General features: G+C 49.7%; 77 protein-coding genes, 2 tRNA genes and 1 pseudogene (1 of these 80 cut by a window edge). 32 read left to right on the top strand and 48 right to left on the bottom strand.

Annotation, left to right across the window (positions count from 1 at the left end; genetic code table 11):
• Nucleotides 1-1,473 (bottom strand): carboxypeptidase-like regulatory domain-containing protein (locus T325_RS03500; RefSeq protein ID WP_036910474.1); only part of this gene is annotated, 1,473 nt, incomplete at its 3' end.
• Nucleotides 1,474-1,627: 154 nt separating this feature from the next.
• On the opposite strand from T325_RS03500, the gene aroB reads away from it, so the two are divergent.
• A complete protein-coding gene (gene aroB, locus T325_RS03495) occupies nt 1,628-2,677 on the top strand; it encodes a 3-dehydroquinate synthase (RefSeq protein ID WP_036910440.1) in 1,050 nt (349 codons plus the stop codon).
• Between the two features lie 132 nt (nt 2,678-2,809).
• On the opposite strand, the gene T325_RS03490 is transcribed toward aroB, so the two are convergent.
• From T325_RS03490 to T325_RS03450, 9 genes are read right to left on the bottom strand one after another with little or no spacing between them, the layout of a single operon-like run.
• Nucleotides 2,810-3,988, bottom strand: a complete 1,179-nt coding sequence (locus tag T325_RS03490) for a hypothetical protein (RefSeq protein WP_036910439.1) — start codon at nt 3,986-3,988, stop codon at nt 2,810-2,812.
• A 34-nt stretch (nt 3,989-4,022) separates the two neighbouring features.
• On the bottom strand, nt 4,023-4,991 hold the full coding sequence (locus tag T325_RS03485; RefSeq protein WP_036910438.1) for an AMP-binding protein: 969 nt from the start codon (nt 4,989-4,991) through the stop codon (nt 4,023-4,025).
• Nucleotides 4,988-6,004, bottom strand: a complete 1,017-nt coding sequence (menC, locus tag T325_RS03480) for an o-succinylbenzoate synthase (RefSeq protein WP_036910437.1) — start codon at nt 6,002-6,004, stop codon at nt 4,988-4,990. Before menC ends, T325_RS03485 begins: the two co-directional genes overlap by 4 nt.
• Nucleotides 6,001-6,852 carry a 1,4-dihydroxy-2-naphthoyl-CoA synthase gene (gene menB, locus T325_RS03475; protein WP_036910435.1) on the bottom strand — a complete coding sequence of 284 codons (852 nt, stop codon included), beginning with the start codon at nt 6,850-6,852 and terminating at the stop codon, nt 6,001-6,003. The genes menC and menB overlap by 4 nt, the downstream gene beginning before the upstream one ends.
• Complete coding sequence (gene menD, locus T325_RS03470; protein WP_036910433.1) at nt 6,852-8,396, bottom strand: 2-succinyl-5-enolpyruvyl-6-hydroxy-3-cyclohexene-1-carboxylate synthase; 1,545 nt, start codon at nt 8,394-8,396, stop codon at nt 6,852-6,854. The genes menB and menD overlap by 1 nt, the downstream gene beginning before the upstream one ends.
• Before the next feature lie 9 nt (nt 8,397-8,405).
• The gene (locus T325_RS03465; protein WP_036910432.1) at nt 8,406-9,461 is read right to left on the bottom strand and encodes an isochorismate synthase; all 1,056 of its coding nucleotides are present in this window, start codon (nt 9,459-9,461) and stop codon (nt 8,406-8,408) included.
• Nucleotides 9,458-9,874 carry a PaaI family thioesterase gene (locus T325_RS03460; RefSeq protein ID WP_036910430.1) on the bottom strand — a complete coding sequence of 139 codons (417 nt, stop codon included), beginning with the start codon at nt 9,872-9,874 and terminating at the stop codon, nt 9,458-9,460. Before T325_RS03460 ends, T325_RS03465 begins: the two co-directional genes overlap by 4 nt.
• A 26-nt stretch (nt 9,875-9,900) precedes the next feature.
• On the bottom strand, nt 9,901-10,881 hold the full coding sequence (locus T325_RS03455) for an ROK family protein (protein WP_036910429.1): 981 nt from the start codon (nt 10,879-10,881) through the stop codon (nt 9,901-9,903).
• 21 nt (nt 10,882-10,902) lie between these two features.
• Nucleotides 10,903-11,907: an ROK family protein gene (locus T325_RS03450; protein WP_051949680.1), complete on the bottom strand. Its 1,005-nt coding sequence runs from the start codon at nt 11,905-11,907 to the stop codon at nt 10,903-10,905.
• Nucleotides 11,908-12,098: 191 nt separating this feature from the next.
• Between T325_RS03450 and lysS the strand changes: the two genes are divergently transcribed.
• The 4 genes from lysS to T325_RS03430 all read left to right on the top strand — a co-directional run bounded on the left by lysS (nt 12,099) and on the right by T325_RS03430 (nt 17,125).
• Complete coding sequence (lysS, locus tag T325_RS03445) at nt 12,099-13,886, top strand: lysine--tRNA ligase (RefSeq protein ID WP_036910427.1); 1,788 nt, start codon at nt 12,099-12,101, stop codon at nt 13,884-13,886.
• A 142-nt stretch (nt 13,887-14,028) separates the two neighbouring features.
• Nucleotides 14,029-15,024 (top strand): NAD(P)H-dependent glycerol-3-phosphate dehydrogenase, encoded by a 996-nt coding sequence (locus T325_RS03440; RefSeq protein ID WP_036910425.1) that lies wholly within the window; start codon nt 14,029-14,031, stop codon nt 15,022-15,024.
• A gap of 20 nt (nt 15,025-15,044) precedes the next feature.
• Nucleotides 15,045-16,400, top strand: a complete 1,356-nt coding sequence (locus T325_RS03435) for a glucose-6-phosphate isomerase (RefSeq protein ID WP_036910423.1) — start codon at nt 15,045-15,047, stop codon at nt 16,398-16,400.
• Nucleotides 16,401-16,402: 2 nt separating this feature from the next.
• The gene (locus T325_RS03430; RefSeq protein ID WP_036910421.1) at nt 16,403-17,125 is read left to right on the top strand and encodes an HAD family hydrolase; all 723 of its coding nucleotides are present in this window, start codon (nt 16,403-16,405) and stop codon (nt 17,123-17,125) included.
• Here T325_RS03430 and T325_RS03425 read toward each other — a convergent pair.
• Nucleotides 17,122-17,682, bottom strand: coding sequence for a DUF4738 domain-containing protein (locus T325_RS03425; protein WP_081911026.1), 561 nt, complete (start codon nt 17,680-17,682; stop codon nt 17,122-17,124). The two genes, T325_RS03430 and T325_RS03425, sit on opposite strands and share 4 nt — an antisense overlap.
• A 255-nt stretch (nt 17,683-17,937) precedes the next feature.
• Here T325_RS03425 and T325_RS03420 point away from each other — a divergent pair, with 255 nt between their 5' ends.
• From T325_RS03420 to glmM, 6 genes are all read left to right on the top strand, one after another.
• Complete coding sequence (locus tag T325_RS03420) at nt 17,938-22,512, top strand: translocation/assembly module TamB domain-containing protein (RefSeq protein ID WP_036910417.1); 4,575 nt, start codon at nt 17,938-17,940, stop codon at nt 22,510-22,512.
• A 13-nt stretch (nt 22,513-22,525) separates the two neighbouring features.
• On the top strand, nt 22,526-24,955 hold the full coding sequence (locus T325_RS03415; protein ID WP_081911025.1) for a translocation and assembly module lipoprotein TamL: 2,430 nt from the start codon (nt 22,526-22,528) through the stop codon (nt 24,953-24,955).
• A gap of 89 nt (nt 24,956-25,044) precedes the next feature.
• The gene (locus T325_RS03410) at nt 25,045-25,986 is read left to right on the top strand and encodes a glycosyltransferase family protein (protein ID WP_036910415.1); all 942 of its coding nucleotides are present in this window, start codon (nt 25,045-25,047) and stop codon (nt 25,984-25,986) included.
• Nucleotides 25,987-26,004: 18 nt separating this feature from the next.
• On the top strand, nt 26,005-27,039 hold the full coding sequence (locus T325_RS03405; RefSeq protein ID WP_036910413.1) for a DHH family phosphoesterase: 1,035 nt from the start codon (nt 26,005-26,007) through the stop codon (nt 27,037-27,039).
• A gap of 64 nt (nt 27,040-27,103) precedes the next feature.
• Entirely contained in the window at nt 27,104-27,748 is a 645-nt protein-coding gene (locus T325_RS03400) for a DUF4827 domain-containing protein (RefSeq protein WP_036910410.1), read from the top strand.
• A 22-nt stretch (nt 27,749-27,770) separates the two neighbouring features.
• Entirely contained in the window at nt 27,771-29,180 is a 1,410-nt protein-coding gene (gene glmM / locus T325_RS03395; RefSeq protein WP_036910408.1) for a phosphoglucosamine mutase, read from the top strand.
• A gap of 174 nt (nt 29,181-29,354) precedes the next feature.
• Here the strand turns inward: glmM and T325_RS03390 are convergent, their stop codons facing one another.
• The 3 genes from T325_RS03390 to T325_RS03380 all read right to left on the bottom strand — a co-directional run bounded on the left by T325_RS03390 (nt 29,355) and on the right by T325_RS03380 (nt 33,054).
• Nucleotides 29,355-30,743 carry a hypothetical protein gene (locus T325_RS03390; RefSeq protein ID WP_036910406.1) on the bottom strand — a complete coding sequence of 463 codons (1,389 nt, stop codon included), beginning with the start codon at nt 30,741-30,743 and terminating at the stop codon, nt 29,355-29,357.
• A gap of 148 nt (nt 30,744-30,891) precedes the next feature.
• Nucleotides 30,892-31,335 carry a zinc ribbon domain-containing protein gene (locus T325_RS03385; RefSeq protein WP_036910405.1) on the bottom strand — a complete coding sequence of 148 codons (444 nt, stop codon included), beginning with the start codon at nt 31,333-31,335 and terminating at the stop codon, nt 30,892-30,894.
• Nucleotides 31,336-31,449: 114 nt separating this feature from the next.
• The gene (locus tag T325_RS03380) at nt 31,450-33,054 is read right to left on the bottom strand and encodes an L-lactate permease (RefSeq protein ID WP_036910403.1); all 1,605 of its coding nucleotides are present in this window, start codon (nt 33,052-33,054) and stop codon (nt 31,450-31,452) included.
• A 219-nt stretch (nt 33,055-33,273) separates the two neighbouring features.
• On the opposite strand from T325_RS03380, the gene T325_RS03375 reads away from it, so the two are divergent.
• From T325_RS03375 to T325_RS03365, 3 genes are all read left to right on the top strand, one after another.
• On the top strand, nt 33,274-36,327 hold the full coding sequence (locus tag T325_RS03375; protein ID WP_036910401.1) for an FAD-binding and (Fe-S)-binding domain-containing protein: 3,054 nt from the start codon (nt 33,274-33,276) through the stop codon (nt 36,325-36,327).
• Between the two features lie 131 nt (nt 36,328-36,458).
• Complete coding sequence (locus tag T325_RS03370) at nt 36,459-37,043, top strand: helix-turn-helix domain-containing protein (protein WP_036910399.1); 585 nt, start codon at nt 36,459-36,461, stop codon at nt 37,041-37,043.
• Between the two features lie 24 nt (nt 37,044-37,067).
• Entirely contained in the window at nt 37,068-38,774 is a 1,707-nt protein-coding gene (locus T325_RS03365) for an AMP-binding protein (RefSeq protein ID WP_051949683.1), read from the top strand.
• Between the two features lie 35 nt (nt 38,775-38,809).
• Here T325_RS03365 and T325_RS03360 read toward each other — a convergent pair whose 3' ends face one another.
• A complete protein-coding gene (locus tag T325_RS03360; protein ID WP_051949679.1) occupies nt 38,810-39,511 on the bottom strand; it encodes a 4Fe-4S binding protein in 702 nt (233 codons plus the stop codon).
• Between the two features lie 237 nt (nt 39,512-39,748).
• Between T325_RS03360 and T325_RS03355 the strand changes: the two genes are divergently transcribed.
• Entirely contained in the window at nt 39,749-40,369 is a 621-nt protein-coding gene (locus T325_RS03355; protein WP_051949678.1) for a nitroreductase family protein, read from the top strand.
• A gap of 28 nt (nt 40,370-40,397) precedes the next feature.
• Here the strand turns inward: T325_RS03355 and msrA are convergent, their stop codons facing one another.
• The 7 genes from msrA to T325_RS03320 all read right to left on the bottom strand — a co-directional run bounded on the left by msrA (nt 40,398) and on the right by T325_RS03320 (nt 52,839).
• On the bottom strand, nt 40,398-40,913 hold the full coding sequence (gene msrA, locus T325_RS03350) for a peptide-methionine (S)-S-oxide reductase MsrA (protein ID WP_036910398.1): 516 nt from the start codon (nt 40,911-40,913) through the stop codon (nt 40,398-40,400).
• Nucleotides 40,914-41,026: 113 nt separating this feature from the next.
• The gene (locus T325_RS03345) at nt 41,027-43,567 is read right to left on the bottom strand and encodes a glycoside hydrolase family 31 protein (protein WP_051949677.1); all 2,541 of its coding nucleotides are present in this window, start codon (nt 43,565-43,567) and stop codon (nt 41,027-41,029) included.
• 2 nt (nt 43,568-43,569) lie between these two features.
• Complete coding sequence (locus tag T325_RS03340) at nt 43,570-44,622, bottom strand: family 43 glycosylhydrolase (RefSeq protein ID WP_036910396.1); 1,053 nt, start codon at nt 44,620-44,622, stop codon at nt 43,570-43,572.
• Nucleotide 44,623: 1 nt separating this feature from the next.
• Entirely contained in the window at nt 44,624-46,471 is a 1,848-nt protein-coding gene (locus T325_RS03335; RefSeq protein ID WP_036910394.1) for a RagB/SusD family nutrient uptake outer membrane protein, read from the bottom strand.
• 22 nt (nt 46,472-46,493) lie between these two features.
• Nucleotides 46,494-49,808 carry a SusC/RagA family TonB-linked outer membrane protein gene (locus tag T325_RS03330; RefSeq protein ID WP_036910392.1) on the bottom strand — a complete coding sequence of 1,105 codons (3,315 nt, stop codon included), beginning with the start codon at nt 49,806-49,808 and terminating at the stop codon, nt 46,494-46,496.
• 27 nt (nt 49,809-49,835) lie between these two features.
• Nucleotides 49,836-51,845 carry a hypothetical protein gene (locus tag T325_RS03325; protein WP_036910390.1) on the bottom strand — a complete coding sequence of 670 codons (2,010 nt, stop codon included), beginning with the start codon at nt 51,843-51,845 and terminating at the stop codon, nt 49,836-49,838.
• Between the two features lie 25 nt (nt 51,846-51,870).
• Nucleotides 51,871-52,839, bottom strand: coding sequence for a glycoside hydrolase family 43 protein (locus T325_RS03320; RefSeq protein ID WP_255327765.1), 969 nt, complete (start codon nt 52,837-52,839; stop codon nt 51,871-51,873).
• A 259-nt stretch (nt 52,840-53,098) separates the two neighbouring features.
• Here T325_RS03320 and T325_RS03315 point away from each other — a divergent pair, with 259 nt between their 5' ends.
• Nucleotides 53,099-57,076 (top strand): two-component regulator propeller domain-containing protein, encoded by a 3,978-nt coding sequence (locus T325_RS03315; RefSeq protein WP_197051307.1) that lies wholly within the window; start codon nt 53,099-53,101, stop codon nt 57,074-57,076.
• A gap of 34 nt (nt 57,077-57,110) precedes the next feature.
• On the top strand, nt 57,111-57,647 hold the full coding sequence (locus tag T325_RS03310) for an NADPH-dependent FMN reductase (protein WP_036910384.1): 537 nt from the start codon (nt 57,111-57,113) through the stop codon (nt 57,645-57,647).
• Between the two features lie 22 nt (nt 57,648-57,669).
• Here the strand turns inward: T325_RS03310 and T325_RS03305 are convergent, their stop codons facing one another.
• Genes T325_RS03305 through T325_RS03295 form a run of 3 tightly spaced genes read right to left on the bottom strand, consistent with a single transcriptional unit; the run spans nt 57,670 to nt 58,984 of the window.
• The gene (locus T325_RS03305) at nt 57,670-58,167 is read right to left on the bottom strand and encodes a GNAT family acetyltransferase (protein WP_036910382.1); all 498 of its coding nucleotides are present in this window, start codon (nt 58,165-58,167) and stop codon (nt 57,670-57,672) included.
• A gap of 2 nt (nt 58,168-58,169) precedes the next feature.
• On the bottom strand, nt 58,170-58,733 hold the full coding sequence (locus T325_RS03300) for a hypothetical protein (protein WP_051949675.1): 564 nt from the start codon (nt 58,731-58,733) through the stop codon (nt 58,170-58,172).
• A 5-nt stretch (nt 58,734-58,738) separates the two neighbouring features.
• Complete coding sequence (locus T325_RS03295) at nt 58,739-58,984, bottom strand: hypothetical protein (RefSeq protein ID WP_036910381.1); 246 nt, start codon at nt 58,982-58,984, stop codon at nt 58,739-58,741.
• A gap of 231 nt (nt 58,985-59,215) precedes the next feature.
• On the opposite strand from T325_RS03295, the gene T325_RS03290 reads away from it, so the two are divergent.
• On the top strand, nt 59,216-59,944 hold the full coding sequence (locus tag T325_RS03290; RefSeq protein WP_036910379.1) for a peptidylprolyl isomerase: 729 nt from the start codon (nt 59,216-59,218) through the stop codon (nt 59,942-59,944).
• Between the two features lie 15 nt (nt 59,945-59,959).
• Here the strand turns inward: T325_RS03290 and T325_RS03285 are convergent, their stop codons facing one another.
• Nucleotides 59,960-60,454 (bottom strand): methyltransferase family protein, encoded by a 495-nt coding sequence (locus T325_RS03285; RefSeq protein WP_036910377.1) that lies wholly within the window; start codon nt 60,452-60,454, stop codon nt 59,960-59,962.
• Between the two features lie 95 nt (nt 60,455-60,549).
• Here T325_RS03285 and T325_RS03280 point away from each other — a divergent pair, with 95 nt between their 5' ends.
• Genes T325_RS03280 through T325_RS03270 form a run of 3 tightly spaced genes read left to right on the top strand, consistent with a single transcriptional unit; the run spans nt 60,550 to nt 61,648 of the window.
• Complete coding sequence (locus T325_RS03280) at nt 60,550-60,948, top strand: FKBP-type peptidyl-prolyl cis-trans isomerase (RefSeq protein WP_036910466.1); 399 nt, start codon at nt 60,550-60,552, stop codon at nt 60,946-60,948.
• Nucleotides 60,945-61,313, top strand: a complete 369-nt coding sequence (crcB, locus tag T325_RS03275; protein ID WP_036910375.1) for a fluoride efflux transporter CrcB — start codon at nt 60,945-60,947, stop codon at nt 61,311-61,313. The genes T325_RS03280 and crcB overlap by 4 nt, the downstream gene beginning before the upstream one ends.
• Nucleotides 61,310-61,648, top strand: coding sequence for a hypothetical protein (locus T325_RS03270; protein WP_036910373.1), 339 nt, complete (start codon nt 61,310-61,312; stop codon nt 61,646-61,648). Before crcB ends, T325_RS03270 begins: the two co-directional genes overlap by 4 nt.
• A gap of 50 nt (nt 61,649-61,698) precedes the next feature.
• Here T325_RS03270 and T325_RS03265 read toward each other — a convergent pair whose 3' ends face one another.
• The 3 genes from T325_RS03265 to T325_RS03255 form a co-directional block, all read right to left on the bottom strand.
• Nucleotides 61,699-62,199 (bottom strand): hypothetical protein, encoded by a 501-nt coding sequence (locus tag T325_RS03265; RefSeq protein WP_036910371.1) that lies wholly within the window; start codon nt 62,197-62,199, stop codon nt 61,699-61,701.
• A 23-nt stretch (nt 62,200-62,222) separates the two neighbouring features.
• Nucleotides 62,223-62,786, bottom strand: coding sequence for a flavin reductase family protein (locus T325_RS03260; RefSeq protein WP_036910369.1), 564 nt, complete (start codon nt 62,784-62,786; stop codon nt 62,223-62,225).
• Between the two features lie 226 nt (nt 62,787-63,012).
• Nucleotides 63,013-63,097 (bottom strand) — tRNA-Ser (locus tag T325_RS03255).
• Between the two features lie 185 nt (nt 63,098-63,282).
• Here T325_RS03255 and T325_RS03250 point away from each other — a divergent pair.
• Both T325_RS03250 and T325_RS03245 read left to right on the top strand, forming a co-directional pair.
• Nucleotides 63,283-65,841 (top strand): endonuclease MutS2, encoded by a 2,559-nt coding sequence (locus tag T325_RS03250; protein WP_036910367.1) that lies wholly within the window; start codon nt 63,283-63,285, stop codon nt 65,839-65,841.
• 183 nt (nt 65,842-66,024) lie between these two features.
• The gene (locus T325_RS03245; protein WP_036910366.1) at nt 66,025-66,468 is read left to right on the top strand and encodes a lytic transglycosylase domain-containing protein; all 444 of its coding nucleotides are present in this window, start codon (nt 66,025-66,027) and stop codon (nt 66,466-66,468) included.
• Between the two features lie 171 nt (nt 66,469-66,639).
• Here the strand turns inward: T325_RS03245 and T325_RS03240 are convergent.
• Nucleotides 66,640-66,712 (bottom strand) — tRNA-Met (locus T325_RS03240).
• Between the two features lie 191 nt (nt 66,713-66,903).
• Here T325_RS03240 and T325_RS03235 point away from each other — a divergent pair.
• The 5 genes from T325_RS03235 to T325_RS03215 all read left to right on the top strand — a co-directional run bounded on the left by T325_RS03235 (nt 66,904) and on the right by T325_RS03215 (nt 70,624).
• Nucleotides 66,904-67,497, top strand: a complete 594-nt coding sequence (locus tag T325_RS03235; protein WP_036910364.1) for a TetR/AcrR family transcriptional regulator — start codon at nt 66,904-66,906, stop codon at nt 67,495-67,497.
• Between the two features lie 42 nt (nt 67,498-67,539).
• On the top strand, nt 67,540-68,277 hold the full coding sequence (fabG, locus tag T325_RS03230) for a 3-oxoacyl-[acyl-carrier-protein] reductase (RefSeq protein ID WP_036910362.1): 738 nt from the start codon (nt 67,540-67,542) through the stop codon (nt 68,275-68,277).
• A 4-nt stretch (nt 68,278-68,281) separates the two neighbouring features.
• Entirely contained in the window at nt 68,282-68,977 is a 696-nt protein-coding gene (locus T325_RS03225) for an RluA family pseudouridine synthase (protein WP_036910360.1), read from the top strand.
• 345 nt (nt 68,978-69,322) lie between these two features.
• Entirely contained in the window at nt 69,323-70,018 is a 696-nt protein-coding gene (locus tag T325_RS03220) for a DUF4230 domain-containing protein (protein ID WP_051949674.1), read from the top strand.
• Between the two features lie 15 nt (nt 70,019-70,033).
• Entirely contained in the window at nt 70,034-70,624 is a 591-nt protein-coding gene (locus tag T325_RS03215; protein ID WP_036910358.1) for a DUF4230 domain-containing protein, read from the top strand.
• A 23-nt stretch (nt 70,625-70,647) separates the two neighbouring features.
• Here the strand turns inward: T325_RS03215 and T325_RS03210 are convergent, their stop codons facing one another.
• Nucleotides 70,648-71,316: a sensor histidine kinase gene (locus tag T325_RS03210; RefSeq protein ID WP_197051305.1), complete on the bottom strand. Its 669-nt coding sequence runs from the start codon at nt 71,314-71,316 to the stop codon at nt 70,648-70,650.
• Between the two features lie 213 nt (nt 71,317-71,529).
• Nucleotides 71,530-72,207 carry a tRNA (N6-threonylcarbamoyladenosine(37)-N6)-methyltransferase TrmO gene (gene tsaA, locus T325_RS03205; protein ID WP_036910354.1) on the bottom strand — a complete coding sequence of 226 codons (678 nt, stop codon included), beginning with the start codon at nt 72,205-72,207 and terminating at the stop codon, nt 71,530-71,532.
• 139 nt (nt 72,208-72,346) lie between these two features.
• On the opposite strand from tsaA, the gene T325_RS03200 reads away from it, so the two are divergent.
• Nucleotides 72,347-74,071, top strand: a complete 1,725-nt coding sequence (locus T325_RS03200; protein ID WP_197051304.1) for a sensor histidine kinase — start codon at nt 72,347-72,349, stop codon at nt 74,069-74,071.
• A 47-nt stretch (nt 74,072-74,118) separates the two neighbouring features.
• On the opposite strand, the gene T325_RS03195 is transcribed toward T325_RS03200, so the two are convergent.
• The 6 genes from T325_RS03195 to T325_RS03170 all read right to left on the bottom strand — a co-directional run bounded on the left by T325_RS03195 (nt 74,119) and on the right by T325_RS03170 (nt 87,921).
• Nucleotides 74,119-74,991 carry a sigma-70 family RNA polymerase sigma factor gene (locus T325_RS03195; RefSeq protein ID WP_036910350.1) on the bottom strand — a complete coding sequence of 291 codons (873 nt, stop codon included), beginning with the start codon at nt 74,989-74,991 and terminating at the stop codon, nt 74,119-74,121.
• A 116-nt stretch (nt 74,992-75,107) separates the two neighbouring features.
• The gene (locus T325_RS03190; RefSeq protein ID WP_036910349.1) at nt 75,108-77,432 is read right to left on the bottom strand and encodes a glycoside hydrolase family 31 protein; all 2,325 of its coding nucleotides are present in this window, start codon (nt 77,430-77,432) and stop codon (nt 75,108-75,110) included.
• 34 nt (nt 77,433-77,466) lie between these two features.
• A complete protein-coding gene (locus T325_RS03185) occupies nt 77,467-79,839 on the bottom strand; it encodes a glycoside hydrolase family 2 TIM barrel-domain containing protein (protein WP_036910347.1) in 2,373 nt (790 codons plus the stop codon).
• Between the two features lie 90 nt (nt 79,840-79,929).
• Nucleotides 79,930-81,465, bottom strand: a complete 1,536-nt coding sequence (locus tag T325_RS12315; RefSeq protein WP_051949673.1) for an Ig-like domain-containing protein — start codon at nt 81,463-81,465, stop codon at nt 79,930-79,932.
• Between the two features lie 316 nt (nt 81,466-81,781).
• Entirely contained in the window at nt 81,782-84,772 is a 2,991-nt protein-coding gene (locus T325_RS03175) for a TIM-barrel domain-containing protein (RefSeq protein WP_036910345.1), read from the bottom strand.
• A gap of 26 nt (nt 84,773-84,798) precedes the next feature.
• Nucleotides 84,799-87,921: a ligand-binding sensor domain-containing protein gene (locus tag T325_RS03170; protein ID WP_036910343.1), complete on the bottom strand. Its 3,123-nt coding sequence runs from the start codon at nt 87,919-87,921 to the stop codon at nt 84,799-84,801.
• Between the two features lie 228 nt (nt 87,922-88,149).
• On the opposite strand from T325_RS03170, the gene T325_RS03165 reads away from it, so the two are divergent.
• On the top strand, nt 88,150-90,027 hold the full coding sequence (locus tag T325_RS03165; RefSeq protein ID WP_036910463.1) for a heavy metal translocating P-type ATPase: 1,878 nt from the start codon (nt 88,150-88,152) through the stop codon (nt 90,025-90,027).
• 9 nt (nt 90,028-90,036) lie between these two features.
• Here the strand turns inward: T325_RS03165 and T325_RS03160 are convergent, their stop codons facing one another.
• From T325_RS03160 to T325_RS03115, 10 genes are all read right to left on the bottom strand, one after another.
• Nucleotides 90,037-91,050 (bottom strand): LacI family DNA-binding transcriptional regulator, encoded by a 1,014-nt coding sequence (locus T325_RS03160; RefSeq protein ID WP_036910341.1) that lies wholly within the window; start codon nt 91,048-91,050, stop codon nt 90,037-90,039.
• Nucleotides 91,051-91,295: 245 nt separating this feature from the next.
• Nucleotides 91,296-92,816: a sodium:solute symporter family transporter gene (locus T325_RS03155; RefSeq protein ID WP_036910339.1), complete on the bottom strand. Its 1,521-nt coding sequence runs from the start codon at nt 92,814-92,816 to the stop codon at nt 91,296-91,298.
• Between the two features lie 17 nt (nt 92,817-92,833).
• Nucleotides 92,834-93,955, bottom strand: a complete 1,122-nt coding sequence (locus tag T325_RS03150) for a porin (protein ID WP_143058345.1) — start codon at nt 93,953-93,955, stop codon at nt 92,834-92,836.
• 152 nt (nt 93,956-94,107) lie between these two features.
• Nucleotides 94,108-95,349, bottom strand: coding sequence for an esterase (locus T325_RS03145; RefSeq protein WP_036910335.1), 1,242 nt, complete (start codon nt 95,347-95,349; stop codon nt 94,108-94,110).
• Between the two features lie 15 nt (nt 95,350-95,364).
• The gene (locus T325_RS03140) at nt 95,365-96,471 is read right to left on the bottom strand and encodes an alpha/beta hydrolase (RefSeq protein ID WP_036910333.1); all 1,107 of its coding nucleotides are present in this window, start codon (nt 96,469-96,471) and stop codon (nt 95,365-95,367) included.
• A complete protein-coding gene (locus T325_RS03135; RefSeq protein WP_081911023.1) occupies nt 96,471-98,813 on the bottom strand; it encodes a beta-glucosidase in 2,343 nt (780 codons plus the stop codon). Before T325_RS03135 ends, T325_RS03140 begins: the two co-directional genes overlap by 1 nt.
• A gap of 682 nt (nt 98,814-99,495) precedes the next feature.
• Nucleotides 99,496-101,859, bottom strand: coding sequence for a beta-glucosidase family protein (locus tag T325_RS03130; RefSeq protein ID WP_036910331.1), 2,364 nt, complete (start codon nt 101,857-101,859; stop codon nt 99,496-99,498).
• A gap of 175 nt (nt 101,860-102,034) precedes the next feature.
• The gene (locus T325_RS03125) at nt 102,035-103,243 is read right to left on the bottom strand and encodes an esterase (RefSeq protein ID WP_231622181.1); all 1,209 of its coding nucleotides are present in this window, start codon (nt 103,241-103,243) and stop codon (nt 102,035-102,037) included.
• 80 nt (nt 103,244-103,323) lie between these two features.
• Nucleotides 103,324-104,889 carry a RagB/SusD family nutrient uptake outer membrane protein gene (locus T325_RS03120; RefSeq protein WP_036910329.1) on the bottom strand — a complete coding sequence of 522 codons (1,566 nt, stop codon included), beginning with the start codon at nt 104,887-104,889 and terminating at the stop codon, nt 103,324-103,326.
• An 18-nt stretch (nt 104,890-104,907) separates the two neighbouring features.
• Nucleotides 104,908-107,952: a SusC/RagA family TonB-linked outer membrane protein gene (locus tag T325_RS03115; protein WP_036910327.1), complete on the bottom strand. Its 3,045-nt coding sequence runs from the start codon at nt 107,950-107,952 to the stop codon at nt 104,908-104,910.
• Between the two features lie 242 nt (nt 107,953-108,194).
• Here T325_RS03115 and T325_RS03110 point away from each other — a divergent pair, with 242 nt between their 5' ends.
• Nucleotides 108,195-112,226, top strand: coding sequence for a hybrid sensor histidine kinase/response regulator transcription factor (locus T325_RS03110; RefSeq protein WP_036910326.1), 4,032 nt, complete (start codon nt 108,195-108,197; stop codon nt 112,224-112,226).
• Nucleotides 112,227-112,239: 13 nt separating this feature from the next.
• Nucleotides 112,240-112,463 (top strand): annotated as a pseudogene (locus T325_RS12900) (esterase) (its annotated part continues 625 nt past the right edge of the window); the annotation flags it as partial.

Raw genomic sequence — 112,463 nt, 5'->3', positions numbered from 1 at the left:
AATATTGGTAGAATCAGTCAGTCCCAAGGCGTTAACCAACTGGTAGTAGTTGGTGTAGCTGTCGCTGGCCGACTTGCTGTCGCCGTCGCTCCATCCGCCATTCAAACGCAAGGTAATGTTCCTGCCCGAGTTGTTCAGACGGCGGTTCACCTGTAACATACCGTTCACGTTCTTGGAGTCACTATACGAAATGCTCTTCTGGATACGGTTGTTGACGGCAATGCCCTTACCAATCAGTGTCTGGAGTTCATCCAGCGGATTGACGACGTAGTTGTAGGGATCTTGACTAAATGTGGCCTCATCGCCCGAGTTGTTGCCATCGTTCGTGTTATAGCGGAATGTGGGACGGAACAAGATGTTGGTCATCGAGTCGGGAGTCCACTCCAGTCGCATCTGGGCATTCCAGTTGTTAGAACGTGAGAAATTCTGGCTGATGCTGTTGCTGAACTGGGATTTGGTCTCACTATAGAATGTCTCTGATGACTTCTTAGAGAACGCATCGCCATCGCTGTGGTTCCAGCGCACACTTCCGTCGAATATCAGCTTACCAGTATTCTCATAGTTAAAATTCACACCGGCCATCTTGTTGGCGGTGAGGCCTTGGCGTCCCCCACCAAATCGGCCTCCACCGCCACCACCGGGGAATCCCATATCATTTGTATTGTTTGCATTGGTCATCAGGAACACCTTCATATCGTTTCTCATCACACCTCCGAAGATACGACCGGAATAGCGATGCTCAGTACCGGCAGCCACGTCTAGGTTCATCATCGTGCCTCTGTTCATTCCCGCTTTGATACCAAAGTCGAGCACCGTCTCCTCTTCGCCGTCCTCAATGCCCGAGACACGAGCCAGGTCGCTCTGCTTGTCGTAGGCCTTGATGCGATCGATAATATTGGTTGGCAGGTTCTTCATGGCGGTCTTCGTGTCGCCCGTCATAAACTCCTTTCCGTCTACAAGGATCTTCTTAACCTCTTTACCATTAATCTTAATGCTTCCATCATCGTTAACCTCAGCACCGGGCAGTCGCTTTACCAATTCCTCGACTACCGAGCCCTCTGGCGTACGGAATGCTGCGGCATTATATACAAAGGTGTCAGCCTTCAGGGTCACCTTCGAAGCACGTGCTGTAACGGTGGCGCCCTTCAACATGATGGCATCAGGAGACAGTGTGATGGTTCCTGCATGATAGTCCTTATCATTCTTCAGGGTGAATTTCTTGGTATAAGGCTTAAATCCGACGTAGGTTACTTTGAGTGTGTAGCTTCCTTCCTTCGGGGCTTTGATTGTAAAAGCACCTGATGCGTTTGTCACGGCATTAGCCACGACCTTCTCACCTTGGAGAATAGCGGCCGTGGCTTGAATCACTGCTTCCTGCGTATCCTGTTCAACAACCTTACCTGTCACTGTGCGCTGTGCACTAACTAATTGAGCCACCATTAATACGGCCATTAAGAGTAATAATCTTCTCATTGTATTTTTATCAGTTTGTGCCTCTTTGACGCAGAAAAACAAGAAAAGTTTAATAAGATTCCAAAAAATTTTGCCTTTTCATGATAGTTTTTAATTTTTTTGTGTACCTTTGCACCATAATCATATATAAAAAAGGCTGCCTGCAACCATTAAAATGAACCAGCAAAAGGTTATCATATCAGAACAGATAGGCCTCACACTTCAAGAGGCAATCTCGGAATGTGAGCACGACCTGACGTTCATTCTTGCAGACGAGACAACAATGCGATGCTGTCTGCCTATCGTCGAGTCCCTGCCCTGCCTTCAGGGTGCTCAGCTTATCACCATTGGTGCCACCGACACCCACAAGACACTCGAATCAGTAGTCCATGTGTGGGAAGAATTGGGAAAGAACGGCGCCACCCGTCACACCTTATTAATAAATATAGGGGGCGGCATGGTGACAGACTTGGGAGGCTTCGCCGCCTCTACCTTCAAGCGAGGCATCAACTACATCAACATTCCGACGACCTTACTATCAATGGTCGATGCAAGTGTTGGCGGAAAGACGGGCTTTAACTTCCGGGGACTGAAAAACGAAATTGGCGTGTTCCGCAATGCCAACTGCGTAATTCTCGACACTGAATTTCTGAAAACCCTCGACACCGAAAACATTCTCTCCGGCTATGCAGAGATGCTGAAGCACGGACTGATTGCCAACGAACCGATGTGGGCCGAACTGCTCAACTTCGACGTGGAGCATCCCGACCTTAAGCAGCTGAATCGCATGGTAGCCGACAGTGTAGCCGTGAAACAGCGCATCGTCACTGAAGACCCCACTGAGCGCGGCATCCGCAAGGCACTGAACCTCGGACATACTGCAGGTCACGCCTTCGAATCGCTGGCACTACAAAGAAAACCCGTACTGCATGGCTATGCTGTGGCTTGGGGCCTCATCTGCGAACTTTATCTCAGCGCTATCAAAACAGGCTTCCCCACCGACAAGATGCATCAGACGGTACGTTTCATACAGGAACACTATGGTAAAATGCCTATCACTTGTGATGACTATCCTACCTTGTTGGAACTCATGACACATGACAAGAAGAATGTGGCTGGCGTGATTAACTTCACCCTACTTGGCGGTATCGGAGACATCCGCATCGACCAGACAGCTACGAAAGAAGAGATATACGAGGCGCTCGACTTTTATCGCGAGGGCTGACAACGTAAAAAGAGTAACCAATCAACTTAATAGACCTAATCATATTACTAACTAATCGCAGATAGGGCCGCCCGCGAGGGTAGCCCTATCTCACTTTTACCAAGTCTGGATGCTTTTCTTATTCTGTCGGTCTCATCTATCTTTCTGCTTCAAAGGTTCCAGATGAGACAAGGGGGCTTCCATGATATTCCAAGAGAGCACTGCCCCATCGAAGCCGTGGCTCAGCACAGCCTTCAAGGACTCGGAGATGTATTCGGGCGAAGTCGGAGCGACAACGGGGCGGTAATTGATTTCAATGCCAGGATACTTAGCGCAGGAATAAGGCTCCATGGCCTTGAGCTGAGTATGCAGGAAATCAACGTCCATCTTAAAATCAGGGTATCCTGTGGCGGCGGGAAGGGCTTTGCGAAGCAGATCGTACTCAAACCCCATTCCAGCAGGAGCAAAGGTCTGGCGATACAGCATCGGCTTGATGAAATCCGCATGACCAGCAAGGATGGTATAATCCTGTCCAACGAAGGGTGCCATGAAAGGAGCATAAAGATCCATACCCACTTCGAGACCACGGCTACGGAGAGAGTCGGCAATAGCCGCTACAGAAGAGCTGACCACTTGACCTTTAGCCTTGAAGAAGGCTGCTGCCACTGGATTCTTAAAGCTGAAGCCTTCGACCGGTGTATAACCACTGACAGAGAAGAAAGCATCGCCCTGAGTTTCAAATTCAGCTTTCACCGCTTGAATGTCGACCCCTTCAGCAGCAAAGCGCTCGACGCATAGCGGACAACCGCAACCAAGCACGCCACTAACCCCACTGACAAACGACTGAGTGCGGATGCGATCGATGAACACGCCGTCGAAACCGCAATCACTGAACAGACTGTCATAGACGGCCACCACATTAGCAGCATTCTGAGGGTCTGACGGGCAGTTGAAACGGAATCCCTCGCCCGCGGCCAGGTCATAATTAGTAGGCACCTGTCCCCACAGGTCAACAGCTGGTGTGTTTTCGCATACCTCCTCCGTCTCAGCAAACACAGGCAACCACAGCAGCATACGGATACCTCTGTCGTGCAGATAGTCACCCACCTGACGGTAGATTTCTTTGTCCTGACTCCAACCGATGATAACCTTCTTTACAGGTATCAGCTGACTCACTGTGTCGATGCGGCCAATCACCTGTTCTGCCGTATAATCTGGCGAATGCCACCCGCCCAGCGATACCTGGACGACATACTCGGCCTCATGACTCTGCTGTTTCTGACAAGCCAGCAAGGCCATCACGCCAACAATCATGTATACAATCTTTTTCATCTTTTTATATTTTGTTTTAGGTTTATATTCTTAGTTACAAAACTGTTTCGGCAAGACGTATAGCTTCTTGACGGGCAGGTTTACCTGTCTCTGTGAGAGGAATGCGAGCCACATGGAGATAATAGCGAGGCTGGTGGTATTTGGACAGCATGCGCTGACAGACCTCACGAGCCTCTTCTACAGATCCCTCGGTGAGTAACACCGCGACCTCACCAAACTTTGGGTCGTGACGCTTCGTTAATAAATAAGGTACATGCAAATGCGGACGCAAATGGCGCTCAACTTCCTCTATCTGTATCTTTATACCACCAGAACAGATAACGTTGTCTCTTCTCCCGATAATCCGGAATTTTGAATGATCAGACGAGAACTCAACAATATCATTGGTAACAAGTGGTTCTTCACAAACCTCAGGAGCATTGATAACAAGACAGCCTTCATCGTTATGAGTCACCCGTACAGAGGGGAACGGCGTGTACCACTCGGAAGTGTCCGGACCACTAATCCGACGAAGAGCTATATGCGAAAGGGTCTCGGTCATGCCATACGTACTCCACACCGCATTGGGGAAAGTGCGCAACTCTGCTGCCATCTGATCGTCGATGGCGCCACCACCGATAATGAGGTGACGGATCCGCATGAGACGTTCACGTTCTTCAGGAACCTGTAGGGAGTTGTAGACCTGCATAGGTACCATTGCGGCAAAATCGACATATTCCACATTACTAAGCGGATGACCTGAGGGTTCGACGGAAATAAGTTTCAGACCACGTTCTATGGAACGGACGACCATCATCTTACCTGCGATATAATCGAGCGACATGCACAATAAAGCCGTATCGCCAGACCGAAGACCAAGGAAATCGCACGTGATACGGGCAGAGGCCAACATGCGGCGCTTCTCAACCAACATAGGCTTGGGAGCACCTGTACTACCACTGGTCTGCACATGGACAAACTCTGAGGCATCATTCCATTCAGACAGAAATGCTTCTAATGTCATCGCCATAATTGATCACCACGTATTTCGAGGGACATAGGGATGTTGTCGGTGAAAAGCTGACCTGTACCGAGCCCCTGAGGCATGAGCACAGGAACTGAACGATAGACGTCGGAAGTAAACTGGGCAATGGCATTAAGCCCGACATTGCTCTCAAGGGCAGAGGTAATCCAATGGCCAATGCCCAGATCGTCGGCTGCGGCAATCCACTCCCGGCAACCTTGCATACCTCCATGAAGTGAGGGCTTAAGCACAATATAAGCAGGTTTAATGGTGCTGAGCATGTGATGCTTCATCTCAGGATCGTTGACACCGATAAGTTCTTCATCAAGGGCGATGGGCAAAGGCGATTCACGACAGAGCTGCGCCATGAAGCCCCATTGCTGAGCCTTGATAGGCTGCTCAATACTATGGATGGCATACTGCGAGAGCAGTTCAAGCTTATAGAGGGCATCTTCAAAAGGAAAGGCGCCATTGGCATCGAGGCGTAACTGAACCTCGTGGAAGGAGAATCGCTCACGGATACGCTTGACGAGGTCGAGTTCCTGATCGAAATCGATGGCACCGATTTTAAGTTTCACGCATCGGAATCCCTTGGTCAGCTTCTCTTCCATACGCTGGAGCATCTCATCATAGTTTCCCATCCACACAAGGCCATTGATAGGGATGCCTACCTCACCACGACTGAAAGGGGTATCGAAAAGCAAGTCACCATGCTGGAGGTTAAGCCAAGCAGTCTCCAGTCCAAAGAGCATAGAGGGATAGGGGCGCATAGCCTCATAGTCGATGGTGCCAGACTGACAGAGAGCCTCACAAAACTGATGTAGTTTAGCCGTATAAGCCTCATCGGTCATCGCATCACAACTCAAGTCAGGCAATGGCGCACACTCTCCAACCCCGACATGATTGTCATCCGACAGATGGACGAACCAGCTCTTCCGAGTCAGATAAACGCCACGCGACGTTCCTGCAGGCTGTTTGAAATGGAGCAGTCGCTCCTCTATCTCATAGGTCATGGCATCTTAGGGTATTTCTTGAAATCAGGTTTACGCTTTTCAAGGAAAGCTTTTCCACCCTCCTGGGCTTCGTCAAGGAAATAATAGAGCATGGTGGCATCGCCAGCCAACTCCTGAATACCTGCCTGACCGTCGAGTTCTGCATTGAGACCTGCCTTGATCATACGCAGAGCCAAAGGCGAGCGTTCCATCATGATCTCTGCCCACTCTACACACTCGTCTTCAAGTCGCTCGATGGGCACCACCTTATTGACCATGCCCATTTCCTCGGCCTCCTTTGCACTATACTGACGGCAGAGGAACCAGATTTCACGCGCTTTCTTCTGACCAACGATACGAGCCAGATAGGAAGAGCCGAAGCCGGCATCGAAGGAGCCCACCTTAGGACCTGTCTGTCCGAAGATGGCATTCTCAGAGGCGATGGTGAGATCACATACCAAATGAAGCACATGACCTCCACCAATGGCATAACCATTCACCATAGCGATGACAGGTTTGGGCAGGCGACGGATCTGCATCTGCACATCGAGCACAGAGAGACGGGGCACACCCTGTTCGTCGACATAGCCACCACGTCCCTTTACATGCATATCACCTCCGCTACAGAAAGCATGCTTCACATCGCCAAGCGTTTTACCTTCTGGCACATCAGACATCGCACCAGTAAGCAACACCACAGATATGTCCTGCATCTCACGACATAGAGCGAAAGCCTGCGACAACTCCCAGGTGGTCTTAGGCGTAAAGGCATTACGATACTGCGGACGATTAATGGTAATCTTAGCAATACCGTTATATTCTTCGAACAGAATCTCTTCGAACTTCTTGATTTCTTTCCAGTTTCTCATTATCTTAATGTTTTATAATAATCCTTGAATACCCGCTCATCCTCACTAGCGTCAGTAAACACCTCGAGGAGCACGGGACGACTGCTTTCCATATTCAATAAGGTGTCGACACCCTTCAACATCTCTCCCATATTCTCCGCCTTCAGATACCGCACATTGTTCTGTAGACAGATACCCTCCGCGGAGGTATGGTGTTCTGCGGCGACAAACCTGTCACGAGCCCCACTCTGCTCCAAACCTTTCAGCATGTTAAAGATACCTCCTTTACCATTGTTGAGCAGCAGAATACGCAGGTTGCCCTGCAGATTCTGATTCCAAAGGGCGTTCTGGTCATAGAAGAAACTCAGGTCACCAATGATACAGAACACCTGTTCATCAGTAACACAAGAGAAACCTGCTGTTGTAGAAAGTGAACCCTCAATGCCATTTACGCCACGATTACACCACACTGGATGCCGGGCATAGATATTGGCCAGACGGATGGCAGTGGAGTTGGCATAGTGTACCTCAGCACCAGTTATACGTGACTCGAAGGTTTTCACAACAGCCATCTGGGAATAGGCGGGCTCGTAGCTTTCTGCATGAGCGCGCACACGTCTGAGCAGTTCATCCCACATCATGACAAACGGATGAGGATGATCTTCGAGCAGATGCTGCACATGGTCGGCTACCAGTTTGCCATCACCCTGAATCACCTGCGTAAGATTCATAAACGTATCGGTCACCTCACCTGTTTCGTTCACCATCCACACCTCACGAGCCTTGCGCAGGAAACGCTTCAGGCGTTTGCTCACGATGGAGCCACCGGTGCATAGCACGAAATCGGGCACGTAACTATCATCATTTCCCACAAGTGCCACAGCTTCATCGAAACCAGGATTCATTGGCTGACCGCAGATGAGCATAGGACGCTTAGCCGACATGAACATGCGTTCCACATGACTGAGTGTGGGTGCGGTGATATCGGCAGCCGTCATTCTGATACAACGTTCTTGAGGTAAAGCCGAGACAGTATAGTCGAACAGGGGTTCGCTGATAGGCACATTGATATGTACAGGTCCACAGCCCTGATTAGCACAAGCCAACAAGGCTTCGTTAACTAAGCGATTACAATACCAGTGCTGTTCTTCGTCTGTTGGTTCTGGCAGCGAGACGGCTTTCTTCACGAAATGTCCTAAGGCATCGGGCTGAGGAAGCGTCTGACCATCAAGTTGGTCAATCCACTGCTGAGGACGGTCAGCTGAGATGGCTACAAGGGGCACATGCTGGTAATAAGCCTCAGCCACCGCAGGAGTGAGATTGAGCAAGGCCGTACCGCTGGTGACACATACCACGACAGGCTGTCTCAATGCCTGTGCCATACCCAAGGCATAAAAACCTGCAGAGCGCTCATCGGTGACGGGATAACACACGATGTCGGGACATTCGTTGAGATTATGCACGATGGGCGAGTTACGGCTTCCCGGACAGACCACCGCATGTCGTATGCCATGAGCCACTAACAAGGTTGTGAGTATATTGACGTTATCCTTATTACTATACATAGAATATATTCATTTTTCTAAAATCTTACGCATGGTCTGGAGCTTGGCCTCAGTCTCTTGCCATTCCATTTCCTCGCTACTGTCTTTCAGCAAACCGCCTCCTGCATAGAGATGGTAAAGACCACCTTCTATATTCATACAGCGCAGAGACACATAAAGATGGGTTTCCTCTGTCCCCAGCATTCCCATGAAACCACTATAATATCGGCGCGAGGCATACTCGTTATGGATAATAAAGTGGTGGGCCGCGCGCTTAGGCAGTCCACAGACAGCAGGCGTAGGATGCAAGGCATGTAAGAGATCGCCTATATGTCCGTTATCGGATAACGAGAACGTGAAGTCGCTACGAAGATGGACCAGATTAGCGGCACGAACTGTACAGGGTCCTTCCTCATGAAAGTCACTGGTAAACTGTTCGAGACACTCTGTGATATATGTAGCCACAATCCGCTGTTCCTGAATATTCTTCGTGCTCCACGTAATCGTCTCACCTTCACCCGAAAGTTGCTCGCCTTCGAGCTGCATGGTACCGGCAAGGGCGATGGTACGCCAATGGTTGCCCACACCTTCGAGCAATATCTCTGGTGTAGCCGTAAGCCAACAGCCACTCTTCTCAGTCCATACGAGCGCAATGAACATGCGAGGGTATCGCATGCAGGCACGACGGAAGAGTTCCAGAGGCGGAAGAGGCCTGTCAACCTTGACATCAGTACAACGGGCTAAGACGATCTTCTGGAAAAAGCCAAGGCTCAGTTGGGAATGGAAGTTGGCAAAATCGATGGCATAGGTGCCGCGCGAACCAGAGACATTGGTACAGACAGATGAGCCCTCAAAAGAGGGCATATCAGGAATATGCATCACGTCATCCACAGCCATGGTCTCTATATAATCAGGATGAATAAGGAGAATGGGCTGCGAGGGGGTCACCTCAAAAGGAGCCACGACAAAACCTGAACGTCCATTGAGTTCCTGGCACGATCTGAGTTCTTCAGGCGTGCCTTTCACCTGACGGACACATGTCACCTCAGAAGCATGAGGCAGACGAAATATAGCCAGTCCTGTCATTCTTTCTTCTGTTTAATGATATAGTTGGTGACGCGTACATTCGAGATCAGGTCACCAGCGGTATCTTTGATATCTACATTCCACACATGCAGTGTTTTTCCTTTATGAAGCATACGTGCGAAAGCCGTAACAGTATCTCCTTCGGCCACAGCCTTGACATGACTTCCACTGACCTCGATACCCACACAGGCACAACCTGGGCAAAGGGCTGATGAACCGACACCTGCCACATTCTCAGCCAGGGCCAGCGAGGCTCCTCCACTAAGAAAGCCGAAGGGCTGACGATTTCGCTCATCAACCCTCATGCGTGCCATACAAGTATCTTTCTCTGGCGTGGAGATGAACTCCATCCCGAGCGCAGTACTCAGATTCGGCTTCTCTTTAATAATAAAGTTTATTCTTTCTACGTCCACTAATTCTCAATATTACTGATTCTTAACTACTTAAAAAGCGAGTATTCCGGTACGCTCCAAGCAAGGGCACTGGCACCGAGCACATCGCGTTCACGATCGTCGAGCTTCGACAGCAATATCTTTACCTTACCTTTCAGATTACCGAACACATGGTCTTCAAACGACTCGTAGGTAGGGTTAAGCAACCACTTACCGGCATGCGATATGCCACCCGTGAGGATGATAGCCTCAGGATCGACTATCGAGGCATAATTAGCAAGGCCAATACCCAGGTAGTAACCCGTTCGGCGGTAGGTCTCTATAGCCAGTTCGTCGCCCTTCTCGCAGAATTCACAAATGATACGTGGGGTGAGACGTGCCGCATCGCGCATCAGCGAGGGCTTATCCGACTCTTCCATAATCTCACGTGCCGTACGCACGATACCGGCAGCACCCACATATGCTTCGAGACACCCCTCATGACCGCAGCCACACTCACGGCCACGATCAGCAATACAGGTATGTCCGAACTCACCTGCATAACCCAGATGACCTCTGTGGTCATTGCCTTCAGAGAAGAAACAACTGCCGATACCTACGCCAAGGCTTATAACGACAAAGTTCGACATGCCGTGAGCACTACCGAAAGTATGTTCACCAAGGGCTGAGATATGAGCATCGTTTGCAAGTCCTACAGCCAAGCCTATTCTATCGCGAAGCATAACTGCCAAAGGAACGATACCTTTCCAAGGCAGATTGGCAGCATTCTCTATACAGCCGGAAACAGAGCTGGCGCTCGGACAGCTGACACCGATAGAACGGATGGTCTCGTAGCCGCCATTGTTCTCAACGAGCATCACGAGCTTGTCGCTAAGTGCTGTCACGAAGTTGTTGACATCAGGATAGTCTTCTGTTGAGAACGACTCTTCCGCCAATACGTTACCACGAATATCGACGATGGCATAAGTCGTTAGCTCATTACTGATATCAACTCCGACAACTCTGGTTTTAAGATTATATTCCTCCATAAAGTTTTGTTTGTATTGTTTTTATTTGAATAATGAATATTCCTTCACATCCCACGCCAAGGCACTGGCACCCAGTACATCGCGCTCACCCTCCTTCAATATCGACACGAGGATACGTGTCTTGTTTTTGATGTTACGGAACACATGTCTTTCAAACGAAGCGCGCATGGGCTTGAGCAGCCATTTGCCTGCCTGTACCATGTCACCCGTAAGGATGATAGCCTCGGGATTCAGCACCGAGGCATAGTTCGCGAGACCTAAGCCCAGCATATCACCTGTAAAGCGATAAGCCTCAATAGCCACCTTGTCCCCCTTGTCGCAGCACTGAGCGATAGACAGGACATTCATATCCGGCAATTCACTTAGCAGCGAGGGTTCCTTGCTCTCGGCGAGAAGCTCTTCAGCCGTTCTCACCAGTCCTGCCTTAGAGCAATAAGTCTCCAGACAACCTTTGTTGCCACAGCCACACTGACGACCATTCAGGACCACACAGGTATGTCCCACCTCGCCAGCGAAACCATCACAGCCCAGATGAGGCTGACCATTGGAATAGAAGCAACTGCCAAGACCGCCATGACTGAGAGATACGATTACGAAGTCTTTCATGCCGTGAGCACTGCCATACGACTTCTCGCTCAAAGCTGTGATATGCGCATCGTTGGCCACAGCGACTGCCAGTCCCAACCTGTCGCGCAACATGGCTCCCAAGGGGATAACGCCCTTCCATGGCAGATTGGCTGCATTTTCTATACAATTGGAAATCGCGCTGGCACTGGGCGCACTGACACCCACGGAGCGGACAGTCTCAATGCCACCGTTCTCCTCGACAAGCATGATAATCTTCTCACACAGCACTGTCGCGAAGTCATTGATGTCACCATAATCTCTCGTATCGAAATAATCTTGTGCTACGATATCCCCCCTGATGTCAACTACGGCAAAGGTTGTTCTCTCAAGGCGGATATCTACGCCCACAACGCGGGTCTTGATTTTGTCTACGGTATCTACCAGTGGGTTATTATCCATGTTGATTGTTTTTAGAATATTTGCTGTCTATGACTCTTTCTGCTGACGGTTTTACGTTGCAAATATAATTTTTTTTTCCAAACCATACAAATCTTTGAGTTATTTTTTGCAAATATTTACCCTATCCTTGCTTTTTTCGGGATAAATTCGTAACTTTGCAGCCACAAAAGTAAGATATTCGAATATTTGAGATGAACATTCTAGAGTTAAGCGAACAAGAAATCGGCAGGCGCCAGAGCCTGCAGGAGCTGCGCAACATGGGTATTAACCCCTATCCTGCAGCAGAGTTTCCCGTAAATGCATGGAGCACAGATATTATTGAGAACTTCGAGGACCTGCCCGTCATTGGAAAAGACGAGGAAGGCAACGATGTGCGTGAGACGGCCACACCAGAGAACAGCCGTTTAGTGAGCATTGCCGGACGAATCATGAGCAAGAGCGTCATGGGTAAGGCCGCCTTCGCCAAGTTGCAGGACTCCAAAGGCCGTATTCAGGTGTACGTACAGCGTGACTCCATCTGTCCCGGCGAAAACAAAGACCTCTATAACATTGTCTTCAAGAAGCTCCTCGACCTGGGCGACTTCATTGGCGTGAAAGGTTATGTCTTCCGCACAAAGACAGGCGAGATCAGCGTTCACGTGATGGAGCTGACCGTGTTGAGCAAGAGCTTGAAGCCACTACCCGTGGTAAAGACCGATGCCGACGGCAAGGTCTATGACGCATTCGACGATCCTGAGCTGCGCTATCGCCAGCGCTACGTCGACCTGGTGGTGAACGCGGGTGTGAAAGACACCTTCCTCAAGCGTGCCACCATCATCCGCACCATGCGCCGCATTCTCGACGATGCAGGCTATACAGAGGTTGACACCCCTATCCTGCAGAACATCGCCGGTGGTGCATCTGCCCGTCCGTTCATTACCCATTTCAACGCTCTGAATCAGGATATGTACATGCGTATTGCCACAGAGCTCTACCTGAAGCGCCTTATCGTGGGGGGCTTTGAGGGTGTGTATGAGATGGGCAAGAACTTCCGCAACGAGGGTATGGACAAGACCCACAACCCCGAGTTCACCTGCATGGAGCTCTATGTGAGCTATAAGGACCTGCTGTGGGGTATGACCTTCACAGAGAAGATGCTGGAGCAGATCTGCACAGCCGTAAACGGCAAACCCGAGGTTGAGATCGACGGAAAGGTCATCTCGTTCCGCGCGCCTTTCCGCCGTCTGCCTATCCTCGATGCTATCAAGGAGAAGACCGGTTTCGACTGCGACGGCAAGAGCGAAGACGAGATTCGTGCGTTCTGCCTCTCTAAGGGTATGGATGTAGATGAGACCATGGGTAAGGGTAAACTGATCGACGAGCTCTTTGGCGAGTTCTGTGAGGGAACCTTCATCCAGCCCACCTTCATTACCGACTATCCCGTTGAGATGAGTCCTCTTACCAAGATGCACCGCTCTAAGCCCGGACTTACTGAGCGTTTCGAGCTGATGGTTAACGGTAAGGAGCTGGCCAACGCCTATTCTGAGCTCAACGATCCTATCGATCAGGAGGAGCGTTTCATCGAGCAGATGAAGCTCGCTGACAAGGGCGACGACGAGGCCATGATTATCGATCACGACTTCCTGCGCGCATTACAATATGGTATGCCTCCTACATTTGGTATCGGTATCGGTATCGATCGTCTGGTGATGCTGCTCACTGGTAAGTTCGCCATTGGCGAGGTGATGCTGTTCCCCCAGATGAAGCCCGAGAAGAAGATGCCACAGAGCAGTCCCGCCGAATGGGCAGAGATTGGTGTCACAGAAGAGTGGGTACCCGTACTCCGCAAGGCTGGTTTCAACCTGATCTCAAACATCAAGGACGAGAAGCCTCAGGGCCTGCAGCAGAAGATCGGCGACATTGTCAAGAAGTACAAGCTCGACATGCAGAAGCCCTCTGTCGACGAAGTCCAGCATTGGATAGAGAAAGCCAACGTATAAAGATTTGGCACGGATTCCTGGACAAGCCAAGCGGCAAAGCCGAGCGAACACAGCTTTATAGATAAAGATGCAGCTGGATACGCAAAAAGCAGTGTTTCATAAAATAAGAGCCGTGTTCATCCGTGCCTGAAATATATTGCTTATGTACGATTGTGGTAAGATAGCGATTATTGGTGGAGGCAGCTGGGCAACAGCCATAGCCAAGATTGTGGTAGGACACACCCACCACATTGGCTGGTATATGCGCCGTGACGACCGCATCGAGGATTTCCGTCGTCTGGGACATAACCCCGCCTATCTGACAAGCGTTCATTTTAACACCGACGAGATTCACTTCGACAGCGACCTGAATCGTATCGTTTCCCAGTACGACACGCTTGTGTTCGTAACACCTTCGCCCTACCTGAAGAGCCATCTGAAGAAACTCAAGTCGCGCATCCGCGATAAGTTTATCCTCACGGCCATCAAGGGCATTGTGCCAGATGAGAACCTCGTATGTTCGGAGTACTTCCATCAGGTTTACGACGTACCTTACGAGAATCTGGCCTGCATCGGCGGTCCTTCGCATGCCGAGGAGGTGGCACTTGAACGTTTATCCTACCTTACCGTAGGTTGTGCCGACCGCGACAAGGCCCAGGCCTTCTGCGATGTACTCTCAAGCGAGTATATCAAGACAAAGACCTCTTCCGACGTGGTGGGCATCGAGTACGCCTCTGTCCTGAAGAACGTCTATGCCATCGCCGCGGGCATCTGTAGCGGTTTGAAATATGGCGACAATTTCCAGGCGGTACTCATGGCCAACGCCGTCCAGGAGATGAACCGTTTCCTGACAGCGGTCTACCCCCAGGAGCGTAACATCTACGACAGCGTGTATCTGGGCGACCTGCTGGTAACAGGTTATTCCAATTTCTCACGCAACCGCACGTTCGGTACGATGATTGGCAAGGGCTACAGCGTGAAGTCGGCACAGATAGAGATGGAGATGATTGCCGAAGGTTATTTCGGCACCAAGTGTATGAAGGAGATCAACCGTCACTGTCATGTCAACATGCCGATTCTCGATGCCGTATATAATATCCTATATGAGCGTATCGCTCCACAGATTGAGATAAAACTCCTAACAGATTCATTTAGATAAAGTATAACAAAACAACGATTATGAGCAACATCAAATTAGACATCACCAAGGCTGCCTGCTTCCTTGAGGCTGGCGCAGTAGAGGCTTTCGAGCCCAAAGTAAAGGCCGCCCAGCAGTCACTCGAGGACGGCACTTGTCCTGGTAACGATTTCCTTGGCTGGCTCCACCTGCCGTCAAGCATCACACCTCAGTTCCTCGACGAGCTGCAGGCATGCGCCGACGTACTTCGCCAGAACTGTGAGGTTGTGGTTGTAGCAGGTATCGGTGGTTCTTATCTTGGCGCACGTGCCGTGATCGAGGCTCTGGGCAATTCTTTTGCCTGGCTCGTTCAGGATAAGGCCAATCCGACCATCATGTTCGCAGGCAACAACATCGGCGAGGACTACCTTGCTGAGCTGACCGACTACCTGAAGGACAAGAAGTTTGGTGTTATCAATATCTCCAAGAGTGGTACAACCACCGAGACCGCCCTCACCTTCCGCCTGCTGAAGAAGCAGTGCGAGGCCCAGCGCGGCAAGGAAGAGGCCAGGAAAGTGATTGTAGCCATCACCGACGCCAAGCGCGGCGCTGCCCGCACTTGTGCCGACAAGGAGGGTTACAAGAGCTTCATCATTCCCGACAACGTAGGTGGCCGTTTCTCTGTGCTCACCCCGGTAGGACTGCTTCCTATCGCCTGCGCAGGTTTCGACATCCGCGAGCTCGTTGCCGGTGCTCAGGACATGGAGAAGGCCTGTGGCAAGGACGTACCTTTCGCAGAGAACCCCGCAGCTCAGTATGCTGCCGTCCGCAACGGTCTCTACCAGAGTGGCAAGAAGATTGAGATCCTGGTCAATTACCAGCCTAAGCTCCACTTCATGAGCGAATGGTGGAAGCAGCTCTACGGCGAGTCTGAGGGTAAGGATAACAAGGGCATCTTCCCCGCCTCTGTCGACTTCACCACCGACCTCCACTCTATGGGTCAGTGGATCCAGGACGGCGAGCGCACCATCTTCGAGACTGTTGTCAGTGTCGAGGAGCCCGAGAAGAAGCTGCTCTTCCCCAACGACGAGGAGAACCTCGACGGTCTGAACTTCCTCGCAGGCAAGCGCGTCGACGAGGTGAACAAGATGGCCGAACTGGGCACACGTCTGGCCCACGTCGACGGCGGTGTTCCTAACATCCGCATCACCATGCCGCGCCTCAACGAGCGCTACCTCGGCCAGCTCATCTACTTCTTCGAGATTGCCTGTGGCATCAGCGGCAATGTGCTGGGTGTTAATCCGTTCAACCAGCCAGGTGTGGAAGCCTATAAGAAGAATATGTTTGCCCTCCTCGAGAAGCCTGGCTACGAAGCCGATTCCAAGGCCATCAAGGAGCGTCTGGCAAACGAGAAGTAAGCATGTACACGCTTGCGATTAGAAAATATCTGGAGGAACACGGTTTTGAGGCCCTAAGCCCCAAAGCCGTGCTCTTTGATATGGATGGTGTGCTCTACGACTCCATGCCCAATCACGCCATTGCCTGGCAGGAGTCGATGGCACGTTTCCACATCCACATGACGTCTGAAGACGCCTATGCCACAGAAGGCGCCCGCGGTGTCGACACCATCCGCATGATGGTCCGCCTGCAGCAGCATCGTGAGATTGACGAGGCAGAGGCTCAGCGCATGTACGATGTGAAGTCCGAGACTTTCCATTCCCTTCCCGAAGCCCCCATCATGCCGGGCATCCTCAGTCTGATGGCTCAGATCGACGCCTGTGGCATCCAGTGCGGCGTGGTGACAGGCAGTGGTCAGCGGCCGCTCATCCAGCGCATCCTGCGCGACTTCGGCCGGTATGTCGACGAGGCTCATATCACCACAGCCTACGACGTCAGCCGTGGCAAGCCCAATCCCGACCCCTATCTTGTCGGTCTTGAGAAGGCTGGCGGTCTCAAGCCTTGGGAGGCCATCGTCGTCGAGAATGCGCCGCTTGGCGTCCGTGCCGGCGTGGCAGCCCGCATCTTCACTGTTGGTGTAAACACCGGACCCCTGCCCAACGAGCAATTGCTGCAGGCAGGAGCCCATCTTCTTTTTCCAAGCATGACTGAATTCAGCGATGCCTGGAAAGGTTTCTCGTTTTAGTCGTCGTTGTCTTCCTCCTCGTTGCCGAAGGTGTCGAGATCAGAATCCCGTCTGATGCCCACCTCACCGGTAGAGCTGAGCGTCACCACCAGCGGGATATACTCATCCGTCTGCGGATGACATACACTGGCGGCAAACACCAGATGGCCGCCATCCACCTTGTCGAACACGAATCCCTCTACGATACCCGTCTTGCGGTAGTCGTTGTCCAGACAGTTCTCGAAGGCAGCCTTGGTAAAACCACCCTGGTAGAACACGCTGCCGTCGCTGCGCAGCACACGCAGTGAGATGCGGTTGTCAACGAACTTCTGTCCGTCCTCATCCTTCACCATCTGCAGGCTGTCGTCGGCCGTTCTCAGTATCTCCACCTGGTAGTTCTTGCCGAGCCACTGTATATCCTTGGTCTGTTTGTAGTCCTGCATACGTACGGGCCCCTTAGGCGCCTTCACCTCCTCCTTGGGCACGATGATGTCCTCTGTCTTTTTCTTCTCGCTGCAGCCAGCCGTCACAAGCCCCGCCAGCGCCACGAATATCAATACTCTGTAATTTCCCATCATACAATATATTTGTGGCAAAGGTATACATTTATTTCCATCCGTGCAAGCAAAGTGGCAAAAAAAGCGCGGAACGGCTTAATCAAAAAACAAGAACCGTTATATTCTGTTAATTACTTGTAAATGATTTGAACAACCCAAAAATCTTTCCATGCACAGAACACATATAAAAAAAGACATTTAACCAAAACTTTAATTAATATTTTGACGGGGTTTCGGAGAATTGTTGTAAATTTGCACCGTCATTATATTTTGACGATGAAAAGAATACTCAAGTGGATCGGGATTGCGGTGATGACGCCCGTCCTGCTGTTTATCATACTCGCCGTGTTGCTTTACCTGCCACCCGTTCAGAACTGGGCGGTGAAGAAAGTGGCTGCCATCGCCTCGGAGAAGACGGGCATGGAGATCACGATAGAGCATGTTAACCTGGAGTTCCCGCTTGACTTAGGTATCGAGGGCCTCCGCGCCCTGCATACGCGCCCGGCTTTGCCGTCCGGCTCGTCAGGCAGCGACTCTCTTCCTGACGTAAAAGACACGATTGCCGACATCAGAAAGCTGGTGGTCGACGTGAAGCTGCGCCCCCTGTTCCGCCATCAGGTGATCATCGATGAGCTGTCACTGCAACAGGCCAAGATCAACACCAACGGCTTCATCAGCGACCTGCGCATCAAAGGTGAGATGCAGGAGCTCTGGCTGAGTTCGAAGGGTATCGACCTGAAAAAGGAGACGGCCATGGTGAACGGTGCGAGGATGAGAGACGGATGGCTGGACATCAACCTGACAGACACGGCTGCCGTAGACACCACCGCCTCGACAGCCAAATGGGTGATCAGGGCCGACAGTATCTCGCTGAGTAATACCAGACTCACCATCAACATGCCCGACGACTCTCTCCACATGGCCACCCACTTCGGTGAGGCCGTGGCAAGGGACGTGAGCATCGACATCGCACAGAAGACCTATCAGGTGGGCGATATCGACTGGCAAAACGGTTCTATTACCTATAATAACAGTTGGGCACAGAAGATTACCCGTCTGAAAGGCGGCGTGAAGATCGACTCTACCAGCGTAAGCCTGCCCAACCTGATTCTGAAAACACCTGACTCTGACATTGAGGGAGAGCTGGCGATGGACTTCAACGCCTTCGACGAGCAGCACCCAGGACTGATGAAGATGCGACTGAACGCACAGGTTGGCAAGCAAGACCTGCTTCAATTCATGGGTGAGATGCCTCGGAAGTTCACGGAGCGCTTTCCCGACCGCCCGCTGAGCATCAAGGGCTCTATCAACGGCAACATGAAGCAGATGGAGTTCACCGGACTGAACATCTGTCTGCCCACAGCCCTGCAACTGACAGCCGACGGCAGTGCAGAGAACATTGCCGACCCGAAGAACCTCAAAGCCGACATCAGACTCAAGGCTAAGGCCGAAGACCTGAACTTCGTCACGGCCCTCGTCGACCCGAAACTACAGAGAAACTACCGCATACCCTATGGACTGACGCTCGACGGCAGCATCAAGGCCGACGGTACGACATACGGTGCCGACCTGACCATGCGCGACGGTAACGGCACCGTCAGGCTGAAAGGCGATGCCGCCATCCCACGCAATGCCAAGGGCGACATGGTTCCTAACGGCATGACCTATGATGCCGACATCAAGGTGAACGGGCTGAACCTGCACCACTTCATGCCAAAAGACTCTATCTACACCATCACTGCCGATGTCAAGGCCAAGGGATACGGCACCGACTTCCTCTCGGGCAAGAGCCGACTGACTGCACGTGCCAGACTCCATCAGCTGCGCTACGGCAGCTGGAACCTCAGGAACATGAGTGCCACCGCCAATCTGCAGAACGGGCGCGGACAGGCGGAGCTGACAGGCGACAACGAGCTGTTCTGCGGAACGATAGGCATCGACGCGCTGCTGAACAGCAAGAAGATCGAGGCCACCATCAGCGCCGACCTGGCAAGAGCCGACCTGTACAGGATGCGAATCATGGACAAGCCGCTGACCATCGGTCTCTGCGGCGACATGGACATCAGCTCGGACATGAGACTGACCCACCATGTGAGCGGTCTCTTTACCGATCTGTATTTCCAGGATGACAAGGACACCTATCACCCCGAGAAGGTGGGACTGCTCATCAACACACGGCCCGACACGACTTACGTCAGAGCACAGAGCGGCGACCTGATCGTGAAGCTCGACGCCAGCGGCGACTATGAGCGGCTGCTGCGACAACTGACAACCCTCGGCGACTCGGCCATGGCGCAGTTTGAAAACAAGGTGATCGACCAGCCTGCCATCAAACGGCTGCTACCCACCATGAGACTGCACCTGGAGAGCAAGCGCGACAATCCCGTGGCCAACCTGCTGAAGAGCAGTTGGAACATCGACTTCAAGGAGCTGCTGCTCGACGTGGACACCTCGCCGCTCACAGGTATCAACGGCACCAGTCACCTCTATTCGCTCAACTACGACAGCACACGCATAGACACCATACGGCTGAACCTGACACAGAAGGGCGACCGGCTGAGCTATCAGGGACAGATACGCAACAACAAGCGGAACCCGCAGTTCGTGTTCAACGCCCTCATCGACGGTCATATACATGAACACGGCGCCTTGGCAGGGGTGCGCTATTACGACGACAAGGACAAGCTGGGCGTGAGACTGGGGGCTACGGCAGAGATGGAGAACGGCGGCATACGCTTTAAGCTCATGCCCGACCGTCCGACGCTGGGATACAAGGAGTTCAACCTGAACAAGGATAATTACATATTCCTAGGAAACGACAAGAAGATACAGGCCAAGGTCGACCTGATTTCCGACGACAGGACGGGCATCAAGCTCTATACCGAGAACCAGGACTCAACCATGCTACAGGACCTGACGCTGAGCATCCACCAGCTCGACCTGGGCGAGGTGACTTCGGTCATCCCCTACCTGCCCCGCATCACCGGACTGCTGGACGGCGACTATCATATCCTCCTGGACCAGCAGGAGCGCATCTCCGTGGCATCAGACATGGCCGTGAGACAGATGACATACGAGGGCTCGCCCATCGGCAATATCAGCACCGAACTGGTTTATCTGATAAAAGAAGGCGACAGTGAGCACCCGTCGGCCGACATCCATGCCGTAGAAGCCCGACTGATGCTCGACGACGAAGAGTTCGGCCTGTTCAGCGGCACCTACCAGAGCGAGGGAGAGGGGTATATCGACGCCCGACTCGACATGACACGCTTCCCGCTGTCGCTGGCCAACGGTTTCATTCCCGACCAGATCATCGGTTTTGAGGGCTACGCCGAAGGAAGCCTCAACATCAGAGGCTCGCTCTCGAATAACGACATCGACGGCGAAGTATATGTGGACTCGGCTTATCTGGTGAGTATCCCCTACGGCGTGAAGATGCGCATGGACAACGACCCGATACGTATCACTGACTCGAAACTGCTGATCGAGAACTTCGGACTCTATGCCTACAACGACGAGCCGCTGAACCTGATGGGCGAGGTTGACTTCAGTCATCCCGACCACATCACCACCGACCTGAGAATGAGGGCACGCAACCTGTTACTGATCAATGCCCGACAGGAGCCCAAATCGATAGCCTGGGGCAAGGCCTTCGTCAACTTCATGGCGCGTATGCAGGGCCCGCTCGAGGAGCTGAAGATGAGAGGACGACTCGATGTGCTCGGCTCGACGGACCTGACCTATCTGCTACTCGACTCGCCCCTTTCGCAGGACAACAGACTCGACGAGCTGGTGAAGTTTACCGACTTCAACGACTCCACACAGACCGTCGTCAACCGTCCTACCCCATCGGGACTGGACATCGACCTGAACATCAACGTGGCACATGGCGCCCATATCATCTGTAACCTGAACATCGACCAGACCAACTACGTGGACCTGACGGGTGGCGGCGACCTGCGCATGAGATATCATGCTGAAGGCATCAACCTCACCGGTCGCTACACGCTGGCCAGCGGTGAGATGAAATACTCACTGCCCGTGATTCCGCTGAAGACCTTCACCGTGAAGGACGGCAGCTACGTTGAGTTTACCGGCGACCCCATGAACCCGAAGCTGAACATTACGGCGACAGAACACACGAAGGCTACCGTGAACGACGAGACGGGAGCCACCAGAAGCGTGGCCTTCGACTGCGGCGTTGAGATTACCAAGACGCTCAACGACATGGGGCTGCAGTTCATCATCTCGGCACCTGAGGATAACCTCATCAACAGCGAGCTGAGCGCCATGTCGGTAGAGGAACGGGGCAAGATTGCCGTGGCCATGCTTACCACGGGCATGTATCTGAACGGCGGCACATCGGGCAACTTCTCGATGAACTCGGCCCTGAGTGCCTTCCTGCAGAGCGAGATCAACAGTATTGCGGGCTCGGCCCTGAAGACCATCGACATCAGCTTCGGCGTGGAGAACTCCGTGACAAGCTCGGGACAGGAGACTACCGACTATTCGTTCCAGTTCTCCAAGCGATTCCTCGACAACCGTCTGAAGATACAGATCGGCGGTCTGCTGGCCACGGGCAGCAATGAGCAGACGGGACAGAAACAGTCGTTCTTCGACAACGTGATGATGGAATACCGTCTGAACCAGGAAGGAACACAGAACCTGAAACTGTTCTACAAGCAGAACGTATACGACTGGCTTGAAGGCTACACCAGCGAATACGGCGCAGGTTTCGTATGGCGCAGGAAACTCGACAGTCTCCGCGACCTCTTCCGCCCGAAGAAGCAGACGCCCCTACCGATCCCTATGCGACAAACAACGACTGACAGTGTAAAGGTGGAAAAGTAAAAAGGAAAGAAATATGAAAAAGAACAGTTGTCATAACACATGGAAACAGGTAAAGGCAGGAATCCTTTTACCTTCTTACCTCCTTACCTTCTTACTTTTCCTTTCCTCCTGTTCGATGACAAAGAACATTCCAGAGGGCGAGCAACTCTTCACGGGACTGACCAAGATGGCATACGATGACGAACAGAAAGGCGGTCCCTATGCAGAACACCTGGAGCTGATGAAGGAGGAGCTGGAAGCAGCGCTCGCCACGGAGCCCAACGGCTCACTCTTCGGCAGCAGCTACTACACCGTGCCCTGGTCGTGGCATCTGTGGGTATACAACAAATACGCCGGTAAGGACTCGGGCTTTGCACGATGGATGGTCAAGAGCTTCGGAAAGCCTCCCGTGCTGATGAGTCAGGTGAACCCGGCCCTGAGAGCATCGGTAGCCCAGTCGGTTCTTCGTAACAACGGTTTCTTCAGAGGCTACGTGAACTATGAGACCGTACAACAGAAGAACCCGAAGAAATGCAAGATAGGCTACACCATACACCTCGACTCGCTCTTCACCCTCGACTCGGTAAGTCACAGGAACTTCCCTGAGGCCATGAACCAGCTGATCGACTCTACCCGCGAGGAGAGCCTTATCAAGAGCGGCGAGCCCTTCAGCGTGGCTAACCTCGACGGAGAACGGAGCCGCATCAATACCCTCATGCGTAACAACGGCTATTATTTCTACACCCCGAACTACGCCTCATACCTGGCCGACACGTTTGCAGTAGACAACAAGGTACAGCTGCGCCTGCAACTGGCCGACGGACTCCCGGCAGAAGCCCTTCGCAAATGGTATATCGGACATATCGACGTGCAGTTCCGTAAGTCGATGAGAGACCAGCTCACCGACTCCATCCAGCGGCGACACCTGACAATCCACTACAGCGGCAAGCACTCGCCCATCCGCCCTAGTGTGGTATTGAGGAACCTGCGTTTACGGCCGCGTCAGGAGTTCAACTACGACAAATACATCGAATCGGCCAATAAGATCAATGCCACGGGCGTGTTCAGCAGTACCGATTTCCGTTTTACGCCACGCCCCGATACCGACACGCTCGACCTGAGGCTGAGCTGTGTGTTCGACAAACCCTACGACTTCTATATCGAAGCCAACGCCATCGGGCGCACCAACGGGCGCTATGGCCCTGAGGCGAAGGTCGGTTTCACCAAGCGCAACCTTTTCAGAGGTGCCGAGAAACTCGACGTCAACCTGCACGGCGCCTATCAGTGGCAGGAAAGCGGCGGCAGTAATACAAGCACTTATGAATATGGTGCCGACGCCTCGATTGAGTTCCCGCGCATCATTGCCCCGTTCTATAACAGCGACCGCCGACGCAGAAGTCGGGACGGGCGTCCCCGCCAACGCAGGTTCTACGTGCCGCCGACCACCTATGCCAAGGTGTCGACCGACGTCATGAGAAGACCCGACTTCTACAAGATGCACGTGGTGAGCGGTGAGTGGACCTATCGCTGGCAAACGTCAGAGAGGAGCCGTCACGAGTTCTCGCCACTCACGGTGAAGTACCAGTTCAAGAACAGCACCACAGCCATGTACGACTCTATCATCGGTGAGAACATGTATCTGGCAGCTGCCATGGACGACTACTTCATCCCGAAGATGCGCTACACCTATACCTACACCAGTCCGCGCACCCGCTGGGAGACCACCGTGGAAGAGGCGGGCAATCTGGTGTCGCTCGTCGATGCCGCCTGCGGCAAGTCGATTAACGAAAAAGGGAAGAGGCTCTTCAAAGCCGCTTACTCACAGTTCCTGAGACTGGAGACCGACCTGACCAAGACCTGGTCGGTAGGTATGTCGTCGAAGCTGGTGGGACATGTCAATGCCGGCATCATCTGGAGCTACGGCAACAGCGACGACGCACCTTTCAGTGAGATGTTCTATGCAGGAGGTGCAAACAGTATCCGCGCCTTCAGCGTGAGAGACATCGGTCCGGGACGCTTCAACGATTTCGACATGAGAGACAGGCAGTTTAACTACATTTTCCGCAATGGAGAGACGAAACTGATAGCCAACCTGGAATACCGCATGCCCCTGTTCGGCAACCTGCACGGAGCCGTGTTCCTCGATGCCGGTAACGTGTGGAACCTGAAAGGCAGCGGCATCACCGATGACGACATAAAAGGCATGGAACCGGAAGACGCCCTGACCATGATGATTATCAAGGAATGGGGCGACCAGTCGAAGTTTGAGGCCAGGCACTTCCTCAACGACCTGGCACTGGGCACCGGTATCGGCCTGCGCTACGACCTCGGTTTCCTCGTGGTCCGTGTCGACTGGGGATATGCCCTCCACTGTCCGCAAGACACAGGTAAGAGCGGCTACTTCAATGCCCCGCGCTTCAGACATGCCCAGACACTGAACTTCGCCATCGGCTATCCGTTCTAATTGTTAAGGCGCGTTAATACGCCGCTTAATCAAAAACTTTTTAGTACCTTTGCACTCTGTTTATTCAAACTCTAATATAAATTTAACTTATGAAACCAACTCTATTTCTGCTTGCAGCAGGTATGGGAAGCCGCTACGGCGGTCTGAAACAGCTCGACGGTCTGGGACCTAACGGCGAAACCATCATGGACTACAGTATCTACGACGCCATCCAGGCTGGCTTTGGCAAGATCGTATGGGTAATCCGCAAGGACTTTGAGGAGCAGTTCCGCACACAGATTCTGGCCAAGTACGAAGGTCAGGTACCCTGCGAGCTCTGTTTCCAGGCTCTCGACGCCCTGCCCGAGGGATTCAGTGTTCCCGAAGGTCGTCAGAAGCCTTGGGGCACCAACCACGCCGTACTGATGGGTAAGGACGTGATCAAGGAGCCTTTCTGTGTCATCAACTGTGACGACTTCTATAACCGCGACGCCTTCATGGTTATCGGCAAGTACCTCAGCAACCTGCCAGAGGGTGCCCGCAACCAGTATGCCATGGTAGGTTTCCGCGTAGGCAACACACTGTCGGAAAACGGCACCGTGGCCCGTGGTATCTGTTCAAAGAACGACAAAGGCCATCTGACCACCGTTGTCGAGCGTACGGAGATCGTGCGTTGCGCAGCCGACGGTTCTAACGCAGGCGCAGCCTCTGAGCCCATCCGTTATAAGGATGAGGACGGCAAGTGGGTTGAAGTAGCCGACAACACACCCGTGTCAATGAACATGTGGGGCTTCACCCCCGACTACTTCGAATACTCTGAGGCATACTTCAAGGAGTTCCTCAGCGATCCGAAGAATATGGAGAATCTGAAGGCCGAGTTCTTCATTCCCCTGATGGTTAATAAGCTCATCAATGAAGGTACCGCTACCGTCGAGGTTCTCGACACCACCTCAAAGTGGTTTGGCGTGACCTATGCCGCTGACCGCGATGCTACCGTAGCCCGTATCCAGCAGCTCGTAGATGAGGGCGTTTATCCTAACAAGCTTTTTTAAAGTAAAAAAGACAAGAAAGTGAATATCGACATCTTGACACAAGAGCAGCTGGTCCAGTTGGACCAGCTGATTTCTACATCACAAAACATCATTATCACCTGCCACAAGAGTCCCGACGGCGACGCCATAGGGTCCTCGTTAGGCTGGGCAGAGTACCTGCGCTCACGTGGCAAGGAGCCTACCGTCATCGTGCCCGACCAGTATCCCGACTTCCTGTTGTGGATGCCCAATACGGAGAAGATCGTGCGCTACGACAAGCACCGTGAGAAATGTGACATGCTCTTCAAGATTGCCGACCTCATTTTCTGTCTCGACTATAACACCCCCAGCCGTGTCGATGAGATGGAGCAGGCCCTTGTATCGTCGCCTGCCCAGCGGGTACTGATCGACCACCACCTTGACCCTGACGTGCCTGCCGTGCTGAGCATCTCCCAGCCCGAGGCCTGCAGCACCTGCGAACTGGTGTTCCGTATCGTCTGGCAGATGGGCGGCTTCGAACAGCTCGACAAGCATTATGCCATTCCCATCTATTGCGGTATGATGACCGACACTGGCGGGTTCCTTTACAACAGCAGCCGCTCGGAGATCTATTTCATCATCGGTGAGCTGCTGACCAAGCATATCAACAAAGACAAGATCTACCGCAACGTCTACCACAACTATTCTGAGAGCCGCATCCGTCTCATGGGCTATGTCATGTATCAGAAACTGGTCTACAAGCCCGAATACCATGCGGCCTACTATACCCTGACAAGAGAAGAGCTGAAGAAGTTCAACTATATCAAGGGCGACGCCGAGGGACTGGTAAACATCCCCCAGCAGATCAAAGGACTGAAGCTGTCTGTCTCGCTGCGCGAAGATACCGACAAGCCCGACCTTGTATGGGTGAGCCTGCGCTCTGTCGACGACTTCCCATGCAACCAGATGGCAGAGCAGTTCTTCAATGGCGGCGGTCACCTGAACGCCTCTGGTGGACGTCTGAACTGCAGCATCGACGAAGCTGTGGAAATCGTCGAGAATGCCCTCAAAGCCTACGAAAACAAGTTAAAGTAGGCAAATATTGACGCTGTTTGAAATATTTTTCGTATATTTGCACCGCAATTCATAGTATAAGAAGATGAAGAAACTGTTATTCATATTGATAGCCTTCTCTGCCGTTCTCGCCAGTTGTAACGACTACGAGACCTACGGCGACAAGAAAGAAAAGGAGCGCAATGCCGTTGCCAAGTTCATTGCCGACTCATCTATCGTAGTCATCTCTGAAGACGCGTTCAATCAGCAGGGGCATACCACCAATCTCAGCCGCAACGAGTTCGTCAAGCTCGACAAGACCGGTGTCTATATGCAGATTGTGCGCGAGGGTTGCGGCACGAAACTTGAAGACGGTGAGAACACCAATCTGGTGTGCCGTTTCGAAGAGTTTGACATCATGAACGACACGTTAAGTCTCTGTAATAACAGAAACAACCTCACCTACTACGGGAAGAACCTGACAGCTATTCCCGACATTATGAAGATCTCACGCACCAGCGGTTCCTATACCGCCAGCTTCACCAGCGGTATGATGTATTCCGTCTACGGCGCTACCGTTCCCGCCGGCTGGCTCGTGGCCCTGCCCTATATCAAGGTCGGGCGTCCGCAGAGTGCCGACGAGGAGTATGCCAAGATAAGGCTCATCGTTCCTCATTCTCAGGGGCATGCCAACGCTTCGAGCAATGTAATACCCTATTATTACGTCATTACATTCCAGCGCGAATCATAAATCACAAATTATATTCATCAACATGACATTGATCAAATCCATTTCCGGCATCCGCGGTACTATCGGCGGACAGACTGGTGACACGCTGAATCCATTAGATATCGTTAAGTTTACCACCGCCTACGCTCAGTTTATCGGCGGCCAGAGAAATAAAGGAGGTGACGTCAGTGGCCGTAAGCCACTGATTGTAGTGGGTCGCGATGGCCGCATCTCAGGCCTGATGGTTCGCAACGTTGTTGTCGGCACATTGATGGGCATGGGCTACGATGTGATTGACATCGGCTATGCTACCACCCCGACTACCGAACTGGCAGTACGCATGTCAGGTGCCGACGGCGGCATCATCATCACAGCCTCACATAATCCCCGTCAGTGGAACGCCCTGAAGCTGCTTAATAGCGAAGGTGAGTTTCTCACAGCAGCCGATGGCGCCGAGGTACTCCGCATGGCTGAGGAAGAGAACTTCAACTACGCAGAAGTCGACAAGTTGGGCTCTTGCACCATCGATGACACCTTCAACCAGCGTCATATTGACGCAGTGCTTCAGCTGAAGCTGGTTGATGTCGAAGCCATCAAGGCGCGTAAGTTCCGTGTCTGCGCAGACACCATCAATTCCGTCGGTGGCATCATCCTGCCCGAGTTGTTCAAGCAGCTGGGCGTAGCGTTCGAGATCCTGAACGGCGAGTGCACTGGCGACTTCGCCCACAACCCGGAGCCACTGGAGAAGAACCTCCAGGGCATTATGGACAAGATGAAGAAGGGCGGCTTCGACCTTGGTATCGTTGTAGACCCCGACGTAGACCGTCTGGCCTTTATATGTGAAGACGGCACCATGTTCGGAGAGGAATATACACTTGTAAGCGTGGCCGACTATGTACTCAGTCACACCAAAGGGAACACCGTGTCAAACCTCTCTTCGACCCGTGCCCTGCGCGACGTTACCGAGAAGCATGGCGGACAATACACCGCTGCTGCTGTAGGCGAAGTGAACGTGACCACGAAGATGAAAGAAGTAGGCGCTGTGATTGGCGGCGAAGGCAATGGCGGTGTCATCTATCCTGAGAGCCACTATGGTCGCGACGCCCTGGTAGGCATCGCCCTGTTCCTCTCGTCACTGGCTCAGAAGGGCTGCACCGTATCTGAGTTGCGCGCCACCTTCCCCAACTACCAGATTGCCAAGAACCGTATCGACCTCACCCCTGAGACCGATGTCGACGCTATTCTTGTAAAGGTGAAGGAGATGTTTGCAAAAGACAACTCTGCTCAGGTGAACGATATCGATGGCGTGAAGATCGACTTCCCCGACCGTTGGGTACATCTGCGCAAGTCGAACACTGAACCGATTATCCGTGTCTACAGCGAGGCCCAGAGCATGGAGAAGGCCGACGACCTCGGCAAACAGCTCATGCAAGTGGTCTACGATATGCAATAAATCACATCATCCCTCAGCTACACCAGCTGAGGGATGATTGTTTTCTCAATGATCAGTTTCTCGATTGGAGATGTGTCCAGACCTTGATATGTACTTACGATGTATCAAGAACTGTATGCGCAGATAGCTGTTTATGGCTGACATTATCCTCGGATATCCTTATCGACACCAGCCTTATGGTAAGGTCTTAAAACTCTTAATATCAGAATAGTACCAGTCTGCTCTGCCAATCTCCAGTAAAAAAAGAGCCTGACCACGGTAATAATAGGTGGTGTTGGGCTGAAGACCTGTGAGAGTAACGGTATAACGATCACCATTCTTGGTGGCCATCGTCTCATTAATCTGGTTGTACTTGTCCTTACCATAATATATGTTGCACCACTCTTCGTCCTCATAGCCTTCAGCAGTAAGACGACAACTGATTGTGGCAGAGGTCGATGTAATGTCAGTGGCATCATCCATCTCTATGTAGTCGCTCGGATTATCTGTCTTGAGTTCCTTTTTCTCGCTCTCAGCATAAATCTCTCCGTCTTTTATAGCCGTAATCCAACATTGGTATTTACGATTCGGCCATAAGTTCCGTACCACAGCAGTCAATTTATCACCATCCACATTCATCTCCACTTCAGTAGGCCAAGGGAGAGGTTCGTTAAGCATTTCATATACTAACCTGTATGTTACACCCGTCATCGAACTCGGTAACTTTGTGGTGCCCGCCACTTCTGCGAGAATGAATTTTGCATCGATAGCATCGATCACCAATAGTCCATCACGATTTTCGGTGGTGAAACTCTTTACCGGACCGAACAGACAATCCGTCTTACCGTCAGTGCAAGTGAAAGCACAATAGTAATAAGTCGTGTTAGGCTGAAGATTATCAAGAGACACAACCTGACCGTTTGATGAGTACGGGGCATGACAGAGTATGATACCGGCGCCATTGGTATCGAACGATACGTTTGGGTTTATTTCGCTAAAAAGCGACTTATCCGTAGTATAGGCCACTCCATAATATACACTCAGATCCTCTGGTGACAATGAGGCAGCCACATTATTGAAGTTCACTGGAACTAAAGCCGATCTGAAGCTGACGTCAATAGCATCGTCCACGCTGCAGGCCAGCGATAAACCTAAAGTGGTAAATGATTTCTTTTCACCGTAGTATGTTAAGTCGTCGATATCGACAAACGAGCGATAGTAGTATTTTGTATTGGGAGAAAGTCCGTAGACGGTCATCGTCATACGGTTATTCTCAATACCACTAGCACCTGAGTGCAACGTCATCCCAGGTGTAAAACTCTCCGTCAACGATATCTCAATGCCTGGTTGCATATATCTGCCCGAAGAATTATAGGCCTTTGGCATCTTGTTGGAATAAAACTCGCCAGAAAGTTCTACATAAGTTACGCCCACGTTCTCAACAGGGTTTGTCACAATGTAGTTTCCTATCTCCTCTTCTTCGCTTTCATCGTTACTGCACGACGCAGTAAGCCCTATCAGTATTAAGGCCATAAGACATAGTGCACACTTTTCCTTAATCAGATTCTTTGTTGTAAAGTTCATAGTTGATAACTCTGTTATTTCATTATTCGCCTGCAAAGGTAAGAAATAAAACCGTAATCAGACCAGACGTTGTGGATTATTATGCTTCTTTGGTATAAAAAAACAAAAGGCGAGCCAAACGGCCCGCCTTTATAATCATACGACTATACTATCGCCAATGCTTGAGCATCGACAGATGGGAGTCGTAAAGTTTACGACGTTCTGCCACAGACTCATTATTGGGGTTGGGCATGTGACTTACGAGGAAGTCGAGCAAGGAATCTTTGTCCTTGTATGTGAAACTACCATCAGCATAACACCATTTACAATAGTCCTCGTTGAAACTACCATCCACCTCACGGCTAATCACTGCGTCGTCCGACAACGGCATTCCACAACATTGGCAGTACAGAGTTTGGGGTGAGCCGAGTAGCGTATTGATTGATATGCCAAACTCTCTTGATAATGTCTTCAACTGTTCTGTGTCTGGCAGAGTCTCCCCATTCTCCCATCTACTTACGGCTTGACGGCTTACATAAATCCGTTCAGCTAACTGCTCTTGCGTCAGGTTGTTTTTCTCTCGAATGCTTTTTATTACATCTTTTGTCTCCATAAGAAAGTTTATATTGATTTGACGGTGCAAAGGTAGCACAAAAAACAATACCAGTCAAGAAACAGGAAGTTGCTTATTCTTAATTCATGTTAAGGTAGTCCATAAGACCGCAACTCAGATAACATGCAGGCCGAGGAAGACCATGAGGCCGTTCATCAGAATCCAGAAGATGGCGAAAGGCATGGTCTTACGCATGATATCGCCATCCTGGCCCTCCATGTCACAGGCTGCCGTGGCGATGGCTATCGACTGGGGCGAGAGCAGTTTACCGCCCTCAGAACCGGCACAGTTGGCGGCAGCCAGCCAGTTGGTCTCGTTACCCGTCACACCAAAGAACGTACCCTGGTTAACCAATCCGAGGTCGCTGGCTGCGGTGGCCTGGAGCTTACCAAACAGGATGTTGGCATTGGTGGCACTGCCCGTAACGAAGGTACCGATAGAACCGATGAGAGGAGCAAAGAACGGGAAAGCAGCACCTGTGAGCAACACAAGGCCCTTGGCAATATCATTTGTCATACCCGTATTATTCATCAGCATGGCCATAGCCACCAAACAGCAGATGGTGACAACCGTCTTCTGAAGATTAAGCGTGGTCTTGGCCAGCAGCTTCATCAGACTGCCAAAGCTCATGCCCTGAATCAAGCCTCCAATCACGGCACCAAGGAATATCATCAATCCCGCATTAGACAACCAGCCGAACTTAAAGGTGTTGCCAATAACGGGCAGGTCGAACTTAGAGACGAGGGTGCTTCCAAGCAGTTCGTTGACGGGAGGCACTATCTTCGAAGATATCAGGATGAAGAAAATGATAAGACCGTAGACACTCCAAGCCTTAAGCGTCTTGCCAACGCCAAACTTCTTCTTATCAACCTTCACCTCGTCGGCAGGATTCTCTTCGCGGATGAACAGCTTGTTATAGATAAGCATGGCGATGATGGCTGCTACAGAGCCAAGAATGGCGGGAGTCTCAGGACCAATCCAATGGGCACAGCAGAACTGCACCACGATAGAGAAGGCGCCGACAAACAGGGCTATGGAGAGATTCTTCAGCACCTTAGTCCGATCGGTCATCATGAGGATGAGGAACGGGGTGATGAAGAACATCAGCGACAGCTGTAATATAATAAAGGTGGCCACCTCGCAGAGTTCCTCAGGCGTAGCGACGCCACTGGCAGCTACCTGATTGGCCAATGTGGTGGCAGGAAGACCTACGGCACCGAAGCCAACGGCAACAGTATTGGCAACCAGACAGATGACAGCCGAGAACATCGGCTTGAAGCCAAGGCCTATCAGGATGGCTGCAGGAATGGCAACCGCAGTGCCGAAACCTGCCATACCCTCAAGCACACCACCAAGACCCCAAGTCAGAAGCAGAACCAGCAGGCCCTTGTCGGAGGTCATCTGGATGAACTGCGCCTTGATGGTCTCTATCTCCTTGGTCTCGCAAAGGATGTTGTAGCTGAAGATGGCACAGATGATGATCAGAATAATGGGGAAGCATGCCTTAAGAAGCCCCTCAACCACCGACCACAGGGTGATGCCATAGACAGAGAGACCAGCATACTTCTCAGGCATGATGCCCATGGCCGGAACAGCAAACAGGGCCAGAAGAATCGTTACAACAAGCGTGACAATAGCACTCTTGTAACCAGACACCTTGAAGCCCATCATGAGGACAATGAGCAACAGAATAGGAATAACAGATACTAATGCTGTCATAGGTCTTTAGTAATTTGATTGTTATTATTATATAGAATTGTTTCGAAGTTGTTGGATTTCTGCGGACAAATATACGATAATTATCCGACATTCAGGGATTCTTTTAGTGAAAAAAACGAAAATGAAGAGAATCTTTTCACCTTTCACTTCTCATTTTACGCTTCTTTTTGTATATTTGCCCCATAGTAATACACAACTAACAAATACCTATAACGGCCTATGATCAGTCAGTTTTTATCAGACCTCAGAGGATTTATGCCTTCTGACCGTATTTACACCGATGAACTCCGCACGTTGGCATGGGGCACCGATGCCAGTTTCTATCGTCAGATTCCGAAAGTCGTGATTCGCAGCGACGGTGAGGAGGAGATTGCCAAGATCGTAAAGACATGTAAGAAACATAACCTACCCTACACCTTCCGCGCAGCAGGCACCTCGCTCTCAGGACAGAGCTGTACCGACTCGGTACTCATCGTAGCAGGCAAACACTGGGAAGGTTTCTCTCTTTCGCCAGACGGCGAAAGCATAAGACTTCAGCCTGGCATCGTAGGTGCCAAGGTGAACGAGATACTGAAGCCCTATGGACGTGTGTTTCCACCCGACCCCGCTTCGATAGGAAGTGCAATGGTGGGCGGCATCGTCATCAACAATGCCTCGGGGATGAACTGCGGCGTACACGCCAACAGCGACCGTATGCTTCTCTCCGCAAGAGTCATCCTGACGGATGGTACTATTCTGGATACCGGTGATGCCCAGAGTCGCGAAGCCTTCCGTCAGAGTCATCCTGACTTCCTGAAGAAGATTGAAGACCTCCGCGACAAGGTGCGCGCAGATAAGGAGCTGGCCGATCGCATCAGTAAGAAATACAGTATTAAGAATGTGACAGGTCTTAACCTCCGTCCGCTGATTGCCTATGACGATCCTTTCGACATCATCGCACACTCAATGGTAGGCAGTGAAGGAACGCTGGCTTTCCTCTCTGAAGTAACGATGAAGACACTCTCCGACTATAAGTACAAGGCCTCAGCCATGGTGTACTTCCTTACAATGAAGGAGAGTTGCGAGGCTGTGGTGGCCATGAAGAAGCTGAAAGCAGGCGACGAAGACGTGAAGATGAGCGCAGAACAGCTGATGGTGAAAAGTGCTGAGATGCTCGACTACATGTCGCTGAGTTCGGTGGATGACCCCGTGTTCCTGCAATATAAGAAAGATGTGGATGCCGGTAAGATAGAGGGTGTGGAACCTGGTGACTATCACAACTTGACAGCTATCCTTACTGAGACAAAGGGTATCACCCACGAACAGCTCCTGGAGAAGATCGGGAAAATCAAGGAGTGTCTGGGGCAGTTCAGGCTTTACATACCTGCTGACTTCACTGAGGACCCCGCCGTATACGGAAAGTACTGGGCCATCCGTTCAGGAATCTTCCCCAGCGTGGGAGGCACACGCCCTGTAGGCACATCATGTCTGATTGAGGATGTGGCATTCCCCATTGAAAGTCTGCCTGAGGCAACGGTGAAGCTTCAGAAACTGATAGCCGATCACGGCTACAACGACGCATGTATTTACGGACATGCCTTCGAGGGGAACTACCACTTCATTCTGAACCAGAGCTTTGCTGACGAGCACGAGGTGGCCCGCTATGCTGAGATGATGCGCGACGTGGCCAAGTTGGTCGTGGAGGGATACGACGGTTCGCTGAAGGCCGAACATGGCACTGGGCGCAACATGGCACCGTTTGTGAGATATGAGTGGGGCGAGAAAGCCTATGAGGTCATGAAGGAACTGAAAGCCATCTTCGATCCTGAAGGACTGCTGAACCAAGGAGTGATATTCAACGATGATCCCGACTGTTTTATCAAATGCCTGAAGCCGCTGCCTGTGCTCGACTACGATTTCGACAAGGTGCCTGATGGCGGACATTACCTGATGGACCCGAAGCTGTCAACATCAAAGGAGACCATCGAACAGGTGAAACGCGCCAACAAGTGTATAGAATGCGGATTCTGCGAAGTGAACTGTATGTCGTGCGGACTTACCCTGTCGTCGAGGATGCGCATCGCCGTACAGCGTGAGATCCGCGAACTGGAAGCTACAGGACGCGATCCACAGAGAGCCGCCACCTTACGCAAGCAATACAAGTATTATGGCGACCAGACATGCGCTACGGACGGGCTCTGCTCAACCTCGTGTCCAATGAAGATCAATACAGGAGAACTGACCCATCTGATCCGTCAGATGGATATGCTAAACAACACTGTAGGTTATCAGATAGGTGAGTTTGCAGCCAACCACATGGCGGGCATCAAGAGCGGCCTCCGCGTGGTGCTCGACGTGGCTCATGCCGCCCATGTCACATTAGGGCCTACGCTCATGACCACCATCTGTCGGACGATGAACAAGATGGGACTGCCCCTGTGGACCACGGCCATGCCCCGCAAGAAGCGCCAGCCTAAGAAATCAGACCTTACGCAGTTCATCATCGAGAAGTCTGTGCCTCAGCATGAGAAGGAGCACTCCGATTTGAAGGTCGTCTACTTCCCCAGTTGCATCAACCAGACAATGGGACTCGCAAAGGAGGCTCCCGTAAAGCATGCGCTCGTCGACGAGGTGATTCAGCTGATGGCTAAGGCAGGCTACGAGGTGATATTCCCAGAAGGTATGGAACGTATGTGTTGCGGACAAATCTGGGAGAGTAAGGGTATGCTCGACATTGCCGACCGCAAGAGCGCCGAGTTGGAAGCCGCTCTATGGAAGGCCTCCGAGCAGGGGAAATACCCAGTCCTCTGCGCTCAAAGTCCATGTTTACACCGCATGCGCAAAGTGATGATGAAGGCTGCGAATGAGCGAGAGCAGGCTCGAGCGAAGCTCAAGCTCTACGAACCTGCCGAGTTTATCATGACATACCTGGTTGACCGCCTCGATTTCCATCCTATCGACAAGCCTGTAGCCCTGCACCTGACATGCTCGACACGGCAGATGGGTGTCGACAAGGATATGGTAGCCTTGGCTAAGCTCTGTTCTTCCAACGTCTTTCTGCCCGAGGGAGTGGGCTGTTGCGGCTTTGCCGGTGACAGAGGATTCACCTTCCCGGAGATGAACAGCTATGCTTTGAGAAAGTTGCGCCCGCAGATTGAGAAGAACAAGATAGAGGTAGGCTATTCGAACAGTCGTACGTGTGAGATCGGTCTCGAAACAAATACCGGCATCCCCTACATGAGCATCATCTATCTGGTGAATCAATGTACAACGCCCAAAAAGTCCGGAACATAACAAATCGTCACTTTTTTGTCTGATTTTGTGTTAATCTGATAACAATTAGGGCGAAAAATTTGGTTATTCGCTCTTTTTGCACTATCTTTGCGGCCAAATTTAGGCAGTTAGTAATATTTTTATAATAAAAGATGTCAAACAATAACTCATTCGTTGGTTCGAAAATCAAGGGACTTCGTGAATCAAAGAATCTCTCTATCGAGGAGATTGCAGAGCGTAGTGGTCTGACGACAGACCAGATTAATACAATCGAGAACGGCCAGACCATGCCTTCGCTGGGGCCGCTGATCAAGATTGCAAGAGCTCTGGGTGTCAGACTAGGAACATTTATGGACGATAACGATGCCCTAGGCCCTGTGGTTTGTCGTGCTGAGGATCGCGAGAAAGACAGCAGCATCAGTTTCTCTAATGGTGCAACCGATGCCCGCAAGCACATGGAGTATCACCCACTGGCACAGCAGAAGGCCGGACGCCACATGGAACCGTTCGTTATCGACATCAACCCCGAAAACAGTCCGGAGTTTCAGCTCTCAGCCCATGAAGGCGAGGAATTTATATACGTGATGCAGGGCGAGGTAGAGATTGTCTACGGCAAAGACACATACAACCTGAAAGAAGGCGACTCTATCTTCTACGACTCTATCGTAAAGCACCATGTGCACGGTGCCCCTGGCAAGAGCGCAAAAATCTTAGCAGTAGTATATATTCCTTTCTAAAGTATGAGCAACGTAAGATTAGACATGGCGGGCAGACCATTGCCCGATAGAACATACCCGGCAGAGACGGGATCGGAGGGATATAAACTATGGGAAAGGACACTCGGAGAGTGGCTTGAGTACTGGGCAGAGACCACACCTGATAAGGAATATATCGTTTACTCTGATCGCGACCTCAGATTTACATGGTCGAAATTCAACGAACGTGTGGACAATCTTGCCAAGGGTCTGATCAGCATTGGTGTGAAGAAGGGTTCGAACGTAGGCATCTGGGCAACGAATGTGCCCGACTGGCTGACTTTTCTCTATGCTACCGCAAAGATCGGCGCCGTACTGGTAACGGTGAACACCAACTACAAGCAGAATGAGTTGGAGTATCTGTGTAAGGACTCTGACATGGAGGTGCTCTGTATCACCGATGGCACATGGGACTGTAACTATGTTGACATGACCTACACCATGCTGCCCGAGCTGAAGACCTGCGAGCGCGGACACCTGAACAGCGAGCGATTCCCCTACCTTAAGAACGTAGTATATATAGGTATGGAGAAGTATCGCGGTATGTACAACACCGCCGAGCTGCTGTTACTTGGACAGAACATCGAAGACGAGACGCTGAACGAGATGAAGAAACAGGTGAGCTGCTACGATGTGTGCAACATGCAGTACACCAGCGGCACCACGGGATTCCCCAAGGGCGTGATGCTCACCCACTTCGGTATCGCCAACGACGGCTACTTCACTGGCGAGAACATGGGCTTTACACAGGACGACAAGCTTTGCGTCTGTGTGCCTCTGTTCCACTGCTTCGGTGTGGTACTGGCAACAATGAACTGTCTGACACACGGATGTACCGAGGTGATGGTTGAGAAGTTCGACCCACTGGTAGTGCTGGCCTCTATCCACAAAGAGCGTTGTACCGCCGTTTATGGTGTACCCACGATGTTTATCGCAGAGCTTAACCATCCTATGTTTAATATGTTCGACCTGACAAGTCTGCGTACAGGTATCATGGCAGGCAGTCTGTGTCCTATTGAACTGATGAAACAGGTATCAGAGAAGATGTATCTTACCATTACCAGTGTGTATGGCCTTACGGAGTCGTCGCCCGGCATGACGCAGACCTGTCTGAACGACACCTTCGAGCAGCGTTGTACCACCGTTGGTCGCGACTTTCCGTTTGTAGACGTGAAAGTGCTTGACCCGGAAACAGGCGAGGAGTGTCCCGTGGGCGTACAGGGTGAGATGTGCTGTAAGGGCTTCAATGTGATGAAGGGTTACTACAAGAACCCAACAGCTACAGCCGAGGTCATCGACAAGAACGGCTATCTGCACTCGGGCGACCTGGGTGTAAAGGACGAGCAGGGATTCTACAAGATTACAGGCCGTATCAAGGACATGATTATCCGTGGTGGTGAGAATATCTATCCACGCGAAATAGAGGAATTCCTTTATCACATGCCTGGCATCCGTGATGTACAGGTGGCAGCTGTGCCATCGAAGAAATACGGTGAGGCCGTTGGTGCCTTCATCATTCTGGAAGAGGGTGTCAAGATGGAACCCGAGGACGTACAGGAGTTCTGCCGTGGCAAGATTGCCCGCTACAAGATTCCCAAGTACGTGTTCTTCATCGATCAGTTCCCTCTCACAGGTTCTGGCAAAATTCAGAAGTTCAAGCTCAAGGAAATGAGTCTCGAACTCTGTAAGAAGCAAGGAATAGAAGTGATATAATCATAAAAAAGGAAGCCGTTTAAAGCTTCCTTTTTTTAATGTCTGAGTGTCATGATCTTCGATGGACAAGCCAGAGTACACTTGCCACATTTGATGCAATCGGGATGCAAGTAGCCGACAGCCTCACCACGACTGTCGTAAGGTGTGAGTTGCATGGGGCATACACGAGCACAGCTCTTACACTTCATCTGGCATGCACTCGAAACGTGGATGTTCGTGAACGCCTGAGGCAATGGCGCATTTTTTGGGGCCACCCAACTGGAGATGGTTCCCATAGGACAAAACGAGCACCAAGTGCGTGGCGCATAAATGAACGAAAGTATTACGCCCACGATGGTGGTCATGACAATAATGGTCCAGAACACACGACCGATATCTCCCCAAAGCGCCCATCCGCCTTCACTCCAACGAGCTTGACTCAGCTGTATGCCAAACATGGTAAAGATGAATATCACCATGAACAGTCGGAAACCAAACGTACGCACAAACTTAGGTATTTCGCGATGAGGCGAATACTTTGAAAGCAGTCTGTCGTACATATTGCCACGCGGACACACGTGTCCACACCACCAGCGGCCCTTCCAGATGCTGGTCAGTACAGGCCCTATCATACAGATAAGTGCCAGAAGTCCTATCACGGGAAAGAACCAGCCTAGGATGATATATGCGATGATAATCCAATAAAGCGGAATCCCCGGACTTTCAAAATGACGGTGAAAACGTTTCTTATTTGCCATAATCTCATCTTTTATATCGTTTGCGATGCAAAGGTAAGAATAATAATTTATATCGCAAGCGATTTACCTAAAACTTTAAGAGACTTTAACTATATATCGTTTGCGATATTATAAGATTATATCCCCTTAGTATTTCACAAAACTTATTAAAACATTCAGCCAAATGATGATTATTAGCAGAAATATCACTATATTTGCTACCACAATCACAAAACATTTAATTTCACATTAATTATCATGAATAAGAAACTAGCTTTCGGTGCCTTTGTCGCACTGTTAACCATGGCAGGATGTTCTGGTAAGACAGAGTCGGCCCCAACAACATCACCGTCGTTCGACGAAGTATTAACATCAAGAAGAAGTGTCCGTAGTTACGATGCCACCAAGAAAATATCGGAGGCAGAAGTACGCGAACTTCTCACCGCAACTCAGGAGGCCCCTTCGTGGGCAAACCAGCAGCCAACAAAGTATTATGTGGCTATTGGCAAAGAGAAACTGGCAGCAGCCATGGAAATGATAGGAGGTAATAAAGAGCGTGTGGCGGAAGCCCCCGTACTGATTGTCTCTACCTTTGAGCGTGGCAAGTCGGGCTTCTTTCAGGGTCATCAGACTAATGAAGTCGGTGACGGTTGGGGAGCATACGATAATGGTCTGAGCAACTGTTATCTGATATTGAAAGCAAGGGCCATGGGCTTCGACACACTCATTATGGGTATGCGCGACGCAGATAAACTAAGAGAGTTGTTCAGTATTCCAGAAAACGAAACCATTATGGCTGTTATCGCTTTGGGATACAGAGCTGGAGAACCCAACCGTCCAGAGAGAAGGGATCTGGATGATATCGTGAAATTCTTCTGAATATTCAGAAAGCATGAAGAAATAATCTTCATGCTTTCTTTTCTTTTGCATTCTTTGCGAATTCAAACAGCGACAAGGGCAAATGGCAGTAGCCTGTAGGATTCTTGTCGAGATAATCCTGATGATATTCTTCTGCTGTATAGAAGTTCTTCAAAGGCAACTTCTCAACAACAAATGTCTGCTGATAATTTCTCTGCTCTTCATCATACACTTTATTAATAATATCAAGGTCAGTTGCTTCTGTGTAGTAAATACCCGTACGATATCGGGTACCCTCATCATGCCCTTGTTTGTTCAAACTCGTAGGATCAATAGCCTTGAAGAACATCTGCAATAGGAATTCAAGGCTTATCACATCGGGGTTATACTTCACATGCACCGTCTCAGCAAACCCTGTCTGATCGGTATACACTTCTTTATACGTAGGATTCTCAGTATGTCCGTTGGCAAATCCAACCTCAGTTTCTACTACGCCCTCAATCTGTTTGAAGTAATGTTCAGTACCCCAGAAACAGCCTCCAGCAAGGTAAATGTCTTTTGTCATATTAATAATCTTAATTTAATCCGACGCAAAATTAAGAATAACCAATGAAATATTGCCATCTTTACCCCAACAATTACGATACTTTATGATTTGAATAGAAAAAGAGCAACCCATCAAGGTTGCTCTTCTCTATTTAACAGGCGCATGGCACGCTTATAGTTTTCACTATCTCCCATCTGTTCGATGAGCACCTGATCAACACGTTTAATCCTTTCATTATAAGCATTGAACGTTTCCTCCTGTTTCTCGGGGTGGTAAGTCAGCCGCAATGGTGTAGCCTCAAGATAACCGAAGTCCTCAGTATAAACCATACCAGCTTCGTGCTGCTTATAGTCCCTCACCATCGTTTGAATGTGGCGGAAGTCTGCCTTGACGCCATCCACCAAGACATAGTCGGCAGGCATCTCAATATCGACTGTAACACCAGAGGCACAGTCAACCATACCCAGGTCGATTGTGGTTTCGAGATTCATACCATCATAGGTAAATGGCAACTCCTTACCTTGACAACTTATGCTGACTGGTGCCTTCTGACAAGGCAGCGCCATATAGTATTGACGTTGAACAGGCATATCCTTGTATTGTCCCTTACGTGGGCCAATTGTGACACTCAGCTTGTTCCCTTCACGAGTATACGAAAGAGGCGTTGTAGCATATTCCGTCACATAGTTTTTATCCTCGCCATTGTCTTCATAGAGTTTAAAGAAGCCGTTTTCCCCACCAGGGAACACACGTACCGTTACAGCTTGATTAGTGCCTGACAGATTCTTAAGCTTACCAAAATATGGAATAATGCTTCCAGCCTTGATATAGACAGGGTATTCATCCATCGTAAAGCGGCGTTCGTAGATTCTGCCTCCTTGTAGCATCTTACCCGTCTCGTACTCCAACCACTCTCCTGCTGGCAACCAGACCTTCACTGTTGCATAGCCGTCATTGGGGTTCACCTCGTCAGTGACAGGAGCAATCAACATATGATCGCCAAACATATACTCTTCTTTGAACTCATAAGACTCCCGAACCTCCGGATAGTCATAATACAGTGGACGGCAGAGCGAAAGTCCTTCTTCGTAGGTCTTACGCGCCATTGTATATATATAAGGTACGAGTGCATAACGACCATTGATAACATTAGCCAGACGCTGCTGAGTGTCTTGTCCGAATGCCCAAGGTTCCTTGTTCAGACTTGGGTCTTTGGTACTATGTGAACGGATGATGGGCAGATACTGTCCCATCTGCATAGCACGCGTATAGAGTTGAGGTTCCACGGGCGATCCCCACTGTTTGCTCTGATGTCCGCCAATATCATGACTCCAGTAGCCGTATAGCACATTCGATGCTGTAGAGTTGAAATACGGCAGGAACTTCAAGCTCTCCCAAGTGATGAACGAGTCGCCAGAAAAGCCAACCTGATAACGGTGATTACCCAATCCGCCCCAACGATGATATAACATCGGACGTTTATTACCATTACGTTCCATATCCGTGAACCAAATATAATTGCACCAGAACACATTATCAAGGTCTTTTACAGCACGGTCTTTCTCCCACTGCTGCCAGTCGAGCCACCAGAAGTCAACACCCTCATCCATATAGTTATGGAGATACGTATCGAAAATGGCCTTCACATATTGCTTGTCAGAGCCAAGCCATTCATGGGCCTTACCATCGTCCTTGCCCAGGCGCTGCATAAACTCCTTATACTTCTTCTCATAAGGGCGTACACCATCTGCCGGATGCAGATTCATTGTAGCTTTCACACCTTGTTCATCAAGGTACTTCAAGAATGCCTTATAGTCAGGGAATAGACGTTCGTTCCAGTCCCATCCCGTCCATCCCCCGCCAGCCTCAGGGCTGATGGGATGCCAGTCCATATCGATGACCAGCACATCTAATGGAAGATCCAGACGCTGGAAGTTACCAATTAAATCACGGAAATCCTGATCACTATAGCTCCAATAACGGCTCCACCAGTAACCGAATGTGTAACGTGGCGGCAGAGGAACCTTACCAGCAAACTTCGTGTAAGAATTAAGCGCACCTTTGTAATCGTGTCCGTATGCCATGAAATACCAGTCTTGGGCCCCTTCGGCACTCTTGCGCTCTGTCACCCAATCCCAATCCTTAGCTCCATCGAAAAGCAGGCTCTTACTATCATCGATGAGCGTCCAGCCATCGGTTGCCAACAAACCATCCTCGATAGGCATCTCATGCTTTGGAGTACTATATTGATACTCTGAGCCATCATAGCCGTCAAGCGTGCGATATGTTCCTTTCAGGTTACCCGTCTGTTTCATGCCTGGTTTCCAAACGAAAGACTTTGAGATAGTCTTGGCACTACTAATCGTCAGGTTTTCCTTGCTAAAAGGCCCTGTTCCCTTCTTGTAAACCAACTTCAACTTAGAGGTGTTGATTACAACCTGTTTTGTATTATTCTTGATGTTGTAATTCACTTTGGGATACTCACGTATCACGGCCATGAAACTCTTGTTATCAACAAACTTGCCATCTGGCGCATATTCCAGACGAAGCGTACCTTCATCAATTAAAGTAAAACGAACATTGGCATCCTGATACACAACATTTGCCAAAGTCTGCAAACTGCACAACAGCAGCAGTACACCGCAAAAGACCTTCCTGATATTCATTCTCATAATTACTTCTGATTAAACAACGGACAGCGACTCTCGACAGAAGACTGACCACCAGAAACCAAGGGCCACCCATCGTACCACTCTACACGATCCATCAACACCTGTCGACCGGCATCTGGATCTTTACGCATATAACCATGATAAATCATCCAATCCTGACCTTCATCGTCGGTTATGAACTCGGCGTTATGACCAGGGCCTGCCACATTGTTACTGCCATGCAGCAGCACATCGAAGTTGCCATCAAGCATACGTTTGCCGTCCTTTGTAACGTACGGGCCAAACAGATTCTCTGAACGTCCGTAGATAACCTGATAGGTACTGTTGTTACCCTCGCAGCAAGAACCGTTTGAACCAAAGAGATAATAATAACCATCACGACGATGGATATATGTAGCTTCCATCTGGTTGCCAGCTATCTGCACAGGCTTGGCACCGGGTTTAAGCGTGAGGCCATCGGCACTCAGTTCTATACCATAGATACCATGGAACGAGCCCCAGAACAGATACTTCTTACCACCATCCTCGATATAGAAGGGATCGATACAGTTCTGTATGCCGATATCTTCGCTGATAAACAGCGCTCCATGATCAGTGTAAGGTCCCTGTGGCTGGGTGGCAGAGGCAACACCAAGTCCGCAAGTCCACTCACCACCCCATGTCGATTTAGAGTAATAGAGCATATATTTACCATCAACATAGTTGATATCGGGTGCCCAGATACCACCACCAGGGTTCCACTTGGGGCGACTCTCATCAGTAAAAGCCGTACCTACATACTGCCATTTAAGCAAATCGGTTGAACGATAGATGGGCAGGTTGCGGACATCCTCGGTAGCAAAGAGATAGAACACACCATCGGGCGACTTTACTATAGAAGGATCTGGCAACGACACAGGAATAATGGGGTTTTGATATTTCTTCACTATAGGTGTGGGGGTAATATCACGAGATTGCCCACCGTCCGAAGACGGTGAGCATCCCAAAACAGGCATTATACTAACAATTATACTAACTATAGAAAACATGTAACTTCTTTTTTTTATTACTAACATATTACCAACCAGGATTTTGTGTGAGATTAGGATTACGCTCCAATTCGCCCTGTGGCACAGCAAACAGCTTCACGTGCTCACCAATGTAGTTATTGGTGTAGCGCTTGGTACCCCATATCTCAGTCATACCATTAGCACCATTAAGCTGTGAAGGCTCGCTAACCAGTGTGCGGTTGGTGCCCAACTTACGATCGAGCCATGTATCCCAACGCAGCTGCTTCCAATAGAGCTGACCTTCGCCACAAAGTTCCCAGCCATACTCGTTACGGATACGCTCACGCATATTATCCTGACCGGTTACCTTGGTGTACTCGTTGCTATTGAGTAAAGCCAGTCCGGGGATACGGGCACGAACCATGTTGATGTACTTAACAGCCTCATCGGTCTTTCCCTGCTCGTTCAAAGCCTCAGCTAATGAAATCAGCGCACCGGCATAACGGAAGATTGGTGTATCGATATCACTGTTCAAGCCATTCTTGGTTTCGCGACCCTCGGGCACAAACTTACGCCACAGGTAGTAGAAGCGGTCGTTGGTATCGGTACGCAGATCGTAAGGAGCGGCATTATCCGAACCAATGTAAGGCCAGCGCAGGGTGTAATCCCAGCAGTCGGCAGTTGAACCACCTTTATAAGTAGAGTATGGAGTGATGAAGTTCATCAACATACGTGGGTCGCGGTTCTGATAGATAGCCAGGATGCGAGCCTCGTTGCCATCCTTATCATACTGACTCATGTCGGCACCATAGGTTACCATCTGCTGGTAGCCAGCCTTCAGCTTATCGCTGGCAGCATTAGGATCAAGACCATCGCGGAGGAAGTAAACCGAACGGGCCTTGGGATCCATCTTTGAGTAACCGGGGAACACCTCGTCCATATTGAATGGCTTACCATCGGCATATTCGTATGAGTCAACAAAGTAAGGATTAGGAATCAGGTTGTTCCAGCAACCAAAGCCATCGGCTGTATAAGTGTTACGGTTACCGTGTGTACGACCTAACAGCGATCCCATACCCTCCTCGTCGGTATACTGATACTGGAAGATATACTCATCGTTGCGCTCATTGGCAGCCTTGAACATATTCTTATAATCAGGGAACAGCTGGAAGCCCATGGTAGTGATGGCGGTGAAATCAGCAGCAGCTTTATCCCAGTCCTTCAGCCACATGTAAACCTGACCACGCAGATAGTAGGCACAAGCCTTGGTTACACGACCGTAGTTTTTATCAGAGGTAGCATATTTATTAGGCAGACTGGGCTCGTTGATAGCCTCAGAGCAATCCTTGATAATCTGCTGCCATACCTCATCGGCAGTGTTACGGGGCTTGGTGTCCTCACCATACTCTACGGGTTCGGTGTAGATGGGCACACCACGCCACAGCACGTTAGCACGATAGTAAGCCCAGGCACGCAGGAACTTGCACTCAGCAATATCGCGTGCACGCTCGCTGGCCGACATAGCCTCGCATCTATCCAGATTATTTATCACGTTGCTGGTACGATAGATTTCCTCGTACAGGCGCTTCCACCAGTCGTTGAATCCCCAGTAAGTAGCATTACAACGGCCACGGGCCCAGTCGTAGCCACCCCAGTTAGCATCCAGATCGCAAACATCGGTGGCAGCATCAAAGTTCTGCCAGTCGGGGCACTCGCCCTGCTGCTCCCAGTAAAAACGTTCGTAGGCACCATTCACCACGGCATCAGCCATGTTATAGGTACTCCATACCAAGTCGGTACCTACACGGTCGGAAGGTTGAGTATCCAAGAAGTCGGCATTACAAGCCGTGAGTGCGACACTCGAGGCAGCCAGTATAAGACTGCGGCACATTTTATTGATTATTTTCTTTTCCATATTGGTTATTCATTGTTGATGGTTAAAATGTTACATTCAGTCCGAATGAGAGCTGGCGCATAGTAGCATAACCCTCACCAGAGCGCATTTCTGGATCAAGTCCGGGGAAGCTAGTGATAGTCCACAGGTTCTCGCCCGAGAAGTAAACACGCAGGTTCTCGGCATAGATCTTTCTGCTGATGTTCTTTGGCAATGTGTAACCGATAGTCAGGTTACGCAGCTTCAGGTAATCACAGCTATAGAGATGGAATGTATTGTCAAGCGCATCACTCATACTTGGATTCTCGAGCGACATACGTGGATTCTTCGAAGTGATGTTGGTACGAGGATCGTTGGGGTTGTTAGGATCATAGTAGTAGTGATCATCGGCAATCCACTGTGGGATGCTCAAACCAAACACTACGTTAGATGAGTTCTGGCCAATCTCACGCCAGTAGGTTGAGAAACCTGTGGCACCACCCCAGTTCATCGAGAGGTCGATGCCCTTCCACTCTGCATGCATCTGCATACCGAAGGTGAACTTAGGCACGTTCGACTCGCCCATGAACTTCTGGTCATGACTGCCACCATATACTTTATCGCCATTAGTGTCGGCGTAGATATATTCACCATACCAGATTGCATTCTGAGTTACAGCGTGCTGTGGCTCAAACGAGTAGCCGGCAGCAATCATATCCTGTACCCACTTCAGATCCTCGGGAGTACGAATCATACCATCGCGTGGACCACCATTAGGGTTAACCACACCGTTGGCATCGTAATAAGTACCTGTACCACTATAGATAGGATATACATAGAACTCGTTCATCATGTGTCCTTCAACCAGGCGCTGTGTGCCACCCGACGAAACCTCACCAAGGTTAGAGTAGTACACGTTAGGATCGGGATTGTTAGGATCGGCACCCCATCCTTGGATGATGCCACCCTTATAATCAGTTACAAGGTTCTTGTTGAACGAACCATTGACAGCTACGCCATAGGTTACGTCGCCAATCTTATCCTCCCAACGGAAAGTTGCTTCAAAACCGCGGTTGCTTACACCGGCCAGATTCTGTAGAGGAGCCACTTTATCACCGAAGATAAGTCCGATTGATGGACGGTAGAGGATACCTGAGGTCTGCTTGTCGTAGTAGTCGATGACACCCGACAGACGACCACCAAGGGTACTGAAGTCGAGACCAACGTTGAAAGTCTTTGTTGTCTCCCATGTTACGTTCATATTAGGCAGATTCTTCAGATAGAAACGCGGTACCTTTTTGCCACCCATGGTGGTATAGCCTGTCTCGTACCACGACTGATAAGCATAATTATCAACCGATGAATTACCCAACTTACCATAAGAGGCACGCAGTTTCAGATTGTCGAACACATTGAGGAATGAGTTCTTTGCAAAGTTTTCTTCACTGATGCGCCATCCTGCCGATGCTGAGGGGAAGAAGCCCCAACGGTTGTCGGGTGAGAAGCGTGACGAACCGTCGTAACGGAAGTTAGCCTCCAACAGGTAACGTGAATCGTAAGCATAGTTCAGTCGGCCGAACCATGAACGATAGGTATAACCGGTAAAGTTACCACGTGTGTATTCCTCAGATGTCAGGGTGTTCAGGTCGGTCAGTGTGGCATCAATCATACCCATCTTCTTCACATCGGTATTACCATCGCTGTTCTTACCTTCCTCGAAACCTACCAGTGCACCAACATCGTGCTTCTGGGCAAAAGTATGTGCCCAGTTCAGGGTGTTGGTAATCTTCCAGTTATAGTAGTGATGATAGTACATATAGCTTGAGAGCGCCTCGAGTGCAGCAGGCGATGCTACTACCTCGTTACGGCTGAAGCTATAACTCTCGTTCTGACCGTCGGTATACTTATGACGGGTATTGAAATAGTCGTAACCAAAGGTTGTCTTGAAGGTAAAGTCCTTCAGGAACTTAACCTGAGCATAGGTTGTGGTGTAAGCGTGGGTCGTCTTATAATAGCTGTCACCATCGCCATTCAGCAACTGCATGGGGTTGTGGGCAGCACCATCCTCAACCGAAGTCTCGATTCCGCCGAACTTACCATCGTAGTAAGGATAGATACCTGGAACGGTCTTCAGAAACTCCCAGCTCGACAGGGCATCTACATTATTACGGTCGCGGTCGCTGTGTGTACCCCATACCTGAGCACCCAGCTGTAACCAGTTTGTTACATCCGAAATCAACTTCAGGTTGATAGAGTACTTTTGCTCGCCAGAGCGAACAATCATACCAGGATTATCGAGATAGGTTAATCCAAGGTTATAACGTGTGCGGGTATCCTTACCCGACAGAGAGATGGCATGCTCCTGCATCACCTTGGTCTGGTAAATCTCATCATACCAGTCGGTGTTTGGATAAGCCACGTAGTTGGGATAGCCCGACTCGGCAATGCCATTGGGATTAGCCTCAGCCTGACGCCACTGATCAATCACGCTTTGTGGATATTTTCCTGCAGTACCGATGTTCTCGCTGGCCTCGTTCACCATCTCCATATAGTCGGCATAGTTCGACATAAAGCGAACCAGCTTTGAGGGTTTATTAATTGACAAACGACCAGTATAGGTAACACTGACTTTGCCTTCGGTTCCGCTCTTAGTGGTTACAAGAATAACGCCATTAGCACCACGGTTACCATAGATAGCACACGAGGCAGCATCCTTCAAAACAGAGATGCTCTCAATATCCATCGGATTAACATCCGAGAGACTCATCTCCATACCATCTACCAATACCAATGGACTGGCGTCGTTCATGGTTCCTACACCACGAATGTTAACGGAGAAGTTCTCAGCGCCAGGCTTACCAGAGCCCTGCAGAATATCAAGACCTGCAGCCATACCCTGAAGAGCTTGGGCAACAGTAGTTACAGGACGTGATTTTGTTTCTTTAGCCAAGTCAACAGAAACCACCGAACCTGTAAGGTTGACCTTTTTCTGAGTGCCATAACCAACAACCACGATTTCGTTAAGTTCGTTTTTATCCTCTTTCATCGCGATTGTCATGTTGTTGGCTGCTCGGCTGGTAACATCCACATAACCAATATAAGTGAATGTAATCTGAGCATCAGACTTACTGAGAGTCAGACTAAACCGACCATCCATGTCTGTAACTGCAGCATTCTTTGTACCGAGTTCCTTGACTGTGACGCCAATCAACGGTTCACCACTTTCATCAACGACGCGACCACTGACAGCCCTCTCCTGCTGGGTGACAGAAACGACGTTGGAATGAACCGACATAGCCAGTTTACGTTCGGCTAAGGTTGGCGAAGCTGTCATCAAGAGAGCCGCGCCTGCCAACGAGACAATTAATCTTTTTTCCATTTTGATTTTTAGGTTTAATGTTTGAAGTTATTTTATTAGAAAGTCATCTGTTCGGGTTGGTGAATACATCTCCCAAAGTGAGGCTATTGTCCAACCTGGTGCAAAGAGATTGTTATAGAACCCCTTGCCGTTCATACCGTAATCCCATGTGGTGTGCTGCACCACCTCTGGATAGAAACCGGGGACGGCGATACCACAAAGGCGCTCGGGTGTAGGCATCAGCTGTGAGAGTGAGTTAAAGATCACGTCGTGCATCTGCAGGAAACGCTGGTTACCCCTCTGCTGTCCAAGCCAATTCACGATGTGTGGCAACTCGAATACAAACACATCAATATGGTTGTTCTCTACCGATACGTTACTCCAGCCACGGGTTTTCAATCCTAAGTCGCCTAACATCTGCCCCTGTGCAAAGGGCACATCCCACATGTAATACCACGACAGGGCAAAGTAGGCAGCCTTTTCGCACAGATCGATATAACGCTGACGCTCCTTGCCTTTGGTTACAGCTGCCAGGTAATAGGTAGCGGTAACGGCAGCAATAGCGGCCTCTTTATCCTCGCAGTTTGCATCGAGGGTTGATGAGAAGTAATCACTCTTTGAGATGATATTCTTCTCCAGATAGTCAACAGTGCGGCGGGCAGCCTCCAGGTACTGTTTCTTACCGAAGTAGCGATAACCCATCACCAAGGCTGAGGTAGATGATGGTGTGCTACCACCAGTACCATCCACATCGGTACCATCGTCATGATATTTACGGGCAAAGCTACCATCGGCCTTCTGCAGTTTCAGAAAACCATCCAATATACCTTTGATACGTGCCTCCCACTGAGGATGGCGACGACCATGTGCCTTCTCGTACTTAAGATACAACAGAATGGCATAAACGCCCTCTGACTGCTGACGGATAGAATGAACCACCTTATCATCGGTTGGGAAACCGCGAGTAAAGTTCACGTTATCATAGAAGTAGCCAGCACTAGTAAGACCATGTTGCAGATAACTCTCCAGGATTTCGTCACCCATGGTTACGAGATCCTGCTCGCCATGAAGTTCGCCATATTCGATGGCATTGAAAGCATTGAGCAGCACACGACCACAGAAACCAACCTGTGCCTCGGGGAAAGGCTTGCAATCGCTGGTAAGCAGGGTGTGTCCCGAGTTGTACTTCAAGGGATAGTTGCTTACATACGACTGGCGGAAATAGTTGGTCAGACCCTTCTTCATCTCCTCAGGCGTAAAGAGTGGCTTCAGGGGCTGTGGATTCAGGTTGTCGAAGCAACGCTGCCACATCAGTGTAACGTGCTCGCCAAAGCTCTTAGCTTCGGTCTGACTGATGCGCCACTGGATAGTCTTGGTCTCACCTTTTTCGATTTTGGCGAAAGCAAATACAGGGGCAGCGAGAGTAAGCTTACGGATGTAGCGTTTAGGCGTCTCAATGTAAGGATAGCCGAAAGTAAGTTTGGCCTCAGCCTGTTCACAATCCAGACCTAAGTAGCCTAACGATGTTTCGCCACTCAGGATAATCTCGCCAGCCTGATGGGTGGTCATACACTCCTGCGGACGGTCAAGCGTACGCATCACTGCTACCGACTTTCCGTTAGCCTCATCATACAAACTGGTCATGGGCGACGACAGACGATCCTCGCGGAAGTTCCAGCTCTTCGAAGTGTGGAAAGCAGGTGCCTCCTTAGGCGAACGCAGGTTGCGATGATACCAGAAACCTGGCAGATAGAACTCACTATCGGCCGACTTGATGCCTGTAGCAAGCTGAGCACCGAAGTTGTAATACGTTGTAGCATCGGCCTTGATGGTTACCGTGTAAAGCTGGTCGGCCCCATCGGTTGAGAGCTGTGCGCTGATGTGCAGAGGCAGCGCCTCGCTCTTAGCAGCTTTCAACTGGTTACCATCGGCATGCAGGCTGATAACCTTTGCCTCATTGCCTGGCTGTTTGATACTGATCTGCGTCTGGATATTAATAGCAGATGCACTCATAGTCAAAGCAGCCAAGGCTGTTGTTATGAATTTTCTTTTGTACATATGAATAGGGTTGATTTATAAATTCTTACTTCTTATACAGATAATAGAAACTACCTGCTTTAATGGTAAATGTACCTGCGTCTTGAATCATTTCAACCAAGGCAGTCTTCCTCGGGCTCACCTCGGTCAGACTATTATGGGTATGAAACACATAATTCCAATGACCTTGCGCATCCTTGAACATATCGCCATGACCTGTCCCATAACGGCCAATATTTGCTCGGTTAATAACAGAATAGTCTGATTTTATCCATGGTCCGTAAGGCGACGATGCGGTAGCAATGCCTACGGCATAGTCGATATTACGGAAATCATTGGCCGAGTAGAACATATAATAAGTATCACCTATATGAAGAACAGTCGGGCCCTCTGTCACCCCCCATGTGACATGTTGTGTGTTTTCCCATTCTTCAGTAGCACTGATACACTCTGTAGCAGTCTCTTCCCTGACATTCATCAAATCATCAGTCATCTCTGCAACAAAGATACGATTTCCATTTTGTAGCCGTACATGATAGAGGTATGCCTTACCATCAGAGTCTATAAACACATATGGATCGATAGCCTTGCATGGCATTTCAATCATTTTTTTCACGTTCTGGGAAAATGGTCCCTGCGGTGAAGAAGCCATTGCAACGGCAATCTGTTCATTAGCAGTATAGAACATATAATAGGTATCATTACGCTTCATCACTTGAGGGGCCCAAAAGCCCATAGTACCAAACGATGTTTCACCAGTAAGGCAGAATCCACCATTCCGACCAACAGGTCCCTCCCAAGTTTTCAAGTCATTCGAATGATAGACAAGAAAGCCTTTGTCTGATTGACTTCCAGTACCATACAAATAATAGGTGCTATCGGTATCCATAAAAATAGTCGGGTCGGCCTCTGTTAAGATATTCTGTTCTTGAGATGACGGTTCGACTTCTACTGGCAATAGGTTATTGCATGTTTCATTCGTACTGCATGATGGCAAAACTGAAATAGCGGCCATCATGGCTGTCAATTTTAACTTTCTTCTCTGATACATTTAATTATATTGGCTTTAGCGTTTTTTCTGCTGCAAAAGTAGTAAAAAAGCAAATTGGCAGCGGGTAATTTTGTTTTTGAAATCTGTATTATTGTTCAAAATACAGAAATCATGAACAAAAATCAAGATTCTCTCGAAATTATTCATTATATTTGCACTCAGAAAACAAATCTGAAAGCAAATGAGACATCTAACGGTTATCTTAACATGGCTCATAATAAGTATGGCAATACAAGCTGCCGATTTCAAGTTCCAACACCTTAATACCTCTTATGGACTACCCAACCAGCAAGTAGAGGCTATCGTGCAGGATCAGGATGGTTATATATGGATAGGTACGCGTAACGGATTGGCAAAATTTGACGGATATAATGTTGAGACTTATTATCATGTGGAGGGGCAATACAACTCGCTCGTCCACAATTTTGTGCATGGACTCTTTGTTGATTCGAAACACCGACTATGGGTTAGTACCGAAAATGGCGTGAGCAGATACAGACCTGAGACAGATGATTTCCATAGTTATTACAACGTAAGAGGATACTGCACCAGTTTTGTAGAGACAAACGACGGTCGCGTCATGACTGGATATGGTCAACTGTTTGCGTACGATGAGCATGTCGACTCGTTTCTGGTGATTCCTTCGCTTAATGCCGGAACAATTGCTTCGCTGTCAAAGGATAAGACTGGAAACATCTATGTATCGGCCAGCCAGATGATATTCTCACTGGATGCCAGCCTTACCAAAATACAACCACTTGATGTTACTATCAATGGCGGACTGCCTGTAAGTCATACTGCCATACTGCCGTTGTTAGTTGATTCCAAACAGCGGCTATGGATAGGATGTAACGATGGTAGCGTTATTTGCAAAGATTTGAAAGCTCATACTCAGCAGCATTATGCTTCCAACAAACTCACAGGCGGCATTGTCAGAGTGATTGTCGAGGATAAACAGCACCGTATATGGTTTGGAACTGAGAATGGTATTTTGACGATGAATCCTGATGGCAGTACCATCCTCACACAGAAAGGCTATGATAGCGACGGGCTCTCTGACAATGCGGTATACAGCATCCTTTCCGACAGGCAGAATAACATCTGGATTGGCTCTTATTTCGGCGGCGTCGACTACCTGTTGAGTCAGAAACCTCAGTTCAGACAATTCCAACCCAGCGCCGCAAAGGGTGAACTGAAAGCACGCATACCGCGAATGATTACCGAGTCATCACCTGGTGTGTTTTGGATTGCAACAGAAGATCAGGGTATAAACATCTACAATTCTATATCTGGTCAGTTCACGTCGTTTAATGACATTCCCAGTCTTGATAAGAACACACATAGCATCTATTATGACAGAACTGCAAATGAGGTTTGGATCGGAACCAGATTCAAAGGACTCTTCAAGTACAATCTACTGACTCATAAGACCGCACAATACTTCTGCACCAAAGGTTTAACCTCTGAGGGAATCTTCTATCTCACCCGCGACAAAAACGGACGATTATGGGTGGCTACCATGGAAGGACTGAGATATTATGACGATAAGACAGACACCTTCCGCACATTGGGACACGACATTCTTGACGGTACCTTTATATACTCCCTGTTTGTCGACCGACACAACCAACTATGGGCATGCACTGTGGCCGACGGACTCTTCTGTATCAGCAACGATAAGATAACGAACTATACCCGACAAAGCGGCTGCGGACTGAACGACAATTATATCATTACAGCTCTTGAGGACTCTAGAGGACGCTTATGGATTGGAACAAATAATCATGGACTATTCTGGCTCGACAGTAAAAGCGGCAAGGTTCACCAGGCTGGAACGTGGATGCCACTGCAGGCAACGATATGTAGCATCGTTGAAGACAAGTCAGGTTGCCTTTGGATAGGAACCGATCGTGGACTCTTTTGCCACCGTCTTTCTGATGAGCACACACGACGCTTCTCGGCTGGCACCGAATTACCTGTTAATCAGTTCAATTTCACTTCTTCATACCTGGCATCTGACGGACATATTATCATGGGAACATTTGATGGCCTCATTTCATTTCACCCCATGAAGATGCACACTGAAGCAAGAAATCTGCAGGTACACTTCAGGAAACTCATTGTAAACAACCAACAGGTAATGCCCCTCAGCCAAGTCATCGACTCTCCCCTGAGCACTCAGATTGACTATGCTGACCATATCACACTCACCTATGAAGAATCACACTCTTTCCATATTGAATACGGAGTCATCAGGCCCGAGAGTGTACAGGGCGTACAATATCAGATTCGTGTAGACGGCATTGACAACACATGGCGCAATGTAGGCTCAGAGCGCAGTTTCTTCGGATATCTGCTCAGCCCTGGTACCTATGTCCTGCATGTTAGGGCAAACACAAGCGACAGCGATTGGGACATGTGTCCGGAGCGCACTTTGAAAATTATCATCAAAGCGCCCTTTTACCGCTCAACCCTCGCCTACATCATCTATCTGCTATGTCTCGCTGGCCTGGTTGTTGGAGCACTTCTTTTCTACAACATGCGCATGAAGGAACAGGCCAAGATACGCTACGCAACGATGGAGAAGACAAAGGTAGAGGAAATCGACAAAGCGAAATCAAGTTTCTTTACAATGGTTTCACATGAGTTAAAGACACCTCTCGCGCTCATCATGGCTCCACTAAAAAGCATCCGTTCCAACCAACTGGATAAAGAAGTGAGTGAATCGCTCAACATGGCTATACGCAACTGTTCAAAGATGGAACACCTGATAAACCAGCTTGTAACGTTCAATAAAATCGAGTCTGACAATTTTCCTTTCTATGTTCAGCAAGGCAATCCCGTGGAGTTTGTTGCAATGATGGCCGATAATTTCAATGAGGCTATCGCATCAAAGGGACAGAACCTGATAACCAACTGTATGGACAATGGCGAGGAGGGGTGGTTCTCTCCCTCATATATTGAGCATATTCTCAATAATCTCATGTCAAACGCCATGAAGTTTACGGGGCATGGAGGAACCATCACTATTAATGCCGAGATAATCCAATTGCCAGAATCTTCGGACCTTTACCTTAAGATGCAAGTTTCTGATACAGGCATTGGCATCATCAAGGAAGAGCAGGAGAATATCTTCAGTCGTTATTATCAGACCAAACGCGGTTACAACACGAATAGCAGCGGATGGGGCATAGGTCTGGCACTCGTACGCCGTTTGGCTGAGATACATAAGGGATCCGTGTCTGTTGAGAGTGAATTAGGCAGAGGGAGCACATTCACCATATTACTTAACATCTCAGGCAATGCATTCTCTGAAAAAGCCAAAATCTCGTCCGACAACGAGTTGGTGTCTGTCAAGAATTACCTCAGCAATTTGGATATGAATACAGAAGCTATCTCCGACAACGCCATATCAAAGGCCAAGGTTGCCGTAGAAGCTACAAGACACAAGCACACCTTGCTTGTCGTAGAAGATAATGACGACATGCTTAAATTCCTCGAACAGCTATTTACCACCCAATACAATGTAGTGACAGCATCTGACGGACAGCAGGCTTGGGACATTGCCATCAGTCGCCATGATATTGATTTGGTTGTGTCAGATGTTATGATGCCCAACATGACAGGAGCGGAACTCTGTAACATGATGAAAAGCAACATGGGTACATCCCACATCCCTATCATTCTACTTACCGCAAAAAGCGATCCCGAGGATATCAAGGATGGTTACCGCAACGGTGCCGATATCTATATTTCCAAGCCTTTCGATCCTGAAGCACTATGCCTGCAAATCGAGAATCTGCTACGCCTTATACAGAATCGTCAGAAGAGAATCTTCGATGGAGGTGAGGAAGCAGTGAAGGACAATGAGAGCCTGACACAGATTGACAAAGACTTTATACAGCATCTAATAGAACTCGTAGATGAAAACATCGGCAATGCAAACTTCTCGGTAACAGACATCACCATACAGTTAGGCATGAGCAGAAGTCTTCTGCACACAAAGATGAAAAGCCTGATGAACATCTCGGCAGGAGACTACATTCGCCACAAGCGTATCCAAAAAGCCTGCCAGATGATTGCAGAGGGACACAATGTGTCAGAAACGGCTTACAGTTGTGGATTCTCTGACCCCAACTACTTCTCAAAAGTATTCAAAAAAATGGTTGGCACTGCACCCTCCGATTATCTAAAAGGATAAAAATAATTTTTACAACAATTAAAGACATTTAATTATGAAGAAAGTGCTATTTGTTATCGGCTCATTGCGAAAACAGAGTTTTAATCGCCAAGTAAGTGAGTACGTAAAAGATCTTCTCAGAGACAAGGCTGAAGTCACAGAACTGGATTATACCAGTCTACCATTTATCAATCAAGACATTGAGTTTCCAACGTCTGATATTCTGGCACGTATACGTCAAGAGGTGCTTGCCACCGATATTCTCTGGGTATTCTCACCAGAATATAATTTCAGCTATCCTGCAGTAATAAAGAACCTCTTCGACTGGTTATCACGTCCCATGACGACAGAGCGTGACAGTGCCATAGCCATCCGTGGGAAGAAGGTCGCGCTTACAGGCATTGGCGGTCGTAACCAGACAAAAAACTGTCGAGAAAAACTTACTAGTCTGCTTGAATTTATAGGCGCAGAAGTCATGCCGAATCAAGTAGGATTGATGGTTAATGCCGAGGCTTGGGCAAATAATATAGTTATTCTCACTGACGAACAGAAGACTCTGTTGAAACAACAAGTAGAAGACATACTTGGATAGTCTTAACGACTCAGCCTGACTATCAGAAGCCACTGACAATCTTCTGATATGCCAGTCGTTCGTCACCTGACAACAGATGAATGATGCCACAATAGACGAAGCCGTGCTTCTGTATGTTGTGCTGCATAATCTTGTTGTCACGATGGGTGTCTATGCGGATATTCGTATCATGCATGAAACAGAAGTCCATAATACTACTGAACACTCCATGAACATCAGGATAACTGGCTATACGATGAACGACATGGTATGGCAGCGATTCTTCGAACCAATTTCCTTCATAAATCTTATTATAAGTAGGTTCTGGAGAGGGAAGGAAAGCGAAATAGCCAACCACCTCATCATCGTCTTCAATAACAAAAGCACCATTCTTCTCCATATCATTCATAATGACAGTCTCCGACGGATAGCCATCTCCCCACTGGTGCATATTACCAGATTGTCGCATAATCTTCTTTGCAGCTTCCATGACTTTCAATATCTCAGTCATGTCACCCGCTCTTGCCTCTCTGATAACCATATTTACATATTTGTCATATGATATCCCATCCGCTTCAACTGCATGGCGGCTCCCATCAGATAAAGCTGATGCAAACAAGCCACATAAGCATAGAAGGCCTCTTTTGTGCCTGGTTCCAAACGTTGACGCATCAGAGCATTATAGACGCGTGAGGCACACTCACCCACCATCTTTTCCAAGACTGTGTAGTCATTGCCTTGAAGCAGTAAGACATCTTCACGGATATATTCATCCATACTGTCATATCCCCGCTTGTCGCGCATATAAGTATAGAGATCGTCAATTTTTGAATAGATTTCCCATTCCGTGTCCCACATTTTGGCTAGAGCCATACCAATATACATCATCCAACCAAGCGAGGCTGAGGGATAGTCCTGAAACTCACGGATACCGTCAGGAATATAGGCCTTAGCAATCTCTTCCCATTTCTCTTCCACATCGGGACACTCTGGCAGACGTTCATCCACCTCATTCATACTCAACAGAAACTGATGCAGGTCTTTACGCAATTCTTGCTCTAGCAAGCATTTTCCATCGCTGCCGAGCGGTTCTTTAAAAATCTCCATATTCGTTATAGCATCTTCTCAAGTATCTCTACAGCCCTGGTAATATCCTCCTGAAAACATTTGTGATCACGGAGGAAGCAAACCTTGCCACCACTGATGGCATCATACAGTTCCCGACTCATGTCATCTGCATAGCTAGCAATAGCCATCTCTATGTCATCTCTCTGCCAATCAAGCGTTGAATGAACATAGATTCGCTGTTTCTGATGCAGGAAACTATAAGCGGTCTCGATACTATCCTTTGTTATCATTTTAAGAATCTGACTGGCAAAGGTACTCATTTTCGCTCAACTATTCATAATTTTGCTTTCATAATTAACAAAAGTTGAGCCTTTAACAATGGCAATAAGATAACGCTCCATGCTACAAACGACTTCTCGCCAGAAGAAACAAGGGCATAGTGTTTCTTAAAAAATGAATTGCTATATTAATTCGTGTAAATTAACGCGATTCGCAGCAGAAAAAGTTGTAACTTTGCAGCCATGAAAGTTAAGATACAGACAATGTTTGGCGACATTATTGTTCGCCTGTATGACGAGACTCCCATCCATCGTGACAATTTTATAAAATTGGCAAAGGAGGGATATTATGATGGTACGTTGTTCCATCGAGTAATCAAAGACTTCATGATTCAGGGCGGTGATCCAGACTCTAAAGGGGCTCCTGCTGGGAAAATGCTGGGCGTGGGTGGTCCAGACTACACACTGGAAGCTGAGATAAAACCTGACCTGCTACATAAGCGCGGGGCTCTGGCCGCTGCACGACAGGGTGACGAGGTGAACCCCGAACGTCGTAGCAGTGGCTCACAGTTCTATATTGTATGGGGACAGGTTTACAATGAGGGTCAGCTCCGCCAATTCTCCAAACAACTAAGAATGCAGAAAATACAAGATGCCTTTAACGCCCTTGCCTCTGAGCATCGTACTGAGATTATGCAAATGCGTCGCGAAAGGAATCGTGTAGGACTCCAGGAGCTTCAAGACAGACTAGCTGTAGAGGCAGAGAACAAGGTGGGCAAGGAAGGACTGACAGACAAACAGCTGAAACAATATTCGACCATTGGCGGAACGCCCCATCTAGACGGTCAATACACCGTCTTTGGAGAAGTCGAAGAAGGTCTTGAGATTGTAGAGATGATACAAGCTACAGCCACGGGACGCGCTGACAGACCAATAGATGACATAGAAATGAAAATGACCGTTATTGAATAATAACAGCAAAGTTATTCATGGTCTGAACACATATCTCCCTACTCGTTTCTTATAATCAAGATATTCCTGCCCGAAGTCCTTCTCCAACCGCTGTTCTTCACTACGAACTTGAAGCGTTAGCAAAATAACCTCTGCCAAAACAATAAGCAGCGGCAACAGCGACCAAAGCCAGATGAGAACCCCCACATCATAGATATAGATACCTACAAGCATTGGATTACGACACAGACGATATGGTCCGTCCGTCATCAGATTCTTCGTTCGCGGAGCCACCTCATGACCATAGGCATCGAAAGGATTACCTTTACCGACAACACGCATATAGACTATGCTATAAATGCTCAGAGCCAGTCCGCAGACGACGAGTAGCACGGAAGCAACACACAATAATGCGGAATCAGGAACATATGGCCATGCTCGTCCTGACACCAACCACATCAATGCAGGAATGCCGATTACAAAGACAAGCAGTCCCAGCAGGTAGCCAAATAAATGTGACTTGTTCATCATTAATTCTTTATAATCTCAGTATTTTACTTGCAAAGATACTTATTATTCCTATTATTTTCGTATTTTTGCAGCGAGAATTAGGATAGTTTATGATTATGGCAAAGCGAGAATACATACAGGCCAACAAGGATTGGTTGGAGATGAAAGCTAAGGAAGAAGGTGTGGAAGCACTTCCAAAAGGAATTTACTACAAGGTTCTGAGAGAGGGCAATCAAAATAGCGCAAAGCCAACAGCTCGAAGCATTATAACAGCCCATTATACAGGCAGGACTATCGACGGTAAGCAGTTTGACAGCAGTCGTGGCGGAGTGCCTTTAGCATGTCGTCTCTGCGACCTCATTGAGGGGTGGATCATCGCCATCCAACAAATGCACATCGGAGATAAATGGGAGCTCTACATCCCAGCCGAAATGGGCTATGGTAAATTCTCCCAGCCTGGCATTCCCGCAGGCTCAACACTTATTTTTGAAATAGAGCTAATAGCTATCGCATGAAAGACTTACTTTTAGTTTGCATCGGAAGTTTCTGGGGTGGTGGCGCACGTTATCTGGTTGGCAAAATCGTTCTTTCGCTGATGCCGATATCCTTTCCTTGGGGGACAATGATTGTTAATGTTATTGGCTGTTTCATAATTGGTTTACTATCAGGGCTATCGTTCGGAGGACGGATTTCGTCTTCTGCCAAACTAATATTGGTAACAGGTTTCTGTGGCGGTTTCACCACGTTCTCAACGTTCATGAACGAGAATTTCCTTTTAGAACGCGATGGTGCTATTATCTCTGCGATTCTATATACATTGGCAAGTTTTGCTCTCGGTCTCATAGCCGTCATACTGGGATATCAAATTGTGAAGCTATGACCCTTCAAGAACTTATCTTATCCGTAGATTCAGAACAATACAGCAGTTCGCCGCTCTTTAAGATTCTCTGCGAGACCAAACCCGAATATGGCACTAACAGACGTATTAAGGTTAGGTCAGTAAATGGTGATATTACCATTACGAATACTCACATTGGCTCATTGGGCGACATTCTAACTTACCCCATCGATGTGGATCAAGATTTAAATATATCAAAGGTACAACTCTTGGATTCCATTCTCCTCGAGCTTTCATCTAGAGGCTTCAACGACGTAGAGGCATCTGAATTCTGGGACGACATGACAAACCTTCAAAAAGCGAAGATAATCAGATAATATTCCCAAAACAGGAATAACGACAGGCGGGCACTTCTGGCCTGATACAGTTACCCTATCCTTTTTCCAAATATCTCACAGACTAAGAATTTCTCATTACCATCGCTGATTCTTACGTTTTCCCAATGAAAACTGTCTTCTGTTATGTCAGAGAAAATCCAGAAGGCATTCTCCTCAGACAGCACTTTACCAACGAGTTTGTCACCCTGCTTGGTGAAGCATAGTCTTTTCATCGAATGATCGCAAGTATAAACAACGTCATAACACCGATCAACCTTGTTGAACATTCTAAACGAAGAGCCGTATTCTCCATCGGGCTGCGGCTCGTTTTCTTTGGTGGCACGCGACGGGAAAATAAATATATCCTGTACGCCTGTGCCCTCTAGGATTCTGCGGAAAAACCACTCTCCCTTGACGTGTCGTTTAAATCCCTTCTCGGGTTCGTCATAATAATCACAGGCCCAGTCTCCTATTAGCGGTGCAAACCAATCGTATTCTGCTGGTATTCTATCAGTCTTCTCGCTCAGTAATGCCTCAATGAAATTATCCATAATAATATAACATTAAGAATGCCTTATTTCAACTTTTGACCATCTGAAAAGGCCTTACCAACGGTCTTACCAAGCTGAATATATGTGTGATGTATCGGATTGAAGGTTATCAGATTCATCTTCTCCACATCGGGTTTTCCATCCTCAGCCAAGAACTTCTCGTCACAGAGGATATTCACGATTTCAGCAACGAGATAATAGCCTGTCTCGCTTTCATCGATCTTCTGTTTTACGCGACATTCAAGCGTCATCGGGAACTCCTTGAATACGGGAGCATTCACGTTGGGAGCCTTTTCTGCTATCCAGCCAGTTTTCTCCATCTTATTTGGAGTTTTTCTACCACTGACAATACCCACATAGTCAGAAGCAACTATCGTCTCAGCAGTAGCAAAGGCAACTGTGAACTCTGGATTAACAGCCAGATTATCGGTTGTCTGGTGAGAGCCAAGCGAGATAATGATTTCGTGCATATCCCACTGACCGCCCCAGGCAGCATTCATGGCGTTGGGCCTACCATCCTTGTCATAAGTACCGATAATCAGCACAGGTTGTGGCAACAGCCACGCAGTAGATTTGAAACTCTTCATAATCCTATTTGTATTTTGTCACGGGCAAAGATACAAATTATTCCTCAATTATTCATATTTTCGTATTCACATTTACAATACTTTATGATTTGGCGTTAATCGGAATTTTACTCCGAGGAAAGTATGACTTTACAAGGTTTAAAGTCGGAGTTTACTCCCCATCTGATGATTGTCCGCTTCCCGAACATAAAAAAAGAGTCCAACGATTAACTCATTGAACTCTTTGCGGAGAGAGAGGGATTCGAACCCCCGGTACCTCTCGGTACGGTAGTTTTCAAGACTACTGTAATCGACCACTCTACCATCTCTCCAGTGCTCTGATTGTCTCGAAAGCGGGTGCAAAGGTACATGTTTTTTTCGGAACAAACAAATTTTTCGGCAACTTTTTGCATCTCCAGCTTAAAATTCGCACCTTTGAGCATGGTTAGAAGGCACTCTCGCTCGGATTTTCCCGAATAAATTTGGATAATCGCTCGCTTATTCGTACCTTTGCAGCGTGATTTACCCTAGCAATTTTGAGCACAAGCTCGGTTTCGATGAGATAAGAAGGCTGCTGAAAGAGCGTTGCCTGAGCACCTTAGGCAAGGAGAAAGTTGACGAGATGGCTTTCTCTACTGATTGTGATGCCATCAACGAATGGCAGACACAGGTAAGAGAATTCCGCAGGCTGAAGGAAGAAAAAGACGATCTCCCCATGCAGTATTTCTTCGATGTAAGGGCTGCTGTGACCAGAATACGTATGGAGGGTACTCACTTGGAGGAAGACGAGGTATGGGACTTGCGTCGCTCACTGGGCACTATCGTCAGCATGGTGAACTATCTGGAACAGGGAGCAGAAGAGTCGGCTAGCGGAGAGATGAGATACCCCTACCCTGCCTTGCACAGACTGACAGAGGGCGTAATGACCTTCCCCGCAATGATACGCAGGATAGACTCCATACTCGACAAATTCGGAAAAATCAAGGATTCGGCCTCGATGACGCTGGCAAGCATACGTCATGAGTTGGAAAAGACTCAGGGTAGCATCTCGCGTACATTATATAGTATATTACACAGTGCCCAGAAAGACGGATTGGTCGACAAGGATGCCGCCCCCACCATGCGCGACGGCAGACTGGTAATTCCTGTGGCTCCATCGATTAAACGCAGAATAAGCGGTATCGTACACGACGAATCGGCTACTGGAAAAACGGTATTCATTGAGCCAACAGAGGTGGTTGAGGCTAATAACAAGGTGCGCCAGCTGGAAGCTGAGGAAAGAAGGGAGGTAATCAGAATCCTGACCGTATTTACCGATGAGGTACGCCCTCATGTGAAAGATATCCTTGACTCATACCAGTTTCTGGCTCTGATAGACCTGATACAAGCCAAGGCCGAGTGGGCACGACTGACAAAGGCCTTTGAGCCAATGGTAGAGAACAAGCCCCACATAGACTGGATCCGCGCCATACATCCACTCTTGCAGCTTTCGCTCGAAAAACAAGGGAAACAAGTGGTTCCGCTCGACATCACCCTGACACAGCAAAAGCGCATATTGATTATCTCTGGTCCGAATGCTGGTGGCAAGTCTGTATGCCTGAAGACCACAGGATTGCTACAATATATGTTGCAATGCGGCCTTCCCATACCCATTGGCGACCGTTCTACATGTGGTATTTTCAAACACATCCTCATAGACATAGGCGACGAACAGAGCATTGAGAACGATCTCTCGACCTACTCAAGCCACCTGATGAACATGAAGCAGATGATGAAACAGGCCAATGGCCAGTCGCTGCTATTGATAGACGAGTTCGGTAGTGGTACTGAACCTACCATTGGTGGCGCCATCGCAGAAGCCATGCTGAACCAGTTCTGGAAAAAACAGACGTTTGGCGTGATAACCACTCATTACCAGAATCTGAAACATTTTGCAGAGGATCATCCAGGAGTTGTAAATGGCGCCATGCTGTATGACCGTCATGAGATGCAAGCACTCTTCCAGTTAGCCATTGGACAGCCCGGTTCTTCATTCGCCATCGAAATAGCTCGAAAAACAGGCATTCCTGAAGAGGTAATCCGCGAAGCCTCAGACATCGTAGGCTCAGATTACATCCAAAGCGACAAGTATCTGCAAGATATCGTGCGCGATAAACGCTACTGGGAAGGCAAACGCCAAACCATACATCAGCACGAGAAATCACTGGAGAGTAAGATCAACCGTTACGAAGACGAACTTAATGAGATTGAACGCCAGCGTAAGGAAATACTGCGCAAGGCTAAGGAGCAAGCAGAAGAACTACTGAGGGAAAGCAACAAGAAAATCGAAAACGCCATTCGTGAGATCAAGGAAGCACAAGCTGAGAAAGAGCGCACACGACTGGTGCGCGAAGAGCTGAACGCCTTTAAAGAGGAACTGACAGATATTGACACGAAAGACAACGACGAAGCAATAGCCCGCAAGATCCGTCAGATACAGGAGCGCAAGGAACGTAGAGAAAAGCGTAAGCAAGAGAAAGCCAACAAGGCTGACAGTCCCGTATCTGCACCAGCCCCAAAAGCAAAAGTCGAGGATAACAAACCTATAGTAGCTGGCGACACTGTAAGAATCAAAGGACTCTCGTCTGTTGGTGAAGTAGAATCCGTTGATGGCAAAATGGCTACCGTCATCTTTGGTGGTATGAAAACAAAGATGCGTGCTGATCGTCTGGAACACGCAGAGAAACCCAAACAACATACAACCAAGGCAGAAGAGCGCAACAATAATATTGCGGGATCATACGCCACCGTATCACGAGACACACGCGACGTGATAGACAATCGAAAGATGAATTTCCATCAGGATCTTGACGTTCGTGGTATGCGAGGCGATGAAGCCATCAATGCCGTGACCTACTTTATCGACGATGCCATACTCGTAGGCATGTCGAGAGTAAGAATTCTGCATGGCACGGGAACGGGCGTATTGCGCCAGTTGATACGCCAATATTTAGGCACGATTCCCAACGTTTCACACTTCCGCGACGAGCATGTCCAGTTTGGTGGAGCAGGCATTACAGTAGTCGATTTAGACTGATTTTACCCTCTTGACATAGATTAAGCGCATACTCGCGATTTATTAAAAAAGCCAAAAATATTTGGCTAACTGCCTGATTATTTGTACCTTTGCCCCCGAAATACGACGCGACGTCGTTAGTTTGAGTAAGAAATCTAAAGGATAACGCGGGTCTCGCAAGAGTCCGCCTAAAGTATAGAGAATATGAATCAACTAATTAAAAAGGCAAGTGTCAGCTTGATGGTTCTTATGATGACAAGTTTTACAGCTTTTGCATCTAGCAGCGGCAACAAGAACACAAAATCATCAAGTTTTGACTGGAATCCAGTAATGGATGCGATTATTCAAGTAGAAAGCGAAGGAAATCCCAGAGCCGTGAGTGGGAACTCAGTAGGCGCGATGCAGATTACTCCGATACTTGTACGAGAATGTAATGAGATTCTGAAAAAGCAAAAGAGTAAGAAGCGCTACACGATGGACGACCGTTATAGTGTCGAGAAGTCAAAGGAGATGTTCCTCTTAATTCAGAAGTACTTCAACCCTGAAAATAGCATTGAGAAAGCTATACGTTCATGGAATGGTGGTGTTAAGTACAGTGTCAAAGCTACCAACAGGTACTATAAGAAAGTATTGGCACGAATGAAGTAAGGATACAGAAAACTTCGCAGTCGTTTGTATAACGAGAACTATTTGCAAGACTGATAATCCGATTGTCAAGGGCAAAACCTGACGATCGGATATTTTTTTCTCCCCTCCTCTTTCTTAACTGTCTGGATGAAAATAAAAAATGCAAGCTTTTCAGCTTGCATCCCTCTCTTGTTGCGGAGGCAGGATTCGAACGTGCGACCTCCAGGTTATGAGCCTGGCGAGCTACCAACTGCTCCACTCCGCGATGTTATTTTTTCTAAGCGGGTGCAAAGGTACTACTATTTTTTGAATTACGCAAATATTTGCGCTTTTTTTTTGTATTTTCTCGACTCAAGGCATATTTTTGCCCTATTTTCTTGTTTAATTCAAAGAAAAAAATTAATTTTGCACACTGTAATTGCTGTGTGCAATTCATAAAAAAGAGGAGGAAGTAATATGTCAATATCAAAAACCAGACAGAAACTAGTTGACGTGGCTCGACAGCTATTTGCCAAAAACGGGCTCGAGAACACGACGATGAACGACATCGCTTTGCAGTCAGGCAAAGGACGTCGGACGCTCTACACTTATTTCAAATCGAAAGAGGAAATTTATTATGCCGTTATCGAAAGCGAGTTGGAACGCTTAAGCGACAAGCTCGATGAGGTAGCAGCCAGAAAGATACGTCCACAAGACAAAATCATTGAGCTGATATATACCCATCTGAGTATGATTCGTGAGACGGTGGTGCGTAATGGAAATCTGCGTGCAGAGTTTTTCCGCAACATCTGGATGGTCGAGAAGGTACGCAAGCATTTTGACGATGCAGAAATAGAACTCTTCCGCAAAGTTTATACGGAGGGAAAGGAAGACGGTGAATTTGACATTGACAATGTAGACCTTGTGGCAGACATCACCCACTATTGTATCAAGGGTTTGGAAGTACCTTATATATATGGACGCATTGCCCACGGTATGAAGGAAGAGGACACCAAGCCACAGGTGGCCAAGGTCGTTTATGGCGCCTTAGGCAAGTTCCAGAAGAAGTAAAAGAATAAAGTACAAACATATTTAAACAACAAGAATTTTATTATGGGATTATTAGAAGGTAAGACAGCACTGATCACAGGTGCTGCACGCGGTATCGGAAAGGCTATCGCACTGAAATTCGCCGCCGAGGGCGCAAACATCGCATTCACAGACCTCGAGGTTAACGAGGATACTGAAAAAGAAATTGCCGCTCTGGGCGTAAAGGCAAAGAGCTACGCCTCAAATGCAGCAGATTTTGCTCAGACTGAGGAAGTGGTTAAGGCTGTGAAAGAGGAGTTTGGTTCAATCGATATCCTCGTGAACAACGCTGGTATCACCAAAGACGGACTGATGCTTCGTATGACAGAACAGCAGTGGGATGCCGTTATCGCTGTAAACTTGAAGTCGGCCTTCAACTTCATCCACGCTTGTGTGCCCGTGATGATGCGCCAGCGTGGTGGTTCAATCATCAACATGGCCTCAGTAGTAGGTGTTCACGGCAATGCTGGTCAGGCCAACTATGCAGCCTCAAAGGCTGGTCTGATTGCACTTGCAAAGAGTATTGGTCAGGAGATGGGTCCCAAGGGTATCCGTGCTAATGCTATTGCTCCTGGTTTCATTGATACAGCTATGACTCAGGCTCTGCCTGATGATATCCGCAAGGAGTGGATCAACAAGATTCCTCTGCGTCGTGGTGGTCTGGTAGAAGACATTGCCAATGTAGCCACATTCCTCGCTTCAGACATGTCGAGCTACGTAAGTGGTCAGGTGATCCAGGTAGATGGTGGTATGAACATGTAAGCTGATGGATGTAGTTTACGAAGACAACCATATCATCGTAGTCAACAAACAGAGTGGGGAGATCGTTCAGGGCGACAAGACTGGCGATCGCCCCCTTTCTGATATTGTAAAAGACTATATCAAGGAAAAATACGCAAAGCCCGGAGCCGTATTTCTGGGCGTGGTGCATCGTCTGGATCGTCCTGTTTCAGGCCTAGTAGTCTTTGCCCGCACCTCAAAAGCCCTGACCCGTCTGAACAAGATGTTTGCAGAAGGCGAAGTACACAAGACTTACTGGGCTATCGTAAAAAACACGCCACGCGAACCCGATGGAACACTCACTCATTGGTTGGTACGCAATGAAAAGCAGAATAAGTCGTATGCCTACACCTCGGAGAAACCAAATGCCAAGAAAGCGATCCTGAAGTACCGCGTTATCAGTCACTCAGACAACTATTGTCTGTTAGAAGTCAACCTGATGACGGGCCGTCATCACCAGATACGTTGCCAACTTTCAGCGATGGGAAGTCCTATTAAGGGCGATCTAAAGTACGGCTTTCCCCGTAGTAATCCCGATGGAAGCATCTCGCTGATGTCACGAAAGGTCGAGTTTGTCCATCCTGTTTCAAAAGAAACCATTGTTATTGAGGCACCCATACCCCACGATCCTCTCTGGCAAGCTTTGGCACCACAATCACAAAACAGACAGAAAAAGACATAAAAAACCTGGGTGTTATCGAACATCCAGGTTATCGTGTTTTGCCATCCATACACTGAACAGCATGCCAGCTAAAAGCATGGCACTCATGGTCATTGTCATTATCATTATTCTCAAATGTATAATATATCTTTACTAACTAATCTTCTTATTCTTATTGACGGTGCAAAATTACTGCATTTTTATGAAATAAGCAAGGAATCTTTAAGAATTGTGTGCGGTAACAGAAATTAGTTGATACATGTCAATTCGGCAGCAAGAATAACAATTCTATCTTTTTTCTTCACTAACCAATGGACATATCGGAATTATTTCTTACCTTTGCCACATATTTACAATGACAAGAATATGAAAGGAAACAAGATTATAGGCTTCATTGCAGGAGCGTTCATCGTGGTAGTAGCACTCTATATGTGTGGCGACTGGCACATTCAGAGCAATGATGAGGCAGAGAAAAAGGAAACCTATCTGGCAGTCGACTCACTGCCTATGCTCATCATGCAGATTCAGAAGTGTTCTAAGCTCTACACAGCAGAATACAAGGTACATAAGATCGTAACCCACGACGATGCCCTGCGCCTGAAAGGCTCACTTCTCCAACGACAATTCAACTTAAAGGTTCCAATGGCTGATCGCAAGATTGCCATTCCCATGGACGCCAAGTTGAAAGCCTGGATCGACTTCAGTCAGTTCTCAGAAAAGAACGTTGAGCGCGAGGACGACAAGATTACCATCATCCTGCCCGACCCCAAGGTCACGATGACAAGTTCGAAGATAGACCAGAAGAACATGAAACAGTATGTGGCTATGACCCGTTCGAACTTCAGCGATGAGGAACTGGCTAACTATCAGCAACAAGGACGTGCAGCCATCATCGAGAGCATACCAGAAATGGGTATTTTGGAGACAGCCCAAGCCAACGCGGCGAAAGTACTCGTACCCATGCTTGTAGAGATGGGATATGAAGAAGAGAACATTACGGTTGCTTTCCGCAAGCATTATGGTCCGAAAGACATCCAGACACTGATAAGAATTGACGATTAGAAGGGAAATTGACTTATGAAGACAAGCAGTTATATTAAAATAGGTATAAGCATCATAGTCGTTGGACTACTCATTGCAGTTATCATGTGGGTGAAAAGTATCACAAAAGGCAACTATGTAGCCTTCGGAGCAGATACAGCCATTGACGTGACCCCGACACAGATTCAGAGCATAAAAGCCATTGGCGAGTGGGAATTCCTCTCCTTAAGCGCAGAAGAATTAGTTGACACCGTACGCAAGGGATTCTTCACCAACGACGAACTGGTACGCATCTACTATGGCACATTACGACTAGGTGTCAACATGCACCAAGTAGAACCCGGATGGCTCACCACGAAGGGCGACTCCGTGATCATGAAACTACCCAAGATAGGACTTCTCGACAAAGACTTTATCGACGAGGCACGTACGAAGTCATTTTACGAGAGCGGTTCATGGAAACCTACTGATCGCGATGCGCTCTATAAAAAAGCCTATCGACAGATGCTGAACCACTGTCTGACCAAGGAAAACCTTCAGGCAGCAGAGGTCAACGCAGACCAACAACTACGCAACATGATGCAATCAATGGGGTATAAAAACATAAAGATTGTATTCAAGAATTAGCGCTCAGAATTCAGGCACAAGGATTAGCGCACAGGGAGCACAAACTCCATACGTGTTCCCTTCTGGTAATGTTCGTCGTAACGAAGATAGCCACCTATCTTCTCAGCCAGTCGATTAGCCACACTGAGGTCGAACTCTATCTCATCCGTCATATCACTGGGATTGTCGAACCACTTGAAAAGAACCTTTTTCCTATCCTCAGGAATACCTCCGCCCGTATCTTCCACATAGAACGTAATCATGCTCGACGACTTGTCGCGATAGCATCCAGCGGCCACCTCGCCCTCGCTGGTAAAGCGACAAGAGGTAAACACCAGTTTATTAAGTACCACTTCTACGATATGACGATCAGCAGACACGAACACATCGTCAGGCAGATCATGACGGAATGTCAAACGCACGCCATTCTGCACAAATGGGCGGTTACCGTCCAGACAGCGCTGAATCAGCTGGTTAGGACTGAAGCGTTCGTCCTGGAGATGATGCCCATCGCCACCTCCCGAATATACAGCCACCTCGTCGAGCAAAGTAGATATCATACTGGCATTATACTGAATCTTACCCGAGATACTCTTTTTCTCGCTTTTCGACAAATACAGATCCTCACGGGCAATAATCTCAGCCATTCCAGAGACAGAGTGAAGAGGAGTACGGATCTCACGACCTAATGCACGAATAAAAGTAGTCTTCATGACATCAAGCTTCTCCAATTCCTTAATTTTGGAATTGAGCGATCTGATGCGCATGAAAAGGTAAATGCACATACATAACAAAATGACCAAACAAACTACCAACATCATTGTACTACGCTTCTCTAAATATATCTGACATTCGTCGAGAGATTGCAAAATTATAAAATATCTGTTAAATGGCAAACTTTTCGGCTACAATTTCGCAAAAAAGGGTCAATTTTTGATAATTTCGGTAACAATCAGGCTTCTTCCATCCACCCTGAAGCGAATATCCACATTAAGGAAAGGCATGCCATAGATGCGCTGTGGATCGTCATGGAAACGTGGGCGCGGGTCCTGAGCCAGCGTCGCCCTCAAGGCCTCCAACTCGCCAGCAGGAACCATAGCAGCCAGTTCGTCAGTCATCTCCACCTCAAGAGGCTTCCACTCTGTAGCGTCCACGAAACCACTACGCGCCTCAGGATGAGCATCAGCGTATGCCACATAGGGTTTCACGTCGTAAATAGGAGTACCATCCATGAGGTCTGCGCCAAGCACATAAATCACAGGCCCCAGACGCGAATCCATCTCCACCCTGTCCATGCGCACACACGAAAGTCCTAAGTTATTAGGGCGGAAAGGCGAACGCGTGGCGAAGACACCCAGGCGGGTATTTCCCCCCAGACGGGGCGGACGCACAGTGAGGCTCTTCTCTGCATCCCGATTGGCAGAGAATTCCCATATCAGCCACAGGAAGTCAAACCCTTCGAGGCCTCTCACAGCCTCTTCCCTGCGATAAGGCGGTTCAAAGACAATACGCCCTGAGAGTTGCTCCACAAGTCCACTTTGCCTCGGGATGCCGAATTTCGACTTCAGGGGCGATTCGAAATAAGCTATCGGTTTTATTTCCATAGGCGCAAAATTACCATTTTTCAGAGAAAAACACAAAATATTCACCCAAAAACTTTGAGAGAATGGATATTTTTCTTATATTTGCAAAGGAAAATAGAGCTAAACAATTTTTATGAGGTTAAAGACTATCCTTTTGACAATGGCTTTAACACTGTCTGGTAGTATATTATACGCTACTGAGGACTATAAGAGCAGCGCCGAATATACTGCTCTGCGCGACTCAATGAGCCATGCTTTCAACGATGGCGACAGCGCCCGTTTCTTCCCAGCCCTGAAAAACCTTCAGAGCTATCTGCTGAAACAAAAGGACATGCACGCCTACTACACCCAGCGATGCAACGAAATTGTGTTTCTGATGAACCAACAACGCATCTACGAGGCCTACAAATGTGCTCAGGTGATGGCCAAGGAACTGCGTGAGAAGAAACTCGACAAGGAGATGTATATGGCCGTCAACATGCTGGGCCATATCAATCGCTATTGCGGCAACGAGAAAAAAGCGAAGGAATGCTGGTACGAGGCGCTCAGCATGATGGAGGAGCAGGGCTACTACTCCAACATGCCACCAATCTACATGAACATCGTCAACGTGGCGCTCGACAATAACCCGGCAGAGGCCGACAGTCTGCTGGAAAGAGCCAAGTGTATTGCGGAGAAGCACTCCAAAGAGCGTGTGTTCGACATCGTGACCCGTCGTACTGCGAGTTACTTCACACGTGGTGATATGGACAAGTTCCTTGAGGGCTATAAGGCATACAAGGAAGGTGAGGCACGTGGCGAGTCGTCAGTCCATGGTCGACTGCTCGAAGTCTATTATCAGTGCTATCTTGGAAACACTGACGAGGCCGTAAAAATGGCTCGTGAGGATTTAGGCGACGAAGGTCTGGACGCCATAGTCATGATCTACGAGAAAGCCGGCAGGTGGAAAGAGGCCTACGAAGCCCTTAAACAAGACTATGCCACCAGCGACTCAATCGACAATGTGGTGCTGACCAACAGCATGCTGGGTATCCGCGAACAAGTCAGGATGTACGAGATGGAACGCGAGGCCTCGAACACCAAGATGATCACCCTGACGGCTACCATGGGTGCGCTTCTACTATTACTCATGGCACTCTTCTATATCGTACAGGCACGCAAGCGCCATACCCTCGAACTCGAGAAGGCCTACAAGCGCGCCATGGAATCAGAGGAGATGAAGCGGGCCTTTATCAGAAACATCAGTCACGAGATACGCACGCCGCTCAACATCATCAGCGGCTTTGCCCAAGTCATAGCCAATCCCGATCTGGTAGAGAATGTGTCTGATCGTCAGCACATGGCTGAGGTCATGCAGCAGAATGCCCAGCGGATGACCCAACTCATCGACGAGATTATCGGCCTCTCGCTTATAGAGTCGACAAAGAAGATGAATCAGGAAGACCACACGCACATCAACTCGCTGCTCAGATCGCTCATCAAGCATCATGCGAAAGAGGTTCTTCCTGATATCGAAATGAAATTTGAGACCACGCTATCTGACAGCTTCACGCTCAGGACGAACAAGAACATGCTGAAACGCATTCTCAACAGTCTGCTCGACAATGCGAGGAAATATACCATTGAGGGCTATATCAAACTATCGGCAGAGAGCGACGGGCGAATGCTGTCCATCTCTGTAGAAGATACAGGAAGCGGCATACCCGCCAAGGAGGCGGAACACGTCTTCGAGCGCTTCGTGAAGCTCGACTCCTTTAAGGAAGGTATTGGTCTCGGACTGCCTTTGAGCCGCAAGTTCGCAGAACAGCTGGGAGGCACTGTCACACTCGACACCAAATACACCAAAGGTGCGCGTTTCATAGTCAGACTGCCCATTCATACATAAGCAGCAAAAAAAATCCCTCGCCAGAAAGCGAGGGATTATCTTTTTCCTTATCCTAAATATTTTATCAGGATGCGGGCATAGCCACTGTCGTGCAGTTTAGCGATGCTCTTTTCGCGAATCTGTCGCACACGCTCACGTGTCAGTCCCATCTCCGCACCGATTTCCTCAAGTCCGCGCTCCTGGCATCCTATACCAAAGCACTCCTTCACGATTTTCAGTTCACGGTCCTTCAACACGTTGCGCAACACGTTATCGAGATCGCTGGTCAGCGACTCATAGTCCACGTGTTTGTCTGTACGGGAGTCATCTCCCGAGCTGAGCATATCTGCCATCGAGTTGTCGTCGTCCTCGCCAAAAGGAGCGTCGATACTCATGTGGTGGCTATCAGCCTTAGCTGTCTGCTCGATTTTCGACTCATCGATCTGAGTCAGTTCCGCCAACTCTGTCACAGAGGGGCGACGCTGATGAATCTGCTCGAAACGGTTAATCTCCTGATTAATCTTGCTCAGTGCTCCGCTCTGGTTCAAAGGCAGGCGAACGATACGGCTCTGCTCTGCGATAGCCTGCAGGATGCTCTGGCGAATCCACCATACGGCATAAGAGATAAACTTAAATCCTCGCGTTTCGTCAAACTTTTCAGCAGCTTTTACCAGTCCGATATTACCTTCGTCGATCAGGTCGGTCAGTGTCAAGCCCTGATGCTGATACTGCTTAGCCACAGAAACGACAAAGCGCAGGTTGGCCGTCACCAGGCGTTCCTTAGCTTTCTCTCCTTCCGGGCCACCCTTACGGATAGCCTGTGCCAGTTCAATTTCCTCATCAATGGTTACAAGGGGTTGACGACCAATCTCTACGAGGTATTTGTCAAGTGCTTCACTCGATCGATTGGTAATACTCTTTTGAATCTTTAATTGCCTCATATATATTCTGTTACTCTGAAAAAGTGTGCAAAAGTACAAAAAATATCGGTTCGTTGTTACTTGGGCTCTTTCTTTTTAAGAGACGTTAACTAAATTTCGTTCGTTATTGATACAAATCATTGCACTATTTCCTGCAGTCTGGCGTCACCAGGCTTAAAGAGCCATCCTTTACAGGTCTTGGCGTCAGCCTTGTAAGCCTTCATTTCCACCCTGCTCCAGTCTATCTGGTCTGTACGCTGAGCCAGAGGGGCATGAGGTATCAGACTGCCGTCACGCACCAGGATAATGGCAGGAATCTTCCCTGCCTCGATGGTCTGATAGCCACCCTCATAAACCTTACCGGTCTGATAGTCGATCCACTTACCCTTGGGCAGATAGACCTCACGCTCATGACCACTCTCCATGAGCGGAGCCACCAGCATCTGCGAGCCGAACATATACTCATCTTCAACGAGCCAGGCACCCGTGTCGTGTGGGAACTCTACTAACAGGGCCCTCACCATAGGCAGTCCGCGCTCAGAGCAGTCCTTGGCCTGAGCATACACATAAGGCATCAGTTTGTATTTCATCTCCGCACAATCGCGGAAAGCCTCTGTAAACGATTCCGAGATGAGCCAGGGCTCCGTAGGAGGCGCACCATGGGCTCGTGTGTGAGAGCTCAGGAATCCGAAGGGCAGCCAACGACGATAGATATCCTCAGGCGAGGCCGTCACGAAGCCACCCATGTCGTGACTCCAGAACGAGAAACCGCTCAGTCCGAAGCTCAGTCCGCCCCGCAGGTCTCCCAACAGCCCTGTGTTCGTGGTAGCAGCATCGCCGCCCCAGTGTAAGGCATAGCGCTGACTTCCTGCCCAGGCACTGCGCGCCCAGATGATGCCCTCACCAGGATGGTTGCGCTCCACAACCTCCCAGAGAGCCTTGTTGTAGCGCAGGGGATAGAGGTTATGCTCGTAGAGTCCGCCCTTGCCGCTATGATAGAAGCCATTATAGGGAGCAGCCTCGCCGAAGTCACACTTGATGGTTGAGACGCCCTGTTTCATCAAACCTTCGATTTTCGACTGATACCAGCTGACGGTCTCAGGGTTCGAGAAGTCGAGCACGGCATCCTCTACAGGCATACCGCCCGTAGCATTCACCACGTGAAGACGTTTCTCAATAATTTCAGGGAAGAAACGGTTCTTGGGCGTAAAGTAAGGCAGTTGCCACAGACAAGTATGGAATCCGTCTTTCGAGAGTTGTCTGAGCATCTTCACGGGATCCTCGAAGCGGTCCTTCGCGAACTGATAGTCGCACTGCCAGTCTACGCCGAACCAGCCAGTATCGAAGTGAATCACGTCTGAAGGAATTCTGTGTGCCCTCAACTGACGGGCTATCTCCAGTCCCTCATCTTGCGAGAAGTAAGTGATGCGGCTCATCCATGTGCCAAAGCTCCACAAGGGCAGCATAGGACTCTTTCCCGTGATGTTCGTGTACTCGTCGAGAATATCCTTAGGCTCACCAAGGAAGATGAAGAAGTCCATCTGCTCGTCAGCCATAAACAGGCGGTCGGCCCCAATATACGAGGCACCGAAGTCGCACGTCACTGGGGCTGAGGTGTGCATGAACACACCATAGCCGCGGTTCGAGAAGAAGAAGGGCACAGGTTTGTATTGTCCGTCAGTCTCAGGCCCCTGAGGGTCAGTCACGGAGAGATGCACCTTCTGCCCCACCTTGTTCAGCGAGGTGAACGACTCGCCACAGCCATAGATTCTCTCCCCTGGTGCCAGCGTCAGCACAGGGTTCATGCTCCTCGAGTTGTCGCTTCCGCGCTTGATGAACGAGAAGGGCAACAGCTTCACCTGACTCGAGTCGTTATCTATGCTGTGTCGCGTCTGCGTCAGTATTCTGCCCTTGGCATCCTTCACCACGATGCGCCAGGGATATTGCCTGATTTCGATGGTGCCATAGTCCGAACTGTAGGCAATGGCGCCCTCCTTCTGCGAGACCTTCCACATGGTGCCCGCCCCTTTTTTCTTAAAGGCGTCGCAGAACATCACGTCGTCCTCGTCCGACACCTTGGGCTCTACGGGGGTTGAGAGCATGCGTACCCTCACCGTTCTGGGACTGACGAACTCCACCTTCAGTTTCAGTTCCGGGTCGTTCTCATAGGCAGCGTCAGGAAAGTCGAGCATCTGCATTCTCACGGGCCAGTAACCGTTCAGGTTGAACGCCTGGCGCGGACTCATCCTGTAGCGTTTCCACTGCACCAGTCCCTCACCTTTCGCCGCATCGAAGCTCACCAGCGAGTCGGCCAGGAAATAGGTATTCGACAAATCATAAAAGTCTGTCGACACATCCTTCTGCATAGCCTGCAGATACTGGATACCTGCGTTGGTCTGTATCTGTGCGCTGACAACCATTGAGCTACCCAGCAGCAACATTGCACCAAAAAACTTCTTCATATTTCTTGAACTCCTTGTATTCTTGTCTCCCTAATTAAAACTCTATCCACGTTGGTTTCAGCATGGGCGACTTGGCAGTAATCGAGCCCTTGCCCGTTGCCACCACCATACATTTGCCGTGGAAGGCCTTACGCTGCGGCGCCTTGAAACGCTCCATCGACGTCTGGCATCCATTGTCGGTACCAATCACCTTTCCGTCGCCCTCATAGATGAAATAAATCATATCCTCGGCCCATGGACACAGGTTGCCGTCCTTGTCCACCACCTCAGCAGTGATGAAGGTCGTCGCCTTGCCCTTATAGTCTATCGACAAACGGATATGGTCGGGCGCTCCGGCAGTCTTGACAGTCTGCTCGCACACCACCTTACCGTTCTTTCTCGATACGGCCTTCACCTCTCCGGGGTCGAACGTCACGCGCCATCCCACGTGATACTCCGTGCAGAGTCCGGGTTTCCAGCCTTCAGGCTGGTGGTCTGTCTTCCTGCGCACGCCCTGACTCTCGCCATTGATGAAGAGTTCCACCTCGTCGGCCCCGCTGTAGTAGCACCACATATCGATATAGTCGCCTGCCACCCAGTTCCAGTGAGGGAAGAGGTGCAGCATGGGCTTCTCCGTCCACTCGCTCTGATACATATAGTATGTGTCTTTCGGGAAGCCTGCCAGGTCTATCAGTCCAAAGTAGCTCGAGCGCGCAGGGAATCCGTAAGGCGTAGGCTCACCAATGTAGTCGAAGCCCGTCCAGATATACTGTCCGCCCACGTATGGCGTGTGTTTCACCACGTCCCATGTCTCCTCGTGCGTACTCGACCACGAAGCATGCATATTGTCATAGGCCGAACACATATACGTAGGGTCTGTATAGGGCAGCCACCACTGTTTCGGTGCCACGTATGTCGAGTCGCTGGGCATCATATAGTAGCCACGCGTTTGCAAGGCACTCACGCTCTCCGAGAAGATAAAGGGCTTGTCGGGAAAGTTCTTCGGCACGTCCTTCACCCACTGGTGGTGGTAGTTGAAGCCTATCAGGTCTATCGCGCCGCTCTTGAAGAGATGGTTGCCTGGCGACGGCTCGTTGCAGCCCGCCGTAACGGGTCGTGTCGTGTCGTAGCGCTTCACGATCTCCGCCAGATGCTGTGTCAGCAGCGACTGTACGCTCAGTTCGCCGTCCTTAGCCAATGTCGATGCATCATGACCAGCGTTCAGAATCAGGTTGGCCTGTTCCAGCGTCAGCGTGTCAGCCTCCGCATCCGACCACTGTTCGAGCACCTCGTTGCCAATACTCCACATCAGCACCGAGGGGTGGTTCCTGTCTCTCAGCACCAGGTCGGTGAGGTCTCTCTCATGCCACTCGTCGAAGAAGCGTGCATAGTCGTTCTGTGTCTTCTTGCGCCGCCACATGTCGAAACTCTCGTCCATCACGATCAGTCCCATCGTGTCGCACATATTCAGCAGTTCAGGCGCCGGGGGATTGTGCGACGAGCGTATCGAGTTCACGCCCATGGCCTTCAGCTTCGTGAGCTTGCGGTGCAGGGCATCCTCGTTGAGGGCTGCGCCCAGACAGCCGAAGTCGTGGTGCTCACACACGCCGTTCAGCTTGAAGTTCTTGCCGTTGAGCCAGAAACCCGTCTTGGCGTCGAACCTGAAGTCGCGGAAGCCCGTGGTTGTCTCTACCTCGTCGACCACCTTTCCGCCTGCTATCAGCTGTGTCCTCACCGTGTACACATAGGGGTCTTCGAGGCTCCACTTACGGGGCTTCCTGATACTGACGGGCTTTCCGCTGGCGTCGAGCCACGTGTTCTTTACCGTCACCTTCTGCCCCGTGGGATTCTCATAGTCCACCTCCACGCGCCCGTTGTCTACCTTCACGCCCCAGTGCTTCACATGGATGGCGCTGGTCTTCGTGAGCCACACATGGCGATAGATGCCACAGCCCGAATACCAGCGCGAGTTGGGCTGGTCGCTGTTGTCCACGCGCACCGCCACCACGTTCTCGCCCTCATGGACGTATGGTGTGATATCGTACTCAAAACTCGAATAGCCGTAAGGTCGGAAGCCCACTTCCTTTCCATTCACATACACGGTGGAATTCATATACACGCCGTCGAACTCGAGAAACACCTTCTCTATCTTATCGAGCGCGAAGTGCTTGCGATACCAGCCTATGCCCCCTGGCAGCGCTCCCCCGCCCGCTCCGCTGGGGTTGCCCGCCTGGAAGTCGCCCTCGATGGCCCAATCGTGAGGCACGTCGAGTCCCCGCCACCACGAGTCGTTATAGTCTGTGGCAGCCATCTGAGCCGAATCGCCCAGCACGAACAGCCAGTCTTTGTCGAAACACAGTCTCTCCCTGGCCTGCGTTGTCAGTCCCATCAGCACCGCAGCCACCGTCAGTATTGTTTTTTTGATCATGAAAGATTTGGTTGTCTTTAAGTTCTTTAAATCCCCGCCCTAAGTGTTCAGAGCGGAGATTGTTGTTTTTTTGTTGTTGCGCAGCGGTTCTTATTCTGCAGCTGCGATGGTCCAGCCAGCGGGGATGCCGCTATCGCCTTTTATCCAGGGCACATTCGTATTGATCTGGTCATCATCAGCTGTACCTTCCAGATTGCCATTCATATCTGCTATATAATCCGAATAAGCACTGCTGATATAAATCGTCTTTGTCGTTACGGATTCATCCGTGCCAGCATCCCAGAGCCAGCCAATAAGGCAACAACCTGCACTGAGATTCGTAGCCTTGCAGGTAACGCTGGACAATTTCTTACAGTCATTGAACATATTATTATAGCAGTCTTCTGCCAGCGTCGTGGCGGGCAGCTCTGGCGCTGTGGTCAGGCTTTCGCAGTAAGCGAACATGCCATGATAGCACCCTTCTGCCAGCATTGTGGCGGGCAGCTCTGGCGCTGTGGTCAGGCTTTTGCAGCCATTGAACATATCATTATAGCAGTTTTCTGCCAGCGTCTTGGCGGGCAGCTCGGGCGCTGTGGTCAGGCTTTCGCAGCCCGCGAACATACTATTATAGCACCCTTTAGCCAACGTCTTGGCGGGTAGCTCGGGCGCTGTGGTCAGGCTTGTGCAGTAAGCGAACATCCAATAATAGCAGTCTTTTGCCAGCGTCTTGGCGGGCAGCTCTGGCGCTGTGGTCAGGCTTGTGCAGTTCGAGAACATGCCATAATAGCAGTTTTCTGCCAGCGTCTTGGCGGGTAGTTCGGGCGCTGTGGTCAGGTTTTTGCAGCTCCAGAACATGCCATCATAGCAGTATTCTGCCAGCGTTGTGGCTGGCAGGTATATCTGGTGATCAGCATCCTTGTTCTTCAGCATATCTTGACCATTGAACAATCCCATGAAGGCATAGTCGGCTGTCAACGTCTTGTTGGTGGGGTAGTTGTCTTTGTTTATCAGACTCATCACGTTGCCATAAACATAAGTCTCGTTTGAGAGTTTGAATTGATAACAATCATAATAATCATCAGCTCCGTACGCCTCGTTCGTGCCTCGGAACGAGATCTTGTCGCCCGCGGCAGCCAGCGTAACACCATCCGCTGTCAGGTCATCCTTCCATGTGATGCCGCCATCGAGCGAATATTCTACGTTTGGAGCAACGATATCCTCATCATAGTCATTAAACTTGACGGTCGCGCCATCCGCAGCGGCCTCGAAGGTGAGCGGCGTCTCCAGGTTGACCACCACGCTGACGTCGCATGTGGCCTTCTTGCTGCCCGCCTTGGCGGTGATGACGGCTGTTCCTGCGCCCACGGCGTGAACCACACCCTCATCGTCTACCGTGGCGACACTCTCGTCAGACGACGACCATGTGACATCAAAGTCTTCAGTGTCTGCAGGACTTACCGTGGCTTCGAGCGTCACGTCTTTACCATTGCCATAAACCATCTCAAGTGTCGTCTCGTCGAGCGTGACGTCCGATACGGGAGGCGCCGGATTATCCGTTTCGCCCAACAGTTCGTCGCACGATGTTTGCATCATGGTCATTGCCGTGAGCAACGCCATACAGGAAAGTTTCTTGATTGATAAATTCATTTTGTTCGGTTTGTTTTTAGTTTCAGTGTGCAAAGATAATTAAAAATGAGCGAATTACCAAATTTTCACGCAAGAAAAATATCAAACTTTACTCCGAGGAAAATCCTGCTTTCACCTATCGGGAGTCAGGTTTTCCTCGGAGCAAAGTCGGGGCCATTTGTTGCAGTTGTTGCAGTGTTGCAGTTGTTTGAGAGCTTTGCGCACCCCTAAAAAAAGGTCTATATATTTATATATATAATATATATAATATATAGTATTAACTTTTCACTTTTTCCACTTCATGATTCGAACTGCAACACTGCAACACTGCAGCAAATCAGAGCCGGATGGTGACGGGTTTACCGTTATAGCTGACCATCAGACCATCGGGGTTGTCGAGATCAAGGGGCTTAGCCTGATCGCTGCTGACGAGCACGACGTTGAAGCGGCGGCTCTTGAGCATACCGGGGAACTGACCCTTGCGGGCACCGAACGAGAGCGTACGGGTGGCATCGTCGTAGGTAATGTCGATGGTGGCATATTTGCCGCGCTCATAGTTGTAGTTGGTACCCTCGTCTTCATAGAGCTGGAAACTGCCGTTTTGTCCGGCATAGACGTAGAGGTTGATGAGCTCGGCGGGGCGCTCGTCGCTCCACTGCATCTCAGGACCGAAGGGGATGATGGCGCCCTCGCGCACGAAGACGGGAATCTGCTCGTAGGGAGCATCGACCACGAGGCGCTGACCACCTTCGAGGTGCTCGCCTGTGTAGAGATTGTACCAGCCACACTGCTCTGGGAAATAAACAGAACGGTTGCGGGCCTTGTAGTAGCCTACGGGACAGGCCATCAGCGCGGGACCGAACATCCACTGGTTGCCGATATTCTCTACCTCCTTGTCGCCATTGAAGTCCATCACCAACGGACGCATCAAGGTATAATCCTTGAAATGAGCCCAGCCAGCCATTGAGTAGAGGTATGGCATCAGGCGATAGCGCAACTTATCGTAGTAGACAAACGACTTATAGGCAGGATGCTCATCGGGGGCGATGTTCCATATCTCGCGCAGGGGCCACTGGCCGTGTGAGCGGAACAGGGGGATGAAGGTGCCGAACTGGTTCCAGCGAGTCTGCAGCTCGCGCCACTCCTTGAGGTCTTCGTTCTCCACGCCGCTATGGTCGAAGAGCTGCTGGGCAGCCACGTAACGATTCTCCACGCAGAAGCCGCCCTGGTCCATGCCCCAGAAGGGGAGACCCGAGATGGAGTAGTTGAGACCTGCCGTCATCTGGGCGCGCATGTCTTCCCAGCGAGTACCGATGTCACCGCTCCATGTGGCGGTTGAGAAGCGCTGCTCGCCAGCGAAGCCGCTACGGGTGAGGAGGAACACGCGGGGCTCGTTCTGCTTGCCTTTCCACACGCTGCGCTGGCCGTTATAGATGGCGTCGGCATTGACGGTGCTGTAGGCGTTGAAGTATTCGGTAGAGGTACCTAAAGCGGTGGGGCCGCTAAGGGCCTTGCGATACCACATGGGGGTACAGTCGCGCACGTTGGGTTCTGAGGCGTCCATCCACCAAGCATCGACACCAGCGACACCGTTCTTGTTGAACTTGGTATAGAGGTTCTCGTCCATCTGGCGCCAGAACATCTTGCGGGCTCCCGGGTCGTAGGCGTCGTAGAAGCCGTTCTTATAGCCGGGCCCCACCCAGTCGTGGATATCGTCGGTGGGCGACTGAACGTACATCCAGCCCTTGGCATCGAGCTCTTTGTAGTTATCGGTATTGCAATAGAACTTAGGCCACACAGAGATCATGAAGCGACCGTGCATGGCGTGTACGGAGTCGAGCATGGCCTGAGGATTGGGATAGCGCGAGGCCTCGAACTGATGGGAGCCCCACTGGTCCTCGGGCCAGTAGTTCCAGTCCTGCACGATGTTGTCGATGGGTATCTGGCGCTTGCGGAACTCGGCGAGGGTCTGTTCCACCTCGTCAGAGGTCTTGTAGCGCTCACGGCTCTGCCAGAAGCCCAGCACCCACTTGGGATAGAGCGATGCCTTACCAGTCAGAGTACGGTAACCAGAGATGACCTGGTCGAGGTTCTGGCCAGCGATGAAGTAATAATCCATGTCCTTGGCCATCTCGCTCCAGACGGAGAGCTTGCCACGCTCCTCGGCACTGCGGGGCTCAGCCACGCGCAGTCCGCAATAGCTCTCGCCGCCATCGGGCTGCCACTCTATGCGCAACTGGGCTTTGCGTCCCTTCTGGAGCTCGCAGCTGAACTTATAGGCGTTGGGGTTCCAGGCTGTGCGCCAGCGCTCGGGCACGACTTCGCGGCCATCGATATAGACCTTGATGTAGCCGGCATAGTAGAGGATGAACTGGTAGAGCTGTGTCTTACCAGCACATTTGCCACAGCATTCGGGTTCGATGAAGCCTTCGTAGGTAACGTTGGCGCCTGCCAGCTGGAAACCCTGAGGCAGGTTCTTGATGCCACCGTTATCGGTCTTCAGCGCAATCTCCGACTTGGCTGGCGTACCGTATTCGTAATAGATGGAGTCTTCGTCGCGCACGAGCTTCTTACCCATACGGTCGATATAGGTGCCCGTGAGGTGGCCCTCCCTGCCTTGTCTGTCGTAGAGTTTGAAGGCGCGGTTGAGCTGGAGATAGTCGTTAGGATTGCCAAAGCGACAGAAGGAATAGGAATCCCACAGCAGACCGTAGTTCTTGTTGGACAGGACGAAGGGGACAGACACCTTGGTGTTGTACTGGAACAGGTCCTCGTTCTTGCCTTTCATGTTGAACTCTTCGCTCTGGTGCTGACCCAGGCCGTAGAAGGCCTCATCGTCGGGCGAGTCGAACTTCATCTGCCACGTCAGACCATGCTTCTGCTCCTCGGGGACGGAATAGCCCGTCTTCATGCCCAGCTCGCGCTCTGGCACGGTGAAGGGCCAGAACTGCTTGCCGTCGCTGGCCTCGCTGAGGAGCTGACGGCCCTCTGCGTCGAAAAACGACAGCTGGCCCGTGGCCTTCGACACCACAGCCTTGACATTGCGGGCCTTGACGACCACCGTCTCGCCCTCGTCGCTCACACGGTAGGAGCCTTTGGCCGGAGCCGTCTGGGGGACAATCATCAGCGAGGCGGGCTTCTCGGGCAGGGCCTCGGCAGAGGTGGCTCGCACACGGATAATGTTGTCGTTCATCACTTCCAGGCGGATTACTTTTGCCTGACCTCCGTCAGGACGAATAGTCACAAAGTTTCCACTGGTCTGCACCTCGGCCGCCATCGACATTCCCGTCGTGAGCAGGGCAGACACCAGGATTAGGATTCTTTTCATACGTTTTAATTATATTATTGATGATATCAGTTATTTATTTCATCGTCATCGTCCATCAACACGGCTTCCTCGACGTCGCCGGCATCGTCGAGCGGAATGGTGATGGTGAATACGGAACCGCCTCCCGCGTTGTTGTCGCCAACAACCGTTCCGCCATGGGCTTCCACGATATCCTTCACGATGTGCAGACATATACCCGGGTCGTCGTCGTTCACCACAGAGTCGAACATGTGAGCCTTGGCCTCCTCGGGCAGCCCGACGCCATTATCCGAGATGCGGATGGTACCATGGTTGTCGGTCTTGTCGACGAACACCTTGATGCGACAGTCGCTGGGTGAGAACATCACGGAGTTGTTCAGCAGTATCTGGATGGCCTGAGCCATCATATCGTGGTCGAACTCGAGCCTCAGATCCTGAGCCAGAGGGAAGAAGGAGAACTTCACCCGCTTGCCGTCAGGAGCCTTGTACTGGGCACACTGCTCCTTCATGAACGCCTGGAGGTCGTTCTCCTGGCGGTGCAGTGTCAGCGCGCTCACCTCCCACTCGGGCTGCCGGGACTCTGCATTCTTCCGGGCGGTCTGCTCCTCAGCCATCATCTGGGTCTTCATCTCGTTCATCCACTGCTTCTTCTTCACCTCCATGCGCAAGCGCTCACGCTCTACGTGATCGGCCTGACGCTTCAGGAAGAAGTGACGCCACAGCCATACTGCAGCAGCCACGAAGAGGAGGAACAGCAGCAGTATCCAGCGATTGCGCAGCAGCGGGGGCGTGATGGTGATCTTCAGCGTGGCCTCGTTCTGTCCCATGGTTCCGTCTTCGTTGAGCATGCGCACATGAAGCACGTAACTGCCATGATGGAGCGACATATAGGTGATGTTGGGATCCTGCTCTTCTGTCTTAATCCACTTGTCGCTGAAACCTTCGAGCATATAGACGAAGCGCGAGGGGTTGTGGATTTCGCCCTTATCGGTAGCCAGCTGGATAGTGAACTGGTTCTCGTAATGACGGAGGGTCAGCTCGCGACTGTCGTTGAGTGCCTTTTTCAGAATCACGCGACCTTCGTATTCATCGCCTACGCCCAGTTCCTGTCCGAAGAGTTTCAGACCACTGAAGATGGGCTTCTCCGTATTGTGGATATTGGCCACAAGCTTAGGATAGATAACGTCTACACCTCCAAGACCGCCCACCAGGATCAGACCGTCCTTAGTGCGAGAGATGGAACGCTGGTTGTAGGGGCCTTCCTGCAATCCGTCGCGGCTGCTGAAGCTGCTCACGGTGAACGTCCAGTCGCCATCTTCCTCTTTCTTAGGAACGACACTCGAGACGCCGTGCTCAGTAACAACCCACATGTTATGCTGGAGGTCTTCGGCAATACCCACGACACTCGAGCCCAGAAGGCCGCTGTTCCTGTCGAGAAGGGTCTGCTTGCCTGTCTTTCCGTCGACGACACAACAGCCTGCTGTAGAGCCATGCCATACAAGGCCTCGGCTGTCTTCGATGACACAGGTCGTCGACGCCATAGCTGCCGGCTGTCCGGGGATGGCGGGGATGGTGATGTTGACAATCTTTCCGCTCAAGGGATTGATGAGCGAATAGTACTGCGAGTGTCCCACCATGAGCCAGCCTTTTGCCGTCCACGTGGCCGAGGTCATGAAGTTCTCTGGCAGATTGGAGTTATAGGAATTGTAGGTCTTGAACTTTCCGGTCTTGACATCCAGTTGCTGCACACCGTTGCCCAGCGTACCCAGCCAGATGTTGCCCCACTTATCCTCGGTGACAGACCATACGTTGTTGTTCAACAGGCCGTCCTCGGCATTCGAGGCGGTATAGTTGGTTGCATGACCATTGGCGATGCGGATGAGACCGCCGTTATAGGTTCCGAACCATACGGAACCGTCGCTCGCGCCATACGAGGCCACCATGATATCGGAAGCGAAGCCACAGCGAGCCTTGTCGTAGACCTCGGTCTCACCCGTAGATGGCACGTACTTAACGATACCGCGATTGTCTGTACCCAGCCAGTAGTTGCCGTAGATATCCTCTGTGGTGGTGTTGACATCGCCCAGTTCGAGGGTCTTGAAGCCCAGCAGCTTCTCGATATACTGGTTCAGACCATTACGATAGCATGCTATCCATACGCCGCCATTCTTATCGATCAGCAGATGCTTGGCCGTGTTCTCGCTCAGGGTGGTGGTATCATACTTGTTGTTGACGAACTGCTTCACCTCCTTGCTCTTCGGGTCGACCACGAACAGACCTTCATGATCCGTCGCAATCCACAGCCATCCGCGATGGTCCATAGCCACATCCCAGATCTGCATAGGACTGGGCAGTGCGGGGATACCGTATTCTGCGAAATAGCTGTTGACAGACGTGTGCCACTTCTTCTCCTTCTGGTCGAAGATAAACACCTTACCGCCTCCGGTGATGACCCAGTAGTTGTTGCGCTTGTCGACAAAAATGTTATAGGCATCGCTAGGCTTGCCACCATTGTTACGCATATAGCTGTCTTTCGAGAGCACCGTTCCATGGTCGCCATCGATGGTCATCATGTCGCCATCGCTCGAAGCCATGAGCAGACGACCGTCAGACTCGCCAAACGAAGATACCCAGAACTCTTTCGAGATCTCGTCCTGGGCATAGCCATACTTCACCAGCTTGAGTTTCTTCTTCTTGGGATTGTAGCAATAGAGACCCTCATCATAGGTCTTCACCCAGATGCGCTTCTCGGAGTCGATATAGAAGCGGTCGATACCGCCCTTGATGCCCCACTTGACCAGTTCGGTAGTAGGGTTACGGTTTACGCGCTCTGTGACGGGGTCGAAAATACTGTAGTTCATGCCCTGCTTCAGCCAGAGACGACCTAAGTGGTCTTCCCATATCTGATCAATATAGTTATTACGCAGCGAGGTGGTGTCGCTCGGGCTGGAATAGTAGGTACGGAAACGGTAGCCGTCGTAACGGTTCAAACCATAGGACGTGCCTATCCAGATAAAGCCCTTTGAGTCTTGGAAAAGGTAATTGATGGTTGAGTTAGAAAGGCCATCGCGCGTATCCAGACGACGGAACTTCATATCAGGAATCACGGTAGAAGCCGCGCTCATTCCGAGGCTGAACATCAGGAGCAAAGAGGTCAGAAGCTGCTTCATAATAGTTATCGGTTATGATTCATATTTCGTTATTGCGCTACAAATGTAAGGGTTTTCCACGAGAAAAACAAATAATCTGCAAAAAAATTGCAACTGAGTTGCGAAACATTCTTCATACCTTTGCACCCAGAAAGTAAAAAAGTAGAGAATATGGCACATCAACATCATCACGAAGCGTGCAGCTCATGTGAGCATAAGCATGAGCACCATCACGAGCACGAACACAGTCTGAAAGAACAGCTGGCACTCATCATTGTGACTGCTGTATTGCTCATCGTGGCCGTTATCATCGAGAAAAACACCAGTCTCACCACATGGCAGTTGCTGCTCGTCTACCTGGTACCCTATCTGCTCATCGGGCACAACACCCTGAAAGAGGCCGTAGAGGGACTGCTGAGCGGTGACGCCTTCAACGAGCATTTCCTCATGTCGATAGCTACCATCGGAGCACTCTGTATCGGATTCCTGCCCGGAGCCGAAACGGAATTCCCTGAGGCGGTATTCGTGATGCTGTTCTTCCAGATAGGTGAGCTCTTTGAGGGGTATGCCGAAGGGAAAAGTCGTGACAGCATTGCCCACCTGATGGACATCCGTCCTGACGTGGCTCACGTAGAAATTTCAGGAGACAAGGAGACAGGGACACATGGAGTCCAGGACGTATCTCCGGAGGCAGTGGCTGTTGGTTCAGTGATCGTGATTCGTCCAGGCGAGAAGGTTCCCCTCGACGGTACGATTATCGAAGGCAGCACCTCGCTGAACACCATCGCCCTGACGGGCGAGAGCCTGCCTCGTGAGCTGGAGACCGGCGATGAGGTCATCTCCGGTTGTGTGAACCTCTCTGGCGTCATCAAGGTTCGCGTAACGAAAGCCTTTGGCGAGAGTACCGTCTCAAAGATACTGAACCTTGTGGAGCACGCCACCAACAGCAAGTCGAAGAGCGAGACGTTCATCACACGTTTCGCCCGTATCTATACGCCAGTAGTGGTGTTTGCAGCTATTGCCCTGGCAGTCATCCCTACCCTGTTCGGAGGCGCTTTTGCCACTTGGCTCTATCGTGCGCTGATGTTCCTGGTGGTGAGCTGTCCCTGTGCTTTGGTAATCAGCGTTCCCCTCACCTTCTTCGGAGGTATCGGCGGCGCTTCGCGTAAGGGTATCCTCATCAAGGGCGCCAGCTATATGGATGTGCTGGCACAGACTAAAACGGTTGTGTTTGATAAAACCGGTACGCTCACCCATGGACAATTCGCTGTCGAGGCCGTTCACCCCGACCAATACGACGAACGGCAGCTACTTCATCTTGCCGCCCATGTGGAGCACTATACCACCCACCCTATTGGCGCAGCCCTGCGCGACGCCTTTCCTGAAGAGGCCAGCGACGGCTGTGAGGTGACAGAGGTTGAGGAAATCGCCGGTCACGGCATACGTGCCCGTGTGGGCGACAAGATGGTGAGTGTGGGCAACACGAAGATGATGGAAAGCATCGGAGCAAAGTGGCACGACTGCCATCATGTGGGTACCATCATTCATGTAGCCATCGACGGACAGTATGCCGGCCATATTGTCATCAACGACAAAGTGAAAGAAGACAGTGCTGAAGCTATTGCATCGCTCAAGGCGCTGGGTATCAGCAAAGCCATTATGCTCACAGGCGACCGTAAGGAGGTGGCTCAGCACGTGGCCAGTCAGCTGTCACTGACGGGATACCATGCAGAACTGCTACCAGCCGACAAGGTGGCTTTCATGGAACGCGAGTTGGCTGCTTCGGAAGCCAAGGTTGCCTTTGTCGGCGACGGCATCAACGATGCCCCCGTTCTGGCTCGTGCTGACGTAGGTATTGCTATGGGCGGTCTGGGAAGCGACGCGGCCATCGAGGCAGCAGACGTGGTACTGATGGACGACAAACCTTCGAAGATAGCCCTCGCCATCCGCATAGCCCGACGCACCTTGGCCATAGCCCGCCAGAACGTGTGGTTCGCCATCATCGTCAAGATAAGCGTACTGATTCTCGCCACCTTTGGTCTTGCCACGATGTGGATGGCCGTTTTCGCAGACGTCGGCGTCACGGTACTGGCTGTCCTCAATGCTATGAGGGCGCTGAAAAATTAAGGGAAAAAGCTATCGCTTAGCACTCGTGTCGCGGATAACAAGCTTCTGCGGCACGATTTTCTTATAGATCTTCGTATCGCCGTTGATGTTCTTCAACAGGAGCTTGCATGACTCGATGCCCATCTCATGGCTCTGATCTTCGATGGCCGACATGCGTGGCGTCACATAACTGGCATGCACATCGTCGGTAAAACCTATCAGTGCCACATCGTCGGGAATACGGAGCCCCTTGTCTTTTATGGCAGAGAAGGCTGCGAAGGTAATAATGTCATTGAAGGCCAATATGGCGTCAGCATGATTGTCCAGCAGCTTTTTCGTGGCCTCATAAGCCCAGTCGTAGTCTATCTTCTCACATATCACCAGGTTGCGGTCAATGGGGATTTTATTCTCCCTCAGAGCCTCCAGATATCCGTGCTTGCGACGACGCACCATATCCAGATGGTTCGGGCCACCGATAAAGGCAATCCTCCTGCTACCCGTATCAATCAGATGCTGGGTGGCCTCCTGGGCTGCCACGTCGCCATTAGCCATCACGCTCGAGAACCGGTCCTGCAAACAAGTACGGCCAAAGAACACCAGGGGGATACCCATTTGGGCTATCTCTTCAAAATGGCTGTAATCTGTGGTGTTTTGCGACAGACAGGCTATGATACCCTCTACGTGAAGACTGATAAAGTTATCAATAGCCCTCACCTCAGCCTCGCTGTCTTCATGGGTATTGGCACTAATCACCGAATAGCCCGCCTTACGCGCCTCATCCTCAATACCGTCGAGCACAGCAGCATAATAATGGGTCACCAGATTGGGAACCACCACACCAATAACTCTCGGGGCTTCTTTTCTCAAGCTCTGGGCAAAGGGATTAGGTCTGTAATTCAACTTCTTGGCAAGCGCTTTTACTTTTTCCTGCATCTCCATGCCAATCTCTGGAGAATTACGCAGGGCTCGGCTAACAGTAGCTATACTCACACCCAGTTCCTGGGCAAGGTCTTTCAACGATGTACGACGCTTATGATTTGTCATATGTTGATTACAAAAAAAGATGGTTCGGATGCAAAGATACAAAAATAATCTTAAATTGCAAACGTTTACGTGTAATTTTAGTTTAAAACACTTGCATTTTGAGAATTTTCGTCGTACCTTTGCACCAGCAAAAATGAATGAGTAATGAATAGTTGATAATAAGTTAGTTAGAAAAGGTAAAAGCAAGACTGTCGTGATGACACTCTTGCTTTTTTATTTTTCTATGAGAAAACACTCAAGTACTCTTACTTATAGCACTCAAAGATGCTGGCAATAGTCTGTTGGGGAAGCTTCTTCGTCATCAGACTGACAATCCATACTACAGGGAAACCGCCAACCATGGCGATAGCACCACAGTTAATGGGGTTGATAGGATTGCCGATGAGCATATTGACAACCGTCAGACCTACACCCCAGACGAAGCAGGCCCATACGCTCTTCGGAGTAACGCCACGCCAATAAAGGCCCAACATAAAGGGAGCCAGGAAAGCACCGGCAAGAGCGCCCCATGAGATACCCATCAGCTGAGCGATAAACGTTGGCGGATTCAAGGCTATCAATAATGAGATGGCAATGAAGAACATGATGAGCACACGCATCACAATCACCTTACGACGCTCTATCTTCTCTGCCACGATATCGTCGATACTACCATCCTCTACCTCACCAGGCAACGATTTCTTGTCGCGATATATCAGGTCGAGGGTCATCGTTGACGATGAGGTGAGCACCAGAGAAGCCAGCGTAGACATAGAGGCCGACAAAACCAGCAAGACCACAAGGGCAATCAATATGTCAGGCAAAGTGATAAGCATGGCAGGGACAATCGAGTCGAAGGCTATCTTGCCATTCGCTCCGATAACGGGTTCATAGAGACGTCCGAAACCTCCGAGGAAATAACAGCCGCCAGCCACGATAAAGGCAAAGACCGTTGAGATGACTGTACCACGCTTGATGGCGGCTTCATCCGTAATAGAATAGAACTTACCCACCATCTGTGGCAAGCCCATCGTACCAAGCGAAGTCAGGATGACCACGCCGAGCAGTCCCCACGGATCAGGACCGAACCACGAAGCGAATCCGCCGTTTACAGCAGGATCGGCATCCGAGGGAATCAAAGCCAGTTTATCCACAGCGGCCAAGAGACCGCCCTGAGCATTGAGAACGGCTACGATAACAGCAACAATACCGAAGAGCATAATGATGCCCTGTATGAAGTCGTTCATGGCTGTGGCCTTATAACCACCCAGAATCACATAGACAGCCGTCAGAACAGCCATAATCACCACACAATACTCGTAGGGAATACCGAATCCCATCTCGAAGAGGCGTGAGATACCGCTATATACACCAGCTGTGTAGGGAATCAGGAACACGAAGGCAATAACGGATGCGACAACACGCAAGCCCTGATCGCTGAAGCGGGTACCAAAGAAGTCGGGCATCGTACGGCTCTCGATATGCTGGGTCATCAGTTTGGTTCGTCGGCCTAAGATGATCCATGCCAGAAGCGAGCCGATAATGGCATTACCAATACCTATCCACGCACTCGACAATCCGTATTTCCAGCCAAACTGTCCGGCATAGCCGACAAAGACTACTGCCGAGAAATAAGAAGTACCAAAGGCGAAGGCCGTGAGCCAAGGACCAACGGCACGCCCGCCTAACACAAATCCGTCAACACTGCTGGCCTGCTTACGGGTATACAACCCCACACCAATCATCACGGCCAGGAAGATGATGGTCAGAGTAATCTTTATAATCATAGTTTCTTAGTTTCTATTTAGAATGCGACTTGGACCTGGGCCTGAAGCCAGTTATAGTCCTTTGAACTGATATTCTCACCACAGAGGCAGCGGGTGTACTGTAACTGCATACGGCACTTCTTGTAGAACCAGTACTGCAGACCGAGTGTCAGATTGGTCTGTTCCCATCCGTCCACCTTAGTATTACGGTCGAAGGTCTCACCGCTGGCTACGACATCAAGTGCGTCGACTACAGGAATACAGACGGTAGCATAACCACCACGCGAGCCAACCTCGCCATCCTGACCACCGAGCCACTCTGCACGGATAGAAGCAGGACGGGCCTCCTTGTATTTACTTCCTGTGTAGGCCTGAGTCTTATACTCTACGCCTACGCTGTAACGATTGCGCTTATAGTTATCGCCTACCTGTATATCAGGATTCCAGGCAGCATTACCTACAGCACAGCCTGTACCCAGATAGCCCGATGTCACGAAACGGAGTCCTGGCATGGGACGCAGTTCGAGTTTGGCAATAAAGTCTTTCTGATTGTTCTGGTCCTTACGATTGATACCCTGACCGCTCATCAGGGCCAGTTCGTAGTGTACCGCTCCCTTAGCCAGATCACCATACACCTCAAGTCCCATATCACGACCGTAGTTCACGCCGTTCAGCGGATCGGGGCCTTCACCAGCCAGATAGAGCACGGCTTGTGAATAGACATCAATCAGTTCCAACTGTGTGGGCGAGAGCGGGTTCTCCATCGAGTAAGAGTGCTTGAACTGTCCCAGACGGACAGTCATCTCATTGCCTTTTGAAACTCTGTAATCGGTATAGAACTCCTGAACAACACTCGAGAAGTCGTGCATAAACAGGAACGACCAGCGGTCGGTGATACGTGCCTTTGCCCATAGTAGCGTACGTTTAAGGTTGTAGGCATTGGTTTTCTTGCCATTAGGATCCTGGTATGACCAGCCTCCCTGAGCATAACCATTCAGTGTGATACGACTGGTGAGGTCGTCCATCCAATTCACTTCGCCATCTTTCTTCTGTTGCCCCATAGCGGCAACACTGCTGAACACTGCCAACATCATGGCGAGTGTCCTACGCTGAGCGATACGGCTTATCCGAACGCTCAATCCGCAAGTTTTCTGTTTCATTTTGTCATTGTTTATGTTGAAATTTAGGTCCTTGCGGCGGCAAAAGTACAATAAATCTATCAAACAGACAAAGATTTTGGCAAAAAACTTATCATTTAAAAGAAAACCCCGCTCAAAGGAGCGAGGTTTTTACTTTAGCGGGGAAGACGCTTCTACTTGAATATCTTCTGAGCGAACATCGTCAGGTAGATACGCCAGTTACGCCAGATATGTCCGCCGTCGGTCTCTACATACTCATACTTATAGCCTTTGCTGTCCCAATAGTTGCGCAGGTCGACTGTGCTCTGGTAGAGGAAGTCGGTCTTACCCATACCCATCCAATAGAGCTTGGGCTTGCTACCGAAGAGCTTTGCACTCTGCTGAGCAAAAGTAGGACTGTTCTCAATCTGCTTGGCAAACGAAGCCTCATATGTACCATTCTCCAAGTGCAGGCCAGCTGAGAAAAGACCGAAGTAATCGAACTTATTAGGATAGAGCAGACTTACATGGAAGGTATGTCCACCACCCATCGACAAACCGCAGATAGCACGATGAGAACGATCCTTCAGGGTGCGATAGTTGGCATCCACATAGTTTACGATATCCATAAAGCTCTCAGGGATAGAAGCTGCGGCAGGAGCTGTAGGACCTGTGCCTCCGTCGCGGAAACCTGGTGTGTACATACCCCATGACCACTCGCCAGGAGCAGCCTGACAGTTAGGATTACCATTAGGCATTACCACAATCATGGGCTTGGCCTTTCCTGTAGCAATCAGGTTATCGAGAATCTGTGCGGCACGTCCGAGTTCGCTCCAGGCATTCTCATCACCACCAGCACCATGCAACAGATAGAGAACGGGGTACTTACCACCCTTATCGTAGCCGGCAGGGGTATAGATAGTCATTCGGCGCTGCATCTTCAGCGTAGGACTGTTATACCAAACCTTGCTCAGGTTGCCGTGGGGCACCTCGTTCACCTTATACAGATCGCCCTTGTCGCCCTTCTGGTCGCTTACGATGAAGATGTTGGTAAACGAGACGATGTCGCGGTTCACATAGATATTGGCAGGGTCCTTCACGCCAGACATACCGTCGATATTGAAGGTATAGCTGTACATCTCAGGAGCCAGCTTATCGGTGGTATAGCTCCACACACCGTTCTTTCCCTCCTTCAGTTCTGCCACGCCAGGAGCATCATAAGTGCCATAGCCAGGCACCTCAATAGCCTGAGTGGGCAAGAAGTCGCCCGTTACCTCAACCTTTACGGCTTTAGGAGCAAAGAGATTGAACGTAACTGTTCCATCGGCGTTAACGATGGGTGATTGTACACTGGCACTGTTGAAGAGTTTCTCCTGTGCCTGAGCGCCAACGCAGCACATAGCTGCCAGCGCTAGAGTCATGATTTTTTTGTTCATACGATTGTTACAATGCTATTTAAAAATACGTTGTGCCAATTGATGTAAATTATTGCGCCAAGTGTACCATGTATGACCGCCAGGAGCGGTGTAGTACTCGTATTTAACGTTGGCAGCATCGAAAAGTTTAAGCGTAGCCAAACCATTCTGATAGGCGATATCCTCAGGATCGCCCTGTGTAAATACAAGCTGGCGCACATTCTTCTTAATACCATCGGCAGCTTTGTTAAGACGCTGGCGATAGCCCTCGAACTGCTCCTTCTGGGCAGGGAACCAACCAGCGCTCAACACCCAGAAGTATGCAAACTTATCGTTATCGTTAAGAATCGTCTCCATCGTTTCCATACCACCCATCGACAGACCGGCCATCGCACGGTGGGCCTTATCTGCAACTACACGATAGTTATCTTCGATATAAGGAATGATGCTACCTACAAGGTCCTGCTCGAACAAAGGCACCTCGTCCATCATGTTCTTAACAGGGATTGAACCATTAGGCATCACAACCACCATAGGTTTCATCTTGCCTTCGGCCATCAGGTTGTCGAGGATGTTTCCTGCACAGCCCACACCAGGCCACGAAGCATCGTTGTCGCCACCGCCATGTATCAGATAGAGCACAGGCAGCTTGTCGGCGTTTTTTTCATAGCCGGCAGGTGTCCATACATGCAAACGGCGCAAGCCCTTTAATACCTTACTATAATAATAGCGCTGCGCAATGGCACCATGAGGGATGTCGGCACGCATATCATAGAACTGCTTGCCATCGCCGATATTTGCCAAAGCTGATGTCTCAGCTGAAAGTGCGCCTTTAGGATCCTGTACCTTCACCCCATCGATGGTAAAATTATAGCGATAAACGCCATCCTTCAAATCGCTTACTACAGCGGTCCACACACCATTATCGGCCTTAGTGAACTGCAAGGGTTTGCCCCAAGGCATGGCATCGCCGCCGAAGCCTACCTGCTTGGCATTAGGGGCATAGATACTGAAAGCCACATTACCATTACCCAGGTTGCGAACAGGTTGTAGTGTATCGTTAGGTGTTGCCTGCGTCTGCCACTGTGCCATCATAGGCACAGCGCAGAATGCCAGCGTTATTATTGAAAAGAGATGTTTCATTATCGTTTTAATAAGTTCAGTTTCACATTGGGTTGCAGCACGTTGTGTACCTTCTGAGTCCATGCCTTCACGTTGGCCGACACCTTGGCCTCTACGTCGCTGGCCGATGAGCAGATCAGGAAGTCATAACGTCCGGCATCGGTCTTCCAGGCTGAAGCCTTCTCGTTGAACGAGGCCATATCCTGGGTCTTCAACTGCATGGTCACCACCTCGCTCTCGCCTGGCTGCAACAGACGGGTCTTGGCATAGTTGCGCAGCTCCTTGGCGGGCTTGTTCAGCTTCTTGCTGTTGGGGGCTGCCACGAAGAGCTCAACCACGTTGCGTCCCGCACGGTCGCCTTTGTTCGTCACCTTTACCGATACGGTATAGGTGTCGCCCTCAACCTTCACAGCAGCATCGCTGTAACCAAAGGTGGTATAAGAGAGACCGTAGCCGAAGGGATATGCCACAGGCTTACCAAACGAGTCGAAATAGCGATAGCCCACATAGATATCCTCTTCGTAGTTGGTGAAGTCGATATTAGCCTGAGGCTTACGCTCCTTCTGAGCCTGGTCCTTGTTGTAGCCCCACATGAACATGGCACCCAGCGTCTTATCATCTACCTCGCCAGGGAAGTTCTTATCTGCATAAGCGTCACCATAGTTAATCTGGAAGGTCATGGGCAGCTTGCCGCTGGGGTTCACCTTACCGCTGAGCACGTCGGCCACACTGAAGCCGCTCTCCTGTCCGCCCTGCCAGGTACACACCAAGGCGTCAATCTGACTCTGCCATGAAGCCACGTCGATAGGACTGCAGATGTCGAGCAATACAACCACCTTCTTGCCTTTGGCGTGATAAGCCTCGCTCACCTGCTTGATGAGCGCCTTCTCACCTTCCTTCAGATAGAAATCGGTAGCATTACGGTCGGCAGCCTCTCCACTCTTACGACCCAACGAGATGATGGCCACATCAGAGCCATCGATGGCAGCAGCCATTTCCTCGGCAGTAAAGCTCTTTTCCTCAGCACGGGCTGGGGGCATCAGCGAGAAAGCGGGACGGCCATTGGGGAACAGGCGTTTCTCCTCATCGGCGATGTGTTTCAGATAGGTACTGATAAGGGGCTTGTACACCTCATAGCCGGCACTGCGCAGACCTTCGACAAGCGACACTGTGTAGTGACCTACTGTAGTACCGCCGAAGCCAGAGCCGCCCGATATCCAGTCATAACTTGTGCATCCGAAGAGAGCCACGCGTTTGCCTGTAAGAGGCAGAATGCCATTGTTGCTGAGCAGCACGATACCATCGGCACCCACCTCACGCACCACCTGGGCATGAGCCTTCAGGTCGGGTTCATTACTATACTGATAGCCCTTGAAGTTATGTGTCTTCACGATATACTCAAGAATACGCTTCACGTTGGCGTTGAGCACGTCCATCGAGAGTTCACCGCTCTTAGCAGCCTCCAGAATGGCCTGATACTGCTTGTCGTTACCCGGCTGCAGCATATCGTTGCCTGCCTGCATGGCGGCCACAGCATTGTCGCCCGCATTCCAGTCGCTCACATACATACCCTTCCAACCCCACTCGTCGCGAACGATGGTTGTCAAGAGGTCGCGATTCTGCAAGGTGTAAGGGCCGTTCAGCTTATTATATGATGTCATGATGGTCCAGGGTTCACCCTCCTTCACAGCAATCTCGAAGGCTTTCAGATAGATTTCACGAAGGGCGCGCTGCGACATCTGCGAGATGTTGCTATTACGGTTCGTCTCCTGGTTGTTGGCAATGAAATGCTTCGGACAAGCTGCCGTTCCCTCGCTCTGCACGCCACGCACATATCCGGCGGCAATGGTACCTGAGAGATAGGGATCCTCTGAGTAATACTCGTGGTTACGACCACAGAGGGCATTGCGAATCAGGTTCATCGAGGGAGAGAGAATCCAGTCGAGTCCGAACTCACGCACCTCGTTGCCGATGCCCTGTCCCACTTTGAAGGCGGCCTCACGATCCCATGTCGAAGCAAGTGTCATCGAGGCAACGAAGTCGGTGGGATAATAGTCGCGATGATCCCAGTTGCGGTGATCCTGCATGCGCAGTCCCTGCTGGGAATCGGCACAATAGGTTTCGGGAATACCCAGACGGGCAATGCTGAAGGTGCTACCAGCCGTACCAGGGAACTTCGCCTCGTCGTTGAAATGCATGCCACAACCAAGCACCAGATGACACTTCTCTTCAAGCGTCATGGTGCTCAGTACTTCGTCAATGTTATCCGCTCTTAGCTGTTGGGCAGACAGACGAAGGCTGTAGCCGCTCAGAGCGACTACAGCCACAACTACCAAATTAATCTTTAGAATCGAATTCTTCATTTGTTGTTTTTATCGTTTTTGTTATTATATGATTGTCGACGCGCTTTTATTCCAGCTATCGCAGACGACTGCAAATGTACGAAATCTTTTTCGATCGGCGATGCAAAAGTAGATAAAAAACAAAAAAAACGCATTCTCATGTGTTCTTTTGTTTTTCTGCCCTGTTCAAAAGCGTCTCATTTCTTTCGTATTTGTTCAAATCTGTTTCAATTCGTTCAAATGCGCTCCGTCCGGCGTCTGTTTTTAACGATTCTATTGAATATATAGAGCAATACGTCGCCCAATACCGCATATCCGGTTAACACGCCATCAAAGGGTGGCAAGAATAATTGTTATGGCCGACAGAAATAAACCTTCACTATGACAAAGATAATCCTATCAGATGTAATATAGATTATTTTGCCGAACAATTTAGACTAAATTGCAGAGTAAAATAGACTAAATTGGTCGGCAATTTAGTCTATTTTGCATTCAAAGAGATAGTCTCTGTCAATAAGCGGGCCGTTCCATGCCAGCCAAAGCGCTATGATATGACAACACCGCAAGCTACCTCATCAATACATGATACAACATAGAAACGCTAAAGAGAGCTAATCAACAGATGCTTTATATTGAAAAAAGAAAAACAGCCCCCACTCAACATGAGCGGAGGCTGCTATTATAAAGACGTATAAACGTTGACTTAGCGTTTCAGGAGGTTCATCGGGGCCTGGGGCTTCAAGACGTTGTGAACCTTGGTCTGCTGGCCTTTAATGGTTGCAGGGAGCGTGGCCTTGATGTCTTGCGATGAAGCAGCGACATGGAACTGGTATTCTCCTTCGGCAACAACCCAGGCAGAAGCCTCTGCATCGAAAGAAGCAAGATCGGCAGCCTTGACCTTCATTGTCACCATCTCGCTCTCACCAGGCTTCAAGTCCTTGGTCTTGACATAGGCTTTCAGCTCCTTGACAGGCTTATTGGCGGCTTTGCTGTCGGGGGCAGTAGCGTAAAGCTCAACAACCTCCTTGCCTTCATGACTGCCCGTGTTGGTAATCTTCACTTTGACGACAATATCATCGCCGTTTACCTGACAGCTGGCACCTGTGTAAGAGAAGGTCGTGTAGCTCAGACCAAAGCCGAAAGGATAGCTCACAGGAACATCGAAAGAGTCGAAGTAGCGATAACCCACGTAGATGTCTTCTTCGTAGTCGGTATAATCGACATTCTTCACGTTGGCACTCTTTGAGCCCTGGTTAGTCATATCGATGCGGGGATCCTGATCAATGGGGAAGTTCTTTGAGCTATAAGCGTCGGAGAACTTCACGGGCCAAGTCATGGTGAACTTACCAGAGGGCGACTGACGACCGCTGAGCACGTCAACCACACTGTTACCACCTTCCTGACCAGCCTGCCATGCACAGAGAATGGCATCAGGAAGAGTGTTCCATGAAGCAGTCTCAATGACGCCACCGATGTTGAGCAGTACTACCACCTGCTTGCCTGCCTTGTGATAGACATCACACACTTGGGTAATCAGCTGGCGCTCCGAGCTGCTCAGATTGAAGTCGGCAGCCTTACGGTCCATGAACTCACCAGAGATACGACCCAGAGTGATCACAGCGATATCGGAAGCCTCAGCCTGCTTGGCCAGTTCATTAGCAGAGAACAGCTTCTCGGCAGGTAGCGGACGTGGCATGAAGCGGAGCAGCATAGCATTCTTGGGATCCTTCTTAGCAGCCGCCTCAATCTCGGCCTCAACCTTAGCCTTCTGCTCTGCAGCATAGGTAGCGTAGGCAGTCTTCAGTTCCTCAGAAACAGTATAGCCACCATTCTTCAGACCATCGAGCAGAGAAACGACATAAGCGTGGTTTACATTACCAGAACCTGTGCCACCAGCGATGAAGTCGTAAGAGGTGTTACCATAGAGGGCTACGTTCTTCACACTCTTGGCAAAGGGCAGAGCCTGATTATTCTTCATCAGCACCATTCCCTCGGCAGCACTCTGACGAGTTACCTGAGCATGAGCCTTGAGGTCGGGCTTGTTAGAGTACTGGTAGCCCTGGAAGCGCGGACTCTTCTCCACAAGATTCAGCGTGCGCTGGACACTGAGGTCAAGATCAGCCTCAGCCAGTTTGCCACTCTTCACACCAGCCACAATACTGTCGAACTGCTCTTTCTTACCAGGCTGCAACATATCGTTACCTGCCCACATCTGCTTGGCACCGTCCTTACCACCAAACCAATCGGTCATCACGGTACCCTCGTAGCCCCACTCATCGCGGAGGATTGTCTCGACTAGATCCTTGCTCTCTGAGGTGTAGACTCCGTTAATGTAATTATATGAGGTCATCACTGTCCAAGGCTTACTCTCCTTGATAGCTATCTCGAAGCCTTTGAGGTAGATCTCGCGGAGGGCACGCTGGGAAATGTGCGCATCGTTGTTCATGCGGTTGGTCTCCTGATTGTTGGCAGCGAAATGCTTGATGCTGGTACCGACATCGTTCTTCTGCACACCAGTGATATAGGCAGCTGCTGTCTTACCTGCCACAACAGGATCCTCACTGTAATACTCGAAGTTACGCCCACAGAGAGGGTTGCGCATGATATTGAGAGCAGGAGCCAGAAGTACATCGGCACCATATTCCTTCACCTCCTCACCGATGGCCTGACCTACTTCCTCTACCAGCTGAGTGTTCCAAGTAGAAGCCAACAGGGTTCCGATGGGGAAATGCGTACAATAGTAGGTGGCAGAATCGCCTTCACGGGTTGGGTCGATACGAAGACCAGCAGGGCCATCGGCCAATACAACAGCGGGAATACCCAAAGAGTCGAGAGGATAAGTAGTACCTGCAGCACCAGGTACGAGACTGCGGGTGGCACCAATCACAGCATCATTGCCGCTAAAGCCTGCCATACCAGTACCAATGACGAAGTGGGCTTTATCTTCAAGTGACATCTTTGCCATCACCTCTTCCTGGTTGATAGTGTACTTAGGAGCCACCTTGTCAGCAGTGGTACAACCCACTGCCAGGGCTGCAACTGCAAAAAACAGAATAGATTTGTTCATAGATAAAAAATTTTAGGAGACAGGGAGACAAGGAGTACAGGGAGTCCAAGACATTACTTGATGAACTGTGGGAAGTGGCAGAGCTATTGTCCTGCACTCGGCTTAGCCGCTTTGCTTGTCCAAGAACTCCTTGAACTCCCTGTACTCCCTGTCTACTTGTCTCCTTATTAATTAATTATTTAAAAAGTAACGGAGTGAACTCTGAGAGATAGATACGCCAGTTGCGCCAGATGTGACCTCCCTCTGTCTCGAGATAGGTATACTTGTGCCCCTTAGAGTCGAGATAAGCACGCAGGTCGTTGTTGTTCTTGATCAGGAAGTCAGTCTTACCAATACCAATCCAGAAGAGGTTGGGCTTCTTGGCGAAGAGAGCATCGATCTTCTTGTCACGGTCTGCGTATATCTCAGCATGGCCGTTAGGATCGGGCTGATTCTGATCGACAGCTGCAGAGAACAAGCCTACGTAACCGAACATATCGGGATTGTTGATAGAGACGAAGAGGCTATGAAAGCCACCCATCGACAGACCCGCGATGGCACGATGGGCTTTGTCCTTTTTCACGCGATAGGTCTTCTCAATGAAATTAACCACATCAGGGAAGGCGGTCTCAAAGCTACCTTCCATGGTCTTGGGAAGCATCATGGTAGGTACACGGAAGCCTTCAGAGGTCTCACCTGGGCAAGCCTCCTGCGAGATATTACCATTGGTCATCACCACGAGCATGGGCTCAGCCTTGCCCTGGGCGATGAGGTTGTCGAGAATCTGAGTGGCACGGCCTAGCTCACTCCAGGCATTCTCATCGCCACCGATACCGTGAAGCAGGTAGAGCACGGGATACTCCTTACCGCTGGTCTCATAGCCAGCAGGGGTGTAGACTGTACAACGACGTGTAAGACCGGCGGTAGGACTCTCATACCAAACCTTGCTGACAGTGCCGTGAGCCACCTTATTGACCTTGTAAAGATCGGAACGGGCATCACCACCGATGAGCAGCACGCTGAACAGGTTGTTGATGTCGCGGATATTGTAAACATTCAGCGGATCGATAATCTTTACGCCATCTACAATCATATTATAGGTGTAGAGTTCTGGAGCCAGGGGGGCAGAAGTAAAACTCCACACGCCCTTATCATTCTTCACGAGGTCTACCACACCTGGAGTCTCATAGGTATTGCCACCGAATTCAACCTTCTTAGCAGGCAGGAAGTCGCCTGTAATCTGTACCTTCTGGGCCTCGGGGGCTATCAGGTTAAAGCTAACGGAGTTGTCTGCATTAACCACGGGGGATGCCACCTGTGGGCCCTGTCCCCAGCTGAGGTTCTGCTGAGCCTTTGCTGCCATTCCGATAAAGCAGAAAGCAGCGATTACAAAAAGTTTTCTCATATTACTAATCTTATTTAGTTATTGAATGGTGCAAAGATAAGAAATTTTTCCGATATCCCTGCACCATTCTATGTTAATAATTACCAACCCGCGTTGGGCTGCATGTTTGGATTGAGCTCAAGTTCCTTCAAAGGAATAGGCAGAAGCATGTTCTTATCCTGGAAGCCATACTTGTCGTTATGCCAGTTCCACTGAACGCCAGATGCAGTGAAGGCAGGCACGTCCTTACCCTGATTTCCCATAGCAGTCTTGGCATCACCCCAGCGTACAAGGTCCTGATAGCGCACACTTTCGTTACAGAGTTCCAAACGCTTTTCTGTCTTGATATCTTCGAGGATTACACTGGCCAGAGGAGTCTCCTTGGCACGTATACGAATCTGGTTGACATACTCAAGAGCCTTGGTGGCATTGCCTGCCTGCAACTGTGCCTCAGCAGCCATCAGCAGAACCTCTGCATAGCGCATCACCTTCAGATCGATGAACTGAACGCCTTGGAAGAACATCTGATCGACAACACAGTCTTCTTTAAGCGACTGGTTCTTCCAGAAGAAGTATCCCTCACTGCCATAAACGCTGGCACCCGGCTGTACGTCAACACCGAAAGCCTTGAGCTGATCGTAGGTCATGATCGACTTGCTGAGGCGATAACCATCAGCACCCTCCCAGGCAACGAAAGCATCATAGAGCGACTTGCGGGGGTTAGAAAATCCGTAGGTACCAAGAGCCAGTTTCATCATAGCCTCACCACCATAAGTGAGCACACTGGTGCGCCAACCCTGCATGAGGTAAAGCATGTCGAACTGGTTCCACATCTGCTCTGGATCGTAACGCTTCTGGAGTTCGAAGAGCGATTCGCAGTTATTGTTAGCAGCTGCATGGAACTGGGCGTCGTACTCACCCTGATAGAGGGCATACTTGTTTGAGCCAATCACATTTTCGAACATAGCAGCGGCCTCGCTGTACTTACCCTGGAAGAGATAGGCCTTACCCAACAGCGCCTGAGCGAACTCTTTGGTTACACGGATACCCGTCTCCTGATCGTTTACACCGCTTTTTGAGGGCAGCGTTCCACTGTTAATAGCCTCTGTGAGATCCTGCTCAACGAAAGCCCATGTGTCAGCAGCAGTGCCGTTAGCCTGACGATATTCGCTGGCAGCCAACAGATGATCAACCTTTGGAGCCGTGCCCCAGAGGGTAACGAGTTCGAAATGTCCGAAAGCACGGAACACCTTCGCCTCGTTGATGGCACGCTTCATCACAGCAGTCTCACCTTCAGTCTTATCGATAATCAGGTTGGCCTTGTAGATAATGCCATAGAGCCCAGAATAGAGGCTCTCTATCATACCATGGTTAGAGTCGAAACGATACTCATTGAGTTTTTCCATCTCACCATTGTCACCACGCTGACCACCGCCACACCAGATATCGTCGGAAAGCAGGTTCTTGACGAAGAACCAGTTGTAATAGTTGCTACGCATCTCGAGATACATAGATGCTGTTGCGGTATTGATATTCTCGTCGGTAGTGTAGTATGTATCCATACTACCCATGTTGCCGTGTTTCTCAATGTCGAGTTCACTCTCACAACTGACAGTCATCAGCGACATCACACCCAGCAATGCGATATATAATTTATTCTTTTTCATTGTCGTTAAAGTAAAAAGTTAGAATTCAATATTGAAACCAAGTACCACCTTCTTTGAAGTGGGATAAGCACCCTTGTCGACACCCATACCTGTGGTAGTGTTGGCAGCAGCTTCCGGATCGAAACCGGGGTAGCTTGAGAAGGTGAAGAAGTCATCGAGCGATCCATAGACACGGGCGTTGCTGATACCAACCTTGCTCAACACGTTCTTTGGCAGTGTGTAACCCAACTGGATCTGTTTGATCTTGAAATAGCTTCCGTCGTAGATCATAGCGCTTGAGTCAACATACTTGTCCATGTCGTTAGCGCCCGCACGGGGCTTTGTACCTGTGGTGTTTGTCGGAGTCCAACGGTCGTCGTAGAGCACTTCCTTCATCTTATTCGATGTAGCGTAGTCAGGACGGTTGATACAATTGAATATCTTATTGCCGTGAGAGCCTGTACCGAATACGGTGAGGTCGAAGCCCTTGTAGGCAGCATTCAGGGTAATACCATAAGTAAAGTCAGGAATGGCATTTCCAATATCAGTCAGGTCGTCGTTGTTCACCACGCCATCGCCATTGATATCCTTAAACATGGGATCACCAGTCTCTGGATTAATCTTGTCGAACTCGAAGCCACGGAAATAGTATACGGGATAGCCCTGCTCGAAATAGGTGATAGTGTAGGTGTGGAACGTGCTACCAGCCAGACGGGTTATTGAAGGATCAATATAAGTCACCTTATTACTCAGCGTAGAGAGGTTTGCACGGATGCCGTAGCTGAAGTCGCCAATGTGGTCTCTCCATCCCAATTCAAACTCAAATCCTTTGTTCTCTACATTACCTGCGTTGATAGGTGATGTAGCGCCACCGATAACCAGCGAAGGTGTTGTGTTCCAAACCAGCAGGTCTTTTGTCTTCTTAGTGAAGTAGTCGACGCCGAAGGTCAGGCGACCACCCATCAGGATACCGTCAAGACCGAAGTTCAGCTGTTCTGAAGTCTCCCACTTCAGGTCTTCATTACCCATGGTTGAGGGAGCTGCTGCCTGTGTATACTGGATACCAGAGCCGAAAGGATAGAGCCCACCCAGAGCGATATCGGTACTATAGCTGTAACCACTGAGTGCAGAGAGGCTACCGTTCTGGCCCCAAGAGGCACGGAACTTCAAACTGTCGAAGGCTTTTTTCAAAGGAGCAAAGAACTTCTCCTCGCTGATGGTCCAACCTACTGATACAGCGGGGAAGTAACCCCAGCGTTTCTTCGGAGAGAGTTTTGAGAGGTCAGCAGCATCAGCACGGAGTGAAGCCTGCAACATATAACGACCCAGGAAATCATAACCCAGACGACCAAAATAAGAGAACTTGGTGCTGCTGGTAGTCTCACCGCTAACACCCTTCGTTGCTGAGGCGTTGGCATAGTTCAGGTAGTAGAACAGGGGATCGTTCTTCTTGATGGCATCCTCACCATTAGAAGTTAGCTGACCCGTTACATAATCATAGCTTGAATCCTGGAACGACATACCCACCATAGCACTTACTGTGTGGTTGCCAAAAGACTTCATATAGTTAGCAAAGTTCTCCCACTGGTAATAGATTGTAGTGCTCGAGGTGTTGCTCTGATCCACATAATCGCGGCTCTGAACGGCGTTGCCAAAGAAAGGCAGTGAGGTAGAAGAAGAGCGTGTTCCTGTAAGACGATAACCAAAGCGTGAAGTGACAGTAAGGTTAGGAATCAGCGTAAAGTCACCATAGACTGATCCCGTTACATTAAAGCCAGAATTCTTATTCAGTCCATTATCGCGCATAATCATAGGATGATACTGCTCACCATTGTAGAACTGGCTCACACCATAGTAGTTATCATTCCCGTCCTGTAAGAATGTCTTGCCCATGGCTTGATACGCCTGAAGGTTCGCAGGCAGTTCTTTACCATAGGTATCTGGAGTCAGAGGATCCATCATGAGCACAGCTGTCAACAGAGAGCCGTACTCATTATTGGTAGACACCTGACGGACATTGTATTTCTCTACCTGATTGGTGGTACCCACTTTCAACCAGTCTTTAATCTTATATTCACCATTAACGGTGGCTGTAAGACGCTTATAGGTGTCTGCATCGCCTTTTACAATACCGTCATTATTAAGGTATGAAAGAGCCAGATAATAGTTCCCTCGATCGTTACCGCCAGTGAATGAGAAGTTATGCTTCTGCATGTGACCATGCGTGAAGGCCACGTCAGTCCATTTTGTATCTGTCTTACCATCCCAGTTGGCATTCATATAGTCCTGTGTAAAGAGGTTGCCCTCCACCATATACTGCATATATTCCTTAGCATTCAGCATCTTGGGGATGCGAGCCAGACTCTCATCAGTCCACATGAAGTCGTAGGCAATCTTACCTTGTCCTGCCTTACCCTTCTTGGTTGTGATGAGCACTACACCATTACCGGCTTCAGCACCGTAAATAGCAGCAGAAGCAGCGTCTTTCAGAATTTCCATCGAGGCGATAGTGGCAGGGTCGATACCACTAATGTCGCTCAGACGTACACCATCGACCACATAGAGGGGCTCGCTGCTTTTATTAGAAGAATAACCGCGCACACGTACGGTGGGTGATGAGCCAGGGGCTGCTGAGGTTGAGATAATCTGTACACCAGAGGTCTTACCCTGCAAAGCCTGTTGTGCGTTCGAGATGGTACGGTTCTCCATATCCTCAGGCTTTACTTGCGAGATGGCACCTGTCACACTACTCTTTTTCTGAACACCATAACCTACTACAACGACTTCATCGAGTACTTTGTTATCGGGCTGCAGACGAACGGTCATGCCATTCTTAGCCGCCAGCTCCTGTGTCTCGTAGCCAATGTAAGAAACAACGATGGTTTTTCCCGCGTTCACGTTAATGGTAAAACGTCCATCAAAATCTGTAATCGCTGCATTCTGGCTATTAACCTTGTCAACGATTGTCGCACCGATCACGGGTTCACCGTTCTCGTCGATCACTGTGCCCTTGACTCCTTGGGCGAAAGATGTCACTGACATAAATAATGCCATCAACACCATCAGTAAACTGATCTTTTTCATTTGCAATTGTTTTGAGTTAAATGTTAGATAATACTTTGGTTTGATTAAATTTGCGACGGCAAAGGTATATAAATAAAAATCAGGTGGCGTTTCAAGGCGTTCTTTTGATTTTCGTAAGCGTTCAAAAATATCGAGAGTCTTTCCTATTTGTTCAAAACTTGTTCAATTTGTTTAAAAAACATAGAAATTACTTATATTTGAATAATAATATGTATCTTTGTGGCCTAAAACTAAAATCAGATATGATAAAAACGACAGGACAGAGAGAGATTATAGTCATCATGATGGCTATGATAACGCTGTTATCATGTCAGAAGGCAGCAACGACACAACAACGTGACAAAGACGAGGAGCACAGCGTTGTTGTAGCTCAGGAACTGTCGAACAGTCGCGTGCAATGTATAGCAGAAGATGCTGCAGGCCAACTCTGGATTGGAACATTCAGAGGATTGAATCGTTACGATGGTCATGAATATCACCAGTATCTTTGTACTGACGATTCATTGGGTCTGCCCGACAATCAGATAAAAGACATCCTTTGCGACCAGCAGGGACGACTCTGGGTGGCGACAGTGAATGGGGTATGCCGTTACAGCCGTATGGACAGTTTCGATCGTATCACTGTCAAGTCTGCCAATCTCAACACTCAGAAACTGCTTGAAGACAGTAAGGGGCGTATCTATGTATATAATGGTACAGAGGTGCTCCGACTCGACGAAAAGGAGCAGGCCTTCCTTCCATGTATTGGCAGACAAATGGAAAGACAGTCATGGACGTGGGGCAACTGTATCATTGACGCTTCAGACAATATTCTTATCACAGAGTCGCAGCGAATATTAGTCTACGATAACGAGACGCTGAAACTGAAAAAAGAAATACCATTGGGCGAGCGATACTATTTCTATTCAGAGATACTGTCGAATGGTCTGATGGTGCTTTCAGGCTATGGATTCATGATGCTCTACGACACCAAGTCACAGCACGTCGTGCCACTTGACGCAGCAATGGAGTCGCGCCTGATGGCACATAACAGCATCATTCAGGCTGCTCGTCTTCTGGAAAACAACACCATTCTGCTCAGTACCTCTCACAATGGCGTGTTTGAACTCAATCTCCTGGCCCACACTTTGCATGGCGAGGGCGATACAGGATTCACCCTACCCGTCCCTGATGCCATGGTGACACAAGTTTTCCAAGACTCACGGAAGAACGTGTGGCTGGGTACCTACGACAAGGGGCTTTTTGCAGACTATTACTATAAAGAGAAATTCGGTGGTAGCGATAATTACCTGAACCGTGTCATCGAGAACTCATCAGTGCTGGCCGTGGCTATGGACAAAGCTAAGAATCTCTGGATCTCTACCCTGCTCAAAGGCGTCTATGTCTACCACTGCGAGAGTCAGAAGGCAGAATCTATTCCCTTACAAGGCTTACCTGCAGGCGAACAAAAGAATGCTGTTACCCACATATTCTGTGACCGTGACGGACTATTATGGCTCTCTACCCCCAGTCTAGTGATGAAGTGTCGCTATGAAAGTGGCAGACTAAGTATCCTAAACCAATGGACGATCATGGCAACGATGGATTTCGAGCAGACCGACGACGGAACGATATGGCTAGCAACCAGCAGTAATGATATTGTTGGTTTTCCGCCCAACAGCAACACACCTGTTGTGAAGCAGGCTTTCAATGCAGACTTCTGCTTTATTCCCTCGCTACTCAAATTGGACAATGGCCAGATGCTTATCTCGGCCTTCTTCCAAAAGATTGTGCGCATGAACCCACAGACAGGAAAACTGAGCGAACTCGATATTCCCTCAATGGCACAGTGCATTCGTCGAAGCGTCTATATTCCCACTGATATGGTGCAAGACTCACAGGGCGACGTATGGATTGGAACCGTGAGCAACGGGCTATTGCATTATAGTCTGAAAACCAACCAGATGACACGCATCGCAGGCTTGTCCTGTTCTGATGTAGGCAGTATAGAAGAAGACCAGCAAGGAAACCTCTGGATTAGTACGATGAAAGGTCTGAACCGCTGGGATCGGAAGACGGGGCGTATCACCGCCCTCTATAAAGCTGATGGCATTGGAGGCGATGAGTTCTGCGACCGTGCCTCATGCAAGTTACCTAATGGAAGTCTGGTATTCGGAGGCACAGAGGGCATTACCATGTTTAACCCTGCAGACATTGACACACTCAGACAGATACCCATACGCTTTTGCGATCTGAAGATACACAACCAACTGGTTAGGCCCTCAGAAAACGGCCCCATAGAGGCCCTGCTCGACAGTTGTCGCGAAGTTAAGCTGAATTATAGTGAAAACAGTATCAGCATTTCGTTTACAGCCCTCGACTTCGGAGAATACGAGCGTGTGCGCTATTACTATAAGATGGATGGCTTCGACCACGACTGGATTGACGCTGGAAACACCCATACAGCCAACTATGCAAACCTGCCATCAGGGCATTATACCTTCCGTGTGAAAACCACCGACAGCGCCAGTGACGAGACGAACTCCGACGAACGCACACTAAGCATCGTGGTGAAACCCGCCCCAGCCAACAGCTGGTGGGCGTGGCTTATCTACTTGGCGCTAGCAGCTTCGCTGGCAGTCTATCTCTATCGTAACGCTAAGCGCGTGGTGGCTGCCCGTCGTGCTGCCCGACAGGCAGAGATGGAGAAAGAGCAGGAGTTGCGCACCAACCAGATGAACATGAGCTTTTTTGCCAACATAGCTCATGAGTTCCGCACGCCATTGACCATGATTGCAGGGCCTGTAGGCCAGCTTGCCAGGAGTGTCTCACTCAATGACGAGGACAAGAACCTTCTCAACGTAGCCCAACGTAGCATACAACGTATGTTCAAACTCGTTAATCAGCTCATGGACTTCAACAAACTCGAGAACGACACATTACGGCTGAACGTTGAACAAATCGATGTGGTGAAAGCTATGAACGACATCTGCGACATCTTTGAATTTAACGCCAAGGAAAAAGGCCTGACCATTAACCGCTTTGGCATGGAAGACTCGCTGACAGCTTGGACTGATGGTGACAAGTTGGAAAAGATCGTATCTAACCTGTTGTCGAACGCCCTGAAGTTCACACCGCGTGGAGGCAGGATAGACGTTTCGCTCGATGTAGCAGACAATCAGGTAAAGGTTACGATTGCCGATACAGGTAAGGGTTTGCCCGAAAACCAGTTGGAGAACATCTTCAAGCGCTACTACCAGCTCGATAACCAGACGAAGGCCGTGGTAAACTGGGGTACAGGCATAGGACTTTACTATTCACGCCGACTGGCTGAACTCCATCATGGCTCACTCACAGCCAGCAACCGTACAGAAGGTACAGGAGCCGTTTTCACACTCATCTACCCCATGAATGAGGATGCCTATAGTGATGAAGAGCGCAGGCCGTTGGAAGGTGACGGATCGCTGGCAGTCAATGCGTTACTGCCTGTCGATGCTGCATCAGAATCCTCTGCCTACGACACAACAGAGGACCATCGACCTACGATACTCGTTGTCGACGACGACACAGAAATCATCAACTACATGCGTCTGCTCTTCTCACGCGATTATCGCCTGATCACCTGCCTCGACGCAGACACCGCCCTTGAAGAGATGCGCGCTGAAGAGCCTAACCTCGTATTGAGCGACGTGGCCATGCCTGGCAAAGACGGCTACGAACTTTGTCATGAGATTAAGCAAGACATACAGTTGTGCCATATCCCCGTCATTCTGGTAACAGCCAAGATCACAGCAGAGAATCAGGTCGAAGGTCTGAGCGTTGGCGCAGATGCCTATGTCACAAAGCCATTCGAACCCACCGTACTGTCAGCTCTGATTCAGTCGCAACTGAAGAATCGCGATCGCATACGCAAACTGCTGACAAAGGCCACAACGACAGAAGACGAAGGCGTAGACAACGCCCTCTCCGATCAAGACAAGCATTTTATGGAAGAACTCTACAAACTGATGGAGGAGGAACTCTCGAATTCCGAACTCGACGTGACACGCATCACCAAACTGCTGCTTATCTCACGCACAAAATTGTACTACAAGATAAAAGGACTGACAGGCGAGACGCCTTCGAACTTCTTCCGCACCTACAAACTCAATCGAGCTGCAGAGCTGCTGAAAAGCGGAAAATACACAGTCTCCGAGATTTCCGACAAGTGCGGATTCAGCACCCAGAGTCATTTCTCGGTAGTCTTCAAGAAACACTTTGGTGTTACACCCTCAGAATATACAAAGTCAAATTAAACAATAAAACAACATGAAGAAAAAAACTATCTTATTACAACTATTCATCGGATGGGCAACCATGGCAGCAGCCCAGTCCGCCACCTGTAACCAGGATGGAACCGTAACTTTCCGTTACAAGAACGACCAGGCAAAAGAAGTTCAAGTAGACGTGCAGTTCGCAGGACGCAACGCTATGACGCGTAACGCGGAAACGGGCTTATGGGAGGCCACTCTAGGTCCTGCAGCCCCTGACAT

This window comes from Prevotella sp. FD3004, assembly GCF_000746155.1.
Lineage (GTDB): Bacteria > Bacteroidota > Bacteroidia > Bacteroidales > Bacteroidaceae > Prevotella.
The sequence above is the reverse complement of the archived record's forward strand: the minus strand, read 5'-3'. Positions and strand labels throughout refer to the sequence as shown.

Excerpts from the sequence above, each read along its gene's own strand:
- T325_RS03320 (WP_255327765.1), bottom strand. The coding sequence starts at position 52,839 with ATGGCCGCTATTTCAGTTTTGCCATCATGCAGTACGAATGAAACATGC.
- T325_RS03130 (WP_036910331.1), bottom strand. The coding sequence starts at position 101,859 with ATGAACAAATCTATTCTGTTTTTTGCAGTTGCAGCCCTGGCAGTGGGT.
- T325_RS03325 (WP_036910390.1), bottom strand. The coding sequence starts at position 51,845 with ATGTACAAAAGAAAATTCATAACAACAGCCTTGGCTGCTTTGACTATG.
- T325_RS03160 (WP_036910341.1), bottom strand. The coding sequence starts at position 91,050 with ATGACAAATCATAAGCGTCGTACATCGTTGAAAGACCTTGCCCAGGAA.
- T325_RS03270 (WP_036910373.1), top strand. The coding sequence starts at position 61,310 with ATGACCCTTCAAGAACTTATCTTATCCGTAGATTCAGAACAATACAGC.
- T325_RS03360 (WP_051949679.1), bottom strand. The coding sequence starts at position 39,511 with ATGGCAAATAAGAAACGTTTTCACCGTCATTTTGAAAGTCCGGGGATT.
- T325_RS03440 (WP_036910425.1), top strand. The coding sequence starts at position 14,029 with ATGTACGATTGTGGTAAGATAGCGATTATTGGTGGAGGCAGCTGGGCA.
- T325_RS03225 (WP_036910360.1), top strand. The coding sequence starts at position 68,282 with ATGGATGTAGTTTACGAAGACAACCATATCATCGTAGTCAACAAACAG.
- T325_RS03430 (WP_036910421.1), top strand. The coding sequence starts at position 16,403 with ATGTACACGCTTGCGATTAGAAAATATCTGGAGGAACACGGTTTTGAG.
- T325_RS03295 (WP_036910381.1), bottom strand. The coding sequence starts at position 58,984 with ATGATAACAAAGGATAGTATCGAGACCGCTTATAGTTTCCTGCATCAG.
- T325_RS03365 (WP_051949683.1), top strand. The coding sequence starts at position 37,068 with ATGGCGGGCAGACCATTGCCCGATAGAACATACCCGGCAGAGACGGGA.
- lysS (WP_036910427.1), top strand. The coding sequence starts at position 12,099 with ATGAACATTCTAGAGTTAAGCGAACAAGAAATCGGCAGGCGCCAGAGC.
- T325_RS03195 (WP_036910350.1), bottom strand. The coding sequence starts at position 74,991 with ATGAGGCAATTAAAGATTCAAAAGAGTATTACCAATCGATCGAGTGAA.
- T325_RS03300 (WP_051949675.1), bottom strand. The coding sequence starts at position 58,733 with ATGGAGATTTTTAAAGAACCGCTCGGCAGCGATGGAAAATGCTTGCTA.
- T325_RS03370 (WP_036910399.1), top strand. The coding sequence starts at position 36,459 with ATGTCAAACAATAACTCATTCGTTGGTTCGAAAATCAAGGGACTTCGT.
- T325_RS03345 (WP_051949677.1), bottom strand. The coding sequence starts at position 43,567 with ATGAGAATGAATATCAGGAAGGTCTTTTGCGGTGTACTGCTGCTGTTG.
- T325_RS03465 (WP_036910432.1), bottom strand. The coding sequence starts at position 9,461 with ATGACAGGACTGGCTATATTTCGTCTGCCTCATGCTTCTGAGGTGACA.
- T325_RS03355 (WP_051949678.1), top strand. The coding sequence starts at position 39,749 with ATGAATAAGAAACTAGCTTTCGGTGCCTTTGTCGCACTGTTAACCATG.
- T325_RS03110 (WP_036910326.1), top strand. The coding sequence starts at position 108,195 with ATGATAAAAACGACAGGACAGAGAGAGATTATAGTCATCATGATGGCT.
- T325_RS03285 (WP_036910377.1), bottom strand. The coding sequence starts at position 60,454 with ATGATGAACAAGTCACATTTATTTGGCTACCTGCTGGGACTGCTTGTC.
- T325_RS03415 (WP_081911025.1), top strand. The coding sequence starts at position 22,526 with ATGAAAAAGAACAGTTGTCATAACACATGGAAACAGGTAAAGGCAGGA.
- T325_RS03235 (WP_036910364.1), top strand. The coding sequence starts at position 66,904 with ATGTCAATATCAAAAACCAGACAGAAACTAGTTGACGTGGCTCGACAG.
- fabG (WP_036910362.1), top strand. The coding sequence starts at position 67,540 with ATGGGATTATTAGAAGGTAAGACAGCACTGATCACAGGTGCTGCACGC.
- T325_RS03170 (WP_036910343.1), bottom strand. The coding sequence starts at position 87,921 with ATGAAGCAGCTTCTGACCTCTTTGCTCCTGATGTTCAGCCTCGGAATG.
- T325_RS03245 (WP_036910366.1), top strand. The coding sequence starts at position 66,025 with ATGAATCAACTAATTAAAAAGGCAAGTGTCAGCTTGATGGTTCTTATG.
- T325_RS03385 (WP_036910405.1), bottom strand. The coding sequence starts at position 31,335 with ATGGAGACAAAAGATGTAATAAAAAGCATTCGAGAGAAAAACAACCTG.
- T325_RS03420 (WP_036910417.1), top strand. The coding sequence starts at position 17,938 with ATGAAAAGAATACTCAAGTGGATCGGGATTGCGGTGATGACGCCCGTC.
- crcB (WP_036910375.1), top strand. The coding sequence starts at position 60,945 with ATGAAAGACTTACTTTTAGTTTGCATCGGAAGTTTCTGGGGTGGTGGC.
- T325_RS03150 (WP_143058345.1), bottom strand. The coding sequence starts at position 93,955 with ATGAAACAGAAAACTTGCGGATTGAGCGTTCGGATAAGCCGTATCGCT.
- T325_RS03140 (WP_036910333.1), bottom strand. The coding sequence starts at position 96,471 with ATGAAACATCTCTTTTCAATAATAACGCTGGCATTCTGCGCTGTGCCT.
- T325_RS03220 (WP_051949674.1), top strand. The coding sequence starts at position 69,323 with ATGAAAGGAAACAAGATTATAGGCTTCATTGCAGGAGCGTTCATCGTG.
- T325_RS03390 (WP_036910406.1), bottom strand. The coding sequence starts at position 30,743 with ATGAACTTTACAACAAAGAATCTGATTAAGGAAAAGTGTGCACTATGT.
- T325_RS03125 (WP_231622181.1), bottom strand. The coding sequence starts at position 103,243 with ATGAGAAAACTTTTTGTAATCGCTGCTTTCTGCTTTATCGGAATGGCA.
- T325_RS03190 (WP_036910349.1), bottom strand. The coding sequence starts at position 77,432 with ATGAAGAAGTTTTTTGGTGCAATGTTGCTGCTGGGTAGCTCAATGGTT.
- T325_RS03455 (WP_036910429.1), bottom strand. The coding sequence starts at position 10,881 with ATGGAGGAATATAATCTTAAAACCAGAGTTGTCGGAGTTGATATCAGT.
- menC (WP_036910437.1), bottom strand. The coding sequence starts at position 6,004 with ATGACCTATGAGATAGAGGAGCGACTGCTCCATTTCAAACAGCCTGCA.
- msrA (WP_036910398.1), bottom strand. The coding sequence starts at position 40,913 with ATGACAAAAGACATTTACCTTGCTGGAGGCTGTTTCTGGGGTACTGAA.
- glmM (WP_036910408.1), top strand. The coding sequence starts at position 27,771 with ATGACATTGATCAAATCCATTTCCGGCATCCGCGGTACTATCGGCGGA.
- tsaA (WP_036910354.1), bottom strand. The coding sequence starts at position 72,207 with ATGGAAATAAAACCGATAGCTTATTTCGAATCGCCCCTGAAGTCGAAA.
- T325_RS03305 (WP_036910382.1), bottom strand. The coding sequence starts at position 58,167 with ATGGTTATCAGAGAGGCAAGAGCGGGTGACATGACTGAGATATTGAAA.
- T325_RS12315 (WP_051949673.1), bottom strand. The coding sequence starts at position 81,465 with ATGAATTTATCAATCAAGAAACTTTCCTGTATGGCGTTGCTCACGGCA.
- T325_RS03215 (WP_036910358.1), top strand. The coding sequence starts at position 70,034 with ATGAAGACAAGCAGTTATATTAAAATAGGTATAAGCATCATAGTCGTT.
- menB (WP_036910435.1), bottom strand. The coding sequence starts at position 6,852 with ATGAGAAACTGGAAAGAAATCAAGAAGTTCGAAGAGATTCTGTTCGAA.
- T325_RS03260 (WP_036910369.1), bottom strand. The coding sequence starts at position 62,786 with ATGAAGAGTTTCAAATCTACTGCGTGGCTGTTGCCACAACCTGTGCTG.
- T325_RS03425 (WP_081911026.1), bottom strand. The coding sequence starts at position 17,682 with ATGATGGGAAATTACAGAGTATTGATATTCGTGGCGCTGGCGGGGCTT.
- T325_RS03135 (WP_081911023.1), bottom strand. The coding sequence starts at position 98,813 with ATGAAGAATTCGATTCTAAAGATTAATTTGGTAGTTGTGGCTGTAGTC.
- T325_RS03145 (WP_036910335.1), bottom strand. The coding sequence starts at position 95,349 with ATGAACAAAAAAATCATGACTCTAGCGCTGGCAGCTATGTGCTGCGTT.
- T325_RS03280 (WP_036910466.1), top strand. The coding sequence starts at position 60,550 with ATGGCAAAGCGAGAATACATACAGGCCAACAAGGATTGGTTGGAGATG.
- T325_RS03410 (WP_036910415.1), top strand. The coding sequence starts at position 25,045 with ATGAAACCAACTCTATTTCTGCTTGCAGCAGGTATGGGAAGCCGCTAC.
- T325_RS03310 (WP_036910384.1), top strand. The coding sequence starts at position 57,111 with ATGAAGAAAGTGCTATTTGTTATCGGCTCATTGCGAAAACAGAGTTTT.
- T325_RS03290 (WP_036910379.1), top strand. The coding sequence starts at position 59,216 with ATGAAAGTTAAGATACAGACAATGTTTGGCGACATTATTGTTCGCCTG.
- T325_RS03340 (WP_036910396.1), bottom strand. The coding sequence starts at position 44,622 with ATGTTAGTAATAAAAAAAAGAAGTTACATGTTTTCTATAGTTAGTATA.
- T325_RS03120 (WP_036910329.1), bottom strand. The coding sequence starts at position 104,889 with ATGAAAAAGAATAAATTATATATCGCATTGCTGGGTGTGATGTCGCTG.
- menD (WP_036910433.1), bottom strand. The coding sequence starts at position 8,396 with ATGTATAGTAATAAGGATAACGTCAATATACTCACAACCTTGTTAGTG.
- T325_RS03185 (WP_036910347.1), bottom strand. The coding sequence starts at position 79,839 with ATGATCAAAAAAACAATACTGACGGTGGCTGCGGTGCTGATGGGACTG.
- T325_RS03380 (WP_036910403.1), bottom strand. The coding sequence starts at position 33,054 with ATGACAGCATTAGTATCTGTTATTCCTATTCTGTTGCTCATTGTCCTC.
- T325_RS03200 (WP_197051304.1), top strand. The coding sequence starts at position 72,347 with ATGGCTTTAACACTGTCTGGTAGTATATTATACGCTACTGAGGACTAT.
- T325_RS03155 (WP_036910339.1), bottom strand. The coding sequence starts at position 92,816 with ATGATTATAAAGATTACTCTGACCATCATCTTCCTGGCCGTGATGATT.
- T325_RS03335 (WP_036910394.1), bottom strand. The coding sequence starts at position 46,471 with ATGGAAAAGAAAATAATCAATAAAATGTGCCGCAGTCTTATACTGGCT.
- T325_RS03485 (WP_036910438.1), bottom strand. The coding sequence starts at position 4,991 with ATGACATTAGAAGCATTTCTGTCTGAATGGAATGATGCCTCAGAGTTT.
- T325_RS03450 (WP_051949680.1), bottom strand. The coding sequence starts at position 11,907 with ATGGATAATAACCCACTGGTAGATACCGTAGACAAAATCAAGACCCGC.
- T325_RS03265 (WP_036910371.1), bottom strand. The coding sequence starts at position 62,199 with ATGGATAATTTCATTGAGGCATTACTGAGCGAGAAGACTGATAGAATA.
- T325_RS03330 (WP_036910392.1), bottom strand. The coding sequence starts at position 49,808 with ATGGAAAAAAGATTAATTGTCTCGTTGGCAGGCGCGGCTCTCTTGATG.
- T325_RS03400 (WP_036910410.1), top strand. The coding sequence starts at position 27,104 with ATGAAGAAACTGTTATTCATATTGATAGCCTTCTCTGCCGTTCTCGCC.
- T325_RS03175 (WP_036910345.1), bottom strand. The coding sequence starts at position 84,772 with ATGAAAAGAATCCTAATCCTGGTGTCTGCCCTGCTCACGACGGGAATG.
- aroB (WP_036910440.1), top strand. The coding sequence starts at position 1,628 with ATGAACCAGCAAAAGGTTATCATATCAGAACAGATAGGCCTCACACTT.
- T325_RS03435 (WP_036910423.1), top strand. The coding sequence starts at position 15,045 with ATGAGCAACATCAAATTAGACATCACCAAGGCTGCCTGCTTCCTTGAG.
- T325_RS03375 (WP_036910401.1), top strand. The coding sequence starts at position 33,274 with ATGATCAGTCAGTTTTTATCAGACCTCAGAGGATTTATGCCTTCTGAC.
- T325_RS03315 (WP_197051307.1), top strand. The coding sequence starts at position 53,099 with ATGGCAATACAAGCTGCCGATTTCAAGTTCCAACACCTTAATACCTCT.
- T325_RS03210 (WP_197051305.1), bottom strand. The coding sequence starts at position 71,316 with ATGAAGACTACTTTTATTCGTGCATTAGGTCGTGAGATCCGTACTCCT.
- T325_RS03490 (WP_036910439.1), bottom strand. The coding sequence starts at position 3,988 with ATGAAAAAGATTGTATACATGATTGTTGGCGTGATGGCCTTGCTGGCT.
- T325_RS03115 (WP_036910327.1), bottom strand. The coding sequence starts at position 107,952 with ATGAAAAAGATCAGTTTACTGATGGTGTTGATGGCATTATTTATGTCA.